General features: G+C 63.5%; 108 protein-coding genes, 1 tRNA gene, 2 pseudogenes and 1 CRISPR repeat array (1 of these 112 running past the window's edge). Of the genes and pseudogenes, 48 read left to right on the top strand and 63 right to left on the bottom strand.

The annotated features are described in order from the left end of the window. Positions 1-139, bottom strand: partial view of a LysR family transcriptional regulator gene (locus KO516_RS15465; RefSeq protein WP_216004680.1) — the start only. The gene continues 758 nt to the left of window position 1, outside the view; 139 of the gene's 897 nt are visible here — the first part of the coding sequence; it begins with the start codon at positions 137-139; its stop codon lies beyond the left edge, outside the window. Positions 140-263: 124 nt separating this feature from the next. Between KO516_RS15465 and KO516_RS15460 the strand changes: the two genes are divergently transcribed. The 12 genes from KO516_RS15460 (at position 264) to KO516_RS15405 (ending at position 12794) form a co-directional block, all read left to right on the top strand. Then, positions 264-1763, top strand: coding sequence for a CoA-acylating methylmalonate-semialdehyde dehydrogenase (locus tag KO516_RS15460; RefSeq protein ID WP_216004936.1), 1500 nt, complete (start codon positions 264-266; stop codon positions 1761-1763). A 237-nt stretch (positions 1764-2000) separates the two neighbouring features. Continuing rightward, a complete protein-coding gene (locus KO516_RS15455) occupies positions 2001-2438 on the top strand; it encodes a hypothetical protein (RefSeq protein WP_216004679.1) in 438 nt (145 codons plus the stop codon). Positions 2439-2533: 95 nt separating this feature from the next. Beyond that, the gene (locus KO516_RS15450; RefSeq protein WP_216004678.1) at positions 2534-2953 is read left to right on the top strand and encodes a hypothetical protein; all 420 of its coding nucleotides are present in this window, start codon (positions 2534-2536) and stop codon (positions 2951-2953) included. Positions 2954-3002: 49 nt separating this feature from the next. Beyond that, positions 3003-4133 (top strand): carboxylate-amine ligase, encoded by a 1131-nt coding sequence (locus KO516_RS15445; protein WP_216004677.1) that lies wholly within the window; start codon positions 3003-3005, stop codon positions 4131-4133. A gap of 60 nt (positions 4134-4193) precedes the next feature. Further along, a complete protein-coding gene (locus KO516_RS15440) occupies positions 4194-5324 on the top strand; it encodes a glycosyltransferase (RefSeq protein WP_216004676.1) in 1131 nt (376 codons plus the stop codon). 109 nt (positions 5325-5433) lie between these two features. Continuing rightward, a complete protein-coding gene (locus KO516_RS15435) occupies positions 5434-6573 on the top strand; it encodes an acyl-CoA dehydrogenase family protein (RefSeq protein WP_216004675.1) in 1140 nt (379 codons plus the stop codon). A gap of 19 nt (positions 6574-6592) precedes the next feature. Continuing rightward, positions 6593-7624 (top strand): enoyl-CoA hydratase/isomerase family protein, encoded by a 1032-nt coding sequence (locus KO516_RS15430; protein ID WP_216004674.1) that lies wholly within the window; start codon positions 6593-6595, stop codon positions 7622-7624. A gap of 22 nt (positions 7625-7646) precedes the next feature. Next, positions 7647-8516 carry a 3-hydroxyisobutyrate dehydrogenase gene (gene mmsB, locus KO516_RS15425; RefSeq protein ID WP_216004673.1) on the top strand — a complete coding sequence of 290 codons (870 nt, stop codon included), beginning with the start codon at positions 7647-7649 and terminating at the stop codon, positions 8514-8516. Positions 8517-8681: 165 nt separating this feature from the next. Next, positions 8682-9323 carry a Crp/Fnr family transcriptional regulator gene (locus KO516_RS15420; protein ID WP_216004672.1) on the top strand — a complete coding sequence of 214 codons (642 nt, stop codon included), beginning with the start codon at positions 8682-8684 and terminating at the stop codon, positions 9321-9323. Positions 9324-9383: 60 nt separating this feature from the next. After that, positions 9384-10019 carry a DsbA family protein gene (locus KO516_RS15415; RefSeq protein ID WP_216004671.1) on the top strand — a complete coding sequence of 212 codons (636 nt, stop codon included), beginning with the start codon at positions 9384-9386 and terminating at the stop codon, positions 10017-10019. A 200-nt stretch (positions 10020-10219) separates the two neighbouring features. Continuing rightward, positions 10220-11401: a multidrug effflux MFS transporter gene (locus KO516_RS15410; RefSeq protein ID WP_216004670.1), complete on the top strand. Its 1182-nt coding sequence runs from the start codon at positions 10220-10222 to the stop codon at positions 11399-11401. Positions 11402-11579: 178 nt separating this feature from the next. Beyond that, on the top strand, positions 11580-12794 hold the full coding sequence (locus tag KO516_RS15405) for an NADP-dependent isocitrate dehydrogenase (protein WP_216004669.1): 1215 nt from the start codon (positions 11580-11582) through the stop codon (positions 12792-12794). A 96-nt stretch (positions 12795-12890) separates the two neighbouring features. Here the strand turns inward: KO516_RS15405 and KO516_RS15400 are convergent, their stop codons facing one another. Beyond that, positions 12891-14006, bottom strand: coding sequence for a Ppx/GppA phosphatase family protein (locus KO516_RS15400; protein WP_216004935.1), 1116 nt, complete (start codon positions 14004-14006; stop codon positions 12891-12893). A gap of 32 nt (positions 14007-14038) precedes the next feature. Next, positions 14039-14737: a sulfotransferase family 2 domain-containing protein gene (locus KO516_RS15395; protein WP_216004668.1), complete on the bottom strand. Its 699-nt coding sequence runs from the start codon at positions 14735-14737 to the stop codon at positions 14039-14041. Positions 14738-14935: 198 nt separating this feature from the next. On the opposite strand from KO516_RS15395, the gene KO516_RS15390 reads away from it, so the two are divergent. Next, on the top strand, positions 14936-15598 hold the full coding sequence (locus KO516_RS15390; protein ID WP_216004667.1) for an HAD family phosphatase: 663 nt from the start codon (positions 14936-14938) through the stop codon (positions 15596-15598). Here KO516_RS15390 and KO516_RS15385 read toward each other — a convergent pair. Beyond that, a complete protein-coding gene (locus KO516_RS15385) occupies positions 15595-16677 on the bottom strand; it encodes a PA0069 family radical SAM protein (protein WP_216004666.1) in 1083 nt (360 codons plus the stop codon). The genes KO516_RS15390 and KO516_RS15385 overlap by 4 nt on opposite strands. 145 nt (positions 16678-16822) lie before the next feature. On the opposite strand from KO516_RS15385, the gene KO516_RS15380 reads away from it, so the two are divergent. Further along, positions 16823-16996, top strand: a complete 174-nt coding sequence (locus KO516_RS15380) for a hypothetical protein (RefSeq protein WP_216004665.1) — start codon at positions 16823-16825, stop codon at positions 16994-16996. A gap of 9 nt (positions 16997-17005) precedes the next feature. On the opposite strand, the gene KO516_RS15375 is transcribed toward KO516_RS15380, so the two are convergent. Beyond that, entirely contained in the window at positions 17006-18475 is a 1470-nt protein-coding gene (locus KO516_RS15375; RefSeq protein WP_216004664.1) for a divergent polysaccharide deacetylase family protein, read from the bottom strand. Between the two features lie 186 nt (positions 18476-18661). On the opposite strand from KO516_RS15375, the gene KO516_RS15370 reads away from it, so the two are divergent. The 7 genes from KO516_RS15370 (at position 18662) to lexA (ending at position 24119) form a co-directional block, all read left to right on the top strand. Then, positions 18662-19243 carry an aminodeoxychorismate/anthranilate synthase component II gene (locus tag KO516_RS15370; RefSeq protein ID WP_216004663.1) on the top strand — a complete coding sequence of 194 codons (582 nt, stop codon included), beginning with the start codon at positions 18662-18664 and terminating at the stop codon, positions 19241-19243. Then, positions 19240-20262 (top strand): anthranilate phosphoribosyltransferase, encoded by a 1023-nt coding sequence (gene trpD, locus KO516_RS15365; protein ID WP_216004662.1) that lies wholly within the window; start codon positions 19240-19242, stop codon positions 20260-20262. Before KO516_RS15370 ends, trpD begins: the two co-directional genes overlap by 4 nt. Beyond that, positions 20259-20909: a uracil-DNA glycosylase gene (locus KO516_RS15360; RefSeq protein ID WP_216004661.1), complete on the top strand. Its 651-nt coding sequence runs from the start codon at positions 20259-20261 to the stop codon at positions 20907-20909. Before trpD ends, KO516_RS15360 begins: the two co-directional genes overlap by 4 nt. Then, positions 20906-21709 (top strand): indole-3-glycerol phosphate synthase TrpC, encoded by an 804-nt coding sequence (gene trpC / locus KO516_RS15355; protein ID WP_216004660.1) that lies wholly within the window; start codon positions 20906-20908, stop codon positions 21707-21709. Before KO516_RS15360 ends, trpC begins: the two co-directional genes overlap by 4 nt. Beyond that, a complete protein-coding gene (gene moaC, locus KO516_RS15350; protein WP_216004659.1) occupies positions 21706-22182 on the top strand; it encodes a cyclic pyranopterin monophosphate synthase MoaC in 477 nt (158 codons plus the stop codon). The genes trpC and moaC overlap by 4 nt, the downstream gene beginning before the upstream one ends. After that, complete coding sequence (gene glp / locus KO516_RS15345) at positions 22179-23345, top strand: gephyrin-like molybdotransferase Glp (protein ID WP_216004658.1); 1167 nt, start codon at positions 22179-22181, stop codon at positions 23343-23345. Before moaC ends, glp begins: the two co-directional genes overlap by 4 nt. Positions 23346-23423: 78 nt before the next feature. Continuing rightward, positions 23424-24119, top strand: a complete 696-nt coding sequence (lexA, locus tag KO516_RS15340) for a transcriptional repressor LexA (protein WP_216004657.1) — start codon at positions 23424-23426, stop codon at positions 24117-24119. On the opposite strand, the gene KO516_RS15335 is transcribed toward lexA, so the two are convergent. Then, positions 24113-26155: a ComEC/Rec2 family competence protein gene (locus tag KO516_RS15335; protein WP_216004656.1), complete on the bottom strand. Its 2043-nt coding sequence runs from the start codon at positions 26153-26155 to the stop codon at positions 24113-24115. The two genes, lexA and KO516_RS15335, sit on opposite strands and share 7 nt — an antisense overlap. A gap of 81 nt (positions 26156-26236) precedes the next feature. Between KO516_RS15335 and gltX the strand changes: the two genes are divergently transcribed. Continuing rightward, positions 26237-27643 carry a glutamate--tRNA ligase gene (gene gltX, locus KO516_RS15330; RefSeq protein WP_216004655.1) on the top strand — a complete coding sequence of 469 codons (1407 nt, stop codon included), beginning with the start codon at positions 26237-26239 and terminating at the stop codon, positions 27641-27643. A 107-nt stretch (positions 27644-27750) separates the two neighbouring features. Next, positions 27751-29049 carry a citrate synthase gene (gene gltA / locus KO516_RS15325; RefSeq protein WP_216004654.1) on the top strand — a complete coding sequence of 433 codons (1299 nt, stop codon included), beginning with the start codon at positions 27751-27753 and terminating at the stop codon, positions 29047-29049. 142 nt (positions 29050-29191) lie between these two features. Here gltA and KO516_RS15320 read toward each other — a convergent pair whose 3' ends face one another. The 5 genes from KO516_RS15320 to KO516_RS15300 form a co-directional block, all read right to left on the bottom strand. After that, entirely contained in the window at positions 29192-29968 is a 777-nt protein-coding gene (locus tag KO516_RS15320; RefSeq protein ID WP_216004653.1) for an enoyl-CoA hydratase-related protein, read from the bottom strand. 84 nt (positions 29969-30052) lie between these two features. Beyond that, positions 30053-30511: a cytochrome c-type biogenesis protein gene (locus tag KO516_RS15315; RefSeq protein WP_216004652.1), complete on the bottom strand. Its 459-nt coding sequence runs from the start codon at positions 30509-30511 to the stop codon at positions 30053-30055. Beyond that, positions 30508-32475: a heme lyase CcmF/NrfE family subunit gene (locus KO516_RS15310; protein ID WP_216004651.1), complete on the bottom strand. Its 1968-nt coding sequence runs from the start codon at positions 32473-32475 to the stop codon at positions 30508-30510. The genes KO516_RS15315 and KO516_RS15310 overlap by 4 nt, the downstream gene beginning before the upstream one ends. A gap of 175 nt (positions 32476-32650) precedes the next feature. Next, positions 32651-33217, bottom strand: a complete 567-nt coding sequence (locus tag KO516_RS15305) for a holin family protein (protein ID WP_216004650.1) — start codon at positions 33215-33217, stop codon at positions 32651-32653. Then, the gene (locus KO516_RS15300; RefSeq protein WP_252737631.1) at positions 33208-33825 is read right to left on the bottom strand and encodes a holin-associated N-acetylmuramidase; all 618 of its coding nucleotides are present in this window, start codon (positions 33823-33825) and stop codon (positions 33208-33210) included. The genes KO516_RS15305 and KO516_RS15300 overlap by 10 nt, the downstream gene beginning before the upstream one ends. A 122-nt stretch (positions 33826-33947) precedes the next feature. Between KO516_RS15300 and KO516_RS15295 the strand changes: the two genes are divergently transcribed. Then, complete coding sequence (locus KO516_RS15295; protein ID WP_216004649.1) at positions 33948-34376, top strand: cupin domain-containing protein; 429 nt, start codon at positions 33948-33950, stop codon at positions 34374-34376. A 76-nt stretch (positions 34377-34452) separates the two neighbouring features. On the opposite strand, the gene KO516_RS15290 is transcribed toward KO516_RS15295, so the two are convergent. The 4 genes from KO516_RS15290 to zwf form a co-directional block, all read right to left on the bottom strand. Beyond that, positions 34453-35178 (bottom strand): PRC-barrel domain-containing protein, encoded by a 726-nt coding sequence (locus KO516_RS15290; RefSeq protein ID WP_216004648.1) that lies wholly within the window; start codon positions 35176-35178, stop codon positions 34453-34455. A gap of 116 nt (positions 35179-35294) precedes the next feature. After that, positions 35295-36875 (bottom strand): glucose-6-phosphate isomerase, encoded by a 1581-nt coding sequence (pgi, locus tag KO516_RS15285; protein WP_216004647.1) that lies wholly within the window; start codon positions 36873-36875, stop codon positions 35295-35297. Between the two features lie 33 nt (positions 36876-36908). Continuing rightward, positions 36909-37586: a 6-phosphogluconolactonase gene (pgl, locus tag KO516_RS15280; RefSeq protein WP_216004646.1), complete on the bottom strand. Its 678-nt coding sequence runs from the start codon at positions 37584-37586 to the stop codon at positions 36909-36911. Further along, the gene (zwf, locus tag KO516_RS15275; protein ID WP_216004645.1) at positions 37583-39046 is read right to left on the bottom strand and encodes a glucose-6-phosphate dehydrogenase; all 1464 of its coding nucleotides are present in this window, start codon (positions 39044-39046) and stop codon (positions 37583-37585) included. Before zwf ends, pgl begins: the two co-directional genes overlap by 4 nt. A 221-nt stretch (positions 39047-39267) precedes the next feature. Here zwf and KO516_RS15270 point away from each other — a divergent pair, with 221 nt between their 5' ends. From KO516_RS15270 to KO516_RS15260, 3 genes are all read left to right on the top strand, one after another. After that, entirely contained in the window at positions 39268-40203 is a 936-nt protein-coding gene (locus KO516_RS15270; protein ID WP_216004644.1) for a nucleoside hydrolase, read from the top strand. After that, complete coding sequence (locus KO516_RS15265) at positions 40200-40646, top strand: GNAT family N-acetyltransferase (RefSeq protein ID WP_216004643.1); 447 nt, start codon at positions 40200-40202, stop codon at positions 40644-40646. The genes KO516_RS15270 and KO516_RS15265 overlap by 4 nt, the downstream gene beginning before the upstream one ends. A 124-nt stretch (positions 40647-40770) precedes the next feature. Beyond that, on the top strand, positions 40771-42189 hold the full coding sequence (locus tag KO516_RS15260; protein WP_216004642.1) for a YdiU family protein: 1419 nt from the start codon (positions 40771-40773) through the stop codon (positions 42187-42189). On the opposite strand, the gene KO516_RS15255 is transcribed toward KO516_RS15260, so the two are convergent. Next, on the bottom strand, positions 42186-42371 hold the full coding sequence (locus KO516_RS15255; RefSeq protein WP_371742091.1) for a hypothetical protein: 186 nt from the start codon (positions 42369-42371) through the stop codon (positions 42186-42188). The genes KO516_RS15260 and KO516_RS15255 overlap by 4 nt on opposite strands. 97 nt (positions 42372-42468) lie before the next feature. Between KO516_RS15255 and KO516_RS15250 the strand changes: the two genes are divergently transcribed. Together KO516_RS15250 and KO516_RS15245 are read left to right on the top strand one after the other, a co-directional pair. Next, positions 42469-43167, top strand: a complete 699-nt coding sequence (locus KO516_RS15250; protein WP_216004641.1) for a DUF533 domain-containing protein — start codon at positions 42469-42471, stop codon at positions 43165-43167. Between the two features lie 38 nt (positions 43168-43205). Further along, positions 43206-44126 carry a DMT family transporter gene (locus tag KO516_RS15245; RefSeq protein WP_216004640.1) on the top strand — a complete coding sequence of 307 codons (921 nt, stop codon included), beginning with the start codon at positions 43206-43208 and terminating at the stop codon, positions 44124-44126. 14 nt (positions 44127-44140) lie between these two features. Here the strand turns inward: KO516_RS15245 and KO516_RS15240 are convergent, their stop codons facing one another. The 11 genes from KO516_RS15240 to KO516_RS15190 all read right to left on the bottom strand — a co-directional run bounded on the left by KO516_RS15240 (position 44141) and on the right by KO516_RS15190 (position 57050). Continuing rightward, positions 44141-44857: an alanyl-tRNA editing protein gene (locus KO516_RS15240; protein ID WP_216004639.1), complete on the bottom strand. Its 717-nt coding sequence runs from the start codon at positions 44855-44857 to the stop codon at positions 44141-44143. After that, positions 44854-47292, bottom strand: coding sequence for a DUF3772 domain-containing protein (locus KO516_RS15235; protein ID WP_216004638.1), 2439 nt, complete (start codon positions 47290-47292; stop codon positions 44854-44856). The genes KO516_RS15240 and KO516_RS15235 overlap by 4 nt, the downstream gene beginning before the upstream one ends. Continuing rightward, positions 47292-48317: a cysteine synthase A gene (locus KO516_RS15230; RefSeq protein WP_216004637.1), complete on the bottom strand. Its 1026-nt coding sequence runs from the start codon at positions 48315-48317 to the stop codon at positions 47292-47294. The genes KO516_RS15235 and KO516_RS15230 overlap by 1 nt, the downstream gene beginning before the upstream one ends. A gap of 94 nt (positions 48318-48411) precedes the next feature. Continuing rightward, positions 48412-49527, bottom strand: a complete 1116-nt coding sequence (locus tag KO516_RS15225; protein WP_216004636.1) for an NUDIX domain-containing protein — start codon at positions 49525-49527, stop codon at positions 48412-48414. A gap of 36 nt (positions 49528-49563) precedes the next feature. Continuing rightward, positions 49564-50004 (bottom strand): TrgA family protein, encoded by a 441-nt coding sequence (locus KO516_RS15220; protein ID WP_216004635.1) that lies wholly within the window; start codon positions 50002-50004, stop codon positions 49564-49566. 121 nt (positions 50005-50125) lie between these two features. After that, a complete protein-coding gene (locus tag KO516_RS15215) occupies positions 50126-51544 on the bottom strand; it encodes a deoxyribodipyrimidine photo-lyase (RefSeq protein WP_216004634.1) in 1419 nt (472 codons plus the stop codon). A gap of 53 nt (positions 51545-51597) precedes the next feature. After that, entirely contained in the window at positions 51598-52797 is a 1200-nt protein-coding gene (locus KO516_RS15210) for an aminotransferase class V-fold PLP-dependent enzyme (RefSeq protein ID WP_216004633.1), read from the bottom strand. Between the two features lie 124 nt (positions 52798-52921). Next, positions 52922-54565: a BCCT family transporter gene (locus tag KO516_RS15205; RefSeq protein WP_216004632.1), complete on the bottom strand. Its 1644-nt coding sequence runs from the start codon at positions 54563-54565 to the stop codon at positions 52922-52924. Between the two features lie 93 nt (positions 54566-54658). Then, a complete protein-coding gene (locus KO516_RS15200) occupies positions 54659-55072 on the bottom strand; it encodes a universal stress protein (RefSeq protein ID WP_216004631.1) in 414 nt (137 codons plus the stop codon). Positions 55073-55489: 417 nt separating this feature from the next. Further along, on the bottom strand, positions 55490-56485 hold the full coding sequence (acuI, locus tag KO516_RS15195) for an acryloyl-CoA reductase (RefSeq protein WP_216004630.1): 996 nt from the start codon (positions 56483-56485) through the stop codon (positions 55490-55492). A gap of 49 nt (positions 56486-56534) precedes the next feature. Then, a complete protein-coding gene (locus tag KO516_RS15190; RefSeq protein ID WP_216004629.1) occupies positions 56535-57050 on the bottom strand; it encodes a DinB family protein in 516 nt (171 codons plus the stop codon). Positions 57051-57125: 75 nt separating this feature from the next. Here KO516_RS15190 and KO516_RS15185 point away from each other — a divergent pair, with 75 nt between their 5' ends. From KO516_RS15185 to KO516_RS15170, 4 genes are all read left to right on the top strand, one after another. Continuing rightward, positions 57126-57866 carry a FadR/GntR family transcriptional regulator gene (locus KO516_RS15185; RefSeq protein WP_216004628.1) on the top strand — a complete coding sequence of 247 codons (741 nt, stop codon included), beginning with the start codon at positions 57126-57128 and terminating at the stop codon, positions 57864-57866. A gap of 190 nt (positions 57867-58056) precedes the next feature. After that, positions 58057-59118 (top strand): TRAP transporter substrate-binding protein, encoded by a 1062-nt coding sequence (locus KO516_RS15180; RefSeq protein ID WP_216004627.1) that lies wholly within the window; start codon positions 58057-58059, stop codon positions 59116-59118. A 78-nt stretch (positions 59119-59196) separates the two neighbouring features. Further along, the gene (locus KO516_RS15175; protein WP_216004626.1) at positions 59197-59994 is read left to right on the top strand and encodes a TRAP transporter small permease subunit; all 798 of its coding nucleotides are present in this window, start codon (positions 59197-59199) and stop codon (positions 59992-59994) included. Between the two features lies 1 nt (position 59995). After that, on the top strand, positions 59996-61423 hold the full coding sequence (locus KO516_RS15170) for a TRAP transporter large permease subunit (RefSeq protein WP_216004625.1): 1428 nt from the start codon (positions 59996-59998) through the stop codon (positions 61421-61423). Between the two features lie 35 nt (positions 61424-61458). On the opposite strand, the gene KO516_RS15165 is transcribed toward KO516_RS15170, so the two are convergent. Then, positions 61459-63057 carry an NAD(P)H-hydrate dehydratase gene (locus tag KO516_RS15165; RefSeq protein ID WP_216004624.1) on the bottom strand — a complete coding sequence of 533 codons (1599 nt, stop codon included), beginning with the start codon at positions 63055-63057 and terminating at the stop codon, positions 61459-61461. 174 nt (positions 63058-63231) lie between these two features. On the opposite strand from KO516_RS15165, the gene KO516_RS15160 reads away from it, so the two are divergent. The 3 genes from KO516_RS15160 (at position 63232) to KO516_RS15150 (ending at position 66020) form a co-directional block, all read left to right on the top strand. After that, complete coding sequence (locus KO516_RS15160; protein ID WP_216004623.1) at positions 63232-63570, top strand: P-II family nitrogen regulator; 339 nt, start codon at positions 63232-63234, stop codon at positions 63568-63570. 54 nt (positions 63571-63624) lie between these two features. Further along, positions 63625-65031: a type I glutamate--ammonia ligase gene (glnA, locus tag KO516_RS15155; RefSeq protein WP_216004622.1), complete on the top strand. Its 1407-nt coding sequence runs from the start codon at positions 63625-63627 to the stop codon at positions 65029-65031. Positions 65032-65210: 179 nt separating this feature from the next. Beyond that, positions 65211-66020, top strand: a complete 810-nt coding sequence (locus tag KO516_RS15150; protein ID WP_216004621.1) for a lytic transglycosylase domain-containing protein — start codon at positions 65211-65213, stop codon at positions 66018-66020. Between the two features lie 172 nt (positions 66021-66192). On the opposite strand, the gene KO516_RS15145 is transcribed toward KO516_RS15150, so the two are convergent. Next, positions 66193-66948 carry a DUF3445 domain-containing protein gene (locus KO516_RS15145; RefSeq protein ID WP_216004620.1) on the bottom strand — a complete coding sequence of 252 codons (756 nt, stop codon included), beginning with the start codon at positions 66946-66948 and terminating at the stop codon, positions 66193-66195. A 903-nt stretch (positions 66949-67851) separates the two neighbouring features. On the opposite strand from KO516_RS15145, the gene KO516_RS15140 reads away from it, so the two are divergent. From KO516_RS15140 to KO516_RS15130, 3 genes are all read left to right on the top strand, one after another. After that, the gene (locus tag KO516_RS15140; protein WP_216004619.1) at positions 67852-68190 is read left to right on the top strand and encodes a TfoX/Sxy family DNA transformation protein; all 339 of its coding nucleotides are present in this window, start codon (positions 67852-67854) and stop codon (positions 68188-68190) included. A gap of 64 nt (positions 68191-68254) precedes the next feature. Next, a complete protein-coding gene (locus KO516_RS15135) occupies positions 68255-68425 on the top strand; it encodes a YqaE/Pmp3 family membrane protein (protein WP_216004618.1) in 171 nt (56 codons plus the stop codon). Continuing rightward, entirely contained in the window at positions 68422-68835 is a 414-nt protein-coding gene (locus tag KO516_RS15130) for a DUF4112 domain-containing protein (RefSeq protein ID WP_216004617.1), read from the top strand. The genes KO516_RS15135 and KO516_RS15130 overlap by 4 nt, the downstream gene beginning before the upstream one ends. A gap of 60 nt (positions 68836-68895) precedes the next feature. Here the strand turns inward: KO516_RS15130 and KO516_RS15125 are convergent, their stop codons facing one another. Together KO516_RS15125 and ndk are read right to left on the bottom strand one after the other, a co-directional pair. Then, entirely contained in the window at positions 68896-69186 is a 291-nt protein-coding gene (locus KO516_RS15125; RefSeq protein WP_216004616.1) for a hypothetical protein, read from the bottom strand. Positions 69187-69477: 291 nt separating this feature from the next. Further along, positions 69478-69900: a nucleoside-diphosphate kinase gene (ndk, locus tag KO516_RS15120; RefSeq protein WP_216004615.1), complete on the bottom strand. Its 423-nt coding sequence runs from the start codon at positions 69898-69900 to the stop codon at positions 69478-69480. A 251-nt stretch (positions 69901-70151) separates the two neighbouring features. Between ndk and KO516_RS15115 the strand changes: the two genes are divergently transcribed. Further along, positions 70152-72002, top strand: a complete 1851-nt coding sequence (locus KO516_RS15115) for an ABC-F family ATP-binding cassette domain-containing protein (RefSeq protein WP_216004614.1) — start codon at positions 70152-70154, stop codon at positions 72000-72002. Between the two features lie 173 nt (positions 72003-72175). Here KO516_RS15115 and KO516_RS15110 read toward each other — a convergent pair whose 3' ends face one another. Beyond that, on the bottom strand, positions 72176-73336 hold the full coding sequence (locus KO516_RS15110; RefSeq protein WP_216004613.1) for a mechanosensitive ion channel family protein: 1161 nt from the start codon (positions 73334-73336) through the stop codon (positions 72176-72178). 198 nt (positions 73337-73534) lie between these two features. On the opposite strand from KO516_RS15110, the gene eno reads away from it, so the two are divergent. Continuing rightward, on the top strand, positions 73535-74809 hold the full coding sequence (gene eno, locus KO516_RS15105) for a phosphopyruvate hydratase (RefSeq protein ID WP_216004612.1): 1275 nt from the start codon (positions 73535-73537) through the stop codon (positions 74807-74809). Between the two features lie 123 nt (positions 74810-74932). On the opposite strand, the gene KO516_RS15100 is transcribed toward eno, so the two are convergent. Both KO516_RS15100 and KO516_RS15095 read right to left on the bottom strand, forming a co-directional pair. Continuing rightward, complete coding sequence (locus KO516_RS15100; RefSeq protein WP_216004611.1) at positions 74933-75406, bottom strand: cell division protein ZapA; 474 nt, start codon at positions 75404-75406, stop codon at positions 74933-74935. Continuing rightward, positions 75403-75966, bottom strand: a complete 564-nt coding sequence (locus KO516_RS15095) for a hypothetical protein (RefSeq protein WP_216004610.1) — start codon at positions 75964-75966, stop codon at positions 75403-75405. The genes KO516_RS15100 and KO516_RS15095 overlap by 4 nt, the downstream gene beginning before the upstream one ends. Positions 75967-76217: 251 nt before the next feature. On the opposite strand from KO516_RS15095, the gene tkt reads away from it, so the two are divergent. After that, entirely contained in the window at positions 76218-78236 is a 2019-nt protein-coding gene (gene tkt, locus KO516_RS15090; protein WP_216004609.1) for a transketolase, read from the top strand. 97 nt (positions 78237-78333) lie between these two features. Here the strand turns inward: tkt and KO516_RS15085 are convergent, their stop codons facing one another. Next, positions 78334-79308 (bottom strand): DUF808 domain-containing protein, encoded by a 975-nt coding sequence (locus tag KO516_RS15085; RefSeq protein ID WP_216004608.1) that lies wholly within the window; start codon positions 79306-79308, stop codon positions 78334-78336. 216 nt (positions 79309-79524) lie between these two features. On the opposite strand from KO516_RS15085, the gene gap reads away from it, so the two are divergent. Continuing rightward, on the top strand, positions 79525-80532 hold the full coding sequence (gene gap / locus KO516_RS15080) for a type I glyceraldehyde-3-phosphate dehydrogenase (RefSeq protein WP_216004607.1): 1008 nt from the start codon (positions 79525-79527) through the stop codon (positions 80530-80532). Positions 80533-80618: 86 nt separating this feature from the next. On the opposite strand, the gene KO516_RS15075 is transcribed toward gap, so the two are convergent. Then, a complete protein-coding gene (locus KO516_RS15075; RefSeq protein ID WP_216004606.1) occupies positions 80619-81170 on the bottom strand; it encodes an NADPH-dependent FMN reductase in 552 nt (183 codons plus the stop codon). A gap of 201 nt (positions 81171-81371) precedes the next feature. Here KO516_RS15075 and KO516_RS15070 point away from each other — a divergent pair, with 201 nt between their 5' ends. Next, positions 81372-81869 carry a hypothetical protein gene (locus KO516_RS15070; protein ID WP_216004605.1) on the top strand — a complete coding sequence of 166 codons (498 nt, stop codon included), beginning with the start codon at positions 81372-81374 and terminating at the stop codon, positions 81867-81869. Here the strand turns inward: KO516_RS15070 and KO516_RS15065 are convergent. Genes KO516_RS15065 through KO516_RS15050 form a run of 4 tightly spaced genes read right to left on the bottom strand, consistent with a single transcriptional unit; the run spans position 81866 to position 86123 of the window. Then, complete coding sequence (locus KO516_RS15065) at positions 81866-83077, bottom strand: beta-ketoacyl-[acyl-carrier-protein] synthase family protein (RefSeq protein ID WP_216004604.1); 1212 nt, start codon at positions 83075-83077, stop codon at positions 81866-81868. The two genes, KO516_RS15070 and KO516_RS15065, sit on opposite strands and share 4 nt — an antisense overlap. Continuing rightward, positions 83074-83334, bottom strand: coding sequence for an acyl carrier protein (locus KO516_RS15060; RefSeq protein WP_216004603.1), 261 nt, complete (start codon positions 83332-83334; stop codon positions 83074-83076). The genes KO516_RS15065 and KO516_RS15060 overlap by 4 nt, the downstream gene beginning before the upstream one ends. A gap of 41 nt (positions 83335-83375) precedes the next feature. Further along, complete coding sequence (gene lpxD, locus KO516_RS15055; RefSeq protein ID WP_216004602.1) at positions 83376-84467, bottom strand: UDP-3-O-(3-hydroxymyristoyl)glucosamine N-acyltransferase; 1092 nt, start codon at positions 84465-84467, stop codon at positions 83376-83378. Positions 84468-84497: 30 nt separating this feature from the next. Then, complete coding sequence (locus KO516_RS15050; RefSeq protein ID WP_216004601.1) at positions 84498-86123, bottom strand: murein L,D-transpeptidase; 1626 nt, start codon at positions 86121-86123, stop codon at positions 84498-84500. Positions 86124-86456: 333 nt separating this feature from the next. Between KO516_RS15050 and KO516_RS15045 the strand changes: the two genes are divergently transcribed. Next, positions 86457-87026 carry a DUF882 domain-containing protein gene (locus KO516_RS15045; protein ID WP_216004600.1) on the top strand — a complete coding sequence of 190 codons (570 nt, stop codon included), beginning with the start codon at positions 86457-86459 and terminating at the stop codon, positions 87024-87026. A 67-nt stretch (positions 87027-87093) separates the two neighbouring features. Here the strand turns inward: KO516_RS15045 and KO516_RS15040 are convergent, their stop codons facing one another. The 4 genes from KO516_RS15040 to KO516_RS15025 all read right to left on the bottom strand — a co-directional run bounded on the left by KO516_RS15040 (position 87094) and on the right by KO516_RS15025 (position 89664). Beyond that, the gene (locus KO516_RS15040; protein WP_216004599.1) at positions 87094-87663 is read right to left on the bottom strand and encodes a GNAT family N-acetyltransferase; all 570 of its coding nucleotides are present in this window, start codon (positions 87661-87663) and stop codon (positions 87094-87096) included. A 114-nt stretch (positions 87664-87777) separates the two neighbouring features. Next, positions 87778-88047: a 50S ribosomal protein L27 gene (rpmA, locus tag KO516_RS15035; protein WP_216004598.1), complete on the bottom strand. Its 270-nt coding sequence runs from the start codon at positions 88045-88047 to the stop codon at positions 87778-87780. A 19-nt stretch (positions 88048-88066) separates the two neighbouring features. Beyond that, positions 88067-88612 carry a 50S ribosomal protein L21 gene (gene rplU / locus KO516_RS15030; RefSeq protein WP_216004933.1) on the bottom strand — a complete coding sequence of 182 codons (546 nt, stop codon included), beginning with the start codon at positions 88610-88612 and terminating at the stop codon, positions 88067-88069. A gap of 230 nt (positions 88613-88842) precedes the next feature. Next, positions 88843-89664, bottom strand: coding sequence for a hypothetical protein (locus KO516_RS15025; RefSeq protein WP_216004597.1), 822 nt, complete (start codon positions 89662-89664; stop codon positions 88843-88845). 167 nt (positions 89665-89831) lie between these two features. Between KO516_RS15025 and KO516_RS15020 the strand changes: the two genes are divergently transcribed. Next, positions 89832-89921, top strand: a tRNA-Ser gene (locus tag KO516_RS15020). A gap of 683 nt (positions 89922-90604) precedes the next feature. Here the strand turns inward: KO516_RS15020 and KO516_RS15015 are convergent. From KO516_RS15015 to cas3, 13 genes are all read right to left on the bottom strand, one after another. After that, positions 90605-92101 carry a YfjI family protein gene (locus KO516_RS15015; protein ID WP_252737630.1) on the bottom strand — a complete coding sequence of 499 codons (1497 nt, stop codon included), beginning with the start codon at positions 92099-92101 and terminating at the stop codon, positions 90605-90607. Beyond that, positions 92098-92985, bottom strand: coding sequence for a toprim domain-containing protein (locus KO516_RS15010; protein ID WP_216004596.1), 888 nt, complete (start codon positions 92983-92985; stop codon positions 92098-92100). Before KO516_RS15010 ends, KO516_RS15015 begins: the two co-directional genes overlap by 4 nt. Before the next feature lie 94 nt (positions 92986-93079). Then, complete coding sequence (locus KO516_RS15005) at positions 93080-93394, bottom strand: hypothetical protein (protein WP_216004595.1); 315 nt, start codon at positions 93392-93394, stop codon at positions 93080-93082. A gap of 109 nt (positions 93395-93503) precedes the next feature. Continuing rightward, complete coding sequence (locus KO516_RS15000) at positions 93504-93692, bottom strand: AlpA family transcriptional regulator (RefSeq protein ID WP_216004594.1); 189 nt, start codon at positions 93690-93692, stop codon at positions 93504-93506. 634 nt (positions 93693-94326) lie between these two features. After that, entirely contained in the window at positions 94327-94542 is a 216-nt protein-coding gene (locus KO516_RS14995; RefSeq protein WP_216004593.1) for a type I restriction enzyme endonuclease domain-containing protein, read from the bottom strand. Between the two features lie 28 nt (positions 94543-94570). Then, positions 94571-95819: direct repeats of the CRISPR family, unit length 29 nt; unit sequence GGGACTATCCCCGCGTGTGCGGGGGAACC. A 63-nt stretch (positions 95820-95882) separates the two neighbouring features. After that, entirely contained in the window at positions 95883-96176 is a 294-nt protein-coding gene (cas2e, locus tag KO516_RS14990; RefSeq protein WP_216004592.1) for a type I-E CRISPR-associated endoribonuclease Cas2e, read from the bottom strand. Beyond that, a complete protein-coding gene (cas1e, locus tag KO516_RS14985) occupies positions 96176-97051 on the bottom strand; it encodes a type I-E CRISPR-associated endonuclease Cas1e (protein ID WP_216004591.1) in 876 nt (291 codons plus the stop codon). Before cas1e ends, cas2e begins: the two co-directional genes overlap by 1 nt. A 1-nt stretch (position 97052) precedes the next feature. After that, a complete protein-coding gene (locus tag KO516_RS14980) occupies positions 97053-97859 on the bottom strand; it encodes a type I-E CRISPR-associated protein Cas6/Cse3/CasE (RefSeq protein WP_216004590.1) in 807 nt (268 codons plus the stop codon). After that, positions 97856-98608 carry a type I-E CRISPR-associated protein Cas5/CasD gene (cas5e, locus tag KO516_RS14975; protein WP_252737629.1) on the bottom strand — a complete coding sequence of 251 codons (753 nt, stop codon included), beginning with the start codon at positions 98606-98608 and terminating at the stop codon, positions 97856-97858. Before cas5e ends, KO516_RS14980 begins: the two co-directional genes overlap by 4 nt. After that, on the bottom strand, positions 98608-99735 hold the full coding sequence (gene cas7e / locus KO516_RS14970; protein WP_216004589.1) for a type I-E CRISPR-associated protein Cas7/Cse4/CasC: 1128 nt from the start codon (positions 99733-99735) through the stop codon (positions 98608-98610). The genes cas5e and cas7e overlap by 1 nt, the downstream gene beginning before the upstream one ends. Continuing rightward, positions 99732-100313: a hypothetical protein gene (locus tag KO516_RS14965; RefSeq protein WP_216004588.1), complete on the bottom strand. Its 582-nt coding sequence runs from the start codon at positions 100311-100313 to the stop codon at positions 99732-99734. The genes cas7e and KO516_RS14965 overlap by 4 nt, the downstream gene beginning before the upstream one ends. Beyond that, positions 100306-101859 (bottom strand): hypothetical protein, encoded by a 1554-nt coding sequence (locus KO516_RS14960; protein ID WP_216004587.1) that lies wholly within the window; start codon positions 101857-101859, stop codon positions 100306-100308. The genes KO516_RS14965 and KO516_RS14960 overlap by 8 nt, the downstream gene beginning before the upstream one ends. Beyond that, the gene (cas3, locus tag KO516_RS14955; protein WP_216004586.1) at positions 101852-104341 is read right to left on the bottom strand and encodes a CRISPR-associated helicase Cas3'; all 2490 of its coding nucleotides are present in this window, start codon (positions 104339-104341) and stop codon (positions 101852-101854) included. Before cas3 ends, KO516_RS14960 begins: the two co-directional genes overlap by 8 nt. A gap of 958 nt (positions 104342-105299) precedes the next feature. Here cas3 and KO516_RS14950 point away from each other — a divergent pair. After that, positions 105300-106566 (top strand): annotated as a pseudogene (locus KO516_RS14950) (IS256 family transposase). A 36-nt stretch (positions 106567-106602) separates the two neighbouring features. On the opposite strand, the pseudogene KO516_RS24325 reads toward KO516_RS14950, so the two are convergent. The 5 genes and pseudogenes from KO516_RS24325 to KO516_RS14930 form a co-directional block, all read right to left on the bottom strand. Continuing rightward, a pseudogene (locus tag KO516_RS24325) lies at positions 106603-106782 on the bottom strand (transposase); the annotation flags it as partial. 23 nt (positions 106783-106805) lie between these two features. Further along, the gene (locus tag KO516_RS14945) at positions 106806-107162 is read right to left on the bottom strand and encodes a hypothetical protein (protein ID WP_216004585.1); all 357 of its coding nucleotides are present in this window, start codon (positions 107160-107162) and stop codon (positions 106806-106808) included. A 172-nt stretch (positions 107163-107334) separates the two neighbouring features. Next, complete coding sequence (locus KO516_RS14940) at positions 107335-107526, bottom strand: AlpA family transcriptional regulator (RefSeq protein WP_216004584.1); 192 nt, start codon at positions 107524-107526, stop codon at positions 107335-107337. A 191-nt stretch (positions 107527-107717) separates the two neighbouring features. Continuing rightward, complete coding sequence (locus tag KO516_RS14935) at positions 107718-108422, bottom strand: hypothetical protein (RefSeq protein WP_216004583.1); 705 nt, start codon at positions 108420-108422, stop codon at positions 107718-107720. Between the two features lies 1 nt (position 108423). Then, positions 108424-109722, bottom strand: a complete 1299-nt coding sequence (locus KO516_RS14930) for an integrase arm-type DNA-binding domain-containing protein (protein ID WP_216004582.1) — start codon at positions 109720-109722, stop codon at positions 108424-108426. Between the two features lie 198 nt (positions 109723-109920). On the opposite strand from KO516_RS14930, the gene KO516_RS14925 reads away from it, so the two are divergent. Continuing rightward, positions 109921-111342: a tyrosine-type recombinase/integrase gene (locus KO516_RS14925; RefSeq protein WP_216004581.1), complete on the top strand. Its 1422-nt coding sequence runs from the start codon at positions 109921-109923 to the stop codon at positions 111340-111342. A gap of 235 nt (positions 111343-111577) precedes the next feature. Here KO516_RS14925 and KO516_RS14920 read toward each other — a convergent pair whose 3' ends face one another. Then, complete coding sequence (locus KO516_RS14920) at positions 111578-112372, bottom strand: hypothetical protein (RefSeq protein ID WP_216004580.1); 795 nt, start codon at positions 112370-112372, stop codon at positions 111578-111580. Between the last annotated feature and the right edge of the window lie 79 nt (positions 112373-112451).

The following is a 112451-nucleotide window of genomic DNA, read 5'->3' as shown; positions in this document are numbered from 1 at the left end:
GGCCCAGCGTTTCCTCGAGCCGCGCCACCCGCCGCCCCACGGTCGCCGGGTCCATCCGCAGCACCCGGCCCGCGCCCGAAAGCCCGCCCCCACGCGCCACGGCAAGGAAAATCCGCAAATCGTCCCAGTTGTCCCGCATCGCCTCACCTTTGCAAAAACGCAAAACCCTTTTGCCTGATTACCCCTGTACGCTGCAATTTCGCAAGACTAGGCTATGGCCAGATCCAATACCGCAGGAGCCGACCATGAAAGACCATCAGGACGTGAAAGAGCTTACCCATTTCATCAACGGCCAGCATGTAAAGGGCACCTCGGGCCGCTTTACCGAAGTGTTCAACCCCGCCACCGGGGAAGTCATCGCCAAGGTGCCGCTGGCCACGGTCGAAGAACTGAACGATGCCGTCGCCAAGGCCGCCGAGGCGCAAAAAGCATGGGGCGCGACCAACCCGCAGCGCCGGGCCCGCGTGATGATGAAATTCGGCGCCCTGATCAACGAGCACATGGACGAGCTGGCCGAGCTGGTGTCGATGGAGCACGGCAAGACCCTGCCCGACGCGCGCGGCGACGTGCAGCGCGGGCTTGAGGTGGTCGAGGTCTGCATGGGCGCGCCGAGCCTGCTCAAGGGCGAATACACCGACAATGGCGGGCCCGGCATCGACCTGTATTCCATGCGCCAGCCGCTGGGCGTGGTCGCGGGCATCACCCCGTTCAACTTCCCAGCGATGATCCCGCTGTGGAAGATGGCCCCGGCACTGGCCTCGGGCAACGCGATGATCCTCAAGCCGTCCGAGCGCGTGCCCTCGACCGCGCTGCGCCTTGCCGAGCTGATCATCGAAGCCGGCCTTCCCGAAGGCGTGCTTCAGGTGGTCAACGGCGACAAGGAAACCGTGGATGCGATCCTCGACAATGACACCGTGCAGGCGGTGGGCTTTGTCGGCTCGACCCCGATTGCGCAGTACATCTATGGCCGCGCCGCCAACAACGGCAAGCGCGCCCAGTGCTTTGGCGGCGCCAAGAACCACATGATCATCATGCCCGACGCCGATCTTGACAAGGCCGCCGATGCGCTGGTCGGGGCCAGCTTTGGCGCGGCGGGCGAGCGTTGCATGGCGATTTCGGTCGCGGTTCCTGTCGGCAAGGAAACCGCCGACAAGCTGGTCGAAAAGCTGCTGCCGCGCATCGACAAGCTGAAGGTCGGCCCCTACACCGGCGGCGAAGACGTCGATTACGGCCCCGTCATCACCGCCGCGTCGAAGTCGCGGATCGAAGGGCTCATCGCCTCGGGCGTCGATGCTGGCGCGACGCTGGTGGTCGATGGGCGCGACTTCACGCTTCAGGGCTATGAAAACGGCTTCTTCGTCGGCCCGTCGCTGTTCGACAATGTCACCCCCGACATGGAGATCTACAAGCAGGAGATCTTTGGCCCGGTGCTGACGCAGGTGCGCGCCGAAACCTACGAAGATGCGCTAGAGCTGGTGATCGACAATGAATACGGCAACGGCACGGCGATCTATACCGCCGATGGCGACACCGCGCGCGATTTCGCCCATCGGGTGAACGTCGGCATGGTCGGCATTAACTTCCCGATCCCGGTGCCGCTGAGCTACCACACCTTCGGCGGCTGGAAGAAATCGGCCTTCGGCGATCTCAACCAGTACGGCCCCGACGCGTTCCGTTTCTACACCAAGACCAAGACCGTCACGGCGCGCTGGTTCTCGGGGATCAAGGAAGGCGGCGAGTTCAACTTCAAGGCGATGGACTGACCGCGCTGCGCGCCTGATCGACAAGACATTCAAAGGGGCGGCCAGTCGGTCGCCCCTTTTGCGTTGCCCCGACCAGACAGCGCAGTGCGCATCGGCAACGCCCGGAATTTTCCGTAAGCCCTTCAAACGAAACACTTGCAAATTACGAAACCCGCGCCAAAGCTTTGGCCATCGGATGCACCGGAGCATGATGCCCTGGCCACCGACTTACCTGTGTTCACCGGTGCGATTTCACATATGTCGATCGACTTTCACATCCTCGCCGACCGGGGACTGGTCTATGTTCGTTACGAAGGCTTCGCGCTGATCGACGATACGATGAAGGCGTTCGGCCGCTACATGCAGCACCCGCAGGCGCGCCCGGGGCAAAAGCAATTCGTCGATCTGTCCGGCGTCACCGGGTATGAACGCGACTTCACCCGGCTGATGGCCATTCAGGCCCGCAAGGCCGACCAGTTCGGCAGCGGCGGCACCCAGACATTGATGGTGTACTATGCGCCATCGCGCCTTGGCCTTGAACTGGCGCAGCTGGTCCTGAGATCCTGGGAGGGGTTCGATGCCGTTGTCGCGCTGATCCAGCAATCCGAGCAAGAGGCGCTGTCGCTGCTCGGACTGCCCGAAACCTGTGTCGCAGACCTTCTGGAAAACACCGGGCGCAATCGGCCCGACAGCTGAACCGCTTGACTTTCGCTAGGCGTCACACACCTAAGGCGAGTGTGAAGAGCTAATAAATACCACCTTAGCGTGCTAAAAAGATCTCAAGACCACATATGTCAATTGAACTCACCCTCTATCCGCGACGGAACCTCGCCTACCTTCGTTTCGCCGGGATCGCGACCCCGTCCGAATATATCTCGGTGGTCGAGCGCCTTCAGGGTGCCAGCGATGTGCGCCCCGGCACGGCAATCCTTGCCGACCTGTCGCGGGTCGAGGACATGGTTTCGGATTTCCTGCAGACGCTGTCGATGGTCGGGGTTGAATCGCGGCTGTGCAGCCGCGTGCTTCCGGGAACGCGCTATGCCTGCTATGCGCCCGACGATCTCGCCTATGGTGCGTCGCGCATGTATCATCAGATCGCCGACAACGCGCTGCCCTACCAGATGGATGTGTTCCGCCTTGAGGGCCCGGCGCTTGAATATATCGAACAGCCCGAGCGCACCATCGCCGAATTCCTGCGCGCCGCGCGCTAGGCTTGCCGCAACGGCTCCCGGATGGTCTTCTGTCGCCGGGAGGACCGCCATGCCACAAAAAACCCGAGACCCCGCCTTCAGGATCGGCATCGAAGAAGAATACCTGCTGGTCAATGCCGAGACGCTGGCGCTGGCCGAAGCGCCCGAGGCGCTGCTGGATGCCTGTCGGGCTGATCTGGGCGCGCAGGTCAGCCGCGAATACCTGCAATGTCAGGTCGAGATCGGCACCCTGCCCTGCGCCAACGTGGCCGAGGCCCGCAGCGATTTGCAAAACCTGCGCCGCACCGTCGCCCGTCATGCGCAAAGCTTTGGCCTGACCCCGATTGCCGCCTCCTGCCATCCGCTGGCCGACTGGAAGCAACAATCGCACACCGACAGGGATCGCTACAACGATCTGCGCCGCGCGCTGGCGGCGGTGGTACGCCGGATGCTGATCTGCGGCATGCATGTGCATGTCGAGATCGACGATGACTCCCTGCGCGCCGACCTGATGCGGCAGGCGGTGTATTTCCTGCCCCATCTGCTGGCGCTGTCGACCTCCTCGCCGTTCTGGCAGGGGCAGGACACCGGGCTGGCCAGCTACCGGCTGACGGTGTTCGACAACCTGCCGCGCACCGGTCTGCCACCGCATTTCTCTGGCTGGCAGGATTACGAACGCTCGGTGCAGACGCTGATCGACCTCGGCCTGATCGAGGACAGCTCGAAGATCTGGTGGGACATGCGCCCGTCGTCGCGCTTTCCCACGCTGGAAACCCGGATCATGGATGTGCAGCCGCGCATCGAGGATACGCTGATGCTGGCGGCGCTGGTGCAATGCATACTGCGGATGCTCTGGCGGTTGCGGCGGCGCAACCAGCGCTGGCGGATCTACGAGAATTTCCTTGTTGCAGAGAACCGCTGGCGGGCGCAGCGCTATGGTGTCACCGAAGGGCTGATCGATTTTGGCGCCGGGGCGATCGTGCCCTTTGCCCAGCTTGCCGAGGAACTTCTGGCGCTGATCGGCGAAGATGCCGAGGCGCTTGGCTGCACCGCCGAAGTCCAGCGCATCCACAGCGTCGTGCAGAATGGAACCTCGGCCAGCCGCCAGCGCGCCGTCGCCGCGCCCTATCCCGAAGGCAGCGAAGCGCGGATGCGCGCGGTGGTCGCCCATCTTGTCGCGGAATTCCACGAGGGCCTCTGACCCTTGCGCGCCCCGCCCTGGCACGGCATGAACGGGGCGCGCCAGACAGGGGACAACCACATGAAGACCTGCATCGTCACCTCGGATTTTCACGTCCCCGGCGAGACCTTCATCAACCGCCATATCGAACATGCCTTCGGCGGCGATACCTGCGTGCTGACCGGGCGGTTCAATGGCGCCGACCCGTTCGGCAAGCCGCTGTTCGTGCGCCGCGCGCCGCTCAGCACCGCCGACAAGCTGCGCGCGCCCTTTGCCATGGGCTGGAACGCCGCAATCGAAGGCACCGGCCGCCTGCCCTTTGGCGACAATCGCCAGCGCCTTGCCGACTGGCTGCACGCGCAGCAGGTTCAGGTGATCCTTGCGGAATTCGGCACGCAGGCGCTGGTGGTGGCCAAGCTCGGGGCCGCGCTGAACATCCCGGTCTTTACCTATTTTCGCGGCACCGATGCCAGCTTTGCCCTGCGTTCAAAGCAGATCGTGCGGGCCTACAAGCGGATGATGCCGCGCCTCGCGGGGGTGTTTTCGGTCAGCCAGTTCCTACTCGACAATCTGGCCACCCATGGGGTGACGCACCCCAACGCCCATGTGGTGCCCTCGGGGGTTGATATCCGCCGCTTCACCCCGGGGCCAAAGACCCCCGGCTCGTTCCTTGCCGTCGGGCGCATGGTGGAAAAAAAGGCGCCGCAGGTGACGCTGCGAGCCTTTGCCAGCGCCGCGAGGGGCCGCGAGGCGCATCTGACCTTCATCGGCGATGGCCCCTTGCTCGAAAGCTGCAAAGCCATGGCCGCCGATCTTGGCATCGCCGCGCAGGTGACCTTTACCGGCGCTTTGCCGCATGATCAGGTGCGCGCGCATCTGACCACCACCGAGACCTTCCTTCAGCATTCGGTCACCGCCAAAAACGGCAACACCGAAGGCCTGCCCACCGCCATTCAAGAGGCGCTCGCCTGCGGCTGCATCACCCTGTCGACCTGGCACGCCGGCATCCCCGAGGCGGTTGAACACGGCATCAACGGCCTGCTCGTCGATGAATGGGACGAGCAGGGCTTTGCCAGCGGCATCACGCAACTGCTGAACATGAGCGATCGCAGCGCCATGACCGCCGCCGCCCGCGCCACCGCCGTGGCGAAATTCGACAATGCGGTTCTGCTGGCCAAGGTCGAAACCGTGATCCGCGACACCATCGCCTGAGGCGCGCAAAATTCGCAGCGTCCGCCGCCGCATCGCTGCTTGCATTCCGCCGCAACTGCCGACATGATCTGAACAACCGTTCAATTTCCATGAGAAAGGGAGGAGTCCCATGGATTTTGCGCTGAGCGAAGAGCAATCGGCGATCTTTGACATGGCCCATGCCTTTGGGCAGGAGCACATCGCCCCCCATGCGCGCACGTGGGAATCCGACGGCACCATTCCCCGCGCGCTGTGGCCAAAACTGGCCGAGCTTGGGCTTGGCGGCATCTATGTCAGCGAAGACTCCGGCGGCTCGGGCCTTGGGCGGCTGGACGCGACGCTGGTGTTCGAGGCGCTGTCGATGGCCTGCCCCGCTGTCGCCGCCTTTCTGTCGATCCACAACATGTGCGCCCGGATGATCGACAGCTATGGCTCGGAGGATCTCAAGGCGCGCTACCTGCCCGGCGCACTGAGCATGGAAACCGTACTGTCCTATTGCCTGACCGAGCCCGGCTCTGGCTCGGATGCCGCCGCGCTGCGCACCAAGGCGCAGACCACCGCAAATGGCTACAGCCTGACCGGCACCAAGGCGTTCATCTCGGGCGGCGGTTACTCCGATGCGTATGTCGTGATGGCGCGCACCGGCGCGGACGGGCCGCGCGGCATTTCGGCGGTTCTGATCGATGACGGCACGCCGGGGCTGTCCTTTGGCGGGCTGGAACAAAAGATGGGTTGGAAGGCCCAGCCCACCCGGCAGGTGCAGATGGACGGCGCTGAAATTCCCGCAGCCAACCTGCTGGGCGAGGAAGGCAAGGGCTTTCGCTATGCCATGGCGGGGCTGGACGGCGGGCGGCTGAACATCTCGGCCTGCTCGCTGGGCGCGGCGCAGGCGGCGCTGGATGCGACACTGCAATACATGTCGGAACGCCGCGCCTTCGGGCAAAGCATCGACCAGTTTCAGGCGCTGCAATTCCGCCTTGCCGATATGGAGATCGAATTGCAGGCGGCCCGCGTGTTCCTGCGTCAGGCGGCGTGGAAGCTCGATCAGGGCGCGCCGGATGCGCCGAAATACTGCGCCATGGCCAAGAAATTCGTCACCGAGGCCGGATCGAAGGTGGCCGACCAATGCCTACAACTGCATGGCGGTTATGGCTATCTTGCGGATTATGGCATTGAAAAGATTGTCCGGGATCTGCGCGTGCACCAGATCCTCGAGGGAACCAACGAAATCATGCGACTGATCGTGGCGCGCGGCCTCGTCTCTGCCTGAACCTCACAAGGGAACCACCATGCCCGACATCCACGCCCGCATCGAAGGTTGCGCTGGCCGCATCACCCTGACGCGGCCCAAGGCGCTGAATGCGCTGACCCATCAGATGTGCCTTGAAATCGAAGCCGCGCTGATCGCCTGGGCGCAGGACGACGCCGTGGCGCTGATTATCCTTGATGCCGAGGGCGAGCGCGCCTTTTGCGCTGGCGGCGACATCGCCGATGTCTGGCGCGCTGGCAAGGCGGGCGACTTCGATCTGGGTCGCAGGTTCTGGGCCGATGAATACCGCATGAACGCCCTTCTGGCAGAATACCCCAAGCCGATCGTCGCCTTCCTGCATGGCTTTGTCATGGGCGGCGGCGTCGGGCTGGCGGGGCATGTCTCGCACCGGGTGGTCGGGCAAAGCGCCCAGATCGCCATGCCCGAATGCGGCATCGGCTTTGTACCCGACGTTGGCGGCTCGCTGCTGCTGTCGCGCGCGCCGGGGCGGGTTGGCGACTATCTTGGCCTGACCGCCGCGCGCATGGGGCCGGGCGATGCGCTCTACGCAGGCTTCGCCGATCTGTTCATCCCCGAATCCGACTGGCCCGCGCTCAAGGCCGCGCTGTGCGACAGCGGCGAGACCGCAGCACTTGGCGCGGCGGCAGCTTCGGCCCCGGAAAGCCCGCTGGCCGCATCGCAGGCCGAGATCACCGCGCTGTTCGGAGGCGAGAGCGTGGCCGAGATCCTCGACGCGCTCGAGTCGCCAAGCAGCGATCTTGCCGCCTCCGCGCTCAAGGCGCTGCGCCGCAACGCGCCGCTGTCTATGGCGCTGACCATCGAGATGCTGCGCCGCCTGCGCGCCAAACCCAGCGACATTCGCGCCGCGCTGGTTCAGGAATACCGCGTCTCGCACCGCGCCGTCGAAGAGGGCGATTTCCTCGAAGGCGTGCGCGCGCAGATCATTGACAAGGATCGCGATCCGCACTGGCGGTTCCAGCCAGCGGACGTGACGCCGGACAAGATCGCAGCGATGCTCGCTCCGCTGGGCGCGGCCGAGCTGGCGCTGTGACATCCAAGTGGAGGAGAAACCCATGAAAATCGCCTTTATCGGCCTTGGCAACATGGGCGCGCCCATGGCCGCCAACCTTGCCGCAGCCGGGCATGACATTACCGGATTTGACGTTGCCGGCGCCAGCGCGCCGGGCGTGCACAGCGCGCCATCGGCGGCAGAAGCCGTGCGCGGCGCCGAGGTGGTGATCACCATGCTGCCCAATAGCGCCATCCTGCGCGCCGTCGCCGCCGAGGTCATTCCCGCGATGGGCAGCGGCGCGGTGCTGCTCGATTGCTCGACCGTCGATGTGCAAAGCGCCCGCGAGGTCGCCGAACAAGCGCAGGCGGCGGGGCTTGGCGCGCTGGATGCGCCGGTTTCGGGCGGGATTGGCGGCGCGGCTGCGGGCACGCTGACCTTCATGGTCGGGGGCGGTGACGCGGCCTTTGCCACTGCCAGACCGCTGTTCGAGATCATGGGCCAGAAGGCCGTGCATTGCGGCCCCTCGGGCAATGGTCAGGCGGCCAAGATCTGCAACAACATGATCCTTGGCGTGACGATGATCGCCACCTGCGAAGCCTTCGCGTTGGCCGACAAGCTAGGCCTGTCGCGCGCCGCGATGTTCGATGTGGTGTCGACGTCCTCGGGCTATTCTTGGTCGATGAACGCCTATTGCCCCGCGCCCGGCGTCGGCCCGACCTCGCCCGCCGACAACGGCTACAAGCCGGGGTTTGCCGCCGAGCTGATGCTGAAGGATCTCGGCCTCGCGCAGCAGGCTGCCGAGGCCGCCGATGCCGACACCCCGATGGGCGCGCGCGCACTCGAGCTGTACCGGACCTTCGTCGAAGATGAATCCGGCCGCGGCAAGGATTTCTCGGCCATGCTGCCACGGTTCGAAACGCGCGGACGCTGATCAGGGCGCTTTGTGCCGCATTGCAGGCCGCGCATAGTGCCCGAGAGAGCTGCGAGAAAATGGCGCATGTCGCGTCATATGGATGGCAATGGGCGGCAGCGTCGTGGCAGATGATGTGGGCAGACCGCAATCGGGCGTTTTGCGGCCAAGCTTCGAAAGGCCCGCATGAGCTGGACACAGACCGCCGCCTTTACCGCCGCCACCCGCAGCGCGCTGAACGCGCTGACGCCGTTCGATGCGCCGCGCGGCACCGTGCTGTTTCGCCCCGGTGATGCGGTGCAGGGGTTTGTCATCGTGCTGTCGGGGCAGATTGACGTTTTCCTGACCGGCCCCACCGGGCGCGAGATCCTGCTTTACGCGGTCGAGCCGGGGCAAAGCTGCGTACAGACCACGCTGGGCCTGCTCGGCGACGAACGCTACAGCGGCGAGGCGATCACCCGCGATGATGCCCGCCTCGTCCTGATCCCGCGCGGGCTGTTCCTGCGTCTGATGGATGAAGACGCGGGCTTTCGCAGCTTTGTCTTCACCGCCTTTGGGCAGCGCATGCAGGGGATGATGCACCTGCTCGAGCGTGTGGCCTTCCAGCGCATCGAATGTCGGCTTGCCGAAACCCTGCTGAACCACGCCGAAGACGGCAGCCTGCACGCCACCCACGCCGAAATCGCCAGCATGATCGGCTCTGCGCGCGAGGTCGTCTCGCGTCGGCTTGACGCGCTGGCCCGACGTGGCATCGTCGGACTGGACCGCGGAACCGTGCGTATTCTCGATGCAGCCGCGCTGCATAGCCTCGCCGAGGCCGATCGCTGACATCCGCTGTCGCATCCGGCGAGCAGCCCTGCTAGAACGCTTGTAAAAAGGACGTTTGCCATGGTTACGCTCGATATATTCTCGGATCCCATCTGCCCTTGGTGCTACATCGGCAAGGCCCGGCTTGATGCCGCGCTGCTGGCCACGCCCGGGCACCCGTTCACCCTGCGCTGGCGCCCGTTCATGCTGAACCCCGACATGCCGGCGGGCGGCATGGATCGGCGCACCTATCTCGAAACGAAATTCGGCGGACGGCAGGGCGCGATCAACGCCTACGCGCCCGTCGCCCAAGAAGCCGAGGCCAGCGGCCTGACGATGCACCTCGATGCGATCAAGCGCACGCCGTCGACGGTGGATGCGCATCGCCTGATCCTTTGGGCCGGGATCGAAGGCGTGCAGACCGCGGTGATCTCTTCCCTGTTCGCCGCCTATTTCACCGAAGGGCGCGACATCGGCGACCGCGAGGTTCTGGGCGATATCGCCGATGCCTGCGGGCTGGATGCCAGCGTGGTGATGCGTCTGCTGAACAGCGATGCCGACAAGCGCGAGATCTTCGAGATGGACGCGGCTGCGCGCGGCATGGGGGTGACCTCGGTGCCGACCTTCGTCGTTGCGGGCAAGCACGCGGTGCCCGGTGCCCAGCCGACCGAACTGTGGATGAAGGTGCTTTCCGAAATCGCCGCGCAAGAGGCCTGAGCCACCCCTCCTGCTATCGCCGATCACGGGGATGTGAGGCCTGCGGGGCGGTTGCGACTTGTTCGTATACATATTTTTCCGTTAGCCCGGAGCAGTCTTTTCCCGTCGCCCGTCAGGGCGGTCTGCCCGGCGGCGGGGATCCTCCCGAAAGCACCCGAACCCCGAGGCCCCCCTTGCGCACCATATCTGCCCCCGGACGCGTGGAGTTCATCGCTCTGCTGGCGACACTGTTCGCCACCATCGCCTTTTCCATCGACGCCATGCTGCCCGCGCTGCCGGACATCGGAGCCGAACTGACACCGGATGATCTCAACCGGGCGCAGCTGGTGGTGACCAGCTTCGTTCTGGGCATGGGCATCGGCACGTTGTTCACCGGGCCGCTGTCGGACAGTTTTGGGCGCAAGCCGGTGATCGTGGGCGGCGCGGCGCTGTATATCGCGATGTCGCTGCTGGCGGCATCAGAAGATTCACTTGAAGGCCTGCTGTTCGCGCGCATGCTTCAAGGGCTGGGCGGTGCCGCGCCGCGGGTTGTAGCGCTTGCCATTGTGCGTGACCTGCATTCAGGCCGGTCCATGGCGCGGATCATGTCCTTTGTCATGATGGTCTTCACCCTGTTTCCGGCGGTTGCGCCGTCGATCGGGGCGCTGATCATCGACCTGAGCGGCTGGCGGGCGATCTTCTGGGCCTTTGTGCTGCTGGCAACGGTCTCGTCACTCTGGCTGATCCTGCGCCTTCCCGAGACGCTGCCGCGCGAAAAACGCCGACCGTTCAGCATTGCCTCTCTGAGGGCGGCGGTGAAGGAACTGCTCGGCAATCCGGTAGTGCGCATCGCCATCCTGATCCAGGCGCTGATCTTCGGGATGATGTTCGCGATGATCTCGTCGGTGCAGCAAGTCTACGACGTCAGCTTCGGCATGGGCGAGAGCTTTCCGATCTGGTTTGCAGTGGTCGCCCTGTGTGCCGCGTCGGGCAGCCTGCTGAACGCGTCGATTGTGATGCGCTTTGGGATGCGCTCGGTGATCCGCTCCATGCTGTGCGCTGGCGTCATCATGTCTGCGTTGGCGCTGACCGCCTTTCTGGTGGGCTTGCCGCGGTACTGGGGCTTCGGGATCTTCCTGTTCTGGCAATGGTCGGTGTTCTTTCAGCTGGGGCTGACCGTCGGTAACATCAACGCCATCGCGATGGAGCCGGTCGGCCATATCGCCGGGCTTGCCGCCTCGCTGATCGGCGCGATTGCAACGGTTATCGCGGTGATCATCGCGGCGCCGGTCGGGCTATTGTTCAACGGCACGCCCCTGCCCCTCGCCGCCGCGATCCTCATTCTCGAATGTCTGGCCCTTTCCGGCATGCTCTGGCTGCTTCGGGTCGAAGCTCGGCAATAAAAAGCAGCATTCATCGCCTTCATCTAGCCCCGGTTTCCTTTCCAAATGGTTACATCGTGACCATGAAGATCACCGCCGCGTGATAATTCGGTATGCAAATGCATACAGAGCTTTTTCTTCACTTGATTTTGCTCTACAGCGCGCAACATGCCCCGCATGCAAAAGGAAAGGATTCCGCATGTCGAAGATCAAGGTCGACAATCCGATCGTCGAGATGGACGGCGACGAGATGACCCGTATCATCTGGGATTTCATCAAGAAAAAACTGATCCTGCCCTATCTCGACATCGACTTGCTTTATTACGATCTCGGTATCGAAAGCCGCGATGCGACGAATGACCAGATCACCATCGACGCCGCGGAAAAGACGCTCGAGGTCGGCTGCGCGGTGAAATGCGCTACGATCACGCCGGACGAAGCGCGGGTCGAGGAATTTGGCCTCAAGAAAATGTGGAAATCCCCCAACGGGACCATCCGCAACATCATCGGCGGCGTGGTCTTCCGCCAACCGATCATCTGCCGCAACGTGCCCCGCCTCGTCCCCGGCTGGACCCGCCCCATCGTGATCGGGCGCCATGCCTTTGGCGACCAGTACAAGGCGACGGATTTCGCTTTCCCGGGCGCTGGCAAGCTGACGATGAAATTCGTCGGCGAAGATGGCACGGTGATCGAAAAAGACGTCTACGATGCCCCGTCCGCCGGCGTCTATCAGGCGATGTACAACCTTGATGCCTCGATCATCGATTTTGCGCGTGCCTCGCTGAACTACGGCCTGTCGCTGGGCTGGCCGGTGTATCTGTCGACCAAGAACACCATCCTCAAGGCCTATGACGGGCGTTTCAAGGATCTCTTCCAGCAGGTCTTCGAAGAGGAGTTCGAAGAGAAATTCAAGGCCAAGAAGATCTGGTACGAACACCGCCTGATCGATGATATGGTCGCCTGCTGCATGAAGTGGAACGGCGGTTTTGTCTGGGCTTGCAAGAATTACGACGGCGACGTTCAATCCGACACCGTGGCGCAGGGCTTTGGCTCGCTCGGGCTGATGACCTCGCAGCTGATGACCCCCGATGGCATGATTGTCGAGGCCGAGGCGGCGCATGGCACCGTCACCCGCCACTATCGCCAGCATCAGGAGGGCAAATCGACCTCGACCAATTCCATCGCGTCGATCTACGCCTGGACGGGCGGGCTCAAGCACCGTGCCAAGCTCGACAACAACACCGCGCTGATGGCCTTTGCCAGCACGCTGGAAAAGGTGATCGTCGAAACCGTCGAAGATGGCTGGATGACCAAGGATCTTGCGCTGCTTGTCGGCCCCGATCAGAAATGGCTGACCACGATGGGCTTCCTTGAGAAGATCGACGAAAACCTGAACAAGGCGCTGCACGGCTGAGCCACTGCGCATCGCATAGATCTTTCAAAGCAAAGATCTATGCACCACCTGCCCCGGGAGGTTTTGATCAAGACCTCCCGGGGCAGGCCCGCCGCATCAGAGCGGGCCGTCCTCCAGAACGCCATCCGCCGACATTTGCGCGTAAAGCAAACCTTCGCGCAGCCCGCGATCCGCAACCGACAGCCGGTCGGTCGGCCACAGCCGCAGCAAGGCCTGAAGGATCGCCGCGCCGGACATGATCAGCGCCTGACGGTCCTGCCCGATGCGAGGATCCTTGCGCCGCCCCACCGGTCCCATTTCAAGATACCTGCGGATCACCGCCTCGATCTGATCAGACGACATGCGCAGCCCGTCAACCTTGGTGCGATCATAGCGCCGCAGCCCCAGATGCGACGCGGCCACGGTGGTCACCGTTCCCGAAGTTCCGACGATCTGAAAGCCCTCGCGCGATTGCGCATCCTTGTAAGGCGCGAATTCCGAAAGGTTTTCCTCGAAGAACCAGCTCATCAACGCATAGCGGGCGGCGTCGTCCTCGACATCGGAAAACTGATCCCGCAGCGTCGCAACACCCAGAGGAACCGAAATCCAGTCGACCACCTTGGCGGCCGGGAATGGGCTTTCAGGCGGGTGGAACCCGGCGTGCAGTCGCATGATCGCCCGTGGCCGCTCGCGCGCGGGCACAGAGCTGAGGTCGATCCAGACCAGCTCGGTCGAGCCGCCCCCGATGTCTACGACCAGCAATTGCTCGGTACGGGTCGAGACCAGCGGTGCGCAGGAAATCACCGCCAGCCGCGCTTCTTCCTCAGGCTGGATGATCTCGAGCGTCAGCCCGGTCTCGCGTCGGACCTGACGGATGAAATCCCGGGCGTTCTTGGCGCGTCGGCAGGCCTCGGTCGCAACGAGGCGCATCCGCAACACCTCATGGCGGCGGATCTTCTGCTGACAGACGCGCAGCGCGCCGATGGTGCGCGTCATCGAGGCGCGCGAAAGTCTCCCGGTCCGTTCCAGCCCGTGACCGAGCTGGACGGATTTCGAGAAAGAATCAACCACATGAAACTGGCTGCCCTTGGGATGGGCAATCAGCATGCGACAACTGTTCGTGCCCAGATCCAGCGCTGCATACAACGCATTTGGATCGGGCGAGTGCGGCTCGGGGCTCTCGACCGGTTTCGGGAATGCTGCGCCCGTGCCGTCTGGACGCGTTGGCGCCATTTCCATGCGCCTTTCCGAATATCAACTTGGTGTCAGGATACGCGGCGCAACGCCGCCACGCAAGCGCGTTCCCGCCCGGTCACAAAGGGATTATCGAACATACCCGAAAAATACAGGTATTCAGGCGCAAGCCTCTCGCGCAGGGCCGCCTGCGTGTCGGGGCGCAGATCGTCAAGGCCAAGCCGCAGGCTCGAGCTGTTCTCATGTCGCATATCGACACGCAGCCCGGTGCGCGCCGACAGATCCCGCCCGAACTGCGCCAACTCGCTGGTTCGGTAGATCTGATCATAGCGCGCCAGATCCGGCCCAAGAAACAGCCACGCCGGCAGCATGTGATGCCGGATCGCCGACGCAGCATCCATGTAGGCCGCGATATTGCAAAAGAAGAAATCCGGGTCCGGGTCCATCGGCAGATCGACCCGGCCACGCAAGAGCTTGCGGGAATTGCGTAATTCACCCAGTTCGACCACGCGGTTGACATAAGCCGACAACAGCCGCCGCAACGGGTCGCGCACCACGCAAAAGCGCCACCAGCCATGATCATAGGCTTCCCAGCGATGCGGGCGAAAGCGCCGGGTGGGATAGATCTGATGCCATTGCATCACGTCGGCAGGCTCGGGCGGCAGCGCGACGGCTGGATCAATCTGCGCCAGCGCCGCCTTGACGGTGGAACACCCCGCCTTGGGCAGCGCCATGTAGGCGATCCTGTGCGCGTCTATCGCGATGACCATCGGCTGCCCTGCCCCTTGCTGTCTGCCATTCGCCCGACGCCCAAGGCACACTCGCAGCACATCCCTAAGCAACGGTAAACACTTCCCCAAAAGCGGTCGGGCAGCCGCGCGGGAAACGAGTGCATCCAAGCGGTTTTACCGCTATCAGTGCCACGAAAGGGCCGCGCGATGCGCCCTCAAGACGCACAAGGACCAACCATGGCGATTGCTGGCAGCAAGGCACTTCTGTTTGATCTCGACGGCACGCTTTTGCTGTCGGACCCGCTTCATTACCAGGTCTTCGCCGAGATGTTTGCCGAGCGCGGCAAGACCCTGACCCAGCAGATCTACGAGACGCAGATTCACGGCAACCACAACCTCGACAGCTTTCCCAAGCTGTTTCCGGGCGAAGACCCGCAGGCGCTTTCTGACGAGAAAGAGGCGCGGTTTCGCGACAGCCTCGGCCATGGGACAGCGCCGATGCCGGGGGCCGAGGCGCTGCTTGACCGGGCGGACCGCGAGGGCTGGCGGCTGGCGGTGGTGACCAACGCGCCGCGCGAAAACGGCGAATACATGCTGGAGGCCATCGGCCTGCGCAAGCGGTTCGAGCTGCTGATCATCGGGGATGAATGCGCCCGCGCCAAGCCCGACCCCGAACCTTATCTGCTGGCCATGCGCGAGCTGGGCGTGCGCCCGCAGGATTGTATCCTCTTCGAGGACAGCCCGAGCGGCATGCGCGCCGCCGCGCGCTCTGGCGGCTATGCGGTCGGCATCCGGTCTGGCCTGCCCGAGGATCGCCTGCGCGAAGCCGGCGCCAAGATCACCATCGCCGATTACGAAGACCCGGCGCTGGAGGGCATTCTTGCCCGGCTGAGCGCCTAGAACAGGCTCAACTGGTCGCCCGCCCGTGCGGGGGGCGCGAACAGGTCGGTGCGCAGTGGCGGCAGTTTGCGGTCCAGCCCCAGCTTGCGGCTTGCCAGCGCGAAACGGCGGGCGATCAGCTCGGCGTAAGGACCTTCGCCGCGCATCCGGCGGCCCCAGTCGGCGCTGTAATCCTGACCTCCGTGCATCTCGCGCAAGCGCGCCATGACACGCGCGGCGCGATCCGGGTAATGTTCGGCCAGCCATGCCCGCCACAGCGGCGAGACCTCGCGCGGCAGGCGCAGCATGATCCAGCTCGCCGCCACCGCACCGGCCTTGGCCCCGGCCTCGAGAATGCGTTCCAGCTCCGGATCGGTCAGGGCCGGAACCACCGGCGAAGCCATCACCCGCACCTCGATCCCGGCGGCGCTCAGCCGCTGGATCGTCGCCAGTCTGCGCGTCGGAGACGGCACCCGCGGCTCCATCCGCCGTGCCAGAGTCGCGTCCAGCGTGGTAACCGAGATCCCGACCCGCGCCAGCCCTCGCCGCGCCATATCCGCAAGAATGTCGATGTCGCGCTCGATCAGCGTGCCCTTGGTGACGATGGCGACCGGGTGATTGAAATCGCGCAGCACCTCGAGACAGGCGCGCATGATGCCGCGATCACGCTCGATGGGCTGATACGGATCGGTGTTGGTGCCGATGGCGATGGTCTGCGGGCGATAGCGCCGCGCCCGCAATTCGCGCGCCAGCACCTCGGGCGCGTCCGGCCGCGCCACCAGTTTCGTCTCGAAATCGAGGCCCGGCGACAGGCCAAGATAGGCGTGGCTCGGGCGGGCAAAGCAATAGATGCAGCCATGCTCGCAGCCGCGATAGGGATTGATCGTGCGATCAAACGGCACATCCGGAGAGCGCACATAGTTGATCAGGCTGCGCGGCCGTTCTTGCACGACCTCCGTGCGCAGCGGCGGCAGCTCTTCGGGCAGATCCCAGCCATCATGCGCATCTTCATAGCGGTGACGTTCGAACCGCCCGCAATCGCGGCTGGAGGCGCCGCGCCCGGCGCGACGCTCTGCGGTGATGGATCTTTCTGCACTCATGCCGCAAGAATAGGAACATTATGCGAACATTCGCAAGGTGGAACATGACAGGCGGCGCGTTTGCAAAGAATTCACCGATCCTGAAGAAATCTGCTTTATTCCCAAGGGTGCGAGACCTATCTTTAACAGTAGATAGGAGGCGAACATGCCGGTGACCCACCTGGTTTTCCTGATCATAACCGTTCTCGCCCTTGGCGGGCTGACGGTCTGGGCCGTTCTGTCCTGGGGCGCGGGAACCGTGATTCCGCTGCTTTTGGGGCTGGGACTGCTGGCGCGATGGGGCATGGCCCCGGTCGGGCGCGATGATCGCTCGGCCTGATCTTTCGGCTCAGCCCGGCGCGGCGCCCTGCGTCATGATGGCCGATACCGGCACCAGCGCGACGCTGCTCGCGCGGTCCTGAAGGCCCCAGATCACCAGCGCCGTCAGCGTATCGGCGCGCAGCCGCCCAAGCATGACGACCGATCCTTCCTGACGGGCGCGGAACGCCGCCTGATCAAGGAAACGGCGCATGACGCGCGGGTCCTGTCCGGCGCCGTCGAAATCGCGGAACACCTGCGCCGTCGGCACCCCCACCCGCTGCGCCAGCGCCTCGCCGGTGCCCATGCCCTTGGACATCATCAGCAACCCGTGTCCGGTGTCGCGCAGGAATTGCGCCGCCTGCTCGGAGACGGAGCGCGTCTCCTGAAGACCGCTCGCCGGATCTTCGAGCACGCCGATGGCCTCGGGCACCGCCCCAAGCGCACCTTCGAGGCTGACCTCGACATCGCTCGCTTGCGCGCCCTTCGGCACACCGGCCATTGCCAGCACTTCGAAGCCAGCGGCGCGATAGGCGCGCGCCGCAGCGGCGGCATTCGGATGCGAGGACGAGACCGCAAAGCTGACCGGGAACGGCAGATCCCCGACCATGTCGGGGCCAAGCGGGCCAGCGCCGTCATCGATGAGCACCACCGACATCAACGGCTCTCCCTCGGCAATGTCAGCGGCGGCGGCATAGCGCACAAGCGGTGGCAACGGACCGGTTTCGGTGTCTGTCGTATCGGCAAGCGGCGCGCTGCCAATGCTGGGCAAGCGCCGCTTCGGCACGGGACCATCGCGGTCAACAAGCGATTGCGCCGGGGCGCCGATCGACGGCGCGCCCGTGTCAGAGCTGACCTGCGGGGCAGTTTCCGTGGTTTCGACAGGGGCGGTGCCAATGGTCGGAAGATCGACGGGGGCCGGCACCGGCGCGGGCATCGGCAAGGGCGGCTCGGGCGTTGCGGTGGAAAGCTCTGCCCCCGGCTCGGCCTGCGCCTCGTCTGTCGCCGACACCATCTGCTCAGGTGCCGCAGGACGGGTTGCCACCGGCGCGGGAACCGCCAGCTCGGGCCGTGGCGCAGACGGGATCTCGGGGCCGGTGTCATCGACGGCGGGCGCCGACATATCAAGCGCAAGGGCGTCGTCGATGGGCTTTGCCACCGGGTCTGGCTGGACCGGCGCGGCCGGAGCGCTGGATTCGGCGCTCATCTGCAGGCTGGTCTCTGGCTCGGGGGTGTCGACGACCGGCTCGGATGGCAGCTCTGGCGAGGCCACAGTTGCGGGCTGCGTCTGCGCGGTTTGAGGCACAGCGAGCCCGGGTTCGCCGACATCAGGCTGGTCGGCATCGGTGCTCTGCGGCGCAACCGAAGGCAGGTCCGAGATCTCGACATCCGGTCGGGGCGTCACGGCTTGCGGCGGACCGATCAGCAAAGACAGCGCCGCAGCCCCGGCCCCCGACACCACCAACCCGACCATCGCCCCTGCGACAAAGCTCTTCGCCATCGCCAATCGTCCCCTGACCTGCCTGTCCCCGCGTTGCCGATCCCGGGCGCGGGCTGTCCTTGCCCATCCATCAATGCCATCCGTTCGCCGGACGGTCGCTTGCGGCGCATGCCCTTGACGCTGCACCTTCTCCGGGCGCATGTATACCCCGGACCAACCCAATCCTACCAGCCCGAGATTGCCCCAATGCTTCTGCTCATCGACAACTACGACAGCTTCACCTGGAACCTTGTTCACTATGTGGGCGAGCTTGGGGTCGAAACGCAGGTCTGGCGGAACGATGCGCTGAATGTGCAGGAGGCGATGGCGCTGAAGCCTTCGGGCATCCTGCTCAGCCCCGGCCCCTGCGATCCCGATCAGGCGGGCATCTGCCTTGCACTGACCGAGGCGGCGGCGGAAACCGGCATTCCGCTGTTCGGCGTCTGTCTTGGCCACCAGACCATCGGGCAGGCCTTTGGCGGCACGGTCGTGCAGCATTCCGAAATCGTGCATGGCAAGATGGGCACGATGCATCACGACGACACCGGCGTGTTCCACGGGCTGCCCGACCCGTTCGAGGCGACACGCTATCATTCGCTGGTGGTCGATCGCGCCACCCTGCCCGACTGCCTGATCGCCAATGCCTGGCTTGACGATGGCACGATCATGGGTCTGCGTCACCGCGACCTGCCCATCCACGGCGTGCAATTCCACCCCGAGAGCATCGCCTCGGAGCATGGCCACGCGCTGATCAAGAACTTCCTGGATACGATGAAAGTCCCCGCATGAGCGATCGCCTCAAGCCGTTGATCGGCACCGCCGCCACCCGCCCCTTGACGCGCGCGGAGGCTGAGGCCGCCTTTGGGGTGCTGTTCGAAGGCGAAGCGACCCCGGCGCAGATGGGTGGCTTTCTCATGGCGCTGCGCACCCGCGGCGAGACGGTGGATGAATACGCCGCCGCCGCCGGGGTGATGCGGGCCAAATGCAACCGGGTCAGCGCGCCCGAAGGCGCCATCGACATCGTCGGCACCGGCGGCGATGGCAAGGGCACGCTGAACATCTCGACCGCCGCGGCCTTTGTCGTCGCGGGCGCCGGTGTGGTGGTGGCCAAGCACGGCAACCGCAACCTGTCGTCGAAATCCGGCTCTGCCGATGCGCTGTCGGAAATGGGCGTGCAGGTGATGCTGCCAGCGTCGGCCATCGCACCGATCCTGTCACAGGTCGGCATCTGCTTCATGATGGCGCCGATGCATCACCCCGCGATGAAGCACGTCATGCCGGTGCGCACCGAACTGGGCACCCGCACGATCTTCAACATCCTCGGGCCGCTGACCAACCCCGCCGCGGTCAAGCGCCAGCTCACCGGCGCCTTCTCGCGCGAGATGATCCGCCCGATGGCCGAAACGCTGGGCCAGCTTGGGTCCGAGCGGGCATGGCTGGTGCATGGCTCTGATGGCACTGATGAGCTGGCGATTTCCGGCATCAGCTGGCTGGCCGCGCTTGAAGAAGACGGCACGGTGCGCGAGGCCGAAATTCACCCCGAAGACGCCGGACTGCCCGTGCACCCCTTCGAGGACATCATTGGCGGCACCCCTGCCCAGAACGCAGTCGCCTTCCGAGCCCTGCTGAACGGGGCAAAGACCGCCTATCGCGATGCGGTGCTGCTGAACGCGGCGGCGGCGATCGTGGTCGCGGGCAAGGCCGCCGACCTGCGCGCCGGGGTGGAGCTGGCGCGCGAGAGCATCGACAGCGGCGCCGCGCTTGGCAAGGTGACAGCGCTGGCCGAGGCCACGCAAGCCGCCGCATGACGCCCAAGGCTTGGGCCTCGCTGGCCTTTTTCACCGAGGATCTGCCGCGCATCGCCGCGCTGACCGCTGGCGATGACATCCTGCCCCCGGTCACGCAGCGCTTTGCCGCGCTCGATGCGGTTGCGCCCGAAAAGGTGCGCGTGGTGATCCTTGGGCAGGATCCCTACCCGACGCCGGGCCATGCGCATGGCTTTGCCTTTTCGGTCGAACCAGATGTGCGGCCGCTGCCGCGCTCTCTGGGCAACATCTACAAGGAGCTTCAGGCGGAATTCGGCACCTGCCCGCCGAATGGCGATCTGCGGTTCTGGGCCGATCAGGGCGTTCTGCTGCTCAACAGCGCGCTGAGCGTTCCGGCGGGAAATGCTGGCGCGCACGCCAAGCTTGGCTGGTCAAAACTGACCACCCAAGTTCTTGAAACGCTTGGCGACCGTCCGCGCGCCTTCATTCTGTGGGGCAACCACGCACAGGGCTTCGCGCCCGCCATTCAGGGCGACGGTCATCTGATCCTGCGCTCGGCGCATCCCTCGCCGCTATCGGCGCGCCGGGGATTTTTCGGCTCGCGCCCCTTTTCCCGCGTCAATGACTGGCTTATTGCAAGGGGCGAAATCCCCATCAACTGGACAACGCCGCAGGGAGGCCGCCCGTGACCCAGACGATCCTCGACAAGATCAAGGCCTATAAACTCGAGGAAGTGGCCGCCGACAAAGCCGCCCGCCCGCTGCCCGAGATCGAAGCACAGGCGCGCGATGCATCGCCCGTGCGCCCCTTCGCCAAGGCGCTGCGCAAGGCCAGCGAGACGGGCTACGGCCTGATTGCCGAAGTCAAGAAAGCCTCGCCCTCCAAGGGCTTGATCCGCGAAGATTTTCACCCCGCGACATTGGCCGCCGCTTACGAGCGTGGCGGGGCGACCTGCCTGTCGGTCCTGACCGACACACCGTCTTTTCAGGGCGCCAAGCAGTTCCTTGTCGATGCCCGCGCTGCCACGTCGCTGCCGGCGCTGCGCAAGGATTTCATGTATGACACCTATCAGGTCGCCGAGGCCCGCGCCCTCGGGGCCGATTGCATCCTGATCATCATGGCAAGCGTCTCGGATGCTCAGGCCGCCGAACTTGAAGACGCGGCAAATTTCTGGGGCATGGATGCGCTGATCGAAGTGCACAACGCCGCAGAACTCGAACGGGCGCTGCTGCTGAAGTCACCGCTGATCGGCATAAATAATCGCAATCTCAACACCTTCGAGACCAGTCTTGAGACAACGCGCCTGCTGTCGAAAACCGTGCCGCCCGAGCGTCTTCTGGTCTCGGAAAGCGGCCTGAACAGCCCTGCGGACCTTGCGGACATGGCTGCCTATGGCGCGCGGAGCTTTCTCATCGGCGAAAGCCTGATGCGCCAGCCCGATGTCGAAACCGCAACACGGCAGTTGCTGCGCGATCCGGTGGCAGCATGAGCGGGCTGACCCATTTCGACGCCAGCGGCAATGCCCATATGGTGGATGTCTCTGACAAGCCCGAAACCGCGCGCGTCGCCACCGCCGAGGGCTGGGTGAAGATGGAGCGCGAAACCTTTGAGATCATTATCGAAGGCCGCGCCGCCAAAGGCGATGTGATCGGCATCGCCCGGCTTGCCGGGATCATGGGGGCCAAGAAGACCCCGGATCTGATCCCGCTGTGTCACCCGCTTCCAGTCAGCAAAGTGTCGGTCGATCTGCGGCCCGATCCGTCGCTTCCGGGTCTTCGCATCGAGGCGACGGTCAAGACCACCGGACGCACCGGTGTCGAGATGGAGGCGCTGACAGCGGTCTCGACCGCAGCGCTCACCGTCTATGACATGGCCAAGGCTGTTGACCGCGGCATGCAGATCGGCGGCATGCGCGTGATCCTCAAAGATGGCGGAAAATCAGGCCTCTACGAGGCATCATGATCACTGTATCCGACGCGCTCGACCGGCTTTTCTCCCTTGCCGGACAGATGCCCTGCGAAGAGGTGCCACTGCTTGAGGCGAACGGACGGGTTCTGGCCCAGACGGTCTATGCCCGGCGTGAGCAGCCGCCCTTTTCCGCCTCGGCAATGGATGGCTACGCCGCATGTGCCGCTGCCCCGGGAATGCGCTTGAAGGTGATCGGGGAATCTGCCGCCGGGCTGGGCTTTGACGGTTCTGTCGGGCCGGGTGAAGCGGTGCGGATCTTTACCGGCGCGCCGGTCCCGCCAGGCGCAAATACCGTTATCATTCAAGAAGATGTAGATCGTTCTGGCGACGAAATCCTTGTCACCGACAGGCTTGGAGTTGGCGACAACATCCGCCCCGCGGGCTGTGACTTTCATATCGGAGACACCATACAGGCGCCGCGCCGCCTGACCCCGCAAGATATTGCGCTGCTGGCCTCGATGAACATTGCGATGGTGCCGGTTGCGCGGCGTCCGAAGGTCGCGCTGATCTCGACCGGCGACGAGCTGGTCATGCCGGGAGAAAACCCCGGCCCTGACCAGATCATCGCCTCGAACACCTTTGCCTTGCATGCGATGCTGCGCGCCGCCGGAGCCGAGCCGCGCCTGTTGCCGATTGCCCGTGACAGCGACAGCGCCCTGCGCACGGTTTTCGGCCTGATCGACGACGCCGATATGGTGGTCACCATTGGCGGTGCCTCGGTTGGCGATCACGATCTGGTCGCGAAAGTCGCCGCAGATCTTGGCCTTGAGCGCGCCTTCCACAAGGTTGCGATGCGCCCCGGAAAGCCTTTGATGTCGGGCCGTCTTGACGGCAGCATGATGATCGGACTGCCGGGAAATCCCGTTTCGGCAATCATTTGCGGGCATATCTTCTTGCTTCCAGTGATCCGCGCGATGCTTGGCCTTCCACGCGCCGCCGCGCCGCGCAAACAGGCTCCGCTGGCCAGTGATCTGGGCGCGAACGGTCCGCGAGAGCATTATATGCGGGCGCGGTTGGGGCCGGATGGGGTGCGCGTGTTCGACCGTCAGGACAGTTCTCTTCTCAGCATTCTGGGCGAGGCTAACGCGCTGGTGGTCCGCCCGCCGCACGACCCTGCACGCCCCGCACGAGACGTCGTGGAGTACGTTCCTCTTTGACGAGAAGTGGCCCGCAGGCCATTGACACAAATAGGGAACATGGATAGAACAAAGGAGCATCAGGCAGGGAAACCAAGAATGCTGACCAAGAAACAGCTCGACCTTCTCGATTTCATCAACAAGCGGCTGCAACGCGATGGTGTGCCGCCCAGTTTCGACGAGATGAAAGAGGCGCTCGATCTGCGCAGCAAGTCCGGTATCCACCGCCTGATCACCGCTCTGGAAGAGCGCGGTTTCATCCGTCGCCTGCCCCATCGCGCCCGCGCTATCGAGATCGTGAAGCTGCCCGAAACGCTGGGCGGGGCGTCAACGACCTTCACCCCCGAAGTGATCGATGGCGATCGTCCCGACAAATTGCCCAGCGGCGCGCGCCCGGTTGCCAGCATTGATGCGGTCGAATTGCCCGTCATGGGCCGGATCGCGGCCGGGGTGCCGATCCAGTCGATTTCCGACAATCCCGCTGGCATTGCCGTACCCGGAGCGATGCTGGCGTCGAATTCACATCATTACGCGCTTGAGGTGAAGGGCGACTCGATGATCGACGCCGGGATCAATGACGGAGATGTCGTCATCATCCGAGAGACATCGGCGGCCGAAAATGGCGATATCGTAGTTGCTCAGGTCGATGGCTACGAGGCAACGTTGAAGCGCTTCCGTCGCAAGGGCGAGGTGATCGTTCTCGAAGCCGCGAACCCCGCCTATGAACCGCGGGTCTTGCCGATTGGATCGGTCAAGGTTCAGGGCAAACTGGTCGGATTGATCCGCAGCTATTGACGCCTGCGCGGCGGTGCGTGCCACAGGCGCGCGCCGCGCGACGTGACGATACGCGGCCCGGCTGACCCAAGCCAGACCGCAATGGTGCCCGTGGTTCTCAACCGCTTGGGATCATAGACTTCGCAGCCGGGCAGATCGGGCAGATCGACGCTGGACACCACGATCTCGCGATCTTCGCAGCCGGTATAGGCCGAGGCGGCCCGTTTTCCCTGAAGATGGGTGATCCGCAGCCCGGCCAGCTCGATCCGGGCGACATTGCCGGGTGCTCCGCCGGGCCAAAGCGCCGCCGCCTGCTCCTGTGTGCGCGCAGCGCCGTCGTTTTCCAGCCAGATCCCGGCGAGAAACCCCGCGCCCCTCGGGCGCGACAAGGCCCGCCCATCGTCCGTCATCGCGCCGACAAGCGCGCCGGTATCGGCGATCAGCAGGTCCGGGCGCTGCGACAGCGGCCAAAGCGTTGCCGCAATCGCCAACGGCATCACGCCAAGCCAGCGCCCCCGCCCCCGCCAGAGGCTGAGCGTCAAGCCGCCGAGCGCGAGCAGCGGCAAAACCGCAGACCCCGGCGCGACGATATGGCCAAGCGAGCCTTCCCATCCCGACACGGTGCGCGCGACAAGCAGGATCCAGTCCAGCCCAAGCCGCATCACCCACATTGCCAGCGCTTCCAACCCCAGCGGCATCAGCAAGGCGGCCACCACCGCCATCGGCATCACCAGCACCCCCATCACCGGCACGGCGACAAGATTGGCGACCAGCCCGTAATGCGACAGCAGGTTGAAATGTGCCATGGCGATCGGCGCGGTGGCCATCGAGGCCGTTGCCGAGGACACCACAAGGGTCAGAACCGGTCGCGCCCAGCCCGGTGCCCCGCGTTCCGTGCCGCGATCGCGCAACACTGCGAAGACGGCGACAAGCGCCACTGTCGCGGCGAAGGACATCTGGAACCCCGGACCCAACAACGCCTCGGGGCGCAGCAGCAGCACGATCATCGCCGCCAGCGCCACGGCGCGCAGCGACAACGCCCGCCGATCAAAGATCACCGCCAGCAGCATCACCGCCACCATGATGAAGGCGCGCTCCGTCGCCACGTTGCCCCCCGACAGCGCCAGATAGCCCGCCGAGGCGACAAGCGCGATGCCTGCGGCAATCTTCTTGCCGGGCCAATGATGCCGTGCCCGAGGTGGCAGCAGAAAGGCAATCCGCGCCGAACCAAAAACGAAACCCGCCAGCAGCCCCATGTGCAGGCCTGAAATTGCCAACAGATGCGCTAGGTTGCTGTGGCGCAGCGCCTCGATGCTTTGTTGCGACATGGCAGAGCGATCACCGGTCATCAGTGCGGCGGCAAAGGCCCCGGTCTCATCCGGCAGAGCCGCCTGCACCCGCGCCGACAGCACCATCCGCGCCCGCGAAATCCATTGCCCGCCGGTCGCAGGTCCGAGCAGCAGCACCGGGGTGCGGGTATAACCGACCGCGCCCAGCTTCAGGAACCATGCATGGCGGCGAAAATCAAAGCCGCCGGGTTCGGCAGCGCCGCCGGGTGCGCTGAGATGTCCGGTCATCATCACCCGCATACCGGGGCGCGGCTCAAGAAACCCCTGCTCGCCGTGCAGCGACACCCGCACCCGGTAGGGTGTGCGCGCCGGGTCCATCTGGGCCAGCATCACCCGGTCAAGCGTCAGCCGCAACGCATCCGATGCAGAGCGGTCGATGGCGACGACCCGCCCTTCGATCGGGCCGTAATAGCGGAACCACAGCTGCGGCGCGGCGACCATATGCGCCCGCGCACCAGCCAGCGCAAAGCCGCAGGCCATAAGGCCCATCGCGACGACAAGAGGTGCGTGCCCCACCCCAAGCCGTCGCGACAGCACCAGCAGCCCAACCCCGGCAAGGGCCGCCAGCGATAGCATCTCGGCTGCCGGCTCGAAGCCAGGGAGGAAGTACAGCCCGATGCCAATGCCCAGAGCAACCGGCACCCAAGGGAACAGATGCCCGCGCTGCCCGATCAATACACCCTCAAGCCCAGAGAGGATCTGCCGCATGACTTGCCCCGACCCTGTCCGCTGGTTAGAGGGATGACTGAAACCCTACGCCATTTTTGGTTACCGAGAGGTTAAGATCCCATGTCCGCTGTCGTCACCCGTTTCGCGCCGTCTCCCACCGGCTACCTGCATATCGGGGGCGCGCGCACGGCTCTGTTCAACTGGCTGTACGCCCGTGGCCGCGGCGGCAAGTTCCTGCTGCGCATCGAAGACACCGACCGCGCCCGCTCGACCCCCGAAGCCACTGCGGCAATCCTGACCGGGCTCGACTGGCTGGGGCTCGATCACGACGGCGAGGTGGTCAGCCAGTTCGGCCGCGCGCCGCGTCACGCCGAGGTCGCGCATCAGTTGCTTGCGCAAGGCGCTGCCTATAAGTGCTTTGCCACGCAGGAGGAAATCGCCGCCTTCCGCGACAAGGCCAAGGAAGAGGGCCGCTCGACCCTGTTCCGCAGCCCGTGGCGCGACGCCGATGCCGCAACCCACCCCGACGCGCCCTTCGTGATCCGTCTGCGCACCCCCGAAGACGGCGAGACCGTCATCGAGGACGGGGTGCAGGGCCGTGTCACCATCCGCAACGATCAGCTCGACGACATGATCCTGCTGCGCTCGGATGGCACGCCGGTCTATATGCTTGCCGTGGTGGTCGATGATCACGACATGGGGGTGACCCATGTCATTCGCGGTGACGATCACCTTAATAACGCCGCGCGGCAGATGGGGATCTATACCGCGATGGGCTGGCCGCTGCCGGTCTACGCCCATATTCCGTTGATCCACGGCCCCGATGGCAAGAAACTGTCCAAGCGCCACGGCGCGCTTGGCGTCGATGAATATCAAAAGTTTGGCTATCCGGCGGCAGGCATGCGCAACTATCTGGCGCGGCTTGGCTGGAGCCATGGCGACGACGAATTCTTCGACGATGCGCAGGCGCAGGCGTGGTTCGATCTGTCGGGAATCAACAAGGCTCCGGCGCGGCTCGACTTCAAGAAGCTGGAAAATCTGTGTGGCCAGCATATCGCGGCCGCAGACGATGCTGCGCTGCTGCATGAAATAGAGGCTTATCTGGCCGCAGCGGCGCTTCCGGCTTTGTCGGACGCACAAAAAGACGGGCTGAAGCGCGGCATGTACTGCTTGAAAGAACGCGCGAAGACTCTTCCAGAACTCCTTGATAAGGCACATTTTATCCTTTCAGAAGTTCCGCTGGAACCTGACGCCAAGGCGCGAGCCGCGCTTGACCCTGTATCCCGTGGTATACTGGCCACGTTGACGCCGCAGCTGCAAGGTGCTAGCTGGTCGCGGGAAGAGCTCGAGGGGACAATGGCCGAGTTCGCGGAGGCACAAGGGACAAAATTCGGCAAGCTTGCCGCCCCCTTGCGCGCTGCGCTCGCAGGACGCGCCGTAACCCCGAGCGTATTCGACATGATGCTGGTGCTCGGCAAGGAAGAAGCTATTCTCCGGATCGAGCAGGCAGCGGCCTCCGAGACGTGATCGCACCCCTTCGGGACCGCGGGCTCACCTTTCGACCGAGGCCATGTGATTGATTGCCAGGGCACCGGACGGTGCCCGAGGGCCCTTTCGAAAGGAACGAGACTAGCATGGCTGACACTCCGACGAAGACCGCGACGCTGTCGATCGACGATCAGACCTTTGACCTGCCGATTTATTCGCCGACCGCGGGGCCGGACGTTCTTGATATCCGCAAGCTGTACGCGCAGGCGGGTGTCTTCACCTACGATCCCGGCTTCACCTCGACCGCAAGCTGCGACAGCACCATCACCTTCATCGACGGCGACAAGGGCGAGCTGCTGCACCGCGGCTATCCCATCGACCAGCTGGCCGAAAAGTCGCATTATCTCGAAGTCTGCTACCTGCTGCTGTACGGCGAACTGCCCTCGGCGACCGAGCTTGAAACCTTCGAGAACACCATCACCCGCCACACCATGCTGCACGAACAGATGCAGTATTTCTTCCGGGGCTTCCGCCGCGATGCGCACCCGATGGCAACCATGGTGGGCGTGGTCGGCGCCATGTCGGCGTTCTATCACGACAGCACCGACATTTCCGACAACAAGCAGCGCGAGATCGCCTCGCACCGCCTGATCGCCAAGATGCCGACCATCGCGGCTTGGGCCTACAAGTACTCGATCGGCCAGCCCTTTGTGTATCCGCGCAACGATCTGAGCTATGCGGCGAACTTCCTGCACATGTGCTTCAGCGTGCCGGCAGAGCCCTATCATGTGGACCCGATCCTGAGCCGCGCCATGGACCGGATCTTTACCCTGCACGCCGATCACGAGCAGAACGCATCGACCTCGACCGTGCGGCTTGCCTCGTCCTCGGGCGCCAACCCGTTTGCCTGCATCGCCGCCGGAATCGCCTGCCTCTGGGGCCCCGCCCATGGCGGCGCCAACCAGGCCTGCCTTGAAATGCTCAAGGAAATCGGCACCGTTGACAAGATCCCGGAATACATCGCCCGCGCCAAGGACAAGAACGATCCGTTCCGCCTGATGGGCTTTGGCCACCGCGTCTACAAGAACTTCGATCCGCGCGCGACGGTGATGAAGAAATCCGCCGACGAGGTGCTCGACCTGCTCGGGATCGAGAACAACCCGATCCTTCAGGTTGCCAAAGAGCTGGAAAAGCAGGCGCTTGAGGATCCGTATTTCTCCGAGAAGAAGCTGTTCCCCAACGTCGATTTCTATTCGGGCATCATTCTTGAGGCGATGGGCTTCCCCACCTCGATGTTCACGCCGATCTTCGCACTGTCGCGGACCGTTGGCTGGGTGTCGCAGTGGAAAGAACAGCTTGCCGATCCGCAGCACAAGATTGGCCGTCCGCGTCAGCTGTATCTTGGCAGCACCGCGCGCGATTACACGGATATCGAAAACCGCTGATTGCGCGATCGCCTTCGGGCTACAAAGACCGGCTCCCTGCAACGGGGGCCGGTTTTTTCGTTGTCGGCGTTGCGGCCAAATGCGACGGCGCTTTGCCAGTTCGCCCCGCAGCTCAGCGCGGCGAGGCTCCCCTGATCTGTGCTCAGCGGCCTTCGAAATGCGGCGCGCGTTTTTCTAGAAACGCAACGACGCCTTCCTTGAAATCTCGGGTCTTGCCACATTCGCCTTGCAGGCGGGATTCCAGCCGCAGCTGCCCCTCAAGATCGGTTTCGAACGCGCCGCGCAGCGCGGTCTTGATGTGCCCGAAGGCTGCCGTTGGCCCCTTGGCGAGATAATCGGCCCGCGCCCGCCACCGGGCCGCGAACTCGGCGTCCGGCACCGCTTCCCAGATCATGCCCCAATCATCGGCCTGCTGCGCACTGATGCGCTCGGCGAACAGCGCGGCGCCCATTGCCTTGGCCAGCCCCACCTGACGGGGCAGCGCCCATGTGCCGCCCGCGTCCGGGATCAGGCCGATCCGGGTAAAGGCCTGCATGAAAAAGGCGCTTTCGGCTGCAATGACCACGTCATGCACCAGCGCAAGATTGGCCCCTGCGCCCGCCGCCGCCCCGTTGACGGCAGCGATGGTCGGCACCGGGCATTGAGTGATGGCGTTGAGCATCGGCTCGTATTCGTCGCGCAGCACTCGTTCAAGATCAAGATTGGCCGCCGTCTCGCGATCGCCCAGATCCTGCCCCGAACAAAAGGCCCGCCCCTCGCCCGTGAGCACCACGACGCGCGCTTTGCGGCCAGCTTGCAGCACGGCATGGGTGATCTCGGCCCGCATCTGGGTGTCGAGCGCATTCATCACCTGCGGGCGCGACAGGGTGATCAGCGCCACGCCATCTGTCAGCTCGTAGCGGATGGTTTCATAGATCACGGCGGGCCTCCCTTTGGCTTGCTCCGCGCCATCAAACATGGCGCGGCAAGGAAAGGCAAAGCAAGACGCGGCGTCACATGCCGATCAGCCGTTGCCGTCGAGAATCTGCTTCAGCCGCGCCTGCTCTTCGGGGCTGAGCTGCGCTTCGCTTTCGGCCTCGGCCTTGGAGCGGGCGCGGATGTAAAGCCCGCCCAGCCCCAGCGCAAAGACGAACAGCAGCGGCCCCGCCGCCCAGAGCAGCCAGTTCCAGCCCCCGGTCGTCGGCCGCAGCAGCACGAATTCGCCATAGCGATCCACGAGATAGTCGATCACCTCGGCATTGCTGTCGCCCGCGGTGATCCGCTCGCGCACCAGCAGGCGCAGATCGCGCGCCAGCGAGGCGTTGGAATCGTCGATGTTCTCGTTCTGACAGACAAGGCAGCGTAGGCCCTGGCTGATCTCGCGGGCCCGGGCCTCTTGTGCGGGGTCGGCGAGGATTTCGTCGGGCTGCACCGCAAGCGCCGGCCCGCACAGCAGCAGCAAGATCAAGGCAAGGCGTTTCATTCGGCCGGCACTCCGCTGGGCTGCGTCGCCTTGCGCGCGCCAGCAGCAACGCGGAAACGCCGGTCGGACAGGCTGAGCGCGCCGCCAAGCGCCATCAGCAGCGCCCCGCCCCAGATCCAGTTCGCCAGCGGCTTGAGATACACTCGGACCGTCCAGCCTCCGCCCTGCTGGGCATCGCCGATCACCACGTAGATATCGCCGCGAAAGGCGTTGTGGATCGCCGCCTCGGTGGTCGGCATCTTGGCGACGGGATAGCTGCGTTTTTGCGGATAAAGATGCGCCACCTCCTCCCCGTCCTTGCGCACCGAGATCTCGCCCTGATCGGCGAACCAGTTCGGTCCCTGCACCCGCTCGACGTTCATCAGCTCGAACTCATAGGCCCCGACGGTCCACGGGGTGTTCAACGTGGCCGCACGGATGTCTTCTTGCTGCCACGCCATCAGCCCGGCGATCCCCGCCATGGTCACCCCCATGCCGGCATGAGCCACCGCTTTGCCCCAGTCGGCGCGCGGCAGTCGCAGCAGGCGGCCATAATCGCGCCCCTGCCCGATGCGCGTCAGCAGATCGGTCACAGAACTCGCCACCAGCCAAGCACCAAGGAACATGCCCACCGGCCCCATCAGGCTGCGCCCGCTCTGCATCGCCCAAGCCAGCCCGGCCAGCGCCACCGCCAGCACAAAGGCCGGAACCAGCTGGCGCAAGGCCCGGCCCATCTTGCCACGCTTCCAGCCCAGCAGCGCACCAATGGGCAGGATCACCCCCAGCAGCACCATGAACGGCGTAAAGGCCATGTTGAAGAACGGCGCCCCAACCGACAGCTTGCGGCCAAACAGCATCTCGGCCACCAGCGGCCACAGCGTGCCGACAAAGACCACGAAACAGGCCACCGCCAGCAGGATATTGTTGGCCACCAGCGCCGATTCACGGCTGACCACGCCAAACACGCCCTTGGCCTGCATCGTCCCCGCCCGCGCCGCAAACAGCGTCAGCGCACCGCCGGTAAACACCACGAGAATCGCCAGAATGAACAGGCCACGTTCGGGGTCCGTGGCAAAGGCATGCACCGATGTCAGCAAGCCCGACCGCACGATGAACGTGCCAACCAGCGAAAACCCAAAGGCCAGAATCGCCAACAGGATCGTCCAGCTCTTCAGTGCCTCGCGCTTTTCAACCACGATGGCGCTATGCAGCAGCGCGGCGGCCAGCAGCCACGGCATGAACGAGGCGTTCTCGACCGGATCCCAGAACCAGAAACCGCCCCAGCCCAGCTCGTAATAGGCCCACCACGATCCCAGCGCGATACCGATGGTCAGGAACAGCCAGCTGAGCAGCGTCCAAGGCCGCACCCAGCGCCCCCATGCCGCATCCACCCGCCCCTCAATCAGCGCGGCGGCGGCAAAGCTGAAACACAGCGACAGCCCGACATAGCCAAGGTACAAGAACGGCGGATGAAACGCGAGCCCCGGGTCCTGAAGCAGCGGGTTGAGATCCTGCCCGTCGAACGGCGGCACCGCAAGGCGCAGGAACGGGTTCGAGGTGAACAGGATAAAGGCAAAGAACGCCACGCCCACCATCGCCTGAACGCCCAGCACCCGCGCCCGCAGCGTCGGCGGCAGATTGCCCCCGAACCACGCGGCCATGGCCCCGAACAGCGCCAGGATCAACACCCACAAAAGCATCGATCCCTCGTGATTGCCCCAAACCCCGGAAATCTTATAGATCAACGGCTTGGCGGAATGGCTGTTTTCGACCACCAGCTTCAGCGAAAAATCCGAAACGATGAAGGCGTGCATCAGCGCGGCGAAACTGATCGCCGTCAGCAAAAATTGCGCGGTGGCAGCAGGCTCGGCAACGGCCATCCAGCCGGGCCAGCGTTTCGACGCACCGATCATCGGCACCACAGCCTGAACGCAGGCGATCAGCGCGGCAAGGATGAGGGCGAAATGTCCAAGCTCATTTATCATGTGCCCATCTATAGGGCACGCGCGCAGACCCGGCCAACGAAAACCGCGCCGCGCGCCTCATCACATTGTCGCAACCCAAAACGAAAAACAGGCGCGATCCAAAGACCGCGCCCGCGCTTCATCTTGCCAGATAAACTCCAGGGGTGAGGCCGCAAGGCCGAGGGGGCTGGCCCCCTTACCCCTGCCGTGCCTGCCACGCCGCCAGCGCCGGGTTGCCACCCGCATCGACCTCGCGCCGGTCGGGCGCAGGCAGGCTGGCACTCGGCGTGCCCACCGCGTCGATGTCGCGGATCTGCTGCACCACGCCCGGCACTTCGGCCATGCTCGCGGCGATTTCGCGGCGGAACTGGTGGCCCTTCACCTGATGGCGCGCGCCAAAATAGAACCCGACGATCGCCGTCAGCAGCCACCACATCGGATCGGGCACCAGTGCGATGCCCGCCATGCGCTCGGCAAACCACACCGGATCGACCATCGCCGCCACGAACAGCGCCAGCGTGCCAAGCGCCAGTGCCGGGCGCGGGATGCGGTTCAGCCCATCGATGAACCGGTCAAACCACGACGAGCGATTCGAGGTGAATTCCGTTCCGAACTGCTGCAAGGCGCTGGTCTGCATGCCCGCCTCGCGCGTGGCTTGCGCCTCGGCGTTCTCGCGAAACACTTCCGCCGTCTCGGCGATCACGTTGCGGCCCGAGCCGAACAGCAGTCCGAGCAGCGAGCCGACGATTCCGTTCATCCCCATGCTGCCACCCTCTGGCTGAATTCCGCATCGCTCATCCGAAACCGCGGCGAGATGAACTCCTCGGCGCGCTTGATCCAGCCGCCCTTGCCGCCCGCGCGGGTGCGGGCATATTTGCGCGAGGCCGGACGCCGGTCGGCAATGTCGAAATAATAATTGCGCCGCTCGATGCCATAAGCATCGCCGATCACGCCCGGGGCCTGCGCATAGGCGCGATGGGTCGCGGCAATGGTCATCGGGCCGATAAGCCCGTCGACCGACACCGTCTCGCCCATCTTCAGCAAAAGGCGCTGCAGGATCTTCACCGCATTCGACCCGGCGTTGACATACATGTCGAACACCGTGGCGTGCAGCACCTCCGGCAGCTCGGCAATACGCGGCCCGCTGAAGTAATGGGTCAGAAAAATATCCACCGCCTGCGCCCGGCTCAGCGCCTGAACGTCGCGCACATCCACATCACCGTCGCGGTCGAGATCGATGCCAAGCCGCCGCATGGTGTGGATGGTGACGCCGTATTTGGTGGCCCCGCCTGGATCGTCGGGGTCGTTCACGTAGCCGCCCTCGCGGGCGACGATGTCTTCGGCCATGCGCCGAACGTCGATGCTGGTCATGGTATATACTCGCTCGATGTGTCCGTTGAGCGGGCCGCCTCTTGCAAGGGACGCTTTCCCGCAGGACCAAATCTCGCCAATATTTCTTAACCAGACCCGACAGCAGCGTACGGAGCCCCCCGATGAGTTTGACCGCAGACGAGATCATCGCCCTGCTCGAGCTGTCCCCGCACCCCGAGGGTGGCCATTACCGCCAGACATGGGCTGCCGACTGCGCGCCCGGCGAACGGACAGCGGGCACCTGCATCTATTTTCTACTGAAGGCGGGCGAGCGCAGCCACTGGCACCGCGTCGATGCCGCCGAGATCTGGCTCTGGCATGCGGGTGCCCCGCTGGTGCTGTCGTTGGCGCCGTCAGACAGCGGCCCCCGCGAGGACCTTGTGCTTGGCCCAGACCTTGCCGCCGGGGCGCGCCCGCAGCGCATCGTTCCGGCGCATCACTGGCAGGCGGCGGTCTCAACCGGGGCGTGGACGCTGGTCAGCTGCACCGTCTCTCCGGGCTTTCGCTTCGACGGATTCACCCTCGCCCCGGCCGGGTTCGACATCTCATGACACGCCCTATTCATCTGATTGCAAAAGAAAAGGCCGGAGCAATGCTCCGGCCGATCCTTGAGAGAGACGTGATTGATCAGTTCGAGAACGATTCATCGACGTCCGGCATCTCCATCATCTGGTCCTTGGTGTAGGGAACCACGATGGCGTAGGACGCATCGTCCACCGGCACCAGATTCATGTCACCAAGCGAGACATGGATATGCTTGTCGCCAAGCCCGAGGAAGCCGCCAACTTCGGCGACGACACCTTCAAGCGAGCCATCCGCATTGAACACCAGATCTTCGATCTCGCCGACGCTGTTCCAGTTTTCGTCGATGGCGGAGTTACCGGTTGCAGCCATGTCGGCGCCAGCCTCGGTGCCTTCCGTAGTGAGGGTCGCAGTGCCGGATTCGGGCATCGCGGTGCTGTCGGTTGCCGCGCTGTCCATGGTCGCCTCGTCGCCCTCCATGTCCTCGGCTTCAGCATAGACGGTACCGCCAAGGATATCGCGTGCGCGGATCAGGCCGTCGGCATCATTGGCAAACAACGCCTGCGTATCGTTCCCGGCCTCGTCCATTTCACCTTCGAGATTATTGGCGGCATTGTGCATCGCATCGCCGGTCTGCTCGGCGGCATGTTCGATGGCATTGCCGGCGTCCTCGGCGGCCTGCTCCAGATTTTCGCCAGCCTGAGAAAGATTGGTCTCGGCCTGTTCCATGTTGTCATGCGTTTGCGGCGCGGTGTTGTCAGCGCTCTGGGCAAAAGCGGCACCACCGGCGGTCAGGGCAATCGCGGCAACGGTCATGGTAAGATGTTTCATAGCGTGTTCCTCCATTTCGTGTCGTCGTAGATGACGTATGCAGACACAACACGGAGATCCGGGGGCATGTTCCGCCCCCGGGAGAGAATTTATAAGCCCAATGTCAGGGAACTTTTTCAGACATTCTGCGACAGGAATGTCAGCAGCTGGCGGGTCGACCCATCCTTGCCCTCGGCGCTTTGCGCACCGCTGACCATCGGCCCCAGCGCCGTCGCCAGCTCTTTACCCAGCTCGACACCCCATTGATCGTAAGAGTTGATGTTCAGGATCACCCCTTCGACAAACACCCGGTGTTCGTACAGCGCCACGATGCGCCCCAGCGTCTGTGGATCGAGGCTGGCATAGACCAGCGTGGTCGACGGCCGGTTGCCCGGAAACACCCGATGGCGGGCCTGACGCTCAAGCTCGTCGCCCTCGAACTTGCCAGCGACCTTGCCGCGCGCCTCGTCAAGGCTGCGCCCGCGCATCAGCGCTTCGGATTGCGCAAGGCAGTTGGCGACGAGCAATTCGTGATGGTGGCGCAGCTCTGGCTCGTGTCCGCGTGCGGCGACCATGAATTCGCAGGGAACGACGCGGGTGCCCTGATGGATCAGCTGATAGAACGCGTGCTGACCATTGGTGCCCGGCTCGCCCCAGACCACGGGGCCGGACGTCACCGTCAGATCGGCGCCATCCATGCTGACGCCCTTGCCGTTGCTCTCCATCTCGAGCTGCTGAAGATAGGCGGGCAGACGGGCAAGGCGGTTGTCATAGGGCAGCACGGCGCGGGTCGTGTAACCCAACACCTGATTGTGCCACATGCCCACCAGCGCCAGCATCACCGGCATGTTCTGCGCCAGCGGCGCATCGCGGAAATGCGCATCCATCTCCATGCCGCCGCGCAGGAAGGCGCGAAAATCATCCGGCCCGATGGCGATCATCATCGACAGGCCGATCGGCCCCCACATCGAATAGCGCCCGCCGACCCAGTCTTCGAACCCAAAGACCCGGGTTTCCGGAATGCCCCATTCCGCCGCCTTCGCCTGATTGGAGGACAGGGCGATGAACTTGCCCTCGGTGGTCTGGCCCTTGGATTCCAGCCAGTCCCACGCGGTCTTGGCGTTGGTCATGGTCTCGATGGTGGTAAAGGTCTTGGACGCGATGATGAACAGCGTGCTCGCCGGGTTGCACAGCTTGAGCGTATCGGCAATGTCGGCCCCGTCGACGTTCGACACGAAATGGCAGCGCGGCCCGTCGTGGAACGGCGCCAGCGCGATGGTGCCCATCTTGGGGCCAAGGTCCGACCCGCCGATACCGATGTTCACCACATCGGTCACACCCGATGCGCGGATTTCCTCGGCCAGCACCTCCATGCGCCCCAGCGTCGCTAGCACCTCGGGCATCACGTCAGTGCCATCGACCAGCACCGGCGCGCCATCAAGGTTGCGCAGCGCCGTGTGCAGGACGGCCCGCCCTTCGGTCTCATTGATCTTTGCACCGGCAAACATCGCCTCACGGCGGGGCGCGACCTGCGCAGCCTCGGCCAGTGCCAGCAGCGCCTCCAGCACTTCGTCGTCAAGCTGGGTTTTCGAGAAATCCAGCAGCATCCCGCCCGCTTCTACCGAAAAGCGCGCCGCCCGGTCGGCATCTTCGGCAAACAGCGCTTCAATGCGCCGCTCTTCTCGCGCAGCGGCCAAGCGTTTCAGATCATCCCACATATCTCTTCCCTTCTGAAAGCACAGCGCGGCGGCTCATTGCGCCCAGTGCACCACCGCATCGCCGAGAATGGCATTCACCGGCGCCTCGCTCGGCGGTTTCCCTCGCAGCGCTTTAAGCACTTCCAGCTTTGCGGCGCCATAGATCACGACATGCTTGGCCATCGCACCATCCAGCACATGCGCGCTTAGCGTGATGCGCGGCTCCGGCGCGCCGGGCGCGCGCATCGGCAACAGGATCGGGGCATCCGGGGCCAGCGCCTCGGCCAGCTTGTCGGCGCCGGGAAAGATCGAGGCAGTGTGCATGTCCTCGCCCATCCCCAGCAGCGCCACCGCCAGCGGCAGCGACGGGGCGATGGCTTCGGCCAATTCCCCCAGCTTTTCCTCTGGCGTTTCGGCATCGGCATAAAGCGGCAGATACCGCGCCGCCGCGGCGCGGTCCGTCAACAACCGGCGCCGCAGCAGCGCGGTGTTGGACCGCTCCGAGCTTTCGGGCACCCAGCGTTCATCGGTGAGCAGCACGTCGACGCGGTTCCAGTCGAGATCGGCGGCGCAGAGCGCGTCGAACACCGGGCCGGGCGAGGTGCCGCCCGGCACTGCCAGCGCCGCCCGGTCGCGATGCCCAAGCGCCGCGCGCAGCTCCCCGGCAATCAGATTGGCAAGATCCATCGCCAGCATCTCGCGATCGGGATAGGTGCGCAGTTCGTAGGTCATGACTTGATCGCCCGCCAGCGGCGGCCGTCCCTGTTGATGAGAAAGGCGGCATCGTCCGGCCCGACGCTGCCGGCGTCATAGGGCTTGGGATTGTCGCCGCGCCGTTCCCAGCCCTCGATCAGCGGATCGGTCCAGGCCCATGCCGCTTCGACCTCGTCCCCGCGCATGAACAGCGTCTGGTTGCCGCGGATCACATCCATGATCAGGCGCTCATAGGCATCGGTGACCTCTTCGGCCTCCGGCCCCAGCGCATCGGCAAAGCTCATGTCCAGCGGCACGTCCAGCAGGCGCATGCCGCCCGGCCCCGGCTCCTTGATGGTAACGCCCAGCGTCATACCCTCGTCCGGTTGCAGCCGGATCGACAGCACATTGCGATGCCGCCCCGAATCGATGCCAAAGATCGAATGCGGCGTCTCCTTGAACACCACGGCGATTTCCGACGCCCGCGCGTTCAGCCGCTTGCCGGTGCGCAGATAGAACGGCGTGTTGGCCCACCGCCAGTTGGAAATATACGCCTTGAGCGCGATATAGCTTTCGGTCTTGGACGCGGGGTTCTCGGCATCCTCGCGATACGAAGCCACCTCGCCATCCGAGGTATACTGCCCGCGCACGATCTGATCGGGATCGATCGGATCCAGCGCACGGATCACCTTGAGCTTTTCATCGCGCACGGCATCGGCATCGAATTTGGCGGGCGGCTCCATCGCGATCAAGCACAAAAGCTGCATCAGGTGGTTCTGCACCATATCGCGCATCGCCCCCGAATGGTCATAGTAGGAACCACGCCCACCCACGCCCACGGTTTCAGCCACGGTGATCTGGATATGATCGACGTATTGCGCGTTCCACAGCGGTTCGAACAGCATGTTGCCAAAGCGCACCGCCATCAGGTTCTGCACGGTTTCCTTGCCGAGGTAATGGTCGATCCGATAGATCTGATCCTCTGCAAAATGCTGCGCCAGCTCTTCGTTCAGCGCGCGGGCGCTTTCCAGATCGTGGCCAAACGGTTTTTCCACCACGATGCGGGTTTCACGATGGGCCAGCCCATGCGTGCGCAGCCGCTCGGCCAGCGGTCCGAACAGGCTCGGCCCGACCGAGAAATAGAAGGCCCGGACAATGCCTTCGTCATCCGGGCGCAGCAAACCCTTGAGTTGCTCCCAGCCGCGATCACCGGTGGCGTCCACCGCAACATAGAACAGGTGGTCAAGGAAATCCTGCACCGCCGCGGCATCCTCGGCCTTGCGACCGGCGAATTCCTGCAACGCAGCGCGGATTTCCTCGCGAAAGCCCTCCTCGTCCATCTCGGACCGTGCAGCCCCGATGATGCGGCTCTCGGGAGGGATCTGCCCGCTGCAATAGCGGCGGAACAATCCGGGAAGGATCTTGCGCCGGGCAAGATCGCCAGTGCCGCCGAAGATGACGAGATCAAAGGGGGCGACGGGAATGACGCGGGAAACCATGTCGGGCGTACTCCGATTCTGAACGTGTGGCCGGAACTCGGCGCTGTTAGCGTTAACGCCAGCCCGCGCCGAGGGCAAGTCCAGTCCCGAGTGTAGCATCTCGCTCCAATGCGGCAATCACCCGTCGCGAAAAAGCGCCAGCAGCGGCCCGCTCTGGCTTGTAGCTTGAATGCGGGCGCGGCCCGTGGCACCCCTTGGCGGTCAGAACAAAAGGGGCAAACATGGCCGAGCGCATCATCATCGACACAGATCCCGGCCAGGATGACGCCGTTGCAATCCTGCTGGCGCTCGGCTCCCCCGAACTCGAGGTGCTGGGCATCACCGCCGTCGCGGGCAACGTGCCGCTGGCGCTGACGGCGCTGAACGCGCGCAAGGTCTGCGAGCTGGCCGGGCGGCCCGATATAAAGGTCTTTGCCGGCTGCGACCGCCCACTGCGCCAGCCGCTGGTGACGGCAGAACACGTGCATGGCAAGACCGGGCTCGACGGCCCGACCCTGCCCGATCCGCAGATGCCGCTGCAACCGGGCCATGCGGTGGATTTCATCATCGACACGCTGCGCGCCGAACCGCCGGGCACGGTGACGCTGTGCCCGCTCGGCCCGCTCACCAACATCGCCACCGCCTTTGAACAGGCCCCCGACATCGCGGCGCGGGTCAAACAGATCGTCCTGATGGGCGGCGCCTATTTCGAAGTCGGCAACATCACCCCCGCCGCCGAATTCAACATCTACGTCGACCCCGAAGCCGCCGAGATCGTGTTCCGCGCCGGCGCACCGCTGGTGGTGATCCCGCTCGATGTGACCCACAAGGCGCTGGTCACCAAGCCGCGCAACGATGCCTTCCGCGCCATTGGCACGCCGGTCGGCACCGCCGTGGCGGAGATGACCGATTTCTTCGAACGCTTCGACCGCGAGAAATACGGCTCCGACGGGGCCCCACTCCACGATCCTTGCGTCACGGCATGGCTGCTGAAACCGGCGCTGTTCACTGGCCGCCGGATCAACGTCGAAATCGAGGTGCACTCTCCCCTGACCCGCGGCATGACCGTCGCCGACTGGTGGGGCGTGACCGACCGCGCGCCCAATGCGCTGTTCATCGGCGATCTCGACGCCGATGGCCTCTTCGCGCTGATCACCGAAAGGCTGGCCCGCCTGTGAAGTCGCTGCATCTCGCCGATCCTTCCGATCTGCAAAAGCTCGCCGCCATGGTGCTGTCCTTTCACGCCGAACGTGGCTACGGCTCCGATCAGGCCCATGTCGAGGGCGCACTTACGCCTATCCTCGACGGCATGCCGCACGGCGCCATCTGGCTGATCGGGCCGCGCAAGGCCCCGGTCGGTTACGTCATGGTCAGCTTTGGCTGGAGCCTCGAATACGGCGGCCTCGACGCCATCGTCGATGAAATCTACGTGCGCCCCGCCGTGCGCCGCCGCGGCATGGGCGGCGATGCGCTTCACCAGCTCTCGGTCGGCCTGCGAGAGGCGGGCGTCTGCGCCATGCACCTCGAAGTCGACCGCTCCGACGATCGCGCCCAGCAATTCTATCGCCGCAACCGCTTCAAAATGCGCGATGGCTACGCCCTGATGACGCGCGAACTCTGATCCGCCGCGCCGCGCCCCCTCTTCATCTTGCCCCTAAACTCCGGGGGTGTGGGGGCTGGCCCCCACGGCTGCCCTCGCCGCAAGTGCCCCTTTCAACCTCTTTCAGGCCGCCTATATCCAGATCATGACCCTGCATATTCCCTTCGACAACAGCTTCGCCCGCCTGCCCGCCAGCTTCCACAGCAAGCTGAAGCCGCAGCCCGTCAGCGCCCCGAAGCTGATCGCATGGAACGCGGCCCTCGCCGAAACGCTGAACATCACCGGCAGCGATGATCCCCGCCTCGCCCCGATCTTCGCCGGCAACGTCATCCCGGACGGAGCCGATCCGCTGGCACAGGTCTATGCCGGCCACCAGTTCGGAGGCTTCTCGCCCCAGCTCGGCGACGGGCGCGCCCTTCTGCTGGGCGAGGTCATCGACCACGCCGGCGCCCGGCGCGACATCCAGCTCAAGGGCTCCGGACCAACACCCTATTCCCGCCGCGGCGACGGGCGCGCCTGGCTCGGGCCGGTGCTGCGCGAATACGTTGTCTCCGAAGCGATGCACGCGCTCGGAGTGCCCACCACCCGCGCCCTTGCCGCCGTGCGCACCGGCGAGACCGTCCTGCGCGAACGCCCGCTGCCCGGCGCCGTCCTCACCCGTGTTGCCGCCAGCCACATCCGGGTCGGACATTTCGAACTGTTCTCGTCGCGCGGCATGATTGCAGAGCTGCAACAGCTCTTCGACTATACCGTCGATCGTCATTACCCCAGCACCACCGATCCCACCGAGTTGCTGCAACAGGTCTGCGACCGGCAGGCGGCGCTTGTGGCACAGTGGATGAGCCTCGGCTTCATCCACGGCGTGATGAACACTGACAATTGCACGCTGTCGGGGGAAACCATCGACTATGGCCCCTGCGCCTTCATGGATGTCTACGACCCTCATCAGGTGTTCAGCTCGATCGACCGCAATGGCCGCTACGCCTACGCCGCGCAGGCAGAAATCATCGTCTGGAACATGGCCCAACTCGCCACCGCGCTGATCCCGCTGATGCCCGATCAGGACGCCGCCGTCGAAAGCTTCACCAAGATCGTGCACGGCATGGCCGATACGCTGCACCGTGAATGGCTCACCCGGTTTGCCGCCAAGCTCGGCATCAATGCCCCGACCCCCGAAGACGGCCCGCTGATCGGCAGCTTCCTACGGCTCATGCACGACAATCAGGCGGATTTCACCATCGCCTTCCGCGCCCTGCTGACCGATAACGCCCGCGACCAGTTCGCCGACCCTTCGGCGTTTGACGCATGGGAAACCGGCTGGCGCAAGCGGATCGACACCGAGGCTGATCCCGAAGCCCTGATGCGCCGCAGCAACCCGGCCTTCATCCCGCGCAACCACCGCATCGAACAGATGATCTCGGCGGCGGTCGATGGCGACGAACGCGCCTTTCATCACCTGAACACCGTGCTTTCGCGCCCCTATGACGATCAGCCCGACGCCGAAGAGCTGACACGCCCGCCGCTTCCAGCCGAAATCGTCCCCGCGACCTTCTGCGGCACCTAACGGCGGCTGATCAGCACCCAACCAAGCACCACCATCGCCAGCGCCGAGCGCAGCCCCGCCGCAAACACCGGAGAGATCCCGATATTGGTCAGCTTGACCACCACCTGATTCACCGCCAGCAGCAAGGCAAAGCCCGTCAGCCCCGCCGCCACGGCCAGATCCATTTGCCTGCGAACGTTCATGCCTCGCCGGACCACGCGACGATCCGCTGGTCAAGCCTTGGCGCTATGCAGTGCGGCTCCTATCTGACATGCTGACACCATCGGATGGAGGACCGACATGAGCCTTTTGAACACCCTTACCAAGCTGGCCCTCGGCTATGCTGCGGCGCGCGGCGTCGACAAGCTTTCCAAAGGTCAGGGCCTTGCCGGCTTGCTCGGCGGTGGCGCGCAGCTCAAAGGCTCCGAGCCGGGCACGACCGAGCAGGCACAGGCGGCCAAGGCGCTGACCGGCCCCGCCGCCAATCCGATGCAGAACATTATGTCACAGATCCAGCAAGGCGGGCTTGGCGCTCTGTTCAAGGATCAGGGCGGGCTGATGGCGATGGCTGGCAGCGTCATGGGCGCCGCCGGCCTCAGCGGTATGATCGACAAGGCCAACGCCGCCGCCGCCCAACCGCAGACCGAAGAGGCGGCACATCTGATGCTGCGCGCGATGATTCAGGCCGCCCGCGCAGACGGGCATATCGACGAAGCCGAACGCAAGCGCATCATCGACACCGTCGGCGAAGATGCCTCGCCCGAAGATCTTGCCACCCTGCGCGCGCTTCTCGACGCCCCAAGCGACCCCGAAGCCCTCGCCCGCGACACGCCAGAACCGCTCCGCGCACAGGTCTACGGCGCGGCGCTGCTGACCATCACCGTCGACACCGACGAAGAGGCAGAATTCCTCGACCGGCTCGGCAAGGCGATGGAGCTGCCGGAAATCGCGATCAACCAGATCCACATGCAGATGGGCTTGCAGCCGCTCTACCACTAGGCCACGTTGCGCCGACCCTCGCCGCAGCGGAACTTGCCATGCCCCAGACCTCTTCCCGAGGCATCCTTCTTGCCGCCTTCGGTGCGCTTGCCCTGACCCCCGACGCGCTGCTGATGCGGCTGTCGGAAATGGACGGGCTTCAGATGCTGGGTTGGCGCGGCCTCTGCACCGGGCTCGTATTCTGGGCCGCATGGCTGCTGACAACGCAAGATTGGTCCAGCCTGCGCCGGCTCGCCAGCCCCGCCGGGCTGGTCCTTGTGTTGGCACATTTCAGCAACGCGCTGCTGTTCCCGCTCGGCATCGCCCTTGCGCCGGTCGCCATCGTCCTGATCGCGGTCGCCTGCATGCCGGTCTGCGCCGCTCTGCTCTCGCGGCTCGTTCTGGGCGAGCCAACCAGCCGCGCCACATGGCTCACCATCGCAGCGGTGCTGACAGGCATTGCGATTGCTGTAACCGGCAGCGACGGCATGACCCTCAATGGCGATGCGCTCCTCGGGGCGGCTTGCGGCCTCGGTGTCGCGATGAGCCTCGCCACGACCTTCGTTACCCTGCGCCGCACCCCCGATCTGCCACTGCTGCCGGGTCTCGGCACCGGCGCTCTGCTTGCCGGACTCGCCGGTCTCTACGTCACCGGCCCGGCGCGGATGATCGACGGCAACGTCTCCGCCATCGTGCTGACCGGGCTGGTGATCCTGCCCGTCTCGTTCTTCGCGCTCTCCTCTGCCTCGCGCCACACTCTGGCCGCCAATGTCAGCCTGATGATGCTTCTGGAAACAGTGCTCGGCCCGATCTGGGTCTGGGCGTTTCTGGATGAAGCCCCAACCGCCCGCACCCTCGCCGGGGCCGCCCTCGTGCTCACCGCGCTTGCGATTTATCTCGCGCGGCCCCTGGTTTCTTCTGGCGTCAAATATCCTGGGGGGAGCCGAGGGCGGGGGGCAGCGCCCCCCTCTGCCCCCTGAGCAAGGCGCAAAACTCACTCCAGCGCGATGCTCACCCGCCGGTTCATCTTGCCCTTGTTCTCGATCTTGCCGATCCGAATGCGACCGATCTCGCCGGTGCGCGCCACATGCGTGCCGCCGCAGGGCTGAAGATCGACCTGATCGCGCCCCGACCCGATGCGCACCAGCCGAACCCGGCCCTGCCCACGCGGCGGCTGCACGGTCATCGTCTTGACCAGTCCCGGATTGGCGTCGAGCACCTCGTCATCAACCCAGTCACTGCTGACCACCAGATCCGCATCGACCATCTCGTTGAGCGCCCGCTCCAGCGCGTCCTTGTCGGTCGGTGGCTCGGGCATGGCGAAATCCAGCCGCCCGGTGCCCGCCGCAATCCAGCCGCCAGTCACCGGCAGCGGAATCACCACCGACAGCAGATGCAGCGCCGTATGCACCCGCATATGGCGATGCCGCCGTTCCCAGTCGAGATGCTGCTCGACCCGCAGCCCCACCGGCGGCAACGGCAGCGGCTCTGCCGGAACCAGCGCGACCGCACCGTCCTCGGTCTTGAGCGCCGTGGCGATCTTGATCGAGCCGCCGCGCCAGTCGAGCCGCCCGCTGTCACCCGGCTGCCCGCCGCCCTTGGCGTAGAAAATCACCCGGTCGAGCACGATGCCACCCTCGGGCGTATGCGCCACGATCTCGGCTGGCGCATCGCGCAGATAGGCATCGTCATTGTACAATAGCCGCGTCATCGTCCGCCATCTCCGTCTGCTGTGACAGCTTCGCCGCCATCGTCTCCATCGCGCCACGCCGGCATGGTGTCGTCGTCCGGGCGCTGCGTCTCGGGCTCGGGTGTCCGGGCCTTCGCGGCTTGGTCTTCCGGGTGCAGCACCTCGGGATTGCGCAACCAGACATCGCGCTGCGCAAAGGGAATCTCGATCCCCTCCTCGGCAAAGCGCCGGGCGATCTCATGGCGGAACTCCGAGGCCACGATAACCTTGCGCCCGACATCCCGGATCACCGCCCGGATGACGAAATCCAGAGAGCTTTCGCCAAACCCCTCTAGCGTGATACCCGGCTCGGGGTTCAGCAGCACCATGTCATGCTGGCGCACGATGCTGCGCAGGATGTCTTCGACCCTGCGGGTGTCGGTGCCATAGGCGACGCCGACATTCACCACCACCCGCCCGATCACGTTGCCCTTGGTGAAGTTCACCACCCGTCCGGACACGAAATCCGAATTCGGCACGATCAGGTCGGTGCGGTCAAAGGTCTCGATCCGGGTCGAGCGCACCGAGATCGACTTCACGATGCCCTGCGTGCCGCCAACCTCGATCCAGTCGCCTTCGGAGATCGGGCGCTCGATCAGCAGGATGATGCCTGAGACAAAATTCGACACGATGTTCTGCAAGCCAAAACCGATGCCGACCGACAGCGCCCCGGCGACGATGGCAAGCGATGACAGATCCAGCCCCGCCGCGGTGATCGCCACCAGCGCCGCCACAAAGATCCCGACATATCCCAGCCCCGAGACGATCGCCGTCTGCCCGCCGGGATCGATCTTGGTCTTGGGCAGGATCGTGCTGCGCAGCCCGCCCTGAACCAGCCGCGTCAGCCCATAGCCGATGGCGAACACCAGCACGAAGCTCAGGAAATCTCCCGGTGAAATCCGCGTCTCGCCAAAGACGAAGCCTTCGCGGAACCGCGTCCACAGTTCGGTCAGATCGGTGATGCGCGCGCCCCAGACCAGAGCCAGCAGCGGCAGCGCGCACAGACTCAGAACAAGCCCGGCCAGCACCGGCAGCAAGCTGTCGGCGCCCTGCGCGCTTTTGCCGGTGATCAATTCGTACAGATCGTTGATGAAGCGTTGCAAGACCAGCACGGCGGCAAGGATCGCCAGCGTCTGAATCGCCGGATACACCAGCGCCTTGCCGACCGCATCATAGCCGATCGCGGACATCACCGGGCCGATCAGCGCAATCGCAATGACGATCCGCCCCAGCACCCGCGCAAGCATCAGCCGGAAATGCGACTCATCCTGCATCGCCTCCTCGCCGACCCGGTCCGGGGTCATCCGGGACAGAATCTGGCCAAGCCGCGACAGCATGAGCGCGCAGAGCACCAACACCGGAAATTCAAGGATCACCTGCGTCGTGGGCGCCAGCCCGAACACCTCTCCGAGCGTTTCATGGGCGGATCGCAACACCAGAAGAACCGCGAGAATATTGGCATAATAGCGCCCTTCGCGGCGTTGGGCTGGGCGCAGAGGCAGCGTCGCAACGTCCTCGGAATGATGAAAGGTCTGCTCAGCCAGCCAGCGCACCGTCAGCAGCGTAATGCCCCAGACCGGCAGAAGCTCGAGAATGCGTTGCCCGTTCATCCCGACGAAACCCGTCGCACCAAGCGCAACGGTCAGCGCGATCAACCCCGCTCCCGGCAGGATGATCCCGGCAAGCGATGCCAGAAAGCCCCAGACGCCGGTGCCGCGCGCGGTGCGCTGGCGCAGCCACTCGACCAGCCGCCGGACCCAGACCGGGCCCCGGATCACCAGAAGCGCCGCCGATGCCAGCAGCAACGCAATGATCGGCAAACTGTTTCTTGCCTCGCGCTGCTTGACGTCCGAGGCGAAATTCACCCGTGTCTCGGCCCAGAGCGATGCCATCGAGGCATTGAATTCGTGCAGCGCCCCGCCCCAGAGCGCCGGGTTCAACGGCGATGGCCCGAGCTCCAGATATTGCTGGGCCTGTCGGTTGCGCACGATCTGGTCGATCTCGCCGATCAGCCCGTCGGCTTGGGTATAGGCCTCTTGCGCCCTGCGCACCGGGACCTGCAAACGCTCCAGTTCCGCCGCGAGGGACGCGCGGCGTTCAGCGATGTCCGCCGCTTCGCTTTCGCCGTCAGCAGGCGCCGGACCCAGCGCGGCAATCTGGGATTGCAACGTCTGGATCCGCGCCGCATTGGTGCTTTCGGCCTGAAGGAAGGTGTCGCGCCAGCCTGCGACATCGCTGCGCAACGCCCCGAAGGCTTCGCTCGAGGCTTGCGCCCGTTCGATCACCTGCTCGGCACGGTTGGCCAGCGCATTCCAGCTGTCGTAATCCAGCGTTGTGGTCTGCGCCCGCAACGCCGCGCCCGCCAGAATGGTAAGCGCGACACAAGCGGCAACCAGCCAGCGGAAAGCGGCGGACATCAGTCTTCGAAGACGCCGGGGATTGAGGCGGGTGCCCGGTCAAGCCAAGGCGGAACCGGCAAGCCCTTGCCCTTGAGGAACTCAGGGTTGAACAGCTTGGACTGATAGCGGTTGCCGAAATCGCACAGGATGGTGACGATGGTGTGGCCCGGCCCCATTTCCTGCGCCATGCGGATCGCCCCGGCGACGTTGACGCCGGACGAGCCGCCAAGGCAAAGCCCCTCGTGCGAGAGCAGATCGTAGACGATGGGCAGCGCCTCGGCATCGGGGATGCGATAGTTGAAATCCGGGGTGAAGCCTTCGAGATTGGCGGTGATCCGCCCTTGCCCGATGCCCTCGGTGATCGAATCGCCGGGGTTGTCATGGCCGGTGTAGATCTTGTACAGCCCGGCGCCTTCGGGATCGGCCAGCCCGACCTTCACGCCCTTGGGTTGCAGCGCCATGCCGACGCCCGCCAGCGTGCCGCCCGAGCCCACCGCGCAGATAAAGCCATCGACCTTGCCGCCGGTCTGCTCCCAGATCTCGGGGCCGGTGGTTTCGATATGGGCCTGCCGGTTGGCGATATTGTCGAACTGGTTGGCCCAGATCGCGCCATGCGCTTCGGTTTTCGCCAACTCTTCGGCGAGGCGACCGGAATAGCGCACATAATTGTTGGGGTTGGCATAGGGCGCGGCGGGCACCTGCACCAGCTCCGCCCCGGCAAGGCGCAGCATGTCCTTCTTTTCCTGGCTCTGCGTTTCGGGGATGACGATGACCGTCTTGAATCCCATCGACGCGCCAACCAGCGCCAGCCCGATACCGGTGTTGCCCGCGGTGCCCTCGACAATGGTGCCGCCGGGTTCCAGAAGGCCTTTTTCCATCGCATCGCGAATGATGAACAGCGCAGCCCGGTCCTTGACCGACTGGCCGGGATTGGCGAACTCGGCCTTGCCGAGGATGGTGCAGCCGGTCATCTCGCTGGCCTTGCGCAGCTTGATGAGCGGTGTGTTCCCGATGGCCTCGGCCAGATCCTGTGCAACCCGCATGGGTTCCCCTTCCTCTTCGCTTCGAAGCACAGGTTTAGGCGGCGCGCGGGGCAAACTCAAGCGCCGCTTGGGGCAAACCCGCGCGACGCGCCGCTCACGATTGCGCGCGGATCGCGTCGCGGTGGCGGGCCAGCCACAGCAGCATGCCCGCCAGAGGCACCACGTTGATCTCGCCGCTGTCGACCAGCGCCATGGCATGATCGAAGCTGATCACGTGGTTGCGGATATCCTCGTGTTCCTCGTCAAGCCCGGACAGGCCGTTATCGGCTGCGGATAGCGAACAGATGCCAAGAAAGCAGTGATAGAATTCAGTGGTGTAACCGGGCGAGGCATAGCCGCCCATGATGGGGCGCAGCTCGCGGATGTCTAGCCCGGCCTCTTCGCGCGCCTCGCGCAGGGCGCAGGTTTCGGGTGTCTCGCCCGCATCGACCAGCCCGGCGGGCGGCTCGAGCACCGAGGGGAACGGATCGCCGCGCATATAAGTGCCATAGCGCAGCTGCTCGACCAGCAGCACGCGGTCCGTCTCCGGATCATAGGGCAGCACCAGCGCCGCGTCATAGGTGACAAAGCTTTCGCGGCCGAAGGTTTCCGACATGGCACCATCAAAGCGCTGGTGGCGCAGATCGAACGCCCGCATCCGGAAAAAACCTTCGAATCCGGGCCGCTCGCGCACCAGTTCGACGGTATCGCGCCCGCGCCCCGAGCGCAGCGTGTGAGGCGCGCTATCCTGCGCAAGGATTTGCGCCCATGCACGGGCGGCGATGAAGCTGCGCAGCGCTGCGGTCTCGTCGCGCGGGGCCTTGCCAAAGCGCGCCATGACCTCGCGCGCGGTGGCGCAGGCCAGCTCACCCCACTCAGCGGCCCAGCCCTCTCGCGAAAATGGCGCGGCCTCCGGCACCGGATCCGTCACCGCGACCAGCGCGCGCAGCGTGCCTTTGCCAAGGCGCACGTCCAGTTCGCGAAAGCCATCCGCCGTTCCGGCAAGCCAGTAATCGAGCCGTGCCAGCTCATCTTCGGGAACATCCGGGATCAGCAACCCCTCGGCCTTTGCCCCCGCTTCGGGGCGCAGCACGGTTTCTGCCGGGGCGCCAGAATCGCACCCTACGGCGAAGCCATCCAGCGTCGCGGGCAGGCACACCGGATCGCGCCCTAGCACGATCGACAACAGCGGAGAGTGGCACAGGGTGCCGAAAACGAACAGATCGGGCAAGACTGGATCCTTCTTGGTGCCGTGCGGGCCCCGGTCTCAGCGCCAGTGGCGCGAGGCGATCTCGGGCAGGAAGCCGGTCACCACCGCCCCGATCACCATCAACATGATGAACCCGGTATTGAGCAGCAGCGCGCCATATTCAACCGCGATTTCAAAGATCGCGGCAAAGGCATCCAGCGCGCCACCATAGCGATGCTTCATCGCCAGATCGACCATTTCGACGGTGGAATGCAGCAGCAGCACCCAGATCAGCGCCGCCACAACGCCGGTAAACCCATGCGAGATGGCAGCGGCGGTGCCCCGCCCGGCCCGCGGCCCGACGATGATCCAGCCGCACAGAAACCCGATGAGGGTGTTGATATACGGGAACATGCCGAAATGCTCGCGCTCGGGCATCAGGCCCATCACGTAATCCGACCCCAGCCATGCCAGCCCTGCGAGACACAGGGCAGCGATCATGCGAGCGGCAGTGAACATGTGAAATGGCTTTCGAAAAAGGCGCGATATGGTAGCGTAAACGTCTTAGAAAAAACCCGCAACCACATGCGATTCCGGCAGGAATGATCGGCGCCTCTTGTGTCCTGCAGGCGACAGCCGCCTAGAAGTCGCGGTTCTCGTAGGCGTCGAGCGCCGCCTTGCGGCCATCTTCGGCCGTGACCACCGGAGCGGGGTAATCGTCTTGCGCGCGCATCGCCCAGCGTTCGGGAATCGCGTCGAAATAGCTTTGCGCCGTGGCGGGCGGGTTGCGCTGGCCCTCGGCGATCCAGCGGTTGACGTAGGCGCAATCGGGGTCGAATTTCTCGCGCTGGGTGATCGGGTTGAAAACGCGGAAATACGGCGCAGCGTCGGGGCCGCAGCCAGCGGTCCATTGCCAGCCAAGCGCGTTCGACGCCGGGTCCCAGTCGGTGAGGCAGTCATCGAACCACGCCTGCCCGATCCGCCAGTGGCACATCAGATGCTTGGTAAGGTAGCTGGCAACGATCATCCGGGCGCGGTTGTGCATGCGTCCGGTGACATACATCTCGCGCATCGCCGCATCGACGAAGGGAATGCCGGTGCGCGCGCGTTTCCACGCGATGACCTCGGCGCGACGCTCGTCCTCGTTCCAGGGGAAGGCCCGCCAGTCCTCGCGCCAGTTGCTGTCGAGAATATGCGGCGTGTGCCACAGCAGGTGCCAGGCAAAATCGCGCCAGACCAGCTCCTTGACCCATGTTTCTGCGCCATCCTTGCCGGCTTGCATGGCGCGCTGCCCGGCGTGCCAGCATTGCGCCGGGCTGATTTCGCCCAGCGACAGATTTTCCGACAGCATCGAACAACCATCGATCGCCACCATGTTGCGCCCGGTCTTGTAATCGCCAATGGCATCGCGCGCGAAACTGGCCAGCCGTTGCTGCGCCGCCGCCTCGCCGACCTGCTGATAGGGCGCGCAGATCGCCGCCCCCCGGCGCATCGCCGCGCCAAGCTGCCAATCCTCCAGCGCGTCGCTGCCCGGCCATGTCTCGGGAGATTTGAGCGAGGAGGGCGCCGTAAGGGGCTGCGCCACCTCGCGGCCCTGCACCGCACGCCAATAGGGCGAATAGACCTTGTAATAGCCGCCCTGCTTGGTTTCCACCGTCCACGGTTCGAACAACAGATGACCCGGAAAGCTTTCAGCCTTCAGGCCGCGATCCTTCAGCGCCTGCTTTACGGCAGTGTCACGCTCGACCGAGGCCGGATCATAGGCGCGCTGCCACAGCACGGTGTCGGCGCCGGTTTCATCCACCAGCGCCTCGAGCACCTCTCGCGCCGGGCCAGCGCGCAGGATCAGGCGGCTGCCCTTGTCCTTCAGCGCCTGTGCGTAGTCATCAAGCCCAAGACCCAGCCGCCATTTCGGCGCGGCGCCCAGTGCATCCACCGTATGATCGCGGATGAACACCGGGATCACCGGGCGCCCGGTGCCTGCCGCCTGCGTTAGCGCTGCGTGATCGGTCAGCCGCAGATCGCGGCGGATCCAGACGAGGATGGGGGCTTGGGACATGACGCTCTCCTTGGGCTGTGCTGCCAGATAGCGCGCGCCCTGCCCCGTCAAGCTCAGAGCACGGCGTCCAGCGCCTTGAGCAGCTTTTCCACCTCGTCCGGCGCGGTGTAATGCACGAAGGACAGCCGCAGCACGCCCTTGTCCAGATCGACACCCATCGCCGACAGCGGGCGCACCGCGTAGAAATCGCCGCCACCCGCCATGATGCCATGCTGCGCCAGCGCGCGCGCGACCTCTTCGGCGGGTCGTTGCAGCGCCACGGCAATGGTGGGCGCACGGTTTTCCGCCTGCGCCGGCCCAAGCAGCCGCACCGAATTCTTTGCATCGAGGTAATCGAGCAGCGGCTGCATCAGCGCCACCTCGTGGGCGTGCATCAGCCCAGCGACCTCGCGCGGGGGCACGCCCTGATGCGCGGCCAGCGCTTCGATGTAATCGACCATGCCCGCACAGGCGGCAACTTGCGCGTGATCCGGCCCGGCGGGGGTGAATTTCTTGTAAAGCGTGTCGCCGTTGAAGCTGTGCCCCTGATTGGGCAGCAATTCAGCCAGCGCCCGGCGGATCGCCATGATGCCCTGATGCGGGCCGTAGGTCTTGTAGGCGGAAAACAGGTAGATGTCGCAGCCCAGCACATCCAGATCGGGCAGCCCGTGCGGCGCATAGCTGACCCCGTCAACGCAAACCCAGGCCCCAGCGGCATGGGCCAACGCGGTGATCTCGGCCACCGAGTTGATCTCTCCCACCACGTTGGAGCAATGCGGAAAGCACACGAGGCGCACGCTTTCATCCAGCAGGTTTTCCAGCGCGGCCGGGTCGAGATGCCCGGTCTCGGGGTCGATCTTCCATTCGCGCACCTCGATGCCGTGATCGGCAAGGCGGCGCCACGGGCCGGAATTGGCCTCGTGGTCCTGATTGGTGACGATGATCGCCTCGCCGGGCTGCATTGCCTGCCGCACCGCCTGCGCCAGAACATAGGTATTCTGCGTGGTCGAGGGGCCAAAGCTCAGCTCATCTGGGGCGATGTTCATCAGCGCCGACAGGCGGGTGCGCGCCTCGTCCATCTCGGCCCCGCCCGCTTCCGAGGCCGGGTATGGCGCATAGGGCTGCACCTTGCGCTGCTGGTAAAACCGCGTCAGCCGGTCGATCACCGGCTGGCAGGCATAAGAGCCGCCCGCGTTCTCAAAGAATGCCCAGCCTTGCAGCGAAGGTTCGGAAAAGGCGGGGAATTGCCCGCGCACATAGGTCAGGTCCAGCATGGTGCCTCCGCTCGATTTGCGCCGTAAGACTGTGGTTTTCTACAGCGGCGTCAAGCGCCGCCACATAGAAAAACGCGCGGGCCAGATAGCCCGCGCGTCGGTGTTTCGCAAAATGCCGAACCGCTTACAGCCGGCGTTCCGCCTGCAGGCCGCGCCAGATGGCGTAGCACATCATCAGCAGCACCACGGTGAACGGCAACCCGGTCGAGATCACCATCGCCTGTAGCGCCCCAAGGCCACCGCCGATCAGCAGCACGATGGCAACGGCGCCCTCGAAGACGCACCAGAACACCCGCTGCGGCACCGGCGCGTCGACCTTGCCGCCAGCGGTGATGGTGTCGATGACCAGCGAGCCGGAATCCGACGAGGTGACGAAGAACACGATCACCAGCACGATGGCGATCACCGAGGTGATCGACGACAGCGGCAGCCCTTCGAGCATCGCGAACAGCGAAATCGGCGGGTCGTAGCTGTCGATGACCTGCGCCTTGACCAAGCTGTTTGCCGGGTCGGCCAGCACCTGCTCGATGGCAGCGCCGCCAAAGGTCGCCATCCACAGGATGCAGACCAGCGAGGGGATCAGCAGCACGCAGGTGACGAATTCACGCACCGTGCGCCCGCGCGATACCCGCGCGATGAACATGCCGACGAAGGGCGACCAGCTGATCCACCACGCCCAGTAGAAGGTGGTCCAGCCGTGCATGTAGCCGGTGTCGTCGCGGCCGAACGGATTCGACAATGGAACAATGTCCTGGACATAGCCCAAAAGCCCCTCGAGGAACTCGCGGAAGATCACCCCGGCGCCCGCAGCGAACAACACGAAGATCAGCAGCAAGGCGGCGATGCCCATGTTGATCTCGGACAGCACCTTGACGCCGCCATCAAGCCCGCGCAGCACCGAGACCAGCGCAACGGCGGTGATGCCGGTGATCAGGATCACCTGTACCGTGGTGTTGACCGGAATGCCGAAGACATGTTCAAGCCCCGCATTCGCCTGCTGCGCACCAAAGCCCAGCGACGTGGCCAGACCGAAGAGCGTGGCAAACACCGCGATGATGTCGATGACATGTCCGACCCAGCCCCAGACGCGCTCGCCGAAGATCGGGTAAAAGGCCGAGCGGATGGTCAGCGGCAGGCCCTTGTTGTAGGAAAACAGCGCCAGCGCCAGCGCCACCACGGCGTAGATCGCCCAAGGATGCAGGCCCCAGTGATAGATCGTCGCCGCAAGGCCCATCTTGCGCGCCGCATCAACGTTCTCCGGGATCAGCGTGCCATCTTCGGCAAAGGGCGAAGGCACCCCAAGCGGGGACGAGATCGCCATGTGATAGACCGGCTCGAGCACACCAAAGAACATCAGGCCGATGCCCATGCCGGCAGCAAACAGCATCGCAAACCAGCCAAGATAGGTGTAATCCGGCTGCGCATCGGCGCCGCCCAGCCGCACCTTGCCCACCGGCAACACGATCAGCGCAAGGCAGAACAGCACAAAGATGTTCGCCGCGCCCATGAAGAACCAGTCGAAGGTCGAAGTCAGGGCCGGCCGCAGCCAGCCGAAAAAGGCGTTTGCCTGCTCGGGCAGCGCCAATGCGTAAAACACGAAGGCGATGACCGCCACCGCCGAAATCGCAAAGACCGGATTGTGGATATCCAGTCCGATCGGCCCGATCTGGGCCTCGTAATTGTCCTGACCGATCTCGTAATCCGTATCGATCAGGCCGGACGGGCCATCCGGTTCCGGTATGCCCTGTCCCCCAGAAGTGTCAGCCATTGCGGCGTCCCCTTTTTTGCTTGTTGTTTTGGTTTCATCGGGCGTCACGCAGCGCCCGGTCTGCCGCCGTTCCAAGACCGGCGGATGTTGTCTTCAGCGCACCACCATGACCGTGACTTTGGCATGGCTGGCGATCCTGCCGCCATTTGACGGCCAGATGTAATCCGACACGTTGGGCACATGGCTGGCCATGACCACCAGATCCGCGCCGGTGTCAGCGACAGCCTTCAGCAAGGTCGGATCCAGATCGATCGTGGGATCGTGGCTGATCACGGCATGAGGTTCCGCCGTGATCCCCTGCGCCGCGCCTTGGCTTTCGGCAAACTCTGCCAGCTTTGCAGCGAATTCTTCGGGATTATGCGCCAGCGCGCTTGGCGTGGCGCTGCTCACGGCGACATAGACAACCGTTGCGCCGTGCAGTTTGGCCATGTCGGCTGCGCATGTCAGGGCCTTGTCCAGGCGATCCACATGCGACAGGTCGACCGGCACCATGATGCGTTTGAACACTGTCCGCTCCCTGTTTGGTTGCGACACCTCCCCACCCGCGCAGGGTTTGCCCCGCGGGACGTGTCGGGTCGTCGTCTGGGCTGGCGCTTTACCTGTGGCAAAGCTTGAGAGAGGCAAGCCTAACCCGAAATGGGGGATGACTTCAAACCGGCCGGACAGAACTGACTGCAAGACGACAGGAAATGCTGCGGTTCGGCGGCGCATCCGCGACTGGTCTGACGCAACACCGGGGATTGAGTTCGCGAGCAGGCAGGCTTCGCACTGGCCTTGCGTCATCGCGCGATACGGTCCCGGCACCGCGCTGCGCGTGCAGCAGGCGGCAACCCCGGTAACGCAGCAGGCGCGCACGGGATGCGCGCTTGCTCATGGCCGCTGGTCGGCAGGAAAGCCACCAGCCCGGTTTATTCCGGCATCCAGTCAGGCGTTGACGTCAACGACAACGCGCCCCTTGATCTGCCCCTTGAGAATCTGCGCCCCAAGCTGCGGAAGATCCTCAAGCCCGGCAGGCTGCACCATCGCCTCGAGCTTCTCCATCGGCAGATCCGAGGCAATCCGCATCCAGGCCCGCTGCCGGTTTTCGAATGGCTGCATGACGCTGTCGATGCCCAGAAGGTTCACCCCGCGCAGCAGGAACGGCACCACGCTTGCGGGCAGTTGTGCGCCGCCCGCAAGTCCGACCGCCGATACCGAACCACCGTACATCATCTGCCCCAGCACCCGCGCCAGCATCGCGCCGCCCACCGCATCGACACAGCCCGCCCATGTCTCGCTTTCCAGCGGGCGCTTGACCGTCTCGGCCAGATCGACCCGCGGCACGATCCGCGAAGCGCCGAGCCCGCGCAGATAGTCTTCCTGCTCGGGGCGTCCGGTCACCGCAGCAACCTCGTAGCCAAGCGCCGCCAGCAGCGCCGTGGCCACAGAGCCCACGCCGCCCGCCGCTCCGGTCACCAGCACCGGGCCCTTGCCCGGCACCAGCCCATGATCCTCTAGCGCCATCACCGCCAGCATCGCGGTGAACCCCGCCGTGCCCACCGCCATCGCGGCGCGGGTGCCCAGCCCCTCGGGCAGCTGCACCAGCCAGTCGGCCTTGACCCGCGCCTTTTGCGCATAGCCGCCCCAGCGCACCTCTCCGACGCGCCAGCCGGTCAGCACCACCTTGTCGCCCGGCTTGTAGCGCGCATCAGACGAAGACTCGACCGTGCCGGCAAAGTCGACCCCCGGCACATGCGGATAGTTTCGCACCAGACCGCCGCCCGGCCCGAGGCACAGCCCATCCTTGTAATTCAGCGTCGAATATTCGACCGCGACGGTCACGTCGCCCTCGGGCAGATCGTCCAGCCCGATCTCGCGCACACTGGCCGAGGTCTCTCCACCCTCGTTTTTGTCCACCACAAGCGCCTTGAAGTTGGTCATCTTGCGACCCTCCCTTTCATCGTTCCAAAGTGTCGTCATCGCCCCGGCGTCACAGCCAAGGCCCGTCTTCGGGCATGAAGGCCAGATCGCTGACCCAGCCCGCGCCGCCCGCCGCCGTCAGCATCGCGTGGACCTGCCCGCGATGATGCGCCTGATGGTTGAACATATGCAGCACGCACTGGCCCACCGGCCGCACCTGCTCGCGCCCCGTCGCCCCCGAATACCAGCGCAAATCGCCGCGCAGCGACACCGCCCGCAGCCCTTCGGACCAGAGGATCAGCCGCGCATCGACCCGGAAGCGCTCGGCGCTCCATGCCGACAGGGTTGGCGCCATTCGCGTGCTTTCAGGGATGCCGCCTTCCGGCCTTGGCCAGCCTGCCAAACGGCTCATCCAGAGCTGATCGGCCCAGAGCACATGGTTCACCGTCGCAAGGATCGAGCCGAAATGCGCGCCGCGATCGACGTGCAGCGCCGCGATGGGCAGCGCCTCGAGCGCCATCTTCATTTCGCGATTCTGCCAGCCGTTGTAGCGGGCGAGCAGCGACACGTCTTCCGGACTTGGCATCTCGCCACCTCCGCTTTGGGCACCAAGCAGGCTCGGCGCTGGACAATCAATTGTCCGACAATTAAACAGGCCCTCATGTCGACTGCAACCCCAAGCAAACCGGACCGTTCCAGCGCAATCGCCTCTGCCCTTCGCACTGCCATTATCGAGGGCAGATTGATGGTCGGCGATCGCCTGCCCTCCGAGACCGAGCTAGCCGAACAATTCGCTGTCTCGCGCTCGACGGTGCGCGAGGCGCTCAAGCGGCTTGCGGCGCAATCGCTGATCCGTACCCGGCGCGGCGCCACCGGCGGTGCGTTTGTAAACCACCTGTCCTATGACGCCGCCCATGCCCAGCAGATCACCACCGGGGTGCTGCTGCTGTCGATGAACGCCATCGGCTTTGATGTCGCCTGCGAAGCGCGCTTTGCGATGGAGCGCGCCTGCGCCCCGCTGGCCTGCGCGCGGCGCAGCGAGGACCACCTGCAAGCGATGCAGGCCGAGATCGCCCGCCAATCCGACCCGGCGCTCAGCGACGAGGCGTTCTGTGCCTCGGACGTGGCGTTTCACCGGGCGCTGGTGGATGCGGCCGGCAATCCGGTGCTGTCATGGCAACTGTCGGGCGCCATCGAGGCGATGCAGCCCTTGATGAATATGATCACCTTTACCGCGCGCGACCGGGCGCGCATCGTTGCCCTGCACAGCCGCATCGCGGCGACCGTGCGGTCGATGGAGGCCGCCGCCTGTGACGCCGCTCTGCGCGATCTTGAATCCTACACCGTCGAGGTCCACGCGGCGGTGATGGCGCGCCGCGCCTTGACGGCCCGTGCCACCTGACAAACCCAGACCATCACCGCCCCGCCGCTAAAGCGGCTCTTCGGCGCGCCAGCCACCGCCACCCCTTACGCAGTATTGGGTATTCACAGCGGTGTGATCCGCCGGTAGCGTATCACACCGGCGGCTAAAACCCGCCAGTCGCGCCCTTGGGAGGGGGAGCGTCATCCAGGGGATCAGAGGGAGGAGACCCATGAAGAACCTTTTCGCAGCCGCCGCAGCGGCGTCTTTTGTTGTGGCCGGATCGGCTGGCGCGCAAGAAACCTTTGAAATGACCAGCGGTTATGCCGAGAACCTGCCGATCCTCGGCACGGCCTCCGTCACCTTCGTGGAAAAGATCAACTCGATCTCGACCGAGGTCGAATTCGAGCATTTCAACCCCGGGGAGCTGGTACCCGCGCTTGAAATGCTCGACGCCACCTCGAACGGATCTGTCGATGCGGCCTATTCGACCTCCGGCTACTGGCAGGGCAAGATGCCTGCCGCGGGCCTGTTCGCCGCCGTGCCCTTTGGGCCGGAGCCGGGCGAGATGCTGGCGTGGATGCTTTATGACGACGGTCTGAAATATTTCCAGCAGATGTACGACGACAACGGCTACAACGTGAAGGTGCTGCTCTGCGGCATGTACGCGCCGGAGACCTCGGGTTGGTTCAAGAAAGAGATCAACTCGATGGACGATCTCAAGGGCCTCAACATGCGTTTCTTCGGCCTTGGCGCCGAGGTGATGGCCAAGCTTGGCGTGTCGACCTCGCTGCTGGCGGGGGGTGATATCTTCCCGGCGCTGGAACGCGGCGCGATTGATGCCACCGAATTCTCCATGCCACTGGTCGATGCCAACCTCGGCTTCTACAACATCGCGAAATACAACTACTTCCCCGGCTGGCACCAGCCCTCGACCATGTTCGAGCTGCTGATCAACAAGGACAAGTGGGAAGACCTCGACGAGATCGCGCAGAACCAGATAGAAGTCGCCTGCATGGCCAATCTTGCCGACAATTTCGCCGAGGGCGAGGCCAAGAACTTCCCCGCGATGAAATCCAACGTCGACGAGCATGGCGTGCAGATCAAGCAATGGAACGAAGAGCAGCTTCAGGCCTTTGAAACCGCATGGCTCGAAGTCGCTGGCGAGCTGGCGGCCGAGGATGCGTTCTTCGCCGAGGTCTGGGACGACCTTCAGGAATTCCGCGAGGGCTACAAGCTCTGGGGCAACAACATCTACCTGCCGCGCCCCTATACCTCGGTCGCTGACAAGTAAGTCCTACCCGAACAATCGATCAAACCGGGGCAGCGACGTTGCCCCGGTCTTCAGTCTGCGCAGGGGGAGGCGCACACGATGAGCGAGCAGACAGAGGTGGTGGCCGCGATCAGCGACCCCGGAGAGATCGGACGCGCCGAGCATAACCGGGGCGATCGTTTCGTGATCACCGTCGGCAATGCGGCGGCGCTGCTGTTTCCCATCCTGATGACGGTGATCTGCGCGCAGGTGATCCTGCGGCAGGCCGGGCACAATCAGGCGTGGATGGACGATCTGCAATGGTGGCTTTACGGCGCGGCGGTGCTGATGGGCATCGCCTATGCGGTGGTGACCAACAGCCATGTGCGGGTCGACATCCTTTATGACAATTTCGAAAAGAAAAAGCGCATCCGCATCGATATTTTCGGGCTGGTCTGGCTGTTCCTGCCCTTCATCATCCTGTGCTGGGATGTGACCCTGGATTACGCGCTGACCTCGATCCACGCCCGCGAGGGCTCTGACAGCCCCAATGGGCTGCACAATCTGTGGCTGCTCAAGAGCTTCATGAACATCGCGTTCATCTTCATCGCCATCGCGGTGTGGTCGGTCTATGTGCGGCTGCTCGGGCAGCTGACCCGCCCGGCGCTGTGGAAACAGCTGTTCTGGGCGTTTCCCTCGGTGGCCTATGCGGTCAATCTTGCGCTGTATTACGCCCTGTTCGGCGTGCTTTATGCCACGCGCGATCCCGAGATGAGCGCCCGTGACGTCGGCCGCCTGCCCGCCTTTGGCGAGATCGAATTCGGCCCGCACGAGATGCGATACACCGTCCTTGGCGCATTGCTGCTGACGGCGCTGCTGATCGTGCTGGCCCGCGCGCTTGCGAAAAAGGACGCCTGACATGGACTGGCTGACCATCAATGAAATCGCCGTCGCGGCGATGTTCGTCACCTTCATCTGGATGCTGTTCCGGGGCATTCCCGTGGCGTTTGCGCTGGTCGGGGTGTCGCTGGTGTTCGTGCTGATCGCCGAGATCTTCCTTGACCCCTATCGCAGCGTGTTTCGCGGCATCATCGAATTCGACCGCACCGGCATTGATTATCGCAAGCTGCAGGCGCTGTCGGGGCGGATCTTTGGCAACACCATCAAGAACCCGGTGCTCGTGGCGCTGCCGATGTTCATCTACATGGGCCTGATGCTGGACCAGTCGGGCGTGGCGCAGCGCATGATGCACGCGATGCAAAAGCTGTTTGGCGGGCTGCGCGGCGGGCTGTCGCTGACGGTGCTGCTGATCGGCATCATCCTTGCCGCCTCGACCGGGGTGATCGGCGCGTCGGTGACGCTGCTCGGGGTGATGGCGCTGCCCGCGATGATGGCGCAGAATTATTCCAAGCCCATCGCCACCGGCACCATCGCCAGCGCTGGCACGCTGGGCATTCTGATCCCGCCGTCGATCATGCTGGTAATCATGTCGGATCAGCTGGCGATTTCCTTGGGCGATCTGTTCATGGGAGCGCTGTTTCCGGGGCTGATCCTTGGGGCGCTTTATATCCTGTTCATCGTGATCTACGGCCTCGTCTCGCCCGACTCCATGCCTGCGCCCGCCGCCGCGCAGCGCGCCGGGGTCGCCGAGCTGAAGGAGGTCGCTGTGGCGGTGGTGCCGCCGATGTTCCTGATCCTGTTGGTGCTCGGCTCGATCTTTGTCGGCCTCGCCACGCCGACCGAGGCCTCGGGCCTTGGCGCAATGGGCGCAACCCTTCTGGCGCTGGCCAATCGCAAGCTGAACTGGAAGGTGTTCCGCGAGGTGGCACGCTCGACCCTCAACACATCGGGCTACATCGTCGGCATCTTCCTTGCGGCGAATTTCTTTGCCTATGTGCTGCGCCGCTATGGCGGTGACGAGATCGTGCAGGAGCTGGTGCTGTCGGCCTTCGACAGCCCCTACATGACAGTGGGGTTCATCCTGTTCATCGTGTTCTGCCTTGGCTTCCTGCTGGACTGGATCGAGATCACCATCATCATCATGCCGCTGATGCTGCCGATCATTCAGGGGCTGGAACTGGCGGTGCCGGGCTTTGATCAGGTGCGCGATCCGCAGGTGGTGTGGTTCGCGATCCTTGTGGCGGTGACCTTGCAGACCTCGTTCCTGACGCCGCCAGTGGGCTTTGCGCTGTTCTACCTCAAGGGGGTGTGCCCGCCGGGGGTGTCGCTGGCGCATATCTACCGGGGCATCATCCCCTTCGTGATGCTTCAGCTTCTGGGCCTGTTCATCGTCTTCGAGTTCCCGGCCCTGACCACGTGGCTGCCGTCGGTGGCCTACGGCAACTGAAGTACCATGGGGGGGGCTGCGCGGCCCCCCCCCCATTACATCTGGCGAAACACCTGCGGCAGCATTTCGGGCAGATCCTCGGCGATCAGGCCGGGGCCAAAGGCGCGGGCGGCTTCGACATGCAGCCACGCCCCGGCGCAGGCGGCGCGAAATGGCGGCAGGCCGCGCGCCATCAGCCCGGTGATCATCCCCGCCAGCACATCGCCAGACCCTGCCGTCGCCAGCCACGGCGCGGCGCGCTCGCGCACCGCCGCGCTCACCGAGACCCGCCCGTCCGGCCCTGCGATCACCGTATCGGGCCCCTTGAGCAGCAGCGTGCAACCCGCCCGCCGCGCCGCCTCGCGCGCGGCATCGACGCGGCCAAAGGCAGGCCCGGTGTCGGGCGTCGCCGCCAGCCTATCGCCAAGATCGGGAAACAGCCGCGCGAATTCGCCGCCATGCGGGGTCAGGACCACATCGTCATGCAGCAGGTCGAACAGCAATTCGGGATCGCCCGCAAAGGCGCTGAGCGCGTCGGCGTCCAGCACCGTGGCCCGCGCCGCATCAAGCGCCACCGGCACGAGAGTTCGCGCACGCTCTGCCCCCAGCCCCGGCCCGAGACACAGCGCGTTCAGACGGGGGTCCTGCAACAGCGCCTCCAGCGCCGCGTCATCGTCGACCCGGCGCAGCATCAATGCGGAAATCTGCGCCGCGATCTCGCTCTGCGCCGAACCGGGCGCGGCCAGCGTCACCAGCCCCGCGCCGATGCGCAGCGCCGCCCGCGCCGCCAGCCGCGCAGCGCCAGTGCGGCCAAAGCCGCCCGTCACCACCAGCGCGTGACCATAGCCGTATTTGTGCCCGGACAGCTTGAGCAAGCCCACAGGCGCGCTCACCTGCTCCACCCGCTCGGCGCGGGGCGGACGCTTGCGGCGCTCTTCCAGACCGATGGGGCAGATCACCACCTCGCCGCAGTGATCCGGGCCGTCGGCCAGCACATGGCCCAGCTTCATCGCGTGAAAGGTGACGGTCAGGTCGGCCTTCGCTGCCGCCGCCTCGATCCGACCCGGCAGGCCGATATAGCCCTCATCATGCAGCGCCCGTCCGCTGTCGCTGCAAATGCCACTCGGCAGGTCAATGGCCACGATCAGCGGTGTCCAGTCGGGGCGCGCATCAGGGGGCATCGAGGCGCCCTGCCCGCGCATTTCGGCGAGGTCCAGTAGCACCGACTCCAGCCCCCGGATCGGGCGGCGCAGCCCGGTGCCGAACAGCGCATCGACCACCAGCGCCGCGCTGCACCGCGATGGCTCGAACCCGGCTTCCAGCGGGCGCACATCGCCAAGGGGCCGCCAACGTTCGTACATTGCCCGCGCATCGGGCGGCAGGCGGGCCGCCTCGCCATAAAGATACAGCTCGATCTGCCAGCCCAGATCGACCAGCAACCGCGCCACTACGAATCCGTCGCCGCCATTGTTTCCCGGCCCGCACAGCACCACGGCGCGTTGCCCCAGCGTCGCCAGTTCGGGCCAGCGCGCCAGAACCGCCCGCACCACGCCCGCCCCCGCCCGCTCCATCAGGTCCAGCCCCGACACCTCCCCCGAGGTCAACGCGGCGGTCTCGATTGCCCGCATCCGGGCCGCCGTCAGCAGGTCTGCCATGAAGCCTCCAAAAGTGTTTTCATTTTGCCCACCTTTTAATCTGGTTGCACATAATTGATGCAGCGCCTAGAAATCGCCCTATGCACCCCCTGCCCCCTTTCGCTATCACATTGTAGCGGCTCGGCATAAATGATCTGGCAGGGTCCGACACGGGAACACGAGGAGAGAGAGACCATGAAAAAGGTCGAGGCGATCATCAAGCCGTTCAAGCTCGACGAGGTCAAGGAAGCCTTGCAAGACGCAGGTATTCAGGGACTCTCGGTCCTCGAGGTGAAGGGTTTCGGCCGGCAGAAGGGCCACACCGAGCTGTATCGCGGCGCGGAATATGTGGTTGATTTCCTTCCCAAGGTGAAGATCGAAGTCGTACTTGACGACGATCAGGTCGATGCCGCCGTAGAGGCGATCATCGGCGCGGCAAAAACCGACAAAATCGGCGATGGCAAGATCTTTGTCAGCCCCGTGGAACAGGCGATCCGTATCCGCACCGGCGAATCCGGATCTGACGCGCTCTGAGCGCGCAGCACCAACACACCGGACCCTAATAATTCAACGAAAGGGAAGATGGGAATGAGCACCAAGGATGTCATCAAGCTGATGAAAGACGAAGAGGTCGCGTACCTCGACGTCCGCTTTACCGACCCGCGCGGCAAGCTTCAGCACGTGACCGTCATTGCCGACGAAGTCGACGAGGATTTCCTCGAAGAGGGCTTCATGTTCGACGGCTCGTCCATCGCGGGCTGGAAGTCGATCGAAGCGTCCGACATGAAACTGATGTTCGATCTCGACAGCGTCTACATCGACCCGTTCTATGCCGAGAAAACGCTGTGCGTGCATTGCTCGGTCGTCGAGCCCGACACCGGCGAAGCCTATGATCGTGACCCGCGCGGCACCGCGCAGAAGGCCGAGGCCTACCTGATCTCCTCCGGGATCGGTGATGTGGCCTACATGGGCCCCGAAGCCGAATTCTTCCTGTTCGACGACGTGAAATATTCCGTCTCGCCGAACAAGGTCTCCTACGAGGTCGATGCCGATCACGCCGCCTGGAATACCGGCGCCGAATTCGAGATGGGCAACCTGGGCCACCGACCGACCTACAAGGGCGGCTATTTCCCGGTGAACCCGATGGACGACGGCCAGGACATCCGCTCCGAAATGCTGTCGACCATGAAGCGCATCGGCATGAAGGTCGACAAGCATCACCACGAGGTGGCAACCTCGCAGCACGAGCTGGGTATGATCTTTGGCTCGCTGACCAAGCAGGCCGACGAGCTGCAGAAGTACAAGTACATCATCCACAACGTCGCACAGGCCTATGGCCGCTCGGCCACGTTCATGCCCAAGCCGATCGCTGGCGACAACGGGTCGGGGATGCACGTGAACATGTCGATCTGGAAGGATGGCAAGCCGCTCTTCGCAGGCGACAAATACGCCGACCTGTCGCAGGAAGCGCTGTACTACATCGGCGGCATCCTGAAGCACGCCAAGACGCTGAACGCCTTCACCAACCCGTCGACCAACAGCTACAAGCGTCTGATCCCCGGCTTCGAAGCCCCGGTTCTGCGCGCCTATTCGGCCCGCAACCGGTCGGGCTGCGTCCGGATCCCGTGGAGCGAGTCGCCCAAGGCCAAGCGCGTCGAAGCGCGTTTCCCCGATCCCGCTGCGAACCCCTACCTGTGCTTCGCAGCGCTTCTGATGGCCGGTCTTGACGGCATCAAGAACAAGATCGATCCGGGCGAGGCGATGGACAAGAACCTGTACGACCTGCCCCCCGAAGAGCTGGCCGACATCCCGACCGTCTGCGGCTCGCTGCGCGAGGCGCTCGAGGCGCTCAAGGCCGATCACGAGTTCCTGCTTGCAGGCGACGTGTTCACCAAGAGCCAGATCGAGGGCTACATCGAGCTCAAGATGGAAGAGCTGATCGCCTACGAGCACACGCCGCACCCGGTGGAATACAGCATGTACTACAGCTGCTGATCCGGTATCCGGACCAGCAACGTGAAGGGGCGCCCCATCCGGGCGCCCCTTTTGCATGGGATGCCTCTGGCAAGGGTCGCCATTACGGTCCACACACCGCGCATGGGATGAAAACCTTTTTGACGCCGCCCGTTCCCGCGCTACCGTCGAGCCAGTTCATTTTGACCGGAGACCACCGAATGCCCCGTCCCCTGTTGCGCGCCGCCGCTGTCTTGTTCGCCCTTGCGGCCACCGGCCCGGCCCTTGCCGCGAGCTGCGGCAATACCCCGGGCGGGTTCAACGCCTGGAAGCAGGAGTTCGCCGCCGAGGCGCAGCGCGCCGGGGTGGGCCAGCGCGGCATTCAGGCGCTGATGGAGGCAAGCTATTCTCAGGGCACGATCAACGCTGATCGCAACCAGAAGGGCGTGAAATATGCCCTGAGCGATTTCATCCGCATCAGGCTTGGGTCTGTCGACGGCTTCGCTGCGCAAGGGCGCAAGCGGCTGGCGGCGGATCGCGACTTTTACCGGGCGATCGAACAGCGCTACGGTGTGCCTGCGGGCATCCTCATCGCCATTCACGGCATGGAAACCGGGTTCGGGCGCAACATGGGCTCGACCCCGGTTGTGTCGTCGATCACCACCGTCGCCTATGATTGCCGTCGCTCGGCCTTCTTCACGCCTCATGCCATCGCGGCCTTGCAGATGGTCGATCGCGGCATGCTGTCGGCATCGCAGAAAGGCGCGTTTCACGGCGAGCTGGGCCACACCCAGTTCCTGCCCGGCAACGCCATGCGCTACGGCGTCGACGGCAATGGCGACGGGCGGGTGAATTTCTACGACCAGCACGACGCGCTGGCCTCGACCGCCAATTACCTGCGCGCCATGGGCTGGAAACCGGGTCAGCCCTTTCAGGAAGGCACGGTGAATTTCCGCGTTCTGAACGAATGGAACGCCGCCACCGTCTACCAGCAGGCCATCGCGCTGGTCGCGGCCAGGATTGGCGGCTGACGCCTGCCTCAGGGCTTGGGGCCGCCCACGCGCCATCTTCGGTGATCATCCCCGCCCAAGCCCCAGTCCGGAATGTGGGCCGCCGGAATGCAGGGTCTTATTGAACTGTCTTTAAGGCGAACAGTCGCATGGCGGCTGCGCCCTGCCCGTCGCCAAGATCCGTTCGGCACCGCTATGCGGTTTCGACTGCACTGAGTTGCAGGGCGCGCTCGCGGGGCAGCACATAGGTGTGGATGGAAAACACCGCCGCGCCTCTCAGGGGCAATTTCAGGATCACCTGCCGCTCGGTGCGAAAGAACCGCGCCGATCTCGGGTCTGCGCGATGACTATTGTGCAGCCTCGGCCCGGGCTGAAACAGCGTTGGATCATCATACCAGAGCCGGTTGAACCGCATCAGCGGCCGCCCCGGCTGCACCCCGTCGAACAGGCGCTGCACCCGTTTGGCAAGCCCGTCGTCATATTCCGGAATCGGGACATGGATCGCGGTGAGCGGCCTCATCACCTTCAGCGACAGCTTCCACCCCGCCGGAAAGCACAGCGCGGCCCCGGTCAATACGTGCTCGTCCGTGCCGCGCTTTTCCAGAAGGCACAGATCGTCCTGCACCAGCCGCCCCGCCGTCAGCAACGGATCGTCCCGGTCGATTGGCACGCTTACCCCGTCGGGGCGCGTCACGCTGCCCTCAGAGCGCAGGAAGCTGTCCGGCAGCCACGTCAGCAGCAGGTCCAGCAGCTCTTCGGCGGCGGGCCTTGCGGCATCGTCAAGCGCCAGCACATCGTCGCGATGGCCCAGCAACAGCCGGTCTCGTTCCGCCATCTGTGCGGCATAGGCCTCGTCGATGTGCAGCCAGCTCTCCATCGGCAATGGAGAGATGTTCGGCAAGGGCCGCGAGGTCGTCAGATCGAAGGGAAGCGAGTCCTGCAATATCATGCCCAATGGCTAGCGCGCCGCCCTGTCGCAATCAATCGTGCGAAAATGAAAACACAGCGCAACGCAGACGTCCGCGCAGCAAGTGATCGTTTCGAAGGCGATTGCCCCGCGTCGCCAATGAGTTTCCGGAACTATCCAAGCCTCACGAGTTGGTATCACGCTCGACGACCGGCCTCTGGCAGCGGAAGGCCTGTTTACAGGCATGACAGGGGCCCGCTTTTTCGCCGCGAATCCGGTCGGTTCCGCTGCAGCTTGTGCAGTGATGGGTTCCCTGCCATCCGTCGGCGCACATCATCGGCCGTGGCATCTGCTAAAAAGCATTTAGCTTGCCGATATTCATGAGACGCAAGCCCATGCAGGAGCTTACCGGTCGAGCCGAGTACAGGCGCTCTTGGGGTCTACGAATGGTCCTTGCCGAGGGGCACGGCCTGATTGCACAACGTAACGCGATTGCATACCGCACCGTCACACTGTTCAATGACCATTCCGGCTAGCAGCGGCCCACATCGCTCCTCCGTAGCGCGCGCGCAACGCCAGCACCCGGCGCGCGCGCCAAAGCTTAAACAGGGCGGATCACCGCACCCGTGCAGCAAATGGGCGGCATCGGTCCAATCCGTCGCAAAGGACTCTGAACCGACCAGACCCTCGTCACTTGCCCTTGCCCCTTGCGGTGCAGCCTGTCAGAATTTCAAGGTACGTACAGGGAACACCCGCGATGCCTAGCCTCTCGATCCGACTGTCGACGCTCGACCAGAGCGATCCAGCAGGAGGGGAGCTGCGCTACGCTTCGTGCAGGCTCCAAGCGCAGAGCAACGCCCTTCTCCGCACCGGCGGTCAGGTGGCGCAGTCTGCGGCGGATATGTCCGCCCGCTACGCCGCCGATCTGCGCATGAGGGTGGCGGCATGAGCGGCACGCCGATCTCGTCGATCCGCAACCTTGGCCCGGCGGTCGAAGCCGCCTGCGCCCGCGCGGGCATCGCCGATGCCGAAACCCTGCGCGAAATCGGCGCAGACGCAGCCTATGCGCGGATGCTGAAGGCGGGAACGAAACCGCATTTCGTCGGCTATTTCGTGCTGCACATGGCGCTTCAGGGGCGACCATGGAATGACTGCGTCGGCGCGGAAAAGGCGGCGCTGCGCCTACGCTTCGATGCGCTCAAGGCAGACCGGGGCAGGACGGGTCTTCCACCGGGGCTCGAGACGATCCTCGATCAGATCGGCGTGCGCGCTCCGATGCCGTGACGGAACCGATTGGGCTCTTGCGTGGTTGTCTGTCGAACCACAACGCAACACGGAGGCCTGACCCATGGACCTGATCCGCATCATCGCCGCTATCATCCTGCCGCCGCTTGGCGTGTTTCTTCAGGTTGGCATCGGCAAGCATTTCTGGCTGAACATCCTTCTGACCCTTCTGGGCTACATTCCGGGCATCGTTCACGCCGTCTGGATCATCGCCCGCGAACCGCAGCACGCATGAGCGCCATGGCCGAAGACCCTTTCCGCCGGCTGGAACGTGTCGAATCGGTTGCTCGCCGTATGGACCGGGCCTTTCGCCTGCCGTTCACGCGGATTCGGCTGGGATGGGATTCGATCATCGGCCTTGTGCCGGGCGTTGGAGATACGCTGGCGCTGGCGCCTTCGGTCTGGATCCTGTCCGAGGCCCAGTCCATGGGCGCCCCCAAGCGCCTCGTCGGTCAGATGGGCGTGAACGTCGGTATCGACTGGGTCATCGGCCTGCTGCCGCTGATCGGTGACCTTCTTGACGTTGGCTACAAATCCAACTCGAAAAATGCCGCGCTGCTGCGTACTTGGGTTGAATCGCGCCACGCCGCCCCCGGTCGCGGCGGCACGGATCCGGTGGATTACCACGGCGCAGGTGTTGCCTGACAGTACAGGCAGCAATCGTTACTGGACAAAGCCGCGCGGAGGGCCGCGCGGCCTTTTTTATCAAGATAATGGGATCAGTCGCGCTTGCGACAGCGCAGCAGGGCCAAAAGCGACCAGCACAAGCAGACATGACGCCGTATGCTGCACGGCTGCTATGCTATGGTCGCCGATGAGCACGGCGATATTGAGATAATCAAAGGTCTCCAGATCGTCGCTTTCGTACCAGCTGCTGCGGGAATTTTGCGCATAGGCCGAAAACAGTTTCACCGAAGCCGAGGACATCGTTCCGGCAAACGTCTCCGACGGGGTGACGCTCGCCCAGTCATTGCCCGCTACCAGAGCCCAGCTCAAGCTGCTGACCCCATGCCAGCCTTCATCAAGGGTTTCTGCATAGGTCTGAGCGGTCTCTTACGGTGAGAACATGCCGCCGAAATTTTGAACGGGAGACAGGGGCCATAACGTACCGAGGCGACCACTACCGGTATCGGCGACCACCGACGCATTGCCCCCACAGCGACGCTCAGCCTTATCTATGCGTTTGAACAGACGGTAGAAAAAGAAGAAACAAACCGAAATGAAACGAAAAAGGGCCCCGGTTTCCCGAGGCCCTGATTCAAAGATTCGCGCTGCGTCTGCGTCGGCTTAGCCGACCAGTTCGAGGCCCGAGAAATAGTAAGCGATCTCCTCAGCGGCGGTTTCCGGTGCGTCGGACCCGTGAACCGAGTTCTCGCCAACCGACTCGGCGAATTCGGCGCGGATGGTACCCTCGGCCGCGTCGGCCGGGTTGGTTGCGCCCATCACTTCACGGTTCTTTGCGATGGCGCCTTCGCCTTCGAGAACCTGCACGACGACCGGTTCGGACGCCATGAATTCGCACAGTTCGTCGTAGAAGGGACGCTCGGCGTGAACCTTGTAGAACTCACCGGCCTGCGCCTTGGTGAGCTGAATGCGCTTCTGCGCGACGATGCGCAGGCCCGCTTCCTCGAACTTGGCGTTGATCTTGCCAGTCAGGTTGCGGCGGGTGGCATCGGGCTTGATGATCGAAAGAGTGCGTTCGACGGCCATGATAGGTCTCCATTAGCGAAAGGCCGGGCATCGGGCCCGGCCAGTAGTCTTGCAGGGCGTTAGCATGGCGTACAGCAATTGGGAAGGCTTGATGGTTGCCAGCCGGTTCGGTGGCGCGGTCTGTTCGGATCACTGCCAGGCTGCATGGTTGCACCAGCGAGGGGCCAGCCCCTCGCGCTCCCCGGGATATTTCCGGCCAGAAGAAGAGGATGGGGATTTCCGCCGGTAGCGGGCTCTGCTAAGGGCCGCATATGCTCAGGATCGACGATATATCTTTTTCCATTGAGGGCCGGCCCCTCTTCGAAGGCGCAAGCGCCACCATTCCTGCAGGCCACAAGGTTGGCCTCGTCGGACCGAACGGCGCGGGCAAGACCACGCTGTTCCGCCTGATCCGGGGGCAGCTGACGCTGGACGGTGGCGAGATCACCATGCCAGAACGCGCCCGCATCGGCGGCGTTGCGCAAGAAGCGCCCGCGTCTTCGAAGACGCTGATCGAGACGGTGCTCGAGGCGGATCAGGAACGCGCCGCGCTGATGGTCGAGGCCGAAACAGCGACCGACGCCCACCGCATCGCCGAGGTGCAGACCCGTCTGGCCGATATCGATGCATGGTCCGCCGAGGGCCGCGCTTCGTCGATCCTCAAGGGGCTCGGGTTTTCCGAGACCGACCAGCAGCGCCCGAGCTCGGATTTTTCGGGTGGCTGGCGGATGCGGCTGGCTCTGGCTGGGGTGCTGTTCGCGCAGCCCGACCTGCTGCTGTTGGACGAACCGACCAACTATCTCGACCTTGAAGGCGCGCTGTGGCTGGAAACCTATCTGGCGAAATATCCCCATACGGTGATCGTGATCTCGCACGACCGGGGGCTGCTGAACCGGGCCGTCGGTGCGATCCTGCATCTGGAAGCGCGGCAACTGACGTTGTATCAAGGCGGCTACGATACCTTTGCGCGCACCCGCGCCGAACGCCGCGCGGTTCAGGCAGCGGCGGCGCGCAAGCAGGACGACCGGCGCGCACATTTGCAGAGCTTCGTCGACCGGTTCCGGGCCAAGGCATCGAAGGCCAAACAGGCTCAGGCACGCCTGAAGATGATCGAGAAGATGGAGACGATCACCGCGCCCGAGGATGCGGCGCAGCAGGTGTTCAGCTTTCCGCAGCCCGATCAACTGTCCCCGCCCATCGTGGCGCTGGAAGGTGGCGTGACGGGATATGACGACCGGGCCGTTCTGAAACGGCTGACCCTGCGCATCGATCAGGATGACCGGATTGCTTTGCTAGGGCGCAACGGCCAGGGCAAATCGACGTTGTCGAAGCTGCTGGCTGGCCGCCTGCCCCTGATGGACGGCAAGCAGACCGTATCCTCGAAGCTGCGCATCGGCTATTTCGCCCAGCACCAGGTCGACGAGCTGCATCTTGACGAGACGCCGCTTCAGCATCTGCAACGCGAACGCCCCGGCGTGCTGCAGTCGAAGCTGCGCGCCCAGCTTGCCGGGTTCGGGTTGATGGCGGCGCAGGCTGAAACAGAAGTCGGGCGACTGTCGGGCGGGCAGAAGGCGCGGTTGTCGCTGCTTCTGGCGACGCTGGACGCGCCGCATATGCTGATCCTCGACGAGCCGACCAACCACCTCGACATCGAAAGCCGCGAGGCGCTGATCCAGGCGCTTGCCGCCTATTCCGGCGCGGTGATCCTTGTCAGCCACGACATGCACCTGCTCAGCCTCGTGGCCGACCGGCTCTGGCTGGTCAAGGACGGCACCGTCACGCCCTATGACGACGATCTCGACGCATATCGCGCCATGCTACTGACCTCGGAGAAACCGGCAAAGGCCGAAAAGCCCAAGCCCAAGATCGCCCGCCCATCCCGCGACGAGGTTCAGGCCCTGCGATCGGATCTGCGCAAATGCGAAGCCCGCATCGAGAAGATCGAGGAAATGCGCGAGAAGCTTGCGAAGAAGCTCGCCGATCCGGCGCTTTACGAGACCGAGCGCGCCGGCGAACTGGCGACCTGGAATCGCAAATACGCCGAGGTCATGGAAGGGCTTCGCAAGGCCGAAGCGCTTTGGGAAGCCGCAGCGGAAAAGCTGGAGACCGCAGAAAGCACCTGATCCGCAACGCAGCGCCTGGTCGCAAGGGCCGGCCAGCCTCCGGCGGGAGTTTAACTGGCAAGATGAAGATGAAGCGCCGCGCCCCAGCTTCTTCTGGCCTTAAATATCCCCGGGGGAGCGCGACGCGCGGGGGGGCAGCGCCCCCCCTTCGCCATTTGACACGGGTACATGCTTTAGGAAAAAGGCGCGCGGCTGACGACTTCGATATCGGGATGCATCTGCCGGGCCCGGGCGTCGACCGATACGGTCTCGCGGGTGCGCGGCAGCGCGGTGGGCATGTCTTTCTGGATCCAGGTCACCAGTTTCTCGCGGATTTCGCAGCGCAAGTCATAGGTACGCGGCGCGTTGCGCGCCGAGGCCAGCACCCGCACCTCCATCACGCGCTCGCGGAAATCGTTCACCTGCACCGCAAAGACGTTGCCGTCCCAGAGCGCAGAGCCCTCGACCACCGTTTTCGCCTGCGCCCGCAGGGCTTTGATGTCGGTCGTATGATCCAGATATAACAAGACCGTACCGATCAGCGAGGCGGTCTCGCGGGTCCAGTTCTGGAACGGCTGTTCGATGAAATAGCTCAACGGCACCACGAGCCGGCGCCAGTCCCAGATCTTGATCACAACATAGGTGCCGGTGATTTCTTCGACCTGCCCCCATTCACCCTCGACGATCACCGCATCGTCGATGCGGATCGGTTGGGTGATCGCCAGCTGGATGCCCGCGATCATGTTCTTCAGCACCGGCTGAAAGGCCAGACCGACGACGATACCAGCCGCCCCGCCAGCTGCAAGCAGCGAGACGCCCCACTGCCGGACGCTTTCAAAGGTCATCAGGATTGCCGCCACCGCAACGATGACGATCACCCAGGTGGCGACCCGCACGAGAATACGGCTTTGGGTGACATGCTTGCGGGCGAGGTAATTGTCCTCGCTATCCAGCGTGAACTTGCGCAGATGCACCGTCGTCCAGATGTGCAGCGCAGTGTAGATCAGCCAGGCAACGAGTACCATGAAAGCAATCAACAATCCATGCTGTGCCACCGCAGTGCCCCGGGGTGATAGCGGCGCCACCGAAACGCCAACCGACAGCACCGCCACCAGCACCGCCAAGCGCATCGGCCGACGCGTTCGCGCAACAAGGCTGCGCCAGAACAGATCCTTTTTCGCCACCGCGCGGTTCAGGAGCGCGAATATCACCCGGTGGAACAACAATCCGAACAGAAACGCCACGCCAAGCACCGCGATCGGCATCACCCAGTCCGGCAGCACCGGGATCAGCTGTTCGACCTCTTGCGTGATCGTGTCGACCTGTTCTTCGAGGTGTCCCAGTTCTTCTTCCATGCCTGCTCCTGCCCGGTTGGCGCGCCTCCTCCTCGCCCCTCCCGATCCTTGGTGAATTTCTGTGCCTGCCGGTGCATCTAGCCGCGATGCGGCATTTGGCAAAAGTCTCCGGAAGGGTGTGTCTGCGGTGCAAGTTTACATCCTCTGTGTCGGTGCTATAGCTCGTGAGAACCCATCAGGAGGCGGAAGGGACATCCCATGAGCACCATCATCGACATCCACGCGCGCGAAATCATCGACAGCCGCGGCAATCCCACCGTCGAGGTCGACGTGACCCTCGAAGACGGCTCGATGGGCCGCGCTGCCGTGCCCTCGGGCGCATCGACCGGCATTCACGAGGCGCATGAACGCCGCGACGGCGACAAGAGCCGCTACATGGGCAAGGGCGTGCTCGAGGCGGTCGCCGCGGTCAACGGCGAGATTGCCGAGGCCATCATCGGCTTTGACGCGACCGAGCAGGAAGCCATCGATGGCGCGATGATCGAACTGGACGGCACCGACAACAAGGGCCGCCTTGGCGCCAATGCCATCCTTGGTGTGTCGCTTGCCACCGCAAAGGCCGCCGCCGAATACCTTGGTCAGCCGCTGTTCCGCTACGTTGGCGGCACCTCGGCCCGCACCCTGCCGGTGCCGATGATGAACATCATCAACGGCGGCGAACACGCCGACAACCCGATCGACATTCAGGAATTCATGATCATGCCGGTGGCCGCCACCAGCATCGCCGAAGCGGTGCGCATGGGCTCCGAAGTGTTCCACACGCTCAAAAAAGAGCTGTCGGCGGCAGGCATGTCGACCGGTCTTGGCGACGAGGGCGGCTTTGCCCCCGAGCTGGGCAGCACCCGCGATGCGTTGGATTTCATCCTGAAATCCATCGAAAAGGCCGGCTACAAGCCCGGTGACAACATCATGCTGGCGCTCGATGCCGCCTCGACCGAATATTACAAGGACAGCAAATACGAGATGAAGGGCGAAGGGCTGTCCCTGACCTCGGAAGAAAACGTCGAATACCTTGCCAAGCTGTGCGCCGACTACCCGATCCTGTCGATCGAGGATGGCTGCGCCGAGGATGACTGGGACGGCTGGAAGATGCTGACCGAAAAGCTGGGCGCAACGGTGCAGCTGGTGGGCGACGATCTGTTCGTGACCAACCCTGCCCGCCTGTCGATGGGCATCGAAAAAGGCGTGGCGAATTCCATGCTGGTCAAGGTGAACCAGATCGGCTCGTTGTCGGAAACCCTGCGGGCGGTCGAAATGGGCCACCGGGCGCGTTACACCAATGTGATGTCGCACCGCTCGGGCGAAACTGAGGATGCGACCATCGCCGACCTCGCCGTCGCCACCAACTGCGGTCAGATCAAGACCGGCTCGCTGGCGCGTTCTGACCGGCTCGCCAAGTACAACCAGCTGATCCGCATCGAGGAAATGCTGGGCGATACCGCGATTTTCGCGGGCAAGTCGATCCTGCGCTGACCCATCGCCTGAGCGGCCTGAAGTTTTAGCTAAAAATTTCAGGCCCGGCAGGCAGGTCCGGACAAAGAAAGGGGGCGGTCGCCGGGTGGCGCCGCCCCTTGCCTCTTCAGCTACGCGCGCGGATTACGAGGCCAGCTTTTCCTCGACATCCCCCGCGATGCCCTCGGCCAGCTCCGCCAATTCGGCCAGCGCTTCCACCAGACCTTCGGGCATCACCTCGACCGGCACCTCCACGCGCACCTCGACCGGCACTTCCACCGGAACCTCGACCGGCACTTCGATCCGCTCTGGCTCGGGCGCTGCGGCGGGGGCCGCGCCCCCCTTCGACTTGAGATAGCCGATCTCGTCGTTCAGCTCGCCAATGCGGTCCTCGGCGGCGCGCAACCGGTCTTCGAGCCCAGCGGTCTTGTCTGCCAGCATCAGCCCCGCCATCAGCAGCATCCGCCCTTCGGGCATCCGACCGATCTGGCTCACCAGAACATCGGCTTCGTTGTCGAGCATACGCGCGGCGGTCAGCAAGAATTGCTCTTCGCCCGACTGGCAGGCAACATCGAACACCCGCCCGCCGATCTTGATCTGCACTTCGATCTGGCTCATTGCACCGTCTCCTGCTGTGCGGCAAGGCCCGACGACTCGGAGAGCACCGGCTCGATCGCGCCCAGCACGGCGCGCAGCTCGGCCTGTTCGACCGCCCGCGCCGAGCGCAGCGATTCCAGCTCGGCCAGCATTGCCTGATTGATCAGATGCGGCTCGCCCAGACCATCCTGAAGCGCGACCCGCATGTCCTCGCAGGACTTGCGCAGCATTTCATTCGACAGGCGCAGGCGCTGCAATTCGCTGTCCAGCTCGGCCATGCTTTCGCGCTGCGCCGCGAACTGTTCTTGCAGCGCCGCATCCGCAGGCGCGGGCGCAGGTGTTTCGCTCAGCCGCGCGTTCAGGGCGCGATTGCGTTCTTCGAGTTGGGAATTGGCAATCTTCTCTTCGTCAAGAAGCTCTGTCAGCCGGGCGATTTCCGCCGCCGACACGGCATCCTCCGCCGGCTCGGCAGGAAGATCTTCTTCGGATACGGGCATCGGCGCCGAAAGCTGCGTCACTCCCTGTGCGATGCGGTCAAGGGCTCGGGTCAGCCGCCCCTGCAACTCGTCGATTTCGGTCATGTCGCCCTCGTCTGTCTTTGCTCTCGCGGCCTGTTGCGTCCTGCTGTCGCGAATCGCATCCGCCGCATTTGATCATAGTTTAGCAAGCGGGCACGGAAATTGCGCCCCTCTGATCCATCAACGGCTTGCACCCCGTCCTTCACGCCAAAAACCCCGAAAACCGCCAAGGATTGCGCCAACACTTGCCATTCTACGGCGCTCTGCCTATTCCCGACACGCAAAGCTCCGAGGAGAGAGAGAGGACGCCCCCCGTGGACATCAAGGCCCTATCCGAAGCCCATCCCGATCACTGGATGCGGGCTGCCGCCATCCGCGCCCTGACGCTCGACGCCGTCGCGGCTGCCAACAGCGGTCATTCCGGCATGCCCATCGGCATGGCCGACGTCGCCACCGTGCTGTGGTCAAAGCACATGAAATTCGATGCCGCCAACCCGACATGGCCCGATCGCGACCGGTTCATCCTGTCAGCGGGCCACGGCTCGATGCTGCTTTATGCGCTGCTGTATCTTGCGGGCGATGCGCAGATCACGCTGGACGAGGTCAAAAACTTCCGCCAGTGGGGCGCGCGCACCGCTGGCCACCCCGAGAATTTCCACGCCGACGGCATCGAGATGACCACCGGCCCGCTGGGTCAGGGGCTGGCACATTCGGTCGGCTTTGCCATGGCCGAGGAAATCCTGCGCGCCCGTTTCGGCAAACAGGCGCAGGATCACCGCACCTGGGTCATCGCCGGGGACGGCTGCCTGATGGAAGGCATCAGCCAGGAAGCCATCGGACTGGCGGGCCGCTACGGTCTTGGTCGCCTGACGGTGTTCTGGGACAACAACGACATCACCATCGACGGCAAGGTCTCGCTGTCGGACCGCACCGATCAGGTCGCGCGCTTCAAGGCGTCGGGCTGGCATGTGCAGGAAATCGACGGCCATGATCCGGAGGCGATCGATGCTGCCATCGTCGCGGCGAAGAAGGTCACCGATCAACCCTCGATGATCGCCTGCAAGACGCATATCGCGCTCGGTCACGCCTCGCAGGACACGTCGAAAGGTCACGGCGCGCTGACCAACGCCGAGCAGAACACCGCCGCCAAGGCGGCATGGGGCTGGAAATCCGGCCCGTTCGAGGTGCCCGCCGAAATCAAAAGCTGGTGGGAAGAAGCCGGCGCGCGCGGTGCCTCTGAGCGCACGGCATGGGAGAGCCGCATCGCCGGCATGTCCGAGCGCAAGCAGGCCGAGCTGACCCGCGTCTATGCGGGCGATGTGCCCAAGAAGTTGTCGTCGGTGATCCGCGCTCTGAAGAAGCAGAATTCGGAAGCGGCGCCCAGCCTTGCCACCCGCAAGGCCTCTGAAATGGTGCTTGAGGTCGTCAACCCGGTGCTGGGCGAAACCGTTGGCGGCTCTGCCGACCTGACGGGATCGAACAACACCAAGACCGGCGATCTGGGCGTGTTCGACATCGACAACCGTGGCGGGCGCTACGTGTACTGGGGCATCCGCGAGCACGGCATGGCCTCGGCGATGAACGGCATGGCGCTGCATGGCGGCATCCGCCCCTATGGCGGCACCTTCATGGCCTTCACCGACTATGCCCGCCCGGCGATGCGTCTTGCGGCGCTTCAGCGCATTCCCACTGTGTTTGTCATGACCCATGACAGCATCGGCCTTGGCGAGGATGGCCCGACGCACCAGCCGATCGAGCATCTCGCGATTTCGCGCGCCACGCCGAACACGCTGGTGTTCCGCCCCGCCGACATCGTCGAGACCGCCGAAGCTTGGGAAATCGCCCTGTCGCAGAAGGCAACGCCGTCGGTGCTGTCGCTGACGCGTCAGAACCTGCCGACGCTGCGCACCGATCACAAGAACAGCAACCTGACGGAAAAGGGTGCCTATGTGATGGCCGATGCCGAGGGCAAGCGGCAGGTCATCCTGCTGGCCGCCGGCTCGGAGGTCGAGATTGCCATGGCGGCCCGCGACGCCTTGCAGGCCGAGGGGATCGGCACGCGGGTTGTGTCGATGCCTTGCTGGGAGCTGTTCGAGGCGCAGGACGAAGCCTACCGCCGCAAGATCCTGCCGCCGGGCCCGGTGCGTGTGGGCATCGAGGCCGCGACCCGCTTTGGCTGGGACAAGTGGCTGTGCGGCGAGCGCGGCAAGGAAGCCAAGGCGGCGTTCGTGGGGATGGATGGCTTTGGCGCCTCTGCCCCGGCGGAAACGCTTTACGAGAAGTTCGGCATCACCGCCGAGGGCGTTGTCGCGGCGGCCAAGGGTCTTCTTTGATCCGAGCTGCCAAGGCGGGGGCCAGCCCCCGCACCCCCGGAGTTTAGGGGCAAGATGAAGGAAAACGGCGGCTCTTCGGAGGCCGCCGTTTTCTTTTTTATGTGGGTGTTTTCTTGGTGAAGAGTCCGAACAGCGGGATGAGGATCTTTACCGCGATTGGTACGAGGATCAGCCCCCAGATCAGCCCGAGCACGAAATCGATGGTGGCGGTCGTCAGCCAGAGAGTCGCTGCGGCGAGGTTTTCCGGCACCGCATACGAGGCGGCCTGTGCGATGTGGTGGATGCTGTCCTCGGGCATGTGCCAGCCCATCTGCGCCACTGAGTGTACCAGGATCGACCCACCCACCCAGAGCATTGCCGCCGTGCCGACCACGGTGAGGAGTTTCATCACCCAAGGCATGGCCTTGACGATGAAGCGACCTGTGGCGCGGGTGGCGGAGAGCTTGCCCACCTCTGTCAGCCACAGCCCGACATCGTCGGCCTTCACGATCAGTGCCACAGCACCGTAGACCAGCACGGTGATGCCAAGGCCGACCAACGCCAGAACAACCGCCTGAATCCACAATTCGGGAGACTCGATGGTCGAAAGCGCCAGCGTCATGATTTCAGCCGAAAGGATGAAGTCGGTCTTGATGGCGCCCTTGACCTTTTCTTCCTCGAGATGGGCCGGATCCTTGATGTCGTGACTGCCGTCCGGGCCGCCGGAGTGATCGCCATGCGGCAACACCACGTGCAGGATCTTTTCCGCGCCTTCAAAGCACAGATACGAGCCGCCGAGAATCAGCAGCGGCGGTATCGCCCAGGATGCGAAGCTGGCGAGCAGCAAAGCCAGCGGCAGCAGCACCACCAGCTTGTTGAAGATCGAGCCCCGCGCGATCTTCCAGATGATCGGCAATTCGCGCGCTGCGGAAAAGCCATGCACGTATTTCGGGGTAACAGCGGCATCATCGACGACCACCCCGATCGCCTTGCTGCCCGCCTTGGCGGCATTGCTCGCGATGTCGTCGACCGAGGCCGCCGCAATCTTGGCAATGCCCGCAACGTCATCCAGTAGCGCCAGTAGCCCGCTCATGTCTCACCTCGAATTCTGCGTTCTGCCAAACAGTAGCGGTGCGCGGCGCGCAATCAAGCCACTGTGATCGCTGCGGGCTGCGCAAGCCGCACGCCAATGTTAGCGCAACCTGAACGTTTATCGCTAACATACTGTCAATATTGAGTTTTCAGGCTTGGATTGGCTGCATACATCAGTATGCACGAATGAAACATAGCTTGTACAGGAGAGCGTTTCATGACCGTTACCGTGGGGATCAACGGCTTTGGCCGTATCGGCCGCTGCACCCTTGCCCATATTGCTGAAAGCGCCCGCAACGATGTGCAGGTCGTCAAGATCAACGCCACGGGCCCGATCGAGACTTCGGCCCACCTGCTGCGCTATGACAGCGTGCACGGGCGGTTTGGCGGGCCGGTCACGGTGGTGGGGAACGCTGCGCTTGATCTGGGACGCGGGCCGATTGAGGTGATGTCGACCTATGACATGGCCGAGCTGGACTGGACGGGTTGCGACGTGGTGCTGGAATGCACCGGCCAGTTCAATGACGGCGAAAAGGCGGTTCAGCACATCCATCAGGGGGCCAGATCGGTGCTGATCTCGGCCCCGGCGAAGAACGTGCAGAAGACCATCGTTTACGGCGTCAACCACCGCGATCTGGTGCAGGGTGACGTGATGATCTCGAACGGGTCCTGCACCACCAACGGGCTTGCTCCGCTTGCCAAGGTGCTTGACGAGGCGATCGGCATCGAGAGCGGCATCATGACCACCATTCACAGCTATACCGGCGATCAGCCGACGCTGGACCGGCGGCACAAGGATCTGTATCGCGCCCGCGCCGCGGCCATGGCGATGATCCCGACCTCGACCGGTGCTGCGGCTGCGATCGGCGAGGTGCTGCCGAATCTCAGGGGAAAGCTGGATGGCTCTGCGATGCGCGTTCCGACCCCGAATGTGTCGGCCGTTGACCTTACGTTCCAGGCATCGAAAGATGTTACGGTCGATGACGTAAATGAGATCGTACGTGAAGCAGCGGCTGGACGGATGGGCAGCGTTCTTGTATATGACCCTGAGCCGAAGGTCTCCGTCGACTTCAACCACACGACGGCAAGCTCTATTTTTGCACCCGAGCAGACCAAAGTGGTTGGCAAACGCACAGTTCGTGTGCTTGCGTGGTACGATAACGAGTGGGGCTTTTCCGCCCGCATGGCCGACGTTGCTGGAGCAATGGGCCGCCTGCATCACTGACCCTACAGGGGAAGGTGCACCCGGCACCGGGTATACCCCACACGGAGAGGCGGCGGAGGGGAGACCGCCGCCTCTCGATTTTTGGCTCAGGTCAATTTACCGATCCACGTCGCGAATGCCGCCATGAAGCTGGCGAGGAACGCCTTGGTATCAGCGTTCTTGAGCGTGCCCTGCTCGTCGAACAGCGTATGGATCGCGCCGATATAGGCCTCGGGCTGCTGCATCGGGGCTGCGTTCAGGGCCACCAGCGACTGGCGCAGATGGTGGTTGGCACCGAAACCCCCGATTGCGCCCATCGACCCGGACACCACCGCCGACGGCTTGCCATCCCAGACACTGTTTCCGATGGGGCGCGAGCCCACATCCAGCGCATTCTTGAGATTCGCGGGCACCGAACGATTGTATTCCGGTGTCACGAACATCACCGCATCCGCGCGGCCGACGGCCCTGCGAAAGGCGGTCCAGGCCTCGGGGGGCGTGCCCTCATCTAGATCTGGGTTATAAAGCGGCAGCTCGCCGGTTCGCACAAAGCTGAATTCCAGCCCGTCCGGGGCAAGGCGTGCCATTTCGCACGCCAGCTTGCGGTTGAACGAGCCATCCCTGAGCGAACCCACCAGCACTGCAACATGTTTGGACATTGTAGCCTCCTGTCATTGTTGCAGCAAACATAGGCTGTCTCACAACACGGTGGGAGGCACGCGAGCGCACCGGCGCTGCGCATAGAAGAACAAAGTGCAAAAATGACAATAAGATACACGTCTATAGGCAATGTTGCCAATAGACGCAAAACGGCGACGAGCCTAGATGCAGCACTCAGGTCCAATGGAGTTAAGAAACTGATGCGTCTGCCTGCCTTTACCGCCCTCGCCTTTTTTGCCGCCATGCCCGCACAGGCGATGACGGTGGTTTCTTTGTCCAACAACGATGAGCTGCGCTACACGCTGACGGACGTCTCGAGCACCACGTTGGACTTTGCTTTGGATGAAGGCAAGAACAATTTTGGCGGAAAGATCTATTGGACAACAGAAGAGTCCGATTGCCTGACATGTGGCAATAGCGCTGGCAAATGGAAGCTGAACTGGAACAAGGATACGAGCGAAACGGTCACGATCGATTTCGGCGATTTGCTTGACACGGTGTATGTCTGGGTCGGTGTAGAGAACGGCGCTGGCACGCTCAGCTATGCGGCTTCGACGACCACTTCTGACACCGGCACCGGCACTGTCGGGGTTCCGGGCACCGACACCAGCGCGGTGGTCTCTGCCGTGCCGCTGCCCGGTGCGGGCCTGCTGCTGCTTGGTGCGCTTGGCTTCCTGGGCTTTCGCCGCCGCGCCTAACTTGCCCGGCGCAGCGCCAGCACGGCGTTGAGCCCGCCAAAGGCAAAGGCATTCGACAACACCGTCGAGACCTGTACCTCACGTGCGACGTTGGGCACCACGTCCAGCGCGCACTCGGCGTCCGGTTCCTCATAGCCGATGGTGGGCGCCACGATGCCGTCGCGCAGCGCCATAATGCAGGCCAGCAGTTCGATGGCGCCAGTGCCGCCGATGCAATGGCCATGCATCGCCTTGGTGGACGAGATCATAACCCGGTCGGCCTGCGCCCCAAGCGCATCGGCCACCGCGGCGCATTCGGTTTTGTCGTTGGCCGCGGTGCCGGTGCCATGGGCGTTGATATAGCCTACCTCTTCGGCAGCGATTCCCCCGTCGCGCAATGCGCCGGTGATCGCCCGCGCCGCCCCCTGCTTTGAGGGCATTACGATGTCCGAAGCATCCGAGGTCATGGCGAAGCCGACCACTTCGGCCAGAATCTCGGCCCCGCGGTCGCGGGCGTGCTCGTAATCCTCGAAGACATAGACGCCGGCGCCCTCGCCCTGCACCATGCCGTTGCGGTTGGCGGAAAACGGGCGGCAGGCGTCCTTGGACATCACGCGCAGCCCTTCCCAAGCCTTGACCCCACCAAAGCACAGCATCGATTCCGAGCCGCCGGTGACCATCACCGTCGAGGCGCCCGAGCGCACCATCTGAAAGGCCAGCCCCATCGCATGGTTTGACGATGCGCAGGCGGTGGCGACGGTAAAGGTCGGGCCGCGCAGGTTCATTTCCATGCTGACATGGCTCGCGGCGGCGTTGTTCATCAGCTTGGGCACCACAAAGGGATGAACGCGGTTTTTGCCCTCTTCGTAGACCGAACGGTAATTCTCGTCCTGCGTGATCAGCCCGCCCCCCGACGTGCCCAGCACCACGCCAGCGCGGTCGGCCAGTTCGCCGTGAAACTCCAGCCCTGATTGCGCCACAGCCTCGCGCGCCGCCAGCAGCGCGAACTGGGTGAAACGGTCGTACAGAACCATCTGCTGGCGGTTGAATACCTCTTCGGGGTGATAGCCCTTGATCTGCCCGCCGATGCGGATGGCAAGCCGCTCGACATCGCGAAATTCCAGATCCGAGATACCGCACCGGCCCTCGCGCATCGCCTCGAGCGTTTCCGAGACGTTCCGACCCAGTGCGTTGATGGTTCCCGCGCCGGTGATGACGACTCGTTTCACGACACCTGCTCGGAGATCAGCTTTTCGATGCCCGCGATGATGCTGCCGACGCTCGAAATATCGAAATCGCTCTGGTCAGGCGCGTTGGCGTTGAAGGGAACGGTGATGTCGAAGGCTTCCTCGATGGCGAAGATGCTTTCGACGAGACCAAGGCTGTCGATGCCCAGATCCTCCAGCGTGCTGTCCATCGTGACGTCCGACGGCTCCAGCACCGCCTGTTCCGCGATGATCGCGATGACCCGGTCCTTGACACTCATGGCGGCGGCACTCCCTGTTCGTCGCATGTAGCAGCGCCCGTTTACCGGCCCTCGGCGAGCTTGGAAACCGCTTTCTTCAGCTCGGCGAACTCGCGGGCCAGACGCGGCAGACGGCGCAGCGCCTTGTAGCTTTCGACGTTGCTGTCCATCTTCGTCGCGGGATAGCCCAGCATGGCGCGCCCCGCGGGCACATTGGCCATCAGCTTGGTGCCCGCGCCGGTGATGACGCGGTCGCCGACGGTGATGTTGTCGACCACCCCGGTCTGCCCGCCGAGCACCACGTTGTCACCCAGCCGGGTCGAGCCCGCGATGCCGACCTGCCCGCACAGCAGGCAGTTGCGCCCGATCACCACGTTATGGCCAACCTGCACGAGGTTGTCGATCTTGCTGCCGCTGCCGATGAGCGTGTCGCGCACGGTGCCCCGGTCGACGCAGGCGTTGGCGCCGATCTCGACATCATCGCCGATGCTCACCCCGCCCAATGAATGAATGCGCGCCCAGTCCTGCGCAGCGGCGTCGCTGTCGCGGCCAAGCGTCTCGCGCACCTTTTCAACCCCCGACGGCTCTGGCGTTACGTAGGAAAACCCGTCGCCGCCGATCACCGCACCGGGCTGGGCGATAAAGCGCGCGCCGATGCTGATGCGCGCGCCGATCCGGACCCCGGCATGCAACAGCGCCTGCGGCCCGATGACGCTGCCCTGCCCGATGTGACACTGCGGCCCAATGCAAGACCCCGCGCCAATCCGCGCCCCGGCGCCGATCACCGTAAACGGGCCGACACTGACGCCCGTACCCAGCTCGGCACCGGGCTCGATCAGCGCAAGCGGATGGATGCCATCATGATAGCCTTGCCCCGGATCCATCATCGCCGACAGCCCGGACAGCGCATGGCGGGGCCGATGCGCCAGAATCGCCGCCTTCAGGCCATAGCCTTGCCAATCCGCGCCCTGCCACAGCATCCCCGCCTGCGCCTTGCCCTGACGGATCTGCGCCGCGAATGCCGGTTTCATCGCAAGGGCAAGCTCATCGGCACTGGCAAGCGCCGGTTCGTTGACGCCACTGACGCGCAGCGACAGGTCTCCGGCAGCCTCCAGCCCGAGGGCTTTGGCGAGATCGGCGATGGTAAACGACATGGCAGCCTCCGGGATTGCTCCCAAAGCGGTTTAGCTTTGCGCGTCCAGCAGCGCCACCCCCGCCGCCGACAGGGCGTTCCACAATTTGGTGTCACGCCCGTAGATGTCGGCGCGATAGTTGACATGGCCCTTCGCGGTGGTGAACGCCGTTCGGTAGACCAGATGCACCGGCACCGGCTCTTCAAGGTTGACCCGGCTTTCAGCCCCGCTGCGCAACCGCGCGTCGAACAGCCCGCGCGGATCGTCGGTCTGTTTCGCCAGCAACGCATAGGCGAAATCCTTGGGATCGCTCAGCCGGATGCAGCCGTGGGAGAACGCGCGCTCGTTGCGGGCAAACAGATGTTTCGACGGCGTGTCATGCAGATAGATGTTGTACTTGTTGGGGAACATGAACTTCACCTCCCCCAGCGCATTCTGCGGCCCCGGCGGCTGACGCATGGAAAACGGAAAGCTCGCGGCGCTGTACTGCGAAAACCCGCTGGCCCGGTTGACCGTACGGCCGCGGCTGTCGGTGATCTGCAGATGGCTCACCGCAGCCGGATTGCGCCGCAGCAGCGGCAGGTATTCATTTACCACGATCGAGCGCGGAACATACCATGACGGGTTGATCACCATGAATTCCATCACGTCCGAGAATTCCGGCGTGGCACGGTCTGGGGCTTGCGCACCCACAACCGAGCGTGTCTCGAAGGTGACCTTGCCATCGTCGATGATGTTGGCGTGGTAATCGGTCAGGTTGACGTAGACGTGGCGCTTGCCCCGCCCCTCGGGCAGATTCAGCCAGCGCTCGCGCTCCATCGCAACCACCACCGACTTGAGCCGCTCTTCCGGCGCGACATTGATCGCAGAGAGCGTTGCAGATCCCGCCACGCCGTCGGCCTCAAGCCCGTGATCTTCCTGAAATTCAAGCACGGCGGCCCGCAGCGGACCATCATAGCTGGCCGACAGGGTCGGTGCGAGGTAGCCCATGCGCAGCAGCCGGTCGCGCAGCGCGACAACCTCCGCGCCGCTCTGCCCTGGGTCAAGTTTGCCGGCCCTGATCGTTGCGCCCCAGCCGCCACGACCGATGACCTGTTGCAGCTCGAGCTTCGCGCGCATCAGCCGGGCGTATTCCGGGGTTTGCGGCGCGAGCGATGCCAGAACGTGACGCGGATCTTCGCGGCTCATCCGGTCGAGCAAGCCGCGCGCCGACAGCCGTTGCGGTCCGCGCTTGATGCCGCTGTCGATGCGCCGACCATCCAGCAAGCCGCCATTGATCGCGTGCGCATAGGCCAGAAACGTCTCGCTCAGCGCGATTTCGACCTGCCCGCGCGCATGATCGGTCCGGGCGGCACGCATCTGCGCCAGCAAGGTCTGCGCATTGAAACGCGAGGCCGGAAGCCCGTGCGCCGATGCCGAGGCCAGCGCCTCTAGCAAGGCCGCGCGGCGGGTCGCTGACGCCTCGTCCGGGGCCGTCCAAAGCGGGTCGAAGCCACGTTCGCGGTAGAATGCAGCCATCTCTGCATCGCCAGACAGTGATTCGGCGACGGCCTGCTTGTAGGCTGTCAAAGACAGCGTCTGCGCCTGCACCGGAGCGCTGCACAGCCAGCTAGCGGCCACGATCAGCGCGACCCCGGCGTTCAGCATCCCACGTTGCGGATTAGGTGTCTTGGGCATATCCACTCCGAAACTCTTCTCAACGATCAGGAAACAGTGTTCTTATTCAGCACCCTGCCCTGTCCATCCACTTTTTCCCGCGCTCCGGGATGTTCGCACGCAGGCGCGGCGTCACTGCCCCTGCCATTTAGAAGTTGGCACAAATGCGCCACATCAAAAGGATCATTTGCGCGAAACTTTGCCGAAACTTCTTGAGTGTAACATGGATGCCGAATTGCCGCCTTCCGCGATTGGGCTCGATATGCGATACACGGGGTGCATCTGGGGAGATGGCAGAGCCGCCCAACGAGGCGGCTGAACAGGCACAGAGACTAACGGGACAGGCGCTTCAACATGACTGGAACTACCGCAGGCGGCCTCACGCGTCGCGGCCTTCTTGGCGCATTTGCAGCTACACTCGTCACCTCAGCTCCGACCTACGGCAACGCCGCCGGGTTCTTGCGTGGTGCGGGTGATATCAGACGGATCAGGATGTATTCCGGGCGAACCGGTGAAAAGATCGACATGATCTACTGGATCGAAGGCCAGTACATCGCTGAATCGCTCAATCAGGTGTCGTATTTCATGCGCGACTGGCGCACGAACGACATGAAAACCATTGATCCGCGCACCATCGACATCATGACGGCAGCGCATAACCTGATGGATACGAGCGAGCCCTATATGCTGATTTCGGGCTATCGCTGCCCGAAGACCAACGCGATGCTCAGCGCGCGCAGCTCCGGCGTCGCAAAGAACTCGCGCCACCTCAAGGGCGAAGCGGCGGATCTTCGCCTCAATTCCCGCTCGGTCAATCAGATCGCCAAGGCGGCGGCGGCTTGCCGGGCTGGCGGTGTCGGGCGCTACACCAGCTCGAGCTTTGTTCATATGGACTGCGGTCCGGTGCGCAGCTGGGGAAGCTAACGGCGCGACATGGAAGACTAACACGCAAAAAGGCGATCGGTTCCCGATCGCCTTTGTTTTTTTCGGGTCAGTTCATCCGGCGCAAATAGGTCCAGGTGGGAACCTTGGCATTGCGAGCCACGGAAAACGCTTCGGCGTCGCCGATGTATTCAAAGCCAGCATTGGTCAGCACCCGTGCCGATGCCGGATTGTCCTGAAACACGCTGGCGAATAGCGTTTCCGCCTGCCCCGGGTTGGCCACGACCAGCGCCCGCAATGCTTCGGACCCAAGCCCCGTGTTCCAATATGGCGGCGCCACCCAATAGGCGATTTCGCTTTGCCGCTCATCCACGGTCTTGAGCGAGATCAGCCCCATGATCTCGGCCCCCTCCTGCGCCGATCCGTCAATCACCCACACATCCTCCTCGCGCTGCGGATCAGCGGCGCGGGCGATCAGGCTTTCAGCCGTGCCCGGCGGAAACGGATGGGGAATCGAGGTCGTCATGCGCGCAAGCCGCTCATCTCCGGCATACAGCGAGATCAGCCCGGCGTCGGAGCGACGCATCGGCCGAAGCACGAACCGCTCTGCCTCGATGACGGGCTGAGAGCGCGCAACCGGCACCGGCCGGCTTGGCATCTTCAGGTTGTCTAGGCTCATGCGTACACTCCTCTGATGCACTCTGACCGAAGGTTCGGCGCGTCCCCCTCAGAAACGCCGAAGGGGACCGGCTTTGAACCGATCCCCCCGATATTATCGTTCCGCGAGATCGGCTTACTCGGCGGCCTTCGCCGTCGGGACAACGGATACAAAGGTGCGGCCCTTGAGGCCTTTGTGGAAGGACACCGCGCCTTCTTCGGTTGCGAAGATGGTGTGGTCCTTGCCAAGGCCAACGCCGTTGCCCGGCCAGAACTTGGTGCCGCGCTGACGGATGATGATGTTGCCCGGGATGGCCGACTGGCCACCGTAGAGCTTTACGCCGAGCCGGCGGCCAGCGGAGTCGCGGCCGTTACGGGACGAACCACCTGCTTTTTTATGTGCCATAGGTCAGTCTCCTTCAATCTCAGGCGAGGGTTTTGGCTTGTTCGACCCACTCAGGCTTCACCTTGGCGGCCTCGAATGCTTCGGGGTCGACAGCGGCGAGCGCGGCGTAGGTCGTGATGCCAGCCTCGTTCAGCTTCTTGGCGGCGGCGGGGCCGACACCGGTGATCTGCGTCAGGTCATCGCCAGCGGCAACGGCCGGTGCGGAAACAGAGCCCGAACCCACGGCAGCCTTGACGCCGGTCGCATCCGCGCCCGAAGCAAGAATATCGGTCACGCGCACAAGCGTCAGCTTCTGGCGGTGGCCCTTGGTGCGCTGCGAGCTGTGCTTGCGGCGACGCTTGACGAAATGGATGACCTTGTCACCCTTGATCTGGTCGACAACCTCGGCCTGCACGGCGGCGCCAGCCACCATCGGGGCACCAAGCGTGACAGACTCGCCGCCCAGCATGAGGATTTCGTTGAACTGCACGGTTTCACCCGCGTCTGCGGCCAGCTTTTCCACGCGCAGGATGTCACCTGCCTGGACTTTATACTGCTTGCCGCCGGTCTTCATCACCGCGAACATATGCGCTTTTCCTTCGTTTGCCGCGTCCTGTGGCGCCCTGCCGGAACATCCGGGTCGGGCTTGCCGGGTTTCCCCGCCGTCGAACAGCGCGCCCATCAAGGGCTGTCGTTGTCACTGTGCCCGCAAAACCTTTCGGACACGTCAATAATCGCGATCGGGGCTACAAAAGCTCCGCTCGAAGCGCGCTTATGCGAGAGCAAGCCCATATTGTCAACCCGTGGCGACGCGCCCTAGAGTTCCTGCGCAATCATCTGCTTGGCCGCGGCGCGCCCTAGCGCATAGGATATCTGATCGTACATCCCGTTGAACCCGACGAACAGTGCCCGGTTCATCGCCCTGCCCTCTGGCGTCGATGATATCTCGACATAATCGCCAAGCGCCGCGTCGCTCATCGGCGCATAGGCCATCAACAGATAGGCATAGAGCCATTCGCGGGAATCGGCGCGGGTGTCGGGTTCCTGCGACCAGACCTCGGCAAGGATCTCGTCTTCGCTCATGGTGATCGCGCCGCCGTCGGCAAGCCCAAGGTAGAATTCATAACTGGCGTTCAGCGCCCCAACGACATTCGATTCCAGCAGATCATTGGCATCGACGAAAGCATCGAGCAACCCCAGCCGCGGGTCGGCGGACCCGTCGAGCCCCTGAAATGCCTCTCGCGCGGCGCTTTCGACGGCATCATCAATCATCTCGCGCCGGGCCGCCAGTTCCATCGCGACGACGCTCTCCCCCTCCGGGCTGCCGAAATAGGCCAGAAGCGGCGCCGGATCGGCCGCACCAAAGCTCTCGACGAATCCGGCGCGAACCATCGCGGACATGGTTTCGGTGTCATAAATAGTGCTTACCGCCTGATCCCAGGCCGCGTTGGCACCGCCGGGCAGCAGGTCTGCGGCCATTTCGCTGCCGTAGGCCAGCCCTTCGGCGCGCATGATCTGCACGATTTCGCTAAGGCCGATGCGGTCGAGCAGCTCGTTCAGCGGATCGATGGGATCGGCACGAAGCGGCAGGGCGACAACTGCGGCAAGAATTGCAGGCGCGACGAGGCGCAGAGACATGCGTTGGCTCCTGAGGGGCGGCGACTGTTCCAAGCCTATGCCGTGGCGGAGGTTTTTCCAAGCACTGCGGCGCCTGCCGACGCGTTTGAGGATCTTCTTTCGAATTTTTCAAATTCCCTGTTGCACCCGCACGCTCCGCCCGCTAAATGCCGCCCCACGATCCCCGCGGAGAGGTGCCGGAGTGGTCGAACGGGGCGGTCTCGAAAACCGTTGAGCCTTCACGGGTTCCCAGGGTTCGAATCCCTGTCTCTCCGCCATTTACCTTTGATTTCAAATGGTAAATTGGTATTATGCGGATCATACCCGACAACCTACCCGCCAAGCTAGAAACGCTTGAACGCAACAGTTTGCGACATGCCTCCCTGACAGGGGCCACCCCCTGTTTTTGAGAGCTTATCGCACACGCAGGAAGTTGCGCGGTTTCCAGCCCTTGGATGTCAGAGATTTTAACCGCCCCCGGTTAAAAATGCTGAACTGCGGACACGCGCAAGAGACGGGGGTGTTCGGGCAACAGCGGTTTGGATGTCTAGATTCGACTACCCCCCCGATACAAATGCGCGGGGGTGGTCACGGGCAAATCTGACGGCCTCTTGCGTCTGCAACGTTAACACTGGCGCGATACCGGTACGGGTCAGCCTTGCCGCTCTGCCCGCCAACGCGCCCAACGTTTGTGCATGGGCTTACGGATGCGCTCTTTACCTTCGAGAGACGTCGGGCCGGGGGATACACCGCCATGCAGCCTTCACCGGCATTTGCCCGCTTCGGATCTGGCGCGTTTGCGGATGTCTGCGAGGTCTTCGCTGCTCATGTAGTAGCGCCTCTTGGCTTATCGGCTGCGGAAAGCTGCGCGCCCGTAACCACCCTGAGATGACCCTACTGACACCCTGACAATACCTGACAAAAGGGGGCTTATGTCAGGTATTGTCAGGTCGTCGGGTGGTCACGCCGCCCGTGTCCTTGGGTTCACTACATAGACAACCCTTGGCTTGCCGCCGGTTTCCTCGCGAAAGCGCATCACCCAGTCGGCCTGTTCCAGCACGTCGAGTGCCGCTTGCACCGCCTTCGCCAGTTGCAGCCCCGCTAGCCCCCGGCGCTGGATGTCGCGCGCGGTGAAGTTCTGCCAGTCCTCGGACCGGATGACATCGGCAATGCGCCGTGCGTTGCGGATGTCGTCGGGCGGGGATGCCGCGCCATAGGCTCGGAAGGCGTGAAGCCGCAGATGCCCGCCCACCAGGTGACAGGCGCGCGCGATGTGGCCCACGCCGATCTTGTCAGGATAGGGCGCGCGCGCCTCTACCGCCCAGTCCAGATGCGCCAGCACCCCGGCTACGCGCACCGCCATCCCAGGCATCTTGCCGATATGCCCCTTCAACAAGCCACTGGCCTCGGTTTCCCAGTCGCGGCATTGCTTGCGAAAGTCCTGCAAGGCATCCGCCGCCGCCTCGCTAAATACGATGTAGAACGGGCTTTTCGCGCCGGCGTCATCCCGCGCCGCGCCAAGGCTGCGTAACCGTTCCAGCGCCACCCGCACCATCGCCGTGTCGATCTGCGCGGCAGGGCGCGACAAGGGAACGGGATCGGGGAACACGGTCAGGAAACGGGCAAGCAAGCCGTCATCGTCGGTGTTCACCAGCAGCCGCGCCAGCTTGTCAGGTTGCGTGCCGCCCAGCACCGCGACGGTCAGGTGATCCACGATGATCGGTTCGGGCGATGATTTGCGGTCCACCGGGTAGGATCTGCCGCCATAGGCTTCGAGCCAGAAAGGCCGGTCGCCCCCGCCGCTGTAACGGTCCATGCTCGCCAGCCAGCCCGACAGTTCATCCCGCGACATCAGCAGCCCGCGCCAAGTCTGCGCCAGCAGCTCGGCCACCTTTTCCGTGGTCGCGTCGGTGATGGTCAGCCGCTCGCGCACCGGCGGCGCACCCGCGTCCGCCCCGGTCGGTTTTGCGGGCGGCTCTTGCCCATCGGCCAGCGCGCGCTTGGCTTCGACTTTCCATTGCAACAACGCAAGCGATGCGATTTCGTCCTTGTCCTTCCATGTCTGCCAGGCTGACTGATACTGCTGCGATAGCGCGCGTTCGATGTCCTTTACCGGATCAGCCACCGCATCCAGCGCCGGGGATTTGCCCGCCGAAGGGTCGCCCACCAGCATGGCCCAGAGCACGGGCGGTTCGGTCCAGCCGTTCCAAGGCGAGAACCAGCGGGAATTGCCAATCGCCGCGCTTGCGGTGGTCAGCAGCCCAAGCGCGACATAATCCACCGGCGCGCCTTTCACCTCGGCTGCGGTGGTCAGCCAGCTCGCCCAAGGGCCATAAACGCCCCCGAAGTCATCGGGCGACATCACCGGCGCGGGCGGTCTTTGCGGGGCGGCAAAGCGCATGTCGGGGTCCGGCCAATGGTCGGCCGGGGTGAAGGGAATAGGGTTGGGCATCGTCATTCTACGGCCCCGTTCAATGCAAGGATATCGGCCCAGTCGCATCCCTTCGGCGCTGGAAACAGGCTGACGGTCCAGCCCAGAGATGATGCCCGCAGCGCTAGCGCATCGCCCGCCGCTTTGCCCACCCCGGAATCGTCGCTGTCGGTGGCGATGATCAGGCGTTCGGGATTTGACGTCAGGGTTACGCGCTGCATCCCGGATGCTGACAGGCAGGCCCAAAGACGCACCGGCAGTTGCAGCAGCCCCGACAGCAGCGCCAGCCCGGTCTCGATGCCTTCGGCCACCACCAGGGGCCCCTCGGTATCAGATAGGCGCACCGCGCCGCCCATGACAGCTCCCAGCATCGCCTTGTTGGGCGTCACCTCGGCCTTGCCGGTGCCGTCCGGGCAAAGATACGTCCGGTGCAGGGCAAAATGCGCCGCGCCGTCCACCCGCGCCAGCATCGCCGGAAAGCGCCTTGCGCTCGAATGCCAGCAGGACGGATGAAACCGCAGCGTGTCTGGCAGATCGCAGCTCAGCCCGCGCGCCCGAAGATAGCATTCCGCAAGGGTGCCGCTGATAGGCAAACCCTCACGCCAGAGCGCCAGCGCCTGCCGCTCGCGCCGGTTGGCATTGGCCCGCGCCTCGGCCTCGCGTCTGGCAAGCGTGTCTGGGTCCGGCGGGGAATACCCTCCCCCGCCGCCTGCCAGATCCAGCGCCTTGAGCGCCTCCACGATGTCGCCCCAAGCGCACCCGGCGTGACACTTGGCGAGCAAGCGCCCATCGGCGGCGTTGCTCAGGCTCAGCGCGGGCGTTCGGGCGTTTCCATGCGCCGGGCAGAACGCCAGCCCATAGGACCGATACCAGCGGCCCCGCAGGGCAAGTGTGATGTCCTTGGCATCCATTACGACATCCCTCCCCAGACCAGAGAGGAAATCGCGCTGGCCTGCGCTTCGGTCAGCCCATGGGTGCGCATGAGGTAGAGGATTTGCAGCCGGGTCATGCGCGCACCTCCTGCGCCGGGGGGACGGGGCGGGTGTCGCAATCCAGAAACCAACGCTTGTGCCTGCCGGGGTGCTCGCCTTCATGCGTTTCACAGACATCGGCAATCGTGATGCCGTGAACGTGCTTGGCGTCCCAGATACATGCCGCCCAACGCGGCCCCAGTGCCTCGCGCCCGGTGCGGCCTTTAGGGCCTGCCTTGCGCAGTTCTTCGGTAGCCCAGCGGACACGCCCACCGGTATAGGCGGTGCGCTGTTCGCCAGTGCGATGGGTGATGATATAGGGTGCTTTGGCCCATTTCTTTGTCGTCATGAGAGAACCTCTTGCCTTGCTGGCAAGGGCGGTCCGCACTATCTTTCGTGGTATTCAGCCAAGAAAAAGATTGCGCCGCCGCCCGTGAACCAGACGGGTGGCGGTTTGCTTATGTTGCGGTGTCGCGCTTTGCGGCTTCCCATGCTTCGAGGTCGTCGATTTTCCAGCGGGTGCAGCCGGGCGACAGGCTTACCGGCGCCGGAAAGCTATCATCAGTCTTGAGCCAGCGCCAAGGCGTTGACCGATGGACGCCATAGCGGACGGCGATTTGAAGGTCGGACAGGAAGGTGGTGGACATGTGCTGCGTGCTCCAACGGGTTACGATTGGAGGTAACATTTGTCGTAAAATGTAGTGCCGAATAGCAGGTCAGGTTCAGAAAACCTCAACGCTGGGAATACATGATGGAGCCGCTAGCGAACCAAATCTGCTAGGTGATTTCCCCATATAAACGAGGCGCACATGGAGATTATTTTAGTAAATCAATATCCTTGAGGGTTGTGAGAAATGGGGGGGAGGTTAGCCTCCGCACTTCGGCGCACCGCCGCTTCTGTTCCAGCTTACAAGGGGATCGATGCGTTCTATCGCGGTTGCCGACATCGATTCATCGCCCTGCCAGTCATCTGGCTTTGAGAAGAGCCATGAACCAATCGCGGCCTTTGGTGAGGTCTTGAAGGTTCGTTCTGGCAGCAGCGCCCGCCAGGCTGCGAATTCGGGAGCGAACCGGCGTTGCTGCTGTCGTCCATCGTCATACTCAGCGCTACGTCCCTTGTAGCATGAGCTGTTTTTCAGGGGGTCGATACACTTCAGTGCAAAACACCTCAACTTTTCTCAATAATCCGGAGATCGGGTGACCTGCCCCCCGGAAGGAGCGCGTTGCTCGGTGCGTGCTCAAGTTGACATACGCTTTCTCACCGATGACCTCATGCGTATCCTACATCGTGCGAGCCATAGCTTCAGCCTGCTTGATGACTAGCTTCACTGCGTCAGCCTGTAGGTCGGGAGGGTACCCATAGCGCCGCAAAATCCGTTTCACCGCGACCCTCATCTTGGCCCGCACGTCTTCGCGCTGCCACCAGTCAACGCCGGAATTTTCCCTCAGTGACTTGACCAGCTCTGCTGCTATCACCTTGAGCTGGTTGTTATCCATGACCTCGGGACACTATCGGCGTACCCGAGGGACTATCCCCGCGTGTGCGGGGGAACCATTCCGATGACCGGGGCCGCACATGGACGCACGGGACTATCCCCGCGTGTGCGGGGGAACCGAGTAGATTTGCGGCGTGTCCCGCAATGTCTGGGGACTATCCCTGCGTGTGCGGGGGAACCTGGGAGAACGTCAACCATTATTAAAGGCCGTAGGGACTATCCCCGCGTGTGCGGGGGAACCGTGCCCAGCGGGACGGGCGTTTCCAAGATCCAGGGACTATCCCCGCGTGTGCGGGGGAACCCCTACGCCGTTGCCGTTTCCGTTGCTTCCTGAGGGACTATCCCCGCGTGTGCGGGGGAACCGAACATCGTCTTCCGTCTCGCCGGAGAGCGCGGGGACTATCCCCGCGTGTGCGGGGGAACCATGCGCAGAGCTTGTCCGGTGCCGCCGCCGCCGGGACTATCCCCGCGTGTGCGGGGGAACCACAATGAAAAGATTCGTCGCGCCGGTGTTGCGGGGACTATCCCCGCGTGTGCGGGGGAACCCCCCGGTACAGGCCAGCGTCTGCTGAGCCACAGGGACTATCCCCGCGTGTGCGGGGGAACCACCAACTCCTTCACCGGGGCACCCTACGGGGCGGGACTATCCCCGCGTGTGCGGGGGAACCTCAGGGTGGTGGATCATCGTCCCCCTGATCAAGGGACTATCCCCGCGTGTGCGGGGGAACCTGCACCGCGCCAAGCGCCGTTGTGCAGTATAGGGGACTATCCCCGCGTGTGCGGGGGAACCTGTTCTGGAATTGATCCATCGTCGTTTTCTAGGGGACTATCCCCGCGTGTGCGGGGGAACCCGCCAGCCAAGAAATCATTATGACGGACGATGGGGACTATCCCCGCGTGTGCGGGGGAACCTCCACCGGGCGTACCCTGGCCGAGAAGATCCAGGGACTATCCCCGCGTGTGCGGGGGAACCAATCCTAACAGTGACATTCAGCTAAAGGAGTGGGGACTATCCCCGCGTGTGCGGGGGAACCACATCGTAGGGCTGCAGGAACCGGGCTGCTCGGGGACTATCCCCGCGTGTGCGGGGGAACCCGCCGCCCGCGACAGATCCGCCGCCCGTGTCAGGGACTATCCCCGCGTGTGCGGGGGAACCTGAGCCTATCTTTGCTGTTGCGTACAAGCGACGGGACTATCCCCGCGTGTGCGGGGGAACCTGATTCGGCACCACTTGCGAGCCGCCCGGCAGGGGACTATCCCCGCGTGTGCGGGGGAACCTCTGGCGGGGAAGTATCTGATATTATTCGATTGTCAAAGAGCGTGGGGAGAGTTGTTTTGATTTTACTTTCGTTTTAGGAGCAAAATGCCGTCGGCGTCGACAATATCCTTCGGCGGCTCCCCGAGAGTCTCGATACTCAGTTCCCCGACCGCAGCGGTATTGCGCCAGATCAGGGTCAGTGATCCGTTGCCGAGTGCCAGCCACCAGTCGTTCAGCACCGCCCAGGTGCGCTCGCGCACGCCCTTGGTCATGTTTGGCGCAACATAGACACCTGCCGAAACCTCGAGCATGATCGAGGTCAGGAAGCCGCGGTAGCGAGCCTCGACATTGCGGGTGACGATCACGGTCAACGGCATCAGTCGCGGCCTTCGATCAGGGCCTTGATCCGCTCGATCATCTCGGGGATCACTTTCTCCTTGGCCAGCGCCGTGCCGGTCATACGGCGCGTCGTACGCTCGATATTGTCGGCGGGGTGGTCGGCCACTTGCCTTGCAGCGCGGAAGGCGCAGGGGATGGTGATGCTGTCGCGGTAAAGATCGGCTACATCAAGAACGAAGGACTGGCCGGGATCCTCGTGGATAAAGCCCAATTGCGGAATGGTGGCCGTGGCGCAGACAGCAATGGCCGCAGCAGCCTCGACAGCGCTGGCGGCGTGGTTCAATGCCTGGTTGGGAAGATCGGCGCCCATCGGATCACCGCGGTTGTAGCGGCGGCCCTGCCAGTTGATGCCGATGCGGTCTGCCAACAGCGCGTAAGTCTGTTTCATGCGAGAACCTTCGATCCCGCGCAGGACATTCAGATCCCGATGTGGCAGAATCTCCCCCAAGCGTAGGGCATACATGCGACGCGCAGTCATGATGCGCAAATCATCATCCGCCCAAATCCGTGCCTGCAGCCGCGCCAGACCGGAGCGATCGGGAATGATGGGGGGGGCCGTATACATGCGCACGCCGTCTTCGCCCACGGCAGCCAGCGCGGTGCGCGCATGGGCCAACAGGCGCAGCGCATCATGACTGACGGTAGATCCCGGGCCCAGCAGGATGATCGAAACACCCTGCAGAGGAATGGCATATTCGCCCCGGGTCAGAGCATCGGCTTCTGTAGGGGGACCCTGGGTGAAGGACAGCGTGCCGTCACGCGCCACCAGCGCCCCCCGGGCCAGGTAGAGGCACCCTGACCTGTCGGCATGCGGGACCTTGGAACTTTCGAGCCCAAGCCGCCCATTTAGCATGTCAGGCACCCTCCTGCGCGGCCGGTGCCATGCTCTGCGGGGTCTTTTGCGAGGGCCGCAGCATCAGCATGCCATATCCATAAGCCGTGTGCCGCCCGACACCGCGGGCCAGTAGTGCCGCGAACCCCGTCGGATCCGTAACAGTCAGTGTGCCATGGAACGTGGCATCCGGGCCATCCGCCCTGCGGCCATTGCGCAGGATCAGGCGCCGTTCATACTGTGCAAGACGGGTCAGTGCAGGGTCTAGGTCTGCTTGGCCATCAAGGCGCCTGCGCAGCCAATCGAGGTAGACCGCATCGCGACCGGACCCGCCTTGCCTGCCAGCCTCGTGGTCAGTTTCCGCCCGCGCTTCAGTCCGGGCGACATGGGACAGGTAGGCATCGACCTCGGCGCCCTTGCGGAAGGTCTCGCGCCCCATGACGAGGGGCGAGGCCAGCCGCACCACGGGGCGCACCCGCAGATCGAAGCCCAGCCGCTGGCCTGCATGCCAGGCCGTTTCGGGCCGTGGCTGCGAGCGTAGAGCCGCAAGGTCGATGACCTGTGCCGCAACCGGGTCAAGAATGGCCTGCGCGGCTTGAGCCAAGATTTCAGCAGGCTGGGCGGCATAGCCATATAGCGCACCAGTGCGCGCCCGCGGCGGCACCATCAGGCGGAAGGGTTGCAAAACGGACGGGCCGAAGGTCTCGCTTAGCAGGTGATGCAGGGCAAGCCCCTCGTCGAATATGCCGCGCGACACCAAGCCACGCGCTTCGCCCCAAGCATGCAACGCGCGTAAGGCAATGGGCAAATGAAACAGGTGCAAGCTCATGTCAAAAACCCTTCGATCACGCCGCGGCGCCCCGTGTGCAACCCGCTGAGCCAGTTGCGGAGATCGGGCAGGTCATGGCTCATCGCGCCGGGCGGCAGGTCTTGCGGCGAAGCTGTCCCTGCCCCGTCGCCCGCGTCGGCGGGCCAGAGCGCATGCCCTGGCAGGCCAATGGCCCGCAGCGCGTCCAGCACCGTTTCGGCCCGCAACGTGCCGGTGAAGATCGGCGCTGTGGGCAGGCAAGTCTTGCGCCCGATGAACAGCGGACGCGCGGGGTGCATCAGAGCCTGTCGCAGATCATCGAGGTCTACCGCCCCCACACCTTCCAGCCGCAGCACAACACGGGTTTCATGATCGGCCAGATATTCGCGCGAACGGCGGTGAGTCAGCCACTTGCGCCCCGCCTGATTGCCGAGTTGATCGTGCCGCGCGGGGTTGCCGTAAGACGGTCCGCTGTTGCGGGACTCGGGTTGGCCATAGGTCGTCCATCCCGGTTCCTTGTCGTAGACCCGAGCATTCTGATTGTCGGTCAGGCGCCGCCCCTGTCGTGAGGTCAGCGCGCCGATGATCAACCGATCCTGCAAGGCCTGCAATTCGGTGCCCTGATACCTTTCATACCCTAGTGCATTGGCAAGAAGTCCGGTCATTGCCGATAGAGACGGAAAGTCCCGAGTCGGCCCCATGTGGTCGATCGCAACCCCGCCAAAGGCCATCAGCGGGGCGCGCAACGTCAGGTGCAACCAATCGCGCATCAGGCGAGCTCTTTCGCCACCGTGGATTTTGCGAACGCCGCCAGATCGCGCAGGTTGCCTGCCGTGGTCCCGGGCACCTCGCGGTTCGATAGGCTCATGACGTGGCGAATTTCGCCAGTGTCATAGACACGATCCAGCGCTGCCAAGTGATCGCACAGCGCCGCCACGGCAACGGGTGTCTCGGCACGGCAGGGGGTGCGGAACGCATCCGCAAGCGAGCGGGGCTGACGGTCACCTGCCTCGAGCAGCATGAAGGACGCGCGACTATAAGGTGCCGTAGAACCAAGCTTGGCTCCGGGAGAAACTTCGGCGATCAGGTAGACCAGATTGTGCAGAACCTCGCCCATCAATGCGGAGTCCTGGCCGAGATTTTCGAACAGTGCGGGCAGATCCACCACGACGTAGCCGTAGAAAAGGCCCGAGGTCAGCTCGGTCTCCTGGATGGTATCGGCTCCAGTTTCCTCTTCCTGCGCCAGATCGTCGACGGCGATAAAATAGTCGCTTTCCGCCTCTTCGGCATGCACGGTGAAGGCATGGGCAACATGCAACGCCGCATCGATGTTGGCGCGCGGGTCCGAGGTGACCATTCGCCCGAACAACGCGCCTGTCAGGCCGGCGGGAAGGCTAACACCCGCGCTCATCACCTTGAGGTTTTGCTTGTGGGTTTTCAACCATTCGGCAGCGAGAGTCTTCGCGGCGTTCTTGTCACCCGCGGCCTCTGCCACGAGCCGCTTCGCCTCGCCGGTCAGGTAGGTCACCTCGGGGGCGCCGACCAGAAGTGTCTGGCGCGATTTCTTTGCCTCGGCCCTGTCACCATAGACGGCGATCAGCATGGCGAGCTTGATCTCTTTCAGAACGTCGTCATCGGCCCCCTCTGACCATCCCGCGAAGACCTTGCGCTCGATCGTCTCGCGCGAACGATAGGCAGCTTTGGCGCCGTCGATCTTGTGCAGCGCGTGCGGATCTTCGGCCACGCGCCAGTGCCGCTTGAGACATTGCGAGCTGACGCGGGTGCGCAGATGGCCACCGAAGGGGAGGCGTTTGGCAAGCCCCGCATCATCGCGATTCAGAAGCGCGGCTGTATAGGGCGCAAGAAAATGGATCTGCAGAAAGCGGGCGTCTGTCATGGGAAAGTCCTGTATTCGACCTTGGAGGTTTCGGCCGCCTCGACCGAGGTTGCGATGTGGGAGGGACCACCATCAAGGCGGCGATAATAGGCGCGGGCAATCTGTTGCCCGTTCGGATTCAGCACGGCCCAGGCCAAGCTTGCAGCATCAAGCGCCCGGGTTTCTCGCGCAACGCCACGCAGGCTGCGTTCCAGCGCCGACAGTCGCGCATCCCCGCGCGCGGCCAGCAGGCGGGCCAAACGCGCTTCGGACACCACGGGCTTGTCCAGGTGGGCATGGCGATCCCCGCCGTCCGCCAGAACCGCACCCAGCGGGCGAGTCGTGTCATGAAAACTGGCTGTGGCGGTAGAGGGAGTCAGCATTGCCGCCATTCGCGTGTAGACCAGCCAGCGTGGCTCGTCTTTCGGAGCGATCCCAAGGCGCGCCACCATGCGCCAGAAGAAGGCCGAACCCGCATCACTCATGCGACGGGTTTCGGCGCGGTCTTTCGTGCTGGCATGGACCAGCGCGGCCGCGATGCTCAGCGCACATCTGGCAACCCGGTCGCCCGGCGGTTCTGGCGTGGTCGTGTCAGGCATCGGAGGGCTCCCTTTTTTGGAGGTTGGGGTCTTGGTGTTTTGGGAGATGGTCGGCCAAATCGGATTTCCCAAGCGCATCTTTCAGCCCCGCCTCCAGCCTGTCGGTTGCGCGCGCCTCGGCGCGGGGCCGCATCACGGCCTTGCAGGGAATGGCGGGCAAGGCCTCGCGGTAAATCGCGCGGGCATGGTCAGACAGATTCAGCATGAAGCGTGCACGTATTTGCAGTCGCACGTCCTGCGTTTCGGCTGCAAGCATGTCCCACAATACCGGAAAGAACATCCGATCGGCCTGCTGATCAAGATGTATACGGGCCGGATTGGTGCGCGCATAATGATCGGTCTTTATGTTTTCACGCAATCCATTTGCGGCCATCAGGGCAAGCGCATTGCGCAGGGCTATGTCGACACGCTTGATATCCTCAATGAGCGCCGCGCTCTGGTCTGTGGCTGTGGCGCCCAACATGCGTTTTACCACGCTCTTCGAAATGGGTATTACACGAGACCGAAAACCGCCGGTCTTGGAATTGCCGCGGGCAAAGGCCTCTGCCACCAGCAGCATGTCACGCGGCACCTCGTCGGGCGCGGGCTTCGCCATTGGCGCAGCCGCCCATTCCCCCGACATCAGCACTTCGCGCAGTTTGGCATAGGTGAAGTCGCCACTGTCGCCCAGGGTCAGTGACTTTGCGTTTCTGATGCTGGTGGGCGCCCAGGGGTCATCGGTCATGCCATTCACATTTGCGATGCGTGATTTTTTCGACCCGGCCTTGCGGGCCATAAGCGCACCGTCCTTTTCAAACAGGCGAATGCGGCGACAGATCTCGATGAACAGGGGGTCCAAGTCCTCGCCGATGCGCAACTGTACGGCGTCCATCCACTCCATCAGCCAAACCAGGGAAAGCCCGTTGCTTGGACTGCGATCAGCCAGCAGGCGACGTGTATCGCGCTGCCACCACAGAGAGGGATGCACACTCTTGCCGTCGGGCAAGGCCGGGGCCAGCGTCACCATCGCCCGAGAAGACGAGCCTCCGTTCATCCGCGCAACACCATTCCATGTCGGGCCGCTGTACCCCTCCATCGTCTGCACGCTGACCAGTGCATAGATCCAGTCCTGCGGCCCGGCGTTGCGGGCCACAGCCATCTTCAGATCATGGTTGCGGGACGTGATCAGCATGTCGAGGTTGTCGGGCGTTTCGACTTCGGTCCACTTTCCGTCTTTTGCGGCTGGGGGTTGAAGGAAGGCAGGCTGCCCGTCGGGTGCGAGCAGGCACCAAGGCGCATCATCGGGAAAGGCGATAGTCAGGCCACGCAGGGCACCACGCCACGTGCTTTCGTCACCAGGCAAATTCGTCTGCCCAGCCTTGTCCAGCGCCAGCACACCAAGCTGAACCAAGAACATGTGCCATGCGGGTCGCTGATGCGGGCGAAGCGCCCTGAAACAGGTCACCTCCCCGCGGGCCATGGCGGCTAACACCCCGGGCAGGGTCAACCAACCGACATCGGTCTCGATCAGCGGCTCGGTTAGCAGGTTGTGGGCAATCTCAGTCATCTTTTCTCAGCCCCGAACAGTCATACAGGAAGGATTTTTCCGACATTGTCAGGCGCAATGCGGCGCCCTCGGTCGCAAGCACCAGCGTTTCGGGATCAAGCCCATGCGACCAATGCGCAGGAAGGGCCATGCGCCGGATCTCGGTACCGAACGGGCCGATTGTGCTTGGTGGAAACTGCACCATCACTCCCTCGGCCCCAAGCCGGGTTCGGATCGCCTCGTCATCAGGAAAGGGGGCAAGCGGTTTCGAGCGGTCGAGGATCACGTGACGTGCGGCGAGCTTTTCGGCAAAGCCCTTGCCGGTGACACGCGCGCGATGGGTCTGCCAGCCTTCACGCTCGGCGATGGAATCAAGATTGAGCGGATGGGTTGCAGCCTCGACCAGCGCGCGGTTCATCGCCGGGATCGACCAGCAGGAGTGGGCCTCAATCTGATCAAGCGTGGCTTTTAGCCCACAGACATCGATATAGACTCCCGAGATGCTCGATCCGTTTTCATAGACGCCAAGACCGTTTTCGGCCCGCGTCACCAGTGGGGAAAGCCCATGGTCCGGCGTCAGGACGATGCAGCGCGGTGTCTTGAAGCCGTTGGGGTGCAAGGCACCCACGTGACGATGCAGCCGCCCGATACGCTGCAACAGCACATCCATCGGGCACAGATCGGTAATCAGCAGATCTGCGCTGATATCAAGGCTTTGTTCCAGCGTCTGCGTGCCAATGATGATGACGCCTTGCATCGGAACATTTTTCCCGAGAAGGGCCTCTACACATGTATCAAGTTGGGCGCGATCCTCGGCAGCAAAACGGCTGTGATGCAGGCAGGCGTTCTTGCCGAGCGCCATGACCAACTCGGGCGCTTCGTCCAGGCAGGCCTGCCAAGTGTCGCGCGCCCGGTCGACGGTATTGCGGATGACAAGGACCTTAGCCCCGTCTCGAGCTGCCTCTAGCGCCAGATCTGCAGCCTGCGTGCCAGACCAGCCCCTGTGCGGCGACATGTACACGTCCTTTTGAGACTCTGGATCGGTTGGGACGGGGAGAAGCGCCCGACCTGCCCAAATGGCAGGGTAAGGCAGAGATGCAGTTTGCGCCGGACTGGGCAGGGCATCGCCCGTCCAACGCGTGCGCGCGGATGCCCCCAGTGTGGCCGACATCAGAAGCGCCCGCCCTCCGAGGCTCAGATGCGCATCCAGAACCGCTTTCTGGATATTCGTCATCCAAGGATCAGAGGCATGAACTTCGTCTATGACCAAAAGCGCGCGTGACAGGGCTGCTGCGCGCAGATGCGCGTGTTTCACCTGCAACCCCGCCAGCATAATCTGATCGACTGTGCCCACTGCGATGCGGGCAGCCAGGTAGCGCGTGGCTTGTTCAGCGGCCCAGCGGCTTGTTGTCGGCCCGCCATCATCCCACAGCACCTTGAAATCAGGCAGTGAGCGGCCCTTGGCCTCTCCGGCCATCATCTGACCGGGGATGGCGAGAACGGGCTCCTCGGTCACGCGGAACATCCGTGTCAGCGCGGTGGTGATCCGGGTGTGAAGCTGCCGGGCCGCCGCGCGCGTGGGGACCGCAAAATAAAGCGCCTCGACATTCTCAGCTGACAGTTGCCGGATGAAATGCCACAGCGCGGCCTCGGTCTTGCCCGTCCCGGTTTCCGCCTCGAGGATGACGAGCTTTTCGGACAGGTCGACCTGCGATAGTACCGATTGCGCCGGGCGCGGAGCAGGATGGTCGGAGATCAGCGCCCAATCCGGTGGGCCGATCAGACTTTCGCGCCCGAGCCCCAACCCGACGGCCTCGACATGAGACCGAGCGATATCAAGCGTATGTGCCCAATAAGACGCATCATACTCGGGAACAAATGCGAAAGCCACACGGTCTGAGCCGAGCCAATCAGCCAGCGCTAGCAAGCCTGCGATCAAATGCAAAAGCGGCGGCTTGGGTGGTGGCAAGATCAGTGTGCTTAGCGGAGGGAACCACTGGCTGATGGCATCCGCAATCACTGTTTCTTCGGCTTTCCAGTCATACCCTTCGAAGTTGCGGAAACAGCCTTTGGCCGACGCTTCATTCACAGGTCGCTGCGGACGACCGTGGTGGGCAAAAATGACATCGAACCACGGCTCGGCATGATCGCCGCACATCTGAGCGAGCTCGTCCACTTGGTCGTTCAGAGAGCTCTCGCAAAGCAAGTTCAGCCAGTGCTGCCCTGCCTCCAAATGGCCATAGGTTTTCGACGATGCCAGCTCCGGCCAACCCTTGAGCTGAAACCCGGGAGCGAGTTTCCCGATGTCATGCAGGAAGGCCATGACCACCAACGCTTCGAATTCTTCGGCGAGGAGAGCACGTCCCAATGCGTGTGATATTGCACGGCGGACATGGTTGCGCTTGATCAAGGTTCTGAAGACCGCTGCAACGTCTGCACAGTGATGCGCTAAATGGTGGCTCGTGCCAAGTTCGGGGTCAGTCTTTCCCCATGCTGACGGCATCTTGAAATTCCTTGGCCGCAAAAAATCAATAGTGTCTGCTAGCGGGAAAGTGCCCAATTGCAGATAAAGGAGAGGCTAATGGAGTCATGTCACGAGTGAAATGATCGCGCTCAATCAGGTTCTAGAAGCCGCTGCAACAGCGGGGCTGTGTCACGCAAAGTGGTGGCGCGTGCCATGTTCGAAGTCAATCCTTCTTCATGCTGACGGCCTCTTGAAATTCCTTGGCCGTGATGGAAACTGTAATCCTGCCTACGCAGCGGGACATTCGCCATTCGCGAAGGTGCTGTGCAAAAGTTCGCCGTTAATGAACCGCTCGGATTATTTGACCGTTACCGTTTCTGGTTCGCAAGCGTACCGAAGATCCAGCGACCGTGAATTGGTGGTCGTCTGGGTCGGTGGCGGTCATGGTCATCTCGGTCGTCGCCCTTGGGTTCTCATTAGCGGGCCCGCGCCTTGTTGCAGAGCGACCTTTTTCGGCGGTCGTGGCTGAGGGCTTGCTTTTCCAAGACCGCGACGCGGCGGCATCCGATCTGCCAGACGCCGTGCGGTCATCGTTTCACGAATCCCTGTCAGCGCTCATGGCGCAGGAAGCACACGACCATGGTCTCTGCGGTTCGTGGTCACCATTGTTTGTGGCCATAGAGGGGGCGATGGTTCATCTATCGTCGCCGTAGTGCTTCCGATGCCCCCTGGCTTCCAAGACTCGGAAGCTCCTGCAACGAGGCGACCGCAGCGCGCCTGACCGTCATGACGTTAACGCAGGACGGTTCGGGCCAAAGCGGTCGCCGTGATCGCGGTGGATGACGTCGTGACGTACCGACCGGCGGCTCGCTTGAACCGGTGCCAAGGGGCGGGATAACCTCTCGGTTCATTCTGAACAGCACCTTCATCGTCAAACAGGAGACTGTCCGGAATTCTGTGCCCCGGCGTGGTAGCTCTGAGATGAGGAGACCCACGTATGAGCATCGACAAAGACCTTCTGGACCAGCTGATGAAAGGCCGGTCGGCCAGCGACCTTTTCGGCAAGGACGGCGTTCTCGCTGAACTGACCAAGGCGCTGGCAGAGCGTGCCCTGAGCGCCGAGCTGGATGAACATCTGACCGAGGAGCGAGCGGAGCCGCCAATGGAAGGGGCGTCCCAGACTCCGAACCGGCGCAACGGTAGCAGCCAGAAGACGGTCACCACCGACAGCGGCAAGGTCGTTCTGGACATCCCTCGTGACCGCAATGGTAGCTTCGATCCCGTGCTGATCGCCAAGTATCAGCGCCGTTTCCCGGAGTTCGATACCAAGATCATTTCTATGTATGCGCGCGGAATGACGACCCGAGAAATCCGAGGACACATCGAGGAAATCTACGGCATCGAAGCCTCCCCGAGCCTGATCTCGGCGATCACCGATGCGGTGATGGAGGAGGTCACGGCTTGGCAGAACCGGCCGCTCGAGCCCTGCTACCCGGTCGTGTTCTTGGACGCGATCCGGGTCAATATCCGCAGCGATGGCGCGGTCTCGAACAAGGCGGTCTTCGTGGCCCTGGCCATCCTGCCGCCCTCTCGTGACATTTGCTTTGCAAATGCACTGCCGGGTGACAGACGGCACGCGAGACGTGCTGGGGCTATGGTTTCAGGCCAACGAGGGCGCCAAGTTCTGGGCCAAGGTCCTCAATGACCTGCGCAATCGCGGGGTGCAGGACATCCTGATCGCCGTCGTGGACGGCCTCAAGGGCTTCCCGCAGGCCATAGAGGCGGCCTTCCCCCAGACCCAGGTTCAGACCTGCATCGTGCATCTGCTGCGCCATTCTATGAGCTTCGCCAGCTACAAGGACCGCAAGGCCGTGGCTGTGGCGCTCAAGGCAGTCTACACGGCCGTCGACGCGGCAGCCGCCGAAACCGCGCTGGCGGAGTTCGAGGACAGCGATCTGGCTGCCCGTTACCCGGCAATTGCGCCGAGTTGGCGCCGAGCCTGGGCCGAGGTGATCCCGTTCCTCGACTATCCGCCCGAGGTCCGCAGACTGATCTACACGACGAATGCCATCGAGGCGCTGAACTCGAAGATCCGCCGGGCCGTCCGCACAAGGGGGCACTTCCCCAGCGACGAGGCGGCGGCGAAATTGATCTATCTGGCGCTGAATGCTACCTCTCAGGAGTGGAAGCGATCAGTCCGCGAATGGCACGCCGTGAAGAGCCAACTCGCCATCATGTTCGAGGATCGGTTCCCAATGGCGTAATCAACGCGCCGGGGCACAGAATTCCGGACAGTCTCTCAAACAGGTCTGGATGGCAGCAGCACTGAATGTCCGCGACCTGCCCCTCTTGCCGGAAGGTTCAGTATCCCAGTTCATCTCGGGATCGAATCAGATCGTCAGTGATCCGCGGCGCTTGAGCGCTGCGTTATAATCAGCCCAGCTCGTCGTCTTATAGGTAGGTGATGTGGGTTTTCTCATGAAGGCCAGCTACCACACAGGATTCACGACATGAATCCCTCCTGGATCTGTGCAACACAGCCGTGTGGAAGCATAATTTCGATGATTTCGTAGCAAGCCCCTTTCGCAGCACCTTCCAAGCCCAGTCGCGCAGCTTCCGTAGCGACCAAGAAGCCCTTTCTTTGCAGATCGTGAAAGGCATGATATGCCGTGTCGGGCCCAACCCCCAGCCGCGCTGCCGCCTGCCTCACGCTCAAGCGAATAGGGCCGTTGTTGCTGTTGTCGGGCCCGCGCCACTCCAACTTGAGCCACGGGTAAAGCGCCTGGGCCGTGGTCGAAAGCGCCTGCCATGCCGGCTTCTCCATAACGTTGCGCATCTTTTGTGTGTAATGCTCGGTCACTCGCTCGTTTCTCTTGTCCCGACCCATCAACAGACGCCCCGCGGCAGCTGCGCGGAAAAATTGCTTTTGCTCATGGTGATTGTCCTTTCACCGATGCCGAAGGATGGGCCGGGCCAGCGTATCTCGTGAACGCTCCAGCTCTAACCCCCGTCCTGTCCGGCCGGGGTCTGGTTCAGCCGGCAGGCCGCGTGGTTTTCGATTTCTCCCAAGCTTCGAGCTCGGAGAGCTTCCACCGGGTGCAGCCCGGCGAGAGGACCACTGGCTTCGGGAAGTTCGAATCACTTTTGATCCAGCGCCATGGTGTGGCTCGGTGGACGCTGTATCGGGCCGCCAACTGGAGGATGGAGAGGTAGACGTCAGGCATTGTATTGCTCCTGCATGCTGTAACAGGATGTCGTTCCACAATGAAATCAGTCGCTTAAATAGCTGATCAGGTTACCAAAACCCAAGGTGGGCTCAGGCATGAGCGCGGTCATCCAAATTGATGACCGCGAATAAAAAAGACAGTAAATCAAATGCTTAATTTTGGTTAGGGTTAAGCTAGAGGCCGCCACATCAAGACTTCGGCGCACCGCCCCCGGTTTCCCAGTTCACGATTTTCGCAACGTCCTCGATGAATTGCGTCCGTCGAGCGCTTTCTTCGCCGGCGAGGCCCATGCCGTAGGCGTGACCGTTCTCTTTCACCCATCCTGCAACCGTCTGTTTCACCGACCGCCCGCGCTTCGGCACACCAATAGCTTCCCAAGCTGCAACTGCACAGGCGAGTTTGGCTGAATACCTCGGGTGGTTTCGATCTCTGAAGCCAATGTCGGTGCTCTCCGGCAGGAAGAACGTGGACTTCAAACTGATTGCCCTCAGCCATTCGCGTATATCGGACGTGGCAACACGTGACCGTGTCCAGTCGGGCAGCCTGGTAGTGCTAAAACGTTTCAACTCCCCGTGTTCATTCTCTCGATCCGCCCCGTCCAGGTTGATTTGGTCAGCAGTTAAGATGATGCCGTCCGGAAAACACCGCTTTCGCGACAGTTCGTAGACAGGGTATTGTAACACGGCCTTCAGATGCTTCGACACTATCGCACTTGTGAGCATATCAAACACGGTGGTGTACCCGGAATGGCCGACGGTTCTTTTCACCATTCGATTGTCAAACGGATCGTCGTTCAGCTGGTCTTGCTGATCCGGGTCGCCACCGACGATGAGTATCGTGGCATCTTCAACTGTGTGGTCTACGGCGCGTCGCCGGAAGTCGAGAGGGGTCATTCTAGCTGGTTCTCATTTCGCTGAGTGTTGCAGTGCTCCGGGCGGGCCCGATAAGAAACCCCGCCCAATCATCCATCATACCCCTGCGCTTCTCAATCATGTCACCACGCCGATACGCCGCCTCTACGGCATTTCTGATCCTGTGGGCCAAGGCAATCTCGGCGAGGTCGCCGGGGTAAGGTGTCTTTTCGGCGACCCAGTCGCGGAAGGTCGAGCGCAGGCCGTGTGGTACGGCCGGTCGTTTGCTTTCACGATCAATGAATCCGCCGCCCCCGGCAGCCAGATCGGTGGCGTGCAAACGCTTCATCGCCGCGCTCAATGTCATGTCGGACAAAGGACCCCCGCGGGGCGCAGGAAACAGCAGATCATTTCCCTCAAAACGGGGCAGTGCCTTGAGAAGGCCAATGGCGTCCAGGCTCAGCGGTACCCGGTGCTCCCGGTCCATCTTCATGCGATTTGCAGGAATGATCCAGAGGCCGGCGTCCAGGTCGATCTCATCCCAGGTTGCGCCGCGCACCTCCTGTGAGCGTGTCGCGGTCAGTGCGGTGAACTCCAGCGCGCGGCTGCCGATACCGTCACGCGCCCGCAGCGCGCTGTACCATCGGGACGCATCGACGAGCTGGAGGGCTGGCTGGTTTGAACTCTTGGACACCTTCGAAGGGATCGGCAGCAATTCCTTGAGATTGCCGCCCCAGCGGGCCGGGTTGTCACCAGATCTGTGACCCGCAATCGTTGCCCATGAGAGGATGCTTTCGATGCGCCCCCTGACACGGGTCGCGGTCTCGGTTTTTGTGGTCCAAATGGGCTCTAGCACGCGCAGAACATCTTGGACCACAATATCCTGAACCAACATGTCACCGATCTCTGGGTTGGCATAGGTCTGCAAGGTGGAGCACCATTGCTTCTTGTGCTTTTCGTTGGAGAACTGGTCGAGCTTGACCGAGAGGTACTTGTCGACCGCCTCGCGAAAGGTCAGCCCGCGCTTTTGCTCGGTGACAAGCGCGGCATGGGCAGCCCTGCGCTCTTCCACCGGATCGACGCCCTGCCTTATCTTGGCCTTGAGGTCCCGAGCCATCTCCCGCGCTTGAGCGAGGCTCACCTCAGGAAAACCGCCTAATCCTATTTCCCGCCGACGCGCGCCAACGGTAGTCCGCAATATCCATGAGCGCGCATTGTTCGGGGTGATCTGGAGCATAAGCCCTGACACGCCACCAACCGGATGGGTCGAGTTGCTGTTGCCACCTCCATGAGCAAGGCGTTTGATCTGAAGCGCTGAAAGCTCCGCAGCAACCTTTGGCATTCAGCCACCCCCCAACCAGCCCACCATAGGCTTTGCTCTTGATTGCGACGAAAAGCAATTGGGATCTTAAGGTCGAAAGCAAAAATGCTCATGTTTACAGTATGAATTGCAACTTCTTGCATCTAATAGCCGACCTATGCGGGCGGCCTGTCTCTCCGCCATTTCTCTTAAGGCATTGATGCTAAAGGAGAAATTGCAATGAAGTCCAGCGAGCTGTTGTCCATAATGGACCACAAAGGCAAAGCTGTAGACTTGCATTATCACACTCAACCACGAGGCCCCGGCACCGGCTGGGTGTTCCGCATGGTCACGCCGCTTGAGCTGATCGGCAAGGTGAACCCTTGGACCGGCAAGCCCTTCGGCAAGGAGATCAAGAAGGGTCTCAAGACTCGCCATCCCACCGAAGCGAAAAAGCGCCGCGACATTGCCTTGGGCGAAGTGCGCAGCTTGGTCATCGCCCAGACCGACGAAGGGCAGTTCACGCTCGCAGCCGCAGAAGAGTGGCGAGAGGCGATGCGGGAGGACACCAGCAAAGAGCAAGGCGTTTCTCACGTTCTGACTGACAAGCTGGAGGCGGCGCATAGCCGTGGCTTTCCCGAGAGCAGCCTCAGAAGCTTCGGTCGCGTGGCGTTCGGCAAGGGCTACCCGATCAGCAAGGCCCTAGAGCAGTACGTCCTTGAGCGCAGCCCTGACAATCGCCGGGGCTTTAAGCCGTTGGCGACGACCACGGTGAACAACCTGCACACAGCCGAACGCCATCTGCGCGACTTTCTTGGCGACAAGAACGAGGCGGCATGCCTTGAGGATGTGACCCCGGCTTTGGCCAAGCGATTCCGTGATGAGTATCTGCCCGGCCTGACGACAAGCAGGTCACCGCAAGGCATGTCCCACAAGACCGTGGCCAAGAACATCACGCTATTGACCAGCTTATGGGGCTGGGCGGTCGAGCGCGGCATCACCAACAGCCGCTACAAGTCGCCATGGGTCTTCTCCTCGTCGGTGCCCCGCGCCGCCCGCAGCACTGCGCCCACCCGTCAGGACTTCTCGCCCGAGCAGGTCACCCTGCTGCTGGCTGGAGCGCCCATAGGGACTCGCGAGGGCGACATCCTCCGCCTTGCTCTGGTCACCGGATGCCGCGCCGACGAGATCGCCTCGCTGACCAAAGCTCAGGTCGATGCAGATGGCCAGAGCTTCTCATTGGAAGGCGGTAAGACCAAGAACGCCATGCGCTATGTCCCGATCCCCAAAGGCGCTCAGGCCCTCCTCAGAACGCGCCTAGCAGCCCATCCTGACAGCGCGAGGGTCTTCCCCGAATGGCCAGTCAGAGCCTCTGTCGGCAAGGTCTACGCGCTTCCGCAGTGGTTCACCCGCTACCGCCGTGAGATCCTCGGCAAAGACACTGACGGCAGCCAGTCCCTGCACTCGATGCGGCACACATGGCGAACCGTTGCACGCCGTGCCCGCGTGAACGAAGCAGACATAAACGACTTGGGCGGCTGGGCAGGCCCCCGCTCGTCAAACTCTGCGTATGACCATGGCTTGCTTGAGGAGCAGCTCAGGGAGGCGCAAGAGGCTATCTGGGCAGAGCTTGTACGAGGGCGTTACCTCTTATCGTTTTGACACAGTAAGAACCGAAGGATGAGCTGTCAGAAATCGCAGGATAGATCGTTTTTCAAAATCCATACGCTTGTCCTGTCTCGACTGGCATATATTGAAAGGCGGACATTACGTTTCGGCAATACATCGAATACGATCATATAATACGGCAGAGCAAATACTCACGCAACGACCTATATATAGCATAGATCAAATACTTCATAAGCATAGTGTGATATCTAAATCCAATTTTGAGGCTCTACTTTGGATAAAGACTCTCTCCACCCCTCCAAGAGAAAACCGAATACACCTCAAGCAAGGTGTCTTTCAGAATACAGACCGTCTGCGCGGACACATCAATCGCTCCATATTCGCCATTGGCCATTGTCGCACCAAATCTGTTTCCATCTAAAGCCGTGCCAACAAGAGCCGTGCCTTTGATGCTCACTTTACTCATATCAATCTCTTTCAAGTCAATTTTCTTTCCACGATGTTCGCCTTTGGATCGGTCCTCAGCATGCTGAAGTGAATTGCGAACCTCCCTCAGGTCTGGGAACGATATACGAAACTTTTCATGAATACCCTTCATGCTTTGAGGCGATGAGGGATCTTTAGCTATGTCGTCAAGAAATTTATCGAACAGGTCTAACGCGTGAATAAATGATTTCGCAAAAATGAACTGCGGCTTATCTAGAAAACTTCGTGGCAAAAATCCCCTCACCCACAACCGGCGGCGGACTTCGGTATCAACGAGAATCTTCCTATCATTATACGTATTGTGAAAGTTCTCCTCTGAAATCCTACCGCACATCATGCCACCTGGGAAAAGCTCTGCTTCCACATCTTTCAATATCTGCCTACGAACCTCAAACTCAGCGTGAATATTCTCCGTCGTTCGACTGGACTCAGCAGCCCGATCAAACATGTTAAGTATTACGTTTGCCTCGATTAATGCGTCTTCCAGTCGCCCTATTTGCCCCTCCAAGCGCCACCCATCTTCTCGCCCAAAACCCTCAAGCCATACTCCGGGCTTCGTCCATTCAATTATTACCAATTCGATACCTCCATGATACAATAACTTCTGAAAATGGCCAAACGTCTAGGGTCAGGATTCATAACCAATAGATGACTAG

This window comes from Citreicella sp. C3M06 (assembly GCF_018860705.1).
Taxonomy (GTDB): Bacteria; Pseudomonadota; Alphaproteobacteria; order Rhodobacterales; family Rhodobacteraceae; genus Salipiger.
The sequence above is the reverse complement of the archived record's forward strand: the minus strand, read 5'-3'. Positions and strand labels throughout refer to the sequence as shown.

What these genes read in the sequence shown, in the direction of transcription:
- KO516_RS15455 (WP_216004679.1), top strand. Translation starts at nt 2,001, where the DNA reads ATGTCGATCGACTTTCACATCCTCGCCGACCGGGGACTGGTCTATGTT.
- KO516_RS15450 (WP_216004678.1), top strand. Translation starts at nt 2,534, where the DNA reads ATGTCAATTGAACTCACCCTCTATCCGCGACGGAACCTCGCCTACCTT.
- KO516_RS15445 (WP_216004677.1), top strand. Translation starts at nt 3,003, where the DNA reads ATGCCACAAAAAACCCGAGACCCCGCCTTCAGGATCGGCATCGAAGAA.
- KO516_RS15440 (WP_216004676.1), top strand. Translation starts at nt 4,194, where the DNA reads ATGAAGACCTGCATCGTCACCTCGGATTTTCACGTCCCCGGCGAGACC.
- KO516_RS15435 (WP_216004675.1), top strand. Translation starts at nt 5,434, where the DNA reads ATGGATTTTGCGCTGAGCGAAGAGCAATCGGCGATCTTTGACATGGCC.
- KO516_RS15430 (WP_216004674.1), top strand. Translation starts at nt 6,593, where the DNA reads ATGCCCGACATCCACGCCCGCATCGAAGGTTGCGCTGGCCGCATCACC.
- mmsB (WP_216004673.1), top strand. Translation starts at nt 7,647, where the DNA reads ATGAAAATCGCCTTTATCGGCCTTGGCAACATGGGCGCGCCCATGGCC.
- KO516_RS15420 (WP_216004672.1), top strand. Translation starts at nt 8,682, where the DNA reads ATGAGCTGGACACAGACCGCCGCCTTTACCGCCGCCACCCGCAGCGCG.
- KO516_RS15415 (WP_216004671.1), top strand. Translation starts at nt 9,384, where the DNA reads ATGGTTACGCTCGATATATTCTCGGATCCCATCTGCCCTTGGTGCTAC.
- KO516_RS15405 (WP_216004669.1), top strand. Translation starts at nt 11,580, where the DNA reads ATGTCGAAGATCAAGGTCGACAATCCGATCGTCGAGATGGACGGCGAC.
- KO516_RS15400 (WP_216004935.1), bottom strand. Translation starts at nt 14,006, where the DNA reads ATGGCGCCAACGCGTCCAGACGGCACGGGCGCAGCATTCCCGAAACCG.
- KO516_RS15395 (WP_216004668.1), bottom strand. Translation starts at nt 14,737, where the DNA reads ATGGTCATCGCGATAGACGCGCACAGGATCGCCTACATGGCGCTGCCC.
- KO516_RS15390 (WP_216004667.1), top strand. Translation starts at nt 14,936, where the DNA reads ATGGCGATTGCTGGCAGCAAGGCACTTCTGTTTGATCTCGACGGCACG.
- KO516_RS15385 (WP_216004666.1), bottom strand. Translation starts at nt 16,677, where the DNA reads ATGAGTGCAGAAAGATCCATCACCGCAGAGCGTCGCGCCGGGCGCGGC.
- KO516_RS15380 (WP_216004665.1), top strand. Translation starts at nt 16,823, where the DNA reads ATGCCGGTGACCCACCTGGTTTTCCTGATCATAACCGTTCTCGCCCTT.
- KO516_RS15375 (WP_216004664.1), bottom strand. Translation starts at nt 18,475, where the DNA reads ATGGCGAAGAGCTTTGTCGCAGGGGCGATGGTCGGGTTGGTGGTGTCG.
- KO516_RS15370 (WP_216004663.1), top strand. Translation starts at nt 18,662, where the DNA reads ATGCTTCTGCTCATCGACAACTACGACAGCTTCACCTGGAACCTTGTT.
- trpD (WP_216004662.1), top strand. Translation starts at nt 19,240, where the DNA reads ATGAGCGATCGCCTCAAGCCGTTGATCGGCACCGCCGCCACCCGCCCC.
- KO516_RS15360 (WP_216004661.1), top strand. Translation starts at nt 20,259, where the DNA reads ATGACGCCCAAGGCTTGGGCCTCGCTGGCCTTTTTCACCGAGGATCTG.
- moaC (WP_216004659.1), top strand. Translation starts at nt 21,706, where the DNA reads ATGAGCGGGCTGACCCATTTCGACGCCAGCGGCAATGCCCATATGGTG.
- glp (WP_216004658.1), top strand. Translation starts at nt 22,179, where the DNA reads ATGATCACTGTATCCGACGCGCTCGACCGGCTTTTCTCCCTTGCCGGA.
- lexA (WP_216004657.1), top strand. Translation starts at nt 23,424, where the DNA reads ATGCTGACCAAGAAACAGCTCGACCTTCTCGATTTCATCAACAAGCGG.
- KO516_RS15335 (WP_216004656.1), bottom strand. Translation starts at nt 26,155, where the DNA reads ATGCGGCAGATCCTCTCTGGGCTTGAGGGTGTATTGATCGGGCAGCGC.
- gltX (WP_216004655.1), top strand. Translation starts at nt 26,237, where the DNA reads ATGTCCGCTGTCGTCACCCGTTTCGCGCCGTCTCCCACCGGCTACCTG.
- gltA (WP_216004654.1), top strand. Translation starts at nt 27,751, where the DNA reads ATGGCTGACACTCCGACGAAGACCGCGACGCTGTCGATCGACGATCAG.
- KO516_RS15315 (WP_216004652.1), bottom strand. Translation starts at nt 30,511, where the DNA reads ATGAAACGCCTTGCCTTGATCTTGCTGCTGCTGTGCGGGCCGGCGCTT.
- KO516_RS15310 (WP_216004651.1), bottom strand. Translation starts at nt 32,475, where the DNA reads ATGATAAATGAGCTTGGACATTTCGCCCTCATCCTTGCCGCGCTGATC.
- KO516_RS15305 (WP_216004650.1), bottom strand. Translation starts at nt 33,217, where the DNA reads ATGGGGATGAACGGAATCGTCGGCTCGCTGCTCGGACTGCTGTTCGGC.
- KO516_RS15300 (WP_252737631.1), bottom strand. Translation starts at nt 33,825, where the DNA reads ATGACCAGCATCGACGTTCGGCGCATGGCCGAAGACATCGTCGCCCGC.
- KO516_RS15295 (WP_216004649.1), top strand. Translation starts at nt 33,948, where the DNA reads ATGAGTTTGACCGCAGACGAGATCATCGCCCTGCTCGAGCTGTCCCCG.
- KO516_RS15290 (WP_216004648.1), bottom strand. Translation starts at nt 35,178, where the DNA reads ATGAAACATCTTACCATGACCGTTGCCGCGATTGCCCTGACCGCCGGT.
- pgi (WP_216004647.1), bottom strand. Translation starts at nt 36,875, where the DNA reads ATGTGGGATGATCTGAAACGCTTGGCCGCTGCGCGAGAAGAGCGGCGC.
- pgl (WP_216004646.1), bottom strand. Translation starts at nt 37,586, where the DNA reads ATGACCTACGAACTGCGCACCTATCCCGATCGCGAGATGCTGGCGATG.
- zwf (WP_216004645.1), bottom strand. Translation starts at nt 39,046, where the DNA reads ATGGTTTCCCGCGTCATTCCCGTCGCCCCCTTTGATCTCGTCATCTTC.
- KO516_RS15270 (WP_216004644.1), top strand. Translation starts at nt 39,268, where the DNA reads ATGGCCGAGCGCATCATCATCGACACAGATCCCGGCCAGGATGACGCC.
- KO516_RS15260 (WP_216004642.1), top strand. Translation starts at nt 40,771, where the DNA reads ATGACCCTGCATATTCCCTTCGACAACAGCTTCGCCCGCCTGCCCGCC.
- KO516_RS15255 (WP_371742091.1), bottom strand. Translation starts at nt 42,371, where the DNA reads ATGAACGTTCGCAGGCAAATGGATCTGGCCGTGGCGGCGGGGCTGACG.
- KO516_RS15250 (WP_216004641.1), top strand. Translation starts at nt 42,469, where the DNA reads ATGAGCCTTTTGAACACCCTTACCAAGCTGGCCCTCGGCTATGCTGCG.
- KO516_RS15245 (WP_216004640.1), top strand. Translation starts at nt 43,206, where the DNA reads ATGCCCCAGACCTCTTCCCGAGGCATCCTTCTTGCCGCCTTCGGTGCG.
- KO516_RS15240 (WP_216004639.1), bottom strand. Translation starts at nt 44,857, where the DNA reads ATGACGCGGCTATTGTACAATGACGATGCCTATCTGCGCGATGCGCCA.
- KO516_RS15235 (WP_216004638.1), bottom strand. Translation starts at nt 47,292, where the DNA reads ATGTCCGCCGCTTTCCGCTGGCTGGTTGCCGCTTGTGTCGCGCTTACC.
- KO516_RS15230 (WP_216004637.1), bottom strand. Translation starts at nt 48,317, where the DNA reads ATGCGGGTTGCACAGGATCTGGCCGAGGCCATCGGGAACACACCGCTC.
- KO516_RS15220 (WP_216004635.1), bottom strand. Translation starts at nt 50,004, where the DNA reads ATGTTCACTGCCGCTCGCATGATCGCTGCCCTGTGTCTCGCAGGGCTG.
- KO516_RS15215 (WP_216004634.1), bottom strand. Translation starts at nt 51,544, where the DNA reads ATGTCCCAAGCCCCCATCCTCGTCTGGATCCGCCGCGATCTGCGGCTG.
- KO516_RS15210 (WP_216004633.1), bottom strand. Translation starts at nt 52,797, where the DNA reads ATGCTGGACCTGACCTATGTGCGCGGGCAATTCCCCGCCTTTTCCGAA.
- KO516_RS15205 (WP_216004632.1), bottom strand. Translation starts at nt 54,565, where the DNA reads ATGGCTGACACTTCTGGGGGACAGGGCATACCGGAACCGGATGGCCCG.
- acuI (WP_216004630.1), bottom strand. Translation starts at nt 56,485, where the DNA reads ATGACCAACTTCAAGGCGCTTGTGGTGGACAAAAACGAGGGTGGAGAG.
- KO516_RS15190 (WP_216004629.1), bottom strand. Translation starts at nt 57,050, where the DNA reads ATGCCAAGTCCGGAAGACGTGTCGCTGCTCGCCCGCTACAACGGCTGG.
- KO516_RS15185 (WP_216004628.1), top strand. Translation starts at nt 57,126, where the DNA reads ATGTCGACTGCAACCCCAAGCAAACCGGACCGTTCCAGCGCAATCGCC.
- KO516_RS15180 (WP_216004627.1), top strand. Translation starts at nt 58,057, where the DNA reads ATGAAGAACCTTTTCGCAGCCGCCGCAGCGGCGTCTTTTGTTGTGGCC.
- KO516_RS15175 (WP_216004626.1), top strand. Translation starts at nt 59,197, where the DNA reads ATGAGCGAGCAGACAGAGGTGGTGGCCGCGATCAGCGACCCCGGAGAG.
- KO516_RS15170 (WP_216004625.1), top strand. Translation starts at nt 59,996, where the DNA reads ATGGACTGGCTGACCATCAATGAAATCGCCGTCGCGGCGATGTTCGTC.
- KO516_RS15165 (WP_216004624.1), bottom strand. Translation starts at nt 63,057, where the DNA reads ATGGCAGACCTGCTGACGGCGGCCCGGATGCGGGCAATCGAGACCGCC.
- KO516_RS15160 (WP_216004623.1), top strand. Translation starts at nt 63,232, where the DNA reads ATGAAAAAGGTCGAGGCGATCATCAAGCCGTTCAAGCTCGACGAGGTC.
- glnA (WP_216004622.1), top strand. Translation starts at nt 63,625, where the DNA reads ATGAGCACCAAGGATGTCATCAAGCTGATGAAAGACGAAGAGGTCGCG.
- KO516_RS15150 (WP_216004621.1), top strand. Translation starts at nt 65,211, where the DNA reads ATGCCCCGTCCCCTGTTGCGCGCCGCCGCTGTCTTGTTCGCCCTTGCG.
- KO516_RS15145 (WP_216004620.1), bottom strand. Translation starts at nt 66,948, where the DNA reads ATGATATTGCAGGACTCGCTTCCCTTCGATCTGACGACCTCGCGGCCC.
- KO516_RS15140 (WP_216004619.1), top strand. Translation starts at nt 67,852, where the DNA reads ATGAGCGGCACGCCGATCTCGTCGATCCGCAACCTTGGCCCGGCGGTC.
- KO516_RS15135 (WP_216004618.1), top strand. Translation starts at nt 68,255, where the DNA reads ATGGACCTGATCCGCATCATCGCCGCTATCATCCTGCCGCCGCTTGGC.
- KO516_RS15130 (WP_216004617.1), top strand. Translation starts at nt 68,422, where the DNA reads ATGAGCGCCATGGCCGAAGACCCTTTCCGCCGGCTGGAACGTGTCGAA.
- ndk (WP_216004615.1), bottom strand. Translation starts at nt 69,900, where the DNA reads ATGGCCGTCGAACGCACTCTTTCGATCATCAAGCCCGATGCCACCCGC.
- KO516_RS15115 (WP_216004614.1), top strand. Translation starts at nt 70,152, where the DNA reads ATGCTCAGGATCGACGATATATCTTTTTCCATTGAGGGCCGGCCCCTC.
- KO516_RS15110 (WP_216004613.1), bottom strand. Translation starts at nt 73,336, where the DNA reads ATGGAAGAAGAACTGGGACACCTCGAAGAACAGGTCGACACGATCACG.
- eno (WP_216004612.1), top strand. Translation starts at nt 73,535, where the DNA reads ATGAGCACCATCATCGACATCCACGCGCGCGAAATCATCGACAGCCGC.
- KO516_RS15100 (WP_216004611.1), bottom strand. Translation starts at nt 75,406, where the DNA reads ATGAGCCAGATCGAAGTGCAGATCAAGATCGGCGGGCGGGTGTTCGAT.
- KO516_RS15095 (WP_216004610.1), bottom strand. Translation starts at nt 75,966, where the DNA reads ATGACCGAAATCGACGAGTTGCAGGGGCGGCTGACCCGAGCCCTTGAC.
- KO516_RS15085 (WP_216004608.1), bottom strand. Translation starts at nt 79,308, where the DNA reads ATGAGCGGGCTACTGGCGCTACTGGATGACGTTGCGGGCATTGCCAAG.
- gap (WP_216004607.1), top strand. Translation starts at nt 79,525, where the DNA reads ATGACCGTTACCGTGGGGATCAACGGCTTTGGCCGTATCGGCCGCTGC.
- KO516_RS15075 (WP_216004606.1), bottom strand. Translation starts at nt 81,170, where the DNA reads ATGTCCAAACATGTTGCAGTGCTGGTGGGTTCGCTCAGGGATGGCTCG.
- KO516_RS15070 (WP_216004605.1), top strand. Translation starts at nt 81,372, where the DNA reads ATGCGTCTGCCTGCCTTTACCGCCCTCGCCTTTTTTGCCGCCATGCCC.
- KO516_RS15060 (WP_216004603.1), bottom strand. Translation starts at nt 83,334, where the DNA reads ATGAGTGTCAAGGACCGGGTCATCGCGATCATCGCGGAACAGGCGGTG.
- lpxD (WP_216004602.1), bottom strand. Translation starts at nt 84,467, where the DNA reads ATGTCGTTTACCATCGCCGATCTCGCCAAAGCCCTCGGGCTGGAGGCT.
- KO516_RS15050 (WP_216004601.1), bottom strand. Translation starts at nt 86,123, where the DNA reads ATGCCCAAGACACCTAATCCGCAACGTGGGATGCTGAACGCCGGGGTC.
- KO516_RS15045 (WP_216004600.1), top strand. Translation starts at nt 86,457, where the DNA reads ATGACTGGAACTACCGCAGGCGGCCTCACGCGTCGCGGCCTTCTTGGC.
- KO516_RS15040 (WP_216004599.1), bottom strand. Translation starts at nt 87,663, where the DNA reads ATGAGCCTAGACAACCTGAAGATGCCAAGCCGGCCGGTGCCGGTTGCG.
- rpmA (WP_216004598.1), bottom strand. Translation starts at nt 88,047, where the DNA reads ATGGCACATAAAAAAGCAGGTGGTTCGTCCCGTAACGGCCGCGACTCC.
- rplU (WP_216004933.1), bottom strand. Translation starts at nt 88,612, where the DNA reads ATGTTCGCGGTGATGAAGACCGGCGGCAAGCAGTATAAAGTCCAGGCA.
- KO516_RS15025 (WP_216004597.1), bottom strand. Translation starts at nt 89,664, where the DNA reads ATGTCTCTGCGCCTCGTCGCGCCTGCAATTCTTGCCGCAGTTGTCGCC.
- KO516_RS15015 (WP_252737630.1), bottom strand. Translation starts at nt 92,101, where the DNA reads ATGACGATGCCCAACCCTATTCCCTTCACCCCGGCCGACCATTGGCCG.
- KO516_RS15010 (WP_216004596.1), bottom strand. Translation starts at nt 92,985, where the DNA reads ATGGATGCCAAGGACATCACACTTGCCCTGCGGGGCCGCTGGTATCGG.
- KO516_RS15005 (WP_216004595.1), bottom strand. Translation starts at nt 93,394, where the DNA reads ATGACGACAAAGAAATGGGCCAAAGCACCCTATATCATCACCCATCGC.
- KO516_RS15000 (WP_216004594.1), bottom strand. Translation starts at nt 93,692, where the DNA reads ATGTCCACCACCTTCCTGTCCGACCTTCAAATCGCCGTCCGCTATGGC.
- KO516_RS14995 (WP_216004593.1), bottom strand. Translation starts at nt 94,542, where the DNA reads ATGGATAACAACCAGCTCAAGGTGATAGCAGCAGAGCTGGTCAAGTCA.
- cas2e (WP_216004592.1), bottom strand. Translation starts at nt 96,176, where the DNA reads ATGCCGTTGACCGTGATCGTCACCCGCAATGTCGAGGCTCGCTACCGC.
- cas1e (WP_216004591.1), bottom strand. Translation starts at nt 97,051, where the DNA reads ATGCTAAATGGGCGGCTTGGGCTCGAAAGTTCCAAGGTCCCGCATGCC.
- KO516_RS14980 (WP_216004590.1), bottom strand. Translation starts at nt 97,859, where the DNA reads ATGAGCTTGCACCTGTTTCATTTGCCCATTGCCTTACGCGCGTTGCAT.
- cas5e (WP_252737629.1), bottom strand. Translation starts at nt 98,608, where the DNA reads ATGCGCGATTGGTTGCACCTGACGTTGCGCGCCCCGCTGATGGCCTTT.
- cas7e (WP_216004589.1), bottom strand. Translation starts at nt 99,735, where the DNA reads ATGACAGACGCCCGCTTTCTGCAGATCCATTTTCTTGCGCCCTATACA.
- KO516_RS14965 (WP_216004588.1), bottom strand. Translation starts at nt 100,313, where the DNA reads ATGCCTGACACGACCACGCCAGAACCGCCGGGCGACCGGGTTGCCAGA.
- KO516_RS14960 (WP_216004587.1), bottom strand. Translation starts at nt 101,859, where the DNA reads ATGACTGAGATTGCCCACAACCTGCTAACCGAGCCGCTGATCGAGACC.
- cas3 (WP_216004586.1), bottom strand. Translation starts at nt 104,341, where the DNA reads ATGCCGTCAGCATGGGGAAAGACTGACCCCGAACTTGGCACGAGCCAC.
- KO516_RS14940 (WP_216004584.1), bottom strand. Translation starts at nt 107,526, where the DNA reads ATGCCTGACGTCTACCTCTCCATCCTCCAGTTGGCGGCCCGATACAGC.
- KO516_RS14935 (WP_216004583.1), bottom strand. Translation starts at nt 108,422, where the DNA reads ATGACCCCTCTCGACTTCCGGCGACGCGCCGTAGACCACACAGTTGAA.
- KO516_RS14930 (WP_216004582.1), bottom strand. Translation starts at nt 109,722, where the DNA reads ATGCCAAAGGTTGCTGCGGAGCTTTCAGCGCTTCAGATCAAACGCCTT.
- KO516_RS14925 (WP_216004581.1), top strand. Translation starts at nt 109,921, where the DNA reads ATGAAGTCCAGCGAGCTGTTGTCCATAATGGACCACAAAGGCAAAGCT.